The organism is Blautia sp. St.27G3 (assembly GCF_059728505.1).
This window is the reverse complement of record NZ_BAAGFO010000002.1, coordinates 1-115,343: the sequence shown is the minus strand read 5'-3', so window position 1 is coordinate 115,343 and position 115,343 is coordinate 1. Positions and strand designations below refer to the sequence as shown.

Annotated in this window: 109 protein-coding genes, 6 pseudogenes and 1 other annotated feature (1 of these 116 running past the window's edge); of the genes and pseudogenes, 11 read left to right on the top strand and 104 right to left on the bottom strand. The window is 44.6% G+C overall.

The genetic code is table 11. The annotated features are described in order from the left end of the window. The 7 genes and pseudogenes from AC6I2O_RS10095 to AC6I2O_RS10065 form a co-directional block, all read right to left on the bottom strand. Positions 1-288 carry the 5' portion of a putative polysaccharide biosynthesis protein gene (locus AC6I2O_RS10095; protein ID WP_120392016.1) on the bottom strand. It extends 1,371 nt beyond the left edge of the window, so only the first 288 of its 1,659 coding nucleotides appear in the window; it begins with the start codon at positions 286-288; the stop codon falls past the left edge of the window. Positions 289-306: 18 nt separating this feature from the next. Then, positions 307-495, bottom strand: coding sequence for a DUF3048 C-terminal domain-containing protein (locus tag AC6I2O_RS10090; protein ID WP_497742574.1), 189 nt, complete (start codon positions 493-495; stop codon positions 307-309). A gap of 61 nt (positions 496-556) precedes the next feature. Next, positions 557-1,246, bottom strand: a pseudogene (locus tag AC6I2O_RS10085) (DUF3048 domain-containing protein); the annotation flags it as partial. 191 nt (positions 1,247-1,437) lie between these two features. After that, positions 1,438-1,935: an rRNA maturation RNase YbeY gene (gene ybeY, locus AC6I2O_RS10080; RefSeq protein ID WP_120392015.1), complete on the bottom strand. Its 498-nt coding sequence runs from the start codon at positions 1,933-1,935 to the stop codon at positions 1,438-1,440. 26 nt (positions 1,936-1,961) lie between these two features. After that, a complete protein-coding gene (locus AC6I2O_RS10075; RefSeq protein ID WP_120392014.1) occupies positions 1,962-2,981 on the bottom strand; it encodes a PhoH family protein in 1,020 nt (339 codons plus the stop codon). Continuing rightward, a complete protein-coding gene (locus AC6I2O_RS10070) occupies positions 2,968-4,206 on the bottom strand; it encodes a sporulation protein YqfD (protein ID WP_120392013.1) in 1,239 nt (412 codons plus the stop codon). The genes AC6I2O_RS10075 and AC6I2O_RS10070 overlap by 14 nt, the downstream gene beginning before the upstream one ends. Before the next feature lie 16 nt (positions 4,207-4,222). Next, on the bottom strand, positions 4,223-4,537 hold the full coding sequence (locus AC6I2O_RS10065; RefSeq protein ID WP_120392012.1) for a YabP/YqfC family sporulation protein: 315 nt from the start codon (positions 4,535-4,537) through the stop codon (positions 4,223-4,225). A gap of 152 nt (positions 4,538-4,689) precedes the next feature. Here AC6I2O_RS10065 and AC6I2O_RS10060 point away from each other — a divergent pair, with 152 nt between their 5' ends. Beyond that, positions 4,690-5,856 (top strand): phosphoglycerate dehydrogenase, encoded by a 1,167-nt coding sequence (locus tag AC6I2O_RS10060; RefSeq protein ID WP_120392011.1) that lies wholly within the window; start codon positions 4,690-4,692, stop codon positions 5,854-5,856. Positions 5,857-5,992: 136 nt separating this feature from the next. On the opposite strand, the gene AC6I2O_RS10055 is transcribed toward AC6I2O_RS10060, so the two are convergent. Continuing rightward, positions 5,993-6,427 carry a hypothetical protein gene (locus tag AC6I2O_RS10055; protein ID WP_497742573.1) on the bottom strand — a complete coding sequence of 145 codons (435 nt, stop codon included), beginning with the start codon at positions 6,425-6,427 and terminating at the stop codon, positions 5,993-5,995. Between the two features lie 191 nt (positions 6,428-6,618). Here AC6I2O_RS10055 and AC6I2O_RS10050 point away from each other — a divergent pair, with 191 nt between their 5' ends. From AC6I2O_RS10050 to AC6I2O_RS10035, 4 genes and pseudogenes are all read left to right on the top strand, one after another. Next, the gene (locus tag AC6I2O_RS10050) at positions 6,619-8,148 is read left to right on the top strand and encodes a hypothetical protein (RefSeq protein ID WP_497741803.1); all 1,530 of its coding nucleotides are present in this window, start codon (positions 6,619-6,621) and stop codon (positions 8,146-8,148) included. Between the two features lie 263 nt (positions 8,149-8,411). Next, a complete protein-coding gene (locus AC6I2O_RS10045) occupies positions 8,412-9,941 on the top strand; it encodes a hypothetical protein (protein WP_497741803.1) in 1,530 nt (509 codons plus the stop codon). 293 nt (positions 9,942-10,234) lie between these two features. Continuing rightward, complete coding sequence (locus AC6I2O_RS10040) at positions 10,235-10,576, top strand: transposase (RefSeq protein ID WP_120393883.1); 342 nt, start codon at positions 10,235-10,237, stop codon at positions 10,574-10,576. Beyond that, a pseudogene (locus tag AC6I2O_RS10035) lies at positions 10,573-10,821 on the top strand (IS3 family transposase); the annotation flags it as partial. The gene AC6I2O_RS10040 and the pseudogene AC6I2O_RS10035, both read left to right, overlap by 4 nt. A gap of 52 nt (positions 10,822-10,873) precedes the next feature. Here the strand turns inward: AC6I2O_RS10035 and AC6I2O_RS10030 are convergent. Further along, a protein-coding gene (locus AC6I2O_RS10030) for an IS3 family transposase (protein WP_497741782.1) occupies positions 10,874-12,018 on the bottom strand; the annotation gives its coding sequence in 2 pieces (ribosomal slippage) (positions 10,874-11,775 and positions 11,775-12,018; 1,146 coding nt in all). A 75-nt stretch (positions 12,019-12,093) separates the two neighbouring features. On the opposite strand from AC6I2O_RS10030, the pseudogene AC6I2O_RS10025 reads away from it, so the two are divergent. Beyond that, positions 12,094-12,759 (top strand): annotated as a pseudogene (locus AC6I2O_RS10025) (IS3 family transposase); the annotation flags it as partial. 308 nt (positions 12,760-13,067) lie between these two features. On the opposite strand, the gene AC6I2O_RS10020 reads toward AC6I2O_RS10025, so the two are convergent. From AC6I2O_RS10020 to AC6I2O_RS09950, 15 genes and pseudogenes are all read right to left on the bottom strand, one after another. Then, on the bottom strand, positions 13,068-13,709 hold the full coding sequence (locus AC6I2O_RS10020; RefSeq protein WP_120392010.1) for a hypothetical protein: 642 nt from the start codon (positions 13,707-13,709) through the stop codon (positions 13,068-13,070). A gap of 69 nt (positions 13,710-13,778) precedes the next feature. Then, the gene (locus AC6I2O_RS10015; RefSeq protein ID WP_497742571.1) at positions 13,779-13,913 is read right to left on the bottom strand and encodes a hypothetical protein; all 135 of its coding nucleotides are present in this window, start codon (positions 13,911-13,913) and stop codon (positions 13,779-13,781) included. An 841-nt stretch (positions 13,914-14,754) separates the two neighbouring features. Then, positions 14,755-14,883, bottom strand: coding sequence for a hypothetical protein (locus AC6I2O_RS10010; protein WP_497742570.1), 129 nt, complete (start codon positions 14,881-14,883; stop codon positions 14,755-14,757). Between the two features lie 212 nt (positions 14,884-15,095). Next, positions 15,096-15,257, bottom strand: a pseudogene (locus AC6I2O_RS10005) (transposase); the annotation flags it as partial. Positions 15,258-15,400: 143 nt separating this feature from the next. After that, positions 15,401-16,126 carry an IS3 family transposase gene (locus AC6I2O_RS10000; protein WP_497742970.1) on the bottom strand — a complete coding sequence of 242 codons (726 nt, stop codon included), beginning with the start codon at positions 16,124-16,126 and terminating at the stop codon, positions 15,401-15,403. Between the two features lie 24 nt (positions 16,127-16,150). Beyond that, entirely contained in the window at positions 16,151-16,801 is a 651-nt protein-coding gene (locus AC6I2O_RS09995) for a helix-turn-helix domain-containing protein (protein ID WP_497742569.1), read from the bottom strand. A gap of 1,210 nt (positions 16,802-18,011) precedes the next feature. Beyond that, on the bottom strand, positions 18,012-18,398 hold the full coding sequence (locus AC6I2O_RS09990) for a PIM7 family immunity protein (RefSeq protein ID WP_120392007.1): 387 nt from the start codon (positions 18,396-18,398) through the stop codon (positions 18,012-18,014). Positions 18,399-18,728: 330 nt separating this feature from the next. Next, on the bottom strand, positions 18,729-19,895 hold the full coding sequence (locus tag AC6I2O_RS09985) for an RHS repeat-associated core domain-containing protein (RefSeq protein WP_120392006.1): 1,167 nt from the start codon (positions 19,893-19,895) through the stop codon (positions 18,729-18,731). 321 nt (positions 19,896-20,216) lie between these two features. After that, positions 20,217-20,726, bottom strand: coding sequence for a hypothetical protein (locus AC6I2O_RS09980; RefSeq protein WP_497742568.1), 510 nt, complete (start codon positions 20,724-20,726; stop codon positions 20,217-20,219). 11 nt (positions 20,727-20,737) lie between these two features. Further along, positions 20,738-21,649, bottom strand: coding sequence for a hypothetical protein (locus tag AC6I2O_RS09975; RefSeq protein ID WP_497742567.1), 912 nt, complete (start codon positions 21,647-21,649; stop codon positions 20,738-20,740). After that, complete coding sequence (locus tag AC6I2O_RS09970) at positions 21,591-21,824, bottom strand: RHS repeat domain-containing protein (protein WP_497742566.1); 234 nt, start codon at positions 21,822-21,824, stop codon at positions 21,591-21,593. The genes AC6I2O_RS09975 and AC6I2O_RS09970 overlap by 59 nt, the downstream gene beginning before the upstream one ends. Positions 21,825-21,913: 89 nt before the next feature. Beyond that, positions 21,914-22,303, bottom strand: a complete 390-nt coding sequence (locus tag AC6I2O_RS09965) for a PIM7 family immunity protein (protein ID WP_497742565.1) — start codon at positions 22,301-22,303, stop codon at positions 21,914-21,916. A gap of 76 nt (positions 22,304-22,379) precedes the next feature. Continuing rightward, positions 22,380-23,069 (bottom strand): hypothetical protein, encoded by a 690-nt coding sequence (locus AC6I2O_RS09960; protein ID WP_497742564.1) that lies wholly within the window; start codon positions 23,067-23,069, stop codon positions 22,380-22,382. Between the two features lie 213 nt (positions 23,070-23,282). Then, complete coding sequence (locus AC6I2O_RS09955; RefSeq protein WP_497742563.1) at positions 23,283-23,438, bottom strand: RHS repeat-associated core domain-containing protein; 156 nt, start codon at positions 23,436-23,438, stop codon at positions 23,283-23,285. A gap of 180 nt (positions 23,439-23,618) precedes the next feature. Beyond that, positions 23,619-24,020 carry a DUF4279 domain-containing protein gene (locus AC6I2O_RS09950; protein WP_120392003.1) on the bottom strand — a complete coding sequence of 134 codons (402 nt, stop codon included), beginning with the start codon at positions 24,018-24,020 and terminating at the stop codon, positions 23,619-23,621. 598 nt (positions 24,021-24,618) lie between these two features. Between AC6I2O_RS09950 and AC6I2O_RS09945 the strand changes: the two genes are divergently transcribed. Both AC6I2O_RS09945 and AC6I2O_RS09940 read left to right on the top strand, forming a co-directional pair. Continuing rightward, a protein-coding gene (locus AC6I2O_RS09945; protein ID WP_497741782.1) for an IS3 family transposase occupies positions 24,619-25,763 on the top strand; the annotation gives its coding sequence in 2 pieces (ribosomal slippage) (positions 24,619-24,862 and positions 24,862-25,763; 1,146 coding nt in all). A gap of 54 nt (positions 25,764-25,817) precedes the next feature. After that, positions 25,818-26,168, top strand: a pseudogene (locus tag AC6I2O_RS09940) (transposase); the annotation flags it as partial. Positions 26,169-26,447: 279 nt separating this feature from the next. On the opposite strand, the gene AC6I2O_RS09935 reads toward AC6I2O_RS09940, so the two are convergent. The 19 genes from AC6I2O_RS09935 to AC6I2O_RS09845 all read right to left on the bottom strand — a co-directional run bounded on the left by AC6I2O_RS09935 (position 26,448) and on the right by AC6I2O_RS09845 (position 55,767). Then, positions 26,448-26,780, bottom strand: coding sequence for a DUF3969 family protein (locus AC6I2O_RS09935; protein ID WP_497742562.1), 333 nt, complete (start codon positions 26,778-26,780; stop codon positions 26,448-26,450). A gap of 56 nt (positions 26,781-26,836) precedes the next feature. Next, positions 26,837-27,331 carry a WapI family immunity protein gene (locus tag AC6I2O_RS09930; RefSeq protein ID WP_497742561.1) on the bottom strand — a complete coding sequence of 165 codons (495 nt, stop codon included), beginning with the start codon at positions 27,329-27,331 and terminating at the stop codon, positions 26,837-26,839. 548 nt (positions 27,332-27,879) lie between these two features. After that, positions 27,880-28,266: a PIM7 family immunity protein gene (locus AC6I2O_RS09925; protein WP_497742560.1), complete on the bottom strand. Its 387-nt coding sequence runs from the start codon at positions 28,264-28,266 to the stop codon at positions 27,880-27,882. Between the two features lie 340 nt (positions 28,267-28,606). Beyond that, complete coding sequence (locus AC6I2O_RS09920; protein WP_497742559.1) at positions 28,607-39,667, bottom strand: RHS repeat-associated core domain-containing protein; 11,061 nt, start codon at positions 39,665-39,667, stop codon at positions 28,607-28,609. Between the two features lie 261 nt (positions 39,668-39,928). After that, on the bottom strand, positions 39,929-40,408 hold the full coding sequence (gene rlmH / locus AC6I2O_RS09915) for a 23S rRNA (pseudouridine(1915)-N(3))-methyltransferase RlmH (protein ID WP_497742558.1): 480 nt from the start codon (positions 40,406-40,408) through the stop codon (positions 39,929-39,931). A gap of 26 nt (positions 40,409-40,434) precedes the next feature. After that, positions 40,435-40,605 (bottom strand): hypothetical protein, encoded by a 171-nt coding sequence (locus AC6I2O_RS09910; protein ID WP_497742557.1) that lies wholly within the window; start codon positions 40,603-40,605, stop codon positions 40,435-40,437. Then, positions 40,580-40,714, bottom strand: a complete 135-nt coding sequence (locus tag AC6I2O_RS09905) for a hypothetical protein (RefSeq protein ID WP_497742555.1) — start codon at positions 40,712-40,714, stop codon at positions 40,580-40,582. The genes AC6I2O_RS09910 and AC6I2O_RS09905 overlap by 26 nt, the downstream gene beginning before the upstream one ends. Positions 40,715-41,094: 380 nt before the next feature. Next, a complete protein-coding gene (gene gltA / locus AC6I2O_RS09900; protein WP_120391670.1) occupies positions 41,095-42,486 on the bottom strand; it encodes an NADPH-dependent glutamate synthase in 1,392 nt (463 codons plus the stop codon). Further along, entirely contained in the window at positions 42,486-43,379 is an 894-nt protein-coding gene (locus AC6I2O_RS09895) for a sulfide/dihydroorotate dehydrogenase-like FAD/NAD-binding protein (RefSeq protein ID WP_120391669.1), read from the bottom strand. Before AC6I2O_RS09895 ends, gltA begins: the two co-directional genes overlap by 1 nt. A gap of 180 nt (positions 43,380-43,559) precedes the next feature. Then, complete coding sequence (locus AC6I2O_RS09890) at positions 43,560-46,772, bottom strand: FtsK/SpoIIIE family DNA translocase (RefSeq protein ID WP_120391668.1); 3,213 nt, start codon at positions 46,770-46,772, stop codon at positions 43,560-43,562. Positions 46,773-46,861: 89 nt separating this feature from the next. Continuing rightward, positions 46,862-47,737 (bottom strand): undecaprenyl-diphosphate phosphatase, encoded by an 876-nt coding sequence (locus AC6I2O_RS09885; RefSeq protein ID WP_120391667.1) that lies wholly within the window; start codon positions 47,735-47,737, stop codon positions 46,862-46,864. A 179-nt stretch (positions 47,738-47,916) separates the two neighbouring features. Continuing rightward, the gene (locus AC6I2O_RS09880) at positions 47,917-48,603 is read right to left on the bottom strand and encodes a ClpP family protease (RefSeq protein WP_120391666.1); all 687 of its coding nucleotides are present in this window, start codon (positions 48,601-48,603) and stop codon (positions 47,917-47,919) included. Positions 48,604-48,731: 128 nt separating this feature from the next. Then, positions 48,732-49,502 carry a CFI-box-CTERM domain-containing protein gene (locus AC6I2O_RS09875; protein WP_120391665.1) on the bottom strand — a complete coding sequence of 257 codons (771 nt, stop codon included), beginning with the start codon at positions 49,500-49,502 and terminating at the stop codon, positions 48,732-48,734. A gap of 4 nt (positions 49,503-49,506) precedes the next feature. Then, entirely contained in the window at positions 49,507-50,235 is a 729-nt protein-coding gene (locus tag AC6I2O_RS09870) for a YebC/PmpR family DNA-binding transcriptional regulator (protein WP_120391664.1), read from the bottom strand. 9 nt (positions 50,236-50,244) lie between these two features. Next, positions 50,245-51,525: a hemolysin family protein gene (locus tag AC6I2O_RS09865; protein WP_120391663.1), complete on the bottom strand. Its 1,281-nt coding sequence runs from the start codon at positions 51,523-51,525 to the stop codon at positions 50,245-50,247. Positions 51,526-51,624: 99 nt separating this feature from the next. Continuing rightward, positions 51,625-51,972, bottom strand: coding sequence for a type II toxin-antitoxin system PemK/MazF family toxin (locus tag AC6I2O_RS09860; RefSeq protein WP_120391662.1), 348 nt, complete (start codon positions 51,970-51,972; stop codon positions 51,625-51,627). Between the two features lie 131 nt (positions 51,973-52,103). Next, entirely contained in the window at positions 52,104-53,213 is a 1,110-nt protein-coding gene (gene alr, locus AC6I2O_RS09855) for an alanine racemase (RefSeq protein ID WP_497742969.1), read from the bottom strand. A gap of 118 nt (positions 53,214-53,331) precedes the next feature. After that, the gene (locus AC6I2O_RS09850; RefSeq protein WP_497742554.1) at positions 53,332-54,852 is read right to left on the bottom strand and encodes an NAD(P)H-hydrate dehydratase; all 1,521 of its coding nucleotides are present in this window, start codon (positions 54,850-54,852) and stop codon (positions 53,332-53,334) included. Positions 54,853-55,131: 279 nt separating this feature from the next. Further along, on the bottom strand, positions 55,132-55,767 hold the full coding sequence (locus AC6I2O_RS09845) for a redox-sensing transcriptional repressor Rex (protein ID WP_120391659.1): 636 nt from the start codon (positions 55,765-55,767) through the stop codon (positions 55,132-55,134). Positions 55,768-55,906: 139 nt separating this feature from the next. Between AC6I2O_RS09845 and AC6I2O_RS09840 the strand changes: the two genes are divergently transcribed. Then, the gene (locus AC6I2O_RS09840) at positions 55,907-57,820 is read left to right on the top strand and encodes an ABC transporter ATP-binding protein (RefSeq protein ID WP_497742553.1); all 1,914 of its coding nucleotides are present in this window, start codon (positions 55,907-55,909) and stop codon (positions 57,818-57,820) included. 99 nt (positions 57,821-57,919) lie between these two features. Here the strand turns inward: AC6I2O_RS09840 and AC6I2O_RS09835 are convergent, their stop codons facing one another. From AC6I2O_RS09835 to AC6I2O_RS09825, 3 genes are all read right to left on the bottom strand, one after another. Continuing rightward, the gene (locus tag AC6I2O_RS09835) at positions 57,920-60,490 is read right to left on the bottom strand and encodes a response regulator (RefSeq protein ID WP_497742552.1); all 2,571 of its coding nucleotides are present in this window, start codon (positions 60,488-60,490) and stop codon (positions 57,920-57,922) included. A 418-nt stretch (positions 60,491-60,908) separates the two neighbouring features. Further along, positions 60,909-61,184 carry a helix-turn-helix domain-containing protein gene (locus tag AC6I2O_RS09830; RefSeq protein WP_120393875.1) on the bottom strand — a complete coding sequence of 92 codons (276 nt, stop codon included), beginning with the start codon at positions 61,182-61,184 and terminating at the stop codon, positions 60,909-60,911. A gap of 73 nt (positions 61,185-61,257) precedes the next feature. Further along, positions 61,258-62,016, bottom strand: a complete 759-nt coding sequence (locus AC6I2O_RS09825) for a DNA adenine methylase (RefSeq protein ID WP_120393876.1) — start codon at positions 62,014-62,016, stop codon at positions 61,258-61,260. Positions 62,017-62,823: 807 nt separating this feature from the next. On the opposite strand from AC6I2O_RS09825, the gene AC6I2O_RS09820 reads away from it, so the two are divergent. Further along, positions 62,824-63,822: a tyrosine-type recombinase/integrase gene (locus tag AC6I2O_RS09820; protein ID WP_497742551.1), complete on the top strand. Its 999-nt coding sequence runs from the start codon at positions 62,824-62,826 to the stop codon at positions 63,820-63,822. 53 nt (positions 63,823-63,875) lie between these two features. On the opposite strand, the gene AC6I2O_RS09815 is transcribed toward AC6I2O_RS09820, so the two are convergent. The 43 genes from AC6I2O_RS09815 to AC6I2O_RS09605 form a co-directional block, all read right to left on the bottom strand. Then, positions 63,876-64,001, bottom strand: a complete 126-nt coding sequence (locus AC6I2O_RS09815) for a CD1375 family protein (protein WP_497742550.1) — start codon at positions 63,999-64,001, stop codon at positions 63,876-63,878. Positions 64,002-64,004: 3 nt separating this feature from the next. Next, positions 64,005-64,412 carry a hypothetical protein gene (locus AC6I2O_RS09810; RefSeq protein ID WP_497742549.1) on the bottom strand — a complete coding sequence of 136 codons (408 nt, stop codon included), beginning with the start codon at positions 64,410-64,412 and terminating at the stop codon, positions 64,005-64,007. 328 nt (positions 64,413-64,740) lie between these two features. Further along, positions 64,741-65,610: a hypothetical protein gene (locus AC6I2O_RS09805; RefSeq protein ID WP_497742548.1), complete on the bottom strand. Its 870-nt coding sequence runs from the start codon at positions 65,608-65,610 to the stop codon at positions 64,741-64,743. Positions 65,611-65,612: 2 nt separating this feature from the next. After that, positions 65,613-66,194, bottom strand: a complete 582-nt coding sequence (locus AC6I2O_RS09800) for a phage tail protein (RefSeq protein ID WP_497742547.1) — start codon at positions 66,192-66,194, stop codon at positions 65,613-65,615. Between the two features lie 13 nt (positions 66,195-66,207). Further along, entirely contained in the window at positions 66,208-67,341 is a 1,134-nt protein-coding gene (locus AC6I2O_RS09795; RefSeq protein WP_497742546.1) for a baseplate J/gp47 family protein, read from the bottom strand. Then, positions 67,338-67,763: a DUF2634 domain-containing protein gene (locus tag AC6I2O_RS09790; RefSeq protein WP_120392334.1), complete on the bottom strand. Its 426-nt coding sequence runs from the start codon at positions 67,761-67,763 to the stop codon at positions 67,338-67,340. The genes AC6I2O_RS09795 and AC6I2O_RS09790 overlap by 4 nt, the downstream gene beginning before the upstream one ends. Continuing rightward, the gene (locus AC6I2O_RS09785) at positions 67,760-68,029 is read right to left on the bottom strand and encodes a hypothetical protein (protein WP_120392335.1); all 270 of its coding nucleotides are present in this window, start codon (positions 68,027-68,029) and stop codon (positions 67,760-67,762) included. Before AC6I2O_RS09785 ends, AC6I2O_RS09790 begins: the two co-directional genes overlap by 4 nt. Continuing rightward, complete coding sequence (locus tag AC6I2O_RS09780; protein ID WP_497742545.1) at positions 68,022-68,768, bottom strand: hypothetical protein; 747 nt, start codon at positions 68,766-68,768, stop codon at positions 68,022-68,024. The genes AC6I2O_RS09785 and AC6I2O_RS09780 overlap by 8 nt, the downstream gene beginning before the upstream one ends. A 6-nt stretch (positions 68,769-68,774) precedes the next feature. Next, on the bottom strand, positions 68,775-69,320 hold the full coding sequence (locus AC6I2O_RS09775; protein ID WP_497742544.1) for a hypothetical protein: 546 nt from the start codon (positions 69,318-69,320) through the stop codon (positions 68,775-68,777). A gap of 9 nt (positions 69,321-69,329) precedes the next feature. Then, positions 69,330-72,713: a phage tail tape measure protein gene (locus AC6I2O_RS09770; RefSeq protein WP_497742543.1), complete on the bottom strand. Its 3,384-nt coding sequence runs from the start codon at positions 72,711-72,713 to the stop codon at positions 69,330-69,332. Between the two features lie 249 nt (positions 72,714-72,962). Then, positions 72,963-73,412 (bottom strand): DUF6848 family protein, encoded by a 450-nt coding sequence (locus tag AC6I2O_RS09765; RefSeq protein ID WP_497742542.1) that lies wholly within the window; start codon positions 73,410-73,412, stop codon positions 72,963-72,965. A gap of 13 nt (positions 73,413-73,425) precedes the next feature. After that, positions 73,426-73,869 (bottom strand): hypothetical protein, encoded by a 444-nt coding sequence (locus tag AC6I2O_RS09760; protein WP_120392339.1) that lies wholly within the window; start codon positions 73,867-73,869, stop codon positions 73,426-73,428. 9 nt (positions 73,870-73,878) lie between these two features. Then, the gene (locus AC6I2O_RS09755) at positions 73,879-75,276 is read right to left on the bottom strand and encodes a DUF2586 family protein (protein WP_497742541.1); all 1,398 of its coding nucleotides are present in this window, start codon (positions 75,274-75,276) and stop codon (positions 73,879-73,881) included. Beyond that, positions 75,273-75,485 (bottom strand): hypothetical protein, encoded by a 213-nt coding sequence (locus AC6I2O_RS09750; protein ID WP_497742540.1) that lies wholly within the window; start codon positions 75,483-75,485, stop codon positions 75,273-75,275. Before AC6I2O_RS09750 ends, AC6I2O_RS09755 begins: the two co-directional genes overlap by 4 nt. Positions 75,486-75,491: 6 nt before the next feature. Further along, positions 75,492-75,980, bottom strand: coding sequence for an SON protein (locus tag AC6I2O_RS09745; RefSeq protein ID WP_497742539.1), 489 nt, complete (start codon positions 75,978-75,980; stop codon positions 75,492-75,494). Continuing rightward, positions 75,977-76,462, bottom strand: coding sequence for a phage virion morphogenesis protein (locus AC6I2O_RS09740; RefSeq protein ID WP_497742538.1), 486 nt, complete (start codon positions 76,460-76,462; stop codon positions 75,977-75,979). Before AC6I2O_RS09740 ends, AC6I2O_RS09745 begins: the two co-directional genes overlap by 4 nt. 4 nt (positions 76,463-76,466) lie before the next feature. Beyond that, the gene (locus AC6I2O_RS09735; protein WP_497742537.1) at positions 76,467-76,940 is read right to left on the bottom strand and encodes a gp436 family protein; all 474 of its coding nucleotides are present in this window, start codon (positions 76,938-76,940) and stop codon (positions 76,467-76,469) included. A gap of 17 nt (positions 76,941-76,957) precedes the next feature. Further along, entirely contained in the window at positions 76,958-77,860 is a 903-nt protein-coding gene (locus AC6I2O_RS09730; protein WP_497742536.1) for a Mu-like prophage major head subunit gpT family protein, read from the bottom strand. A gap of 14 nt (positions 77,861-77,874) precedes the next feature. After that, positions 77,875-78,261, bottom strand: coding sequence for a hypothetical protein (locus AC6I2O_RS09725; protein WP_497742535.1), 387 nt, complete (start codon positions 78,259-78,261; stop codon positions 77,875-77,877). Then, on the bottom strand, positions 78,261-79,298 hold the full coding sequence (locus AC6I2O_RS09720) for a phage protease (RefSeq protein ID WP_497742534.1): 1,038 nt from the start codon (positions 79,296-79,298) through the stop codon (positions 78,261-78,263). The genes AC6I2O_RS09725 and AC6I2O_RS09720 overlap by 1 nt, the downstream gene beginning before the upstream one ends. Positions 79,299-79,408: 110 nt before the next feature. Then, positions 79,409-80,152, bottom strand: coding sequence for a phage head morphogenesis protein (locus tag AC6I2O_RS09715; RefSeq protein ID WP_497742533.1), 744 nt, complete (start codon positions 80,150-80,152; stop codon positions 79,409-79,411). Continuing rightward, positions 80,149-81,729, bottom strand: a complete 1,581-nt coding sequence (locus AC6I2O_RS09710; protein WP_497742532.1) for a DUF935 domain-containing protein — start codon at positions 81,727-81,729, stop codon at positions 80,149-80,151. The genes AC6I2O_RS09715 and AC6I2O_RS09710 overlap by 4 nt, the downstream gene beginning before the upstream one ends. Further along, a complete protein-coding gene (gene terL, locus AC6I2O_RS09705) occupies positions 81,729-83,489 on the bottom strand; it encodes a phage terminase large subunit (protein WP_497742531.1) in 1,761 nt (586 codons plus the stop codon). Before terL ends, AC6I2O_RS09710 begins: the two co-directional genes overlap by 1 nt. Further along, positions 83,482-84,045, bottom strand: a complete 564-nt coding sequence (locus AC6I2O_RS09700) for a phage protein Gp27 family protein (protein WP_497742530.1) — start codon at positions 84,043-84,045, stop codon at positions 83,482-83,484. Before AC6I2O_RS09700 ends, terL begins: the two co-directional genes overlap by 8 nt. Further along, entirely contained in the window at positions 84,045-84,359 is a 315-nt protein-coding gene (locus AC6I2O_RS09695; RefSeq protein ID WP_120392352.1) for a hypothetical protein, read from the bottom strand. The genes AC6I2O_RS09700 and AC6I2O_RS09695 overlap by 1 nt, the downstream gene beginning before the upstream one ends. A 10-nt stretch (positions 84,360-84,369) precedes the next feature. After that, positions 84,370-84,729, bottom strand: a complete 360-nt coding sequence (locus tag AC6I2O_RS09690) for a hypothetical protein (protein WP_497742529.1) — start codon at positions 84,727-84,729, stop codon at positions 84,370-84,372. Position 84,730: 1 nt separating this feature from the next. Continuing rightward, the gene (locus AC6I2O_RS09685) at positions 84,731-85,069 is read right to left on the bottom strand and encodes a hypothetical protein (protein ID WP_497742527.1); all 339 of its coding nucleotides are present in this window, start codon (positions 85,067-85,069) and stop codon (positions 84,731-84,733) included. Positions 85,070-85,173: 104 nt separating this feature from the next. Next, a complete protein-coding gene (locus AC6I2O_RS09680) occupies positions 85,174-85,506 on the bottom strand; it encodes a Mor transcription activator family protein (RefSeq protein WP_497742526.1) in 333 nt (110 codons plus the stop codon). Between the two features lie 5 nt (positions 85,507-85,511). Beyond that, entirely contained in the window at positions 85,512-87,281 is a 1,770-nt protein-coding gene (locus tag AC6I2O_RS09675; protein WP_497742525.1) for a glucosaminidase domain-containing protein, read from the bottom strand. Positions 87,282-87,286: 5 nt separating this feature from the next. Next, positions 87,287-87,535 carry a hypothetical protein gene (locus tag AC6I2O_RS09670; protein WP_497742524.1) on the bottom strand — a complete coding sequence of 83 codons (249 nt, stop codon included), beginning with the start codon at positions 87,533-87,535 and terminating at the stop codon, positions 87,287-87,289. 2 nt (positions 87,536-87,537) lie between these two features. Beyond that, complete coding sequence (locus tag AC6I2O_RS09665; RefSeq protein ID WP_497742523.1) at positions 87,538-88,200, bottom strand: hypothetical protein; 663 nt, start codon at positions 88,198-88,200, stop codon at positions 87,538-87,540. After that, positions 88,193-88,462, bottom strand: coding sequence for an AbrB/MazE/SpoVT family DNA-binding domain-containing protein (locus AC6I2O_RS09660; protein WP_497742522.1), 270 nt, complete (start codon positions 88,460-88,462; stop codon positions 88,193-88,195). Before AC6I2O_RS09660 ends, AC6I2O_RS09665 begins: the two co-directional genes overlap by 8 nt. Positions 88,463-88,477: 15 nt before the next feature. Next, positions 88,478-88,843 (bottom strand): hypothetical protein, encoded by a 366-nt coding sequence (locus AC6I2O_RS09655; RefSeq protein ID WP_497742521.1) that lies wholly within the window; start codon positions 88,841-88,843, stop codon positions 88,478-88,480. Next, complete coding sequence (locus tag AC6I2O_RS09650; RefSeq protein ID WP_120392359.1) at positions 88,840-89,067, bottom strand: hypothetical protein; 228 nt, start codon at positions 89,065-89,067, stop codon at positions 88,840-88,842. The genes AC6I2O_RS09655 and AC6I2O_RS09650 overlap by 4 nt, the downstream gene beginning before the upstream one ends. Before the next feature lie 61 nt (positions 89,068-89,128). Beyond that, positions 89,129-89,332 (bottom strand): chemotaxis protein, encoded by a 204-nt coding sequence (locus tag AC6I2O_RS09645; protein ID WP_120392360.1) that lies wholly within the window; start codon positions 89,330-89,332, stop codon positions 89,129-89,131. Positions 89,333-89,483: 151 nt separating this feature from the next. Further along, entirely contained in the window at positions 89,484-89,615 is a 132-nt protein-coding gene (locus AC6I2O_RS09640; RefSeq protein WP_497742520.1) for a hypothetical protein, read from the bottom strand. 122 nt (positions 89,616-89,737) lie between these two features. Next, positions 89,738-90,163 carry a regulatory protein GemA gene (locus tag AC6I2O_RS09635; RefSeq protein ID WP_497742519.1) on the bottom strand — a complete coding sequence of 142 codons (426 nt, stop codon included), beginning with the start codon at positions 90,161-90,163 and terminating at the stop codon, positions 89,738-89,740. Between the two features lies 1 nt (position 90,164). After that, positions 90,165-90,386 (bottom strand): hypothetical protein, encoded by a 222-nt coding sequence (locus AC6I2O_RS09630; protein ID WP_120392362.1) that lies wholly within the window; start codon positions 90,384-90,386, stop codon positions 90,165-90,167. A 33-nt stretch (positions 90,387-90,419) separates the two neighbouring features. Continuing rightward, the gene (locus AC6I2O_RS09625) at positions 90,420-91,397 is read right to left on the bottom strand and encodes an AAA family ATPase (protein ID WP_497742518.1); all 978 of its coding nucleotides are present in this window, start codon (positions 91,395-91,397) and stop codon (positions 90,420-90,422) included. Between the two features lie 46 nt (positions 91,398-91,443). Then, positions 91,444-91,569: a hypothetical protein gene (locus AC6I2O_RS09620; RefSeq protein WP_497742517.1), complete on the bottom strand. Its 126-nt coding sequence runs from the start codon at positions 91,567-91,569 to the stop codon at positions 91,444-91,446. Next, positions 91,566-93,695 (bottom strand): Mu transposase C-terminal domain-containing protein, encoded by a 2,130-nt coding sequence (locus AC6I2O_RS09615; RefSeq protein WP_497742516.1) that lies wholly within the window; start codon positions 93,693-93,695, stop codon positions 91,566-91,568. Before AC6I2O_RS09615 ends, AC6I2O_RS09620 begins: the two co-directional genes overlap by 4 nt. Positions 93,696-93,706: 11 nt before the next feature. Next, on the bottom strand, positions 93,707-93,907 hold the full coding sequence (locus AC6I2O_RS09610) for a helix-turn-helix domain-containing protein (protein WP_497742515.1): 201 nt from the start codon (positions 93,905-93,907) through the stop codon (positions 93,707-93,709). Positions 93,908-94,223: 316 nt separating this feature from the next. After that, positions 94,224-94,403: a DUF6906 family protein gene (locus AC6I2O_RS09605; protein ID WP_497742514.1), complete on the bottom strand. Its 180-nt coding sequence runs from the start codon at positions 94,401-94,403 to the stop codon at positions 94,224-94,226. A gap of 234 nt (positions 94,404-94,637) precedes the next feature. On the opposite strand from AC6I2O_RS09605, the gene AC6I2O_RS09600 reads away from it, so the two are divergent. Further along, the gene (locus AC6I2O_RS09600) at positions 94,638-95,051 is read left to right on the top strand and encodes a helix-turn-helix domain-containing protein (RefSeq protein WP_497742513.1); all 414 of its coding nucleotides are present in this window, start codon (positions 94,638-94,640) and stop codon (positions 95,049-95,051) included. 616 nt (positions 95,052-95,667) lie between these two features. Here AC6I2O_RS09600 and AC6I2O_RS09595 read toward each other — a convergent pair. The 15 genes and pseudogenes from AC6I2O_RS09595 to AC6I2O_RS09525 form a co-directional block, all read right to left on the bottom strand. Further along, positions 95,668-96,873, bottom strand: a complete 1,206-nt coding sequence (locus AC6I2O_RS09595; RefSeq protein ID WP_497742512.1) for a sensor histidine kinase — start codon at positions 96,871-96,873, stop codon at positions 95,668-95,670. Further along, the gene (locus AC6I2O_RS09590) at positions 96,866-97,582 is read right to left on the bottom strand and encodes a response regulator transcription factor (protein WP_120391655.1); all 717 of its coding nucleotides are present in this window, start codon (positions 97,580-97,582) and stop codon (positions 96,866-96,868) included. The genes AC6I2O_RS09595 and AC6I2O_RS09590 overlap by 8 nt, the downstream gene beginning before the upstream one ends. Positions 97,583-97,790: 208 nt before the next feature. Further along, entirely contained in the window at positions 97,791-99,047 is a 1,257-nt protein-coding gene (locus AC6I2O_RS09585; RefSeq protein ID WP_120391654.1) for an ABC transporter permease, read from the bottom strand. A 287-nt stretch (positions 99,048-99,334) separates the two neighbouring features. Beyond that, positions 99,335-99,892: a hypothetical protein gene (locus AC6I2O_RS09580; protein WP_497742511.1), complete on the bottom strand. Its 558-nt coding sequence runs from the start codon at positions 99,890-99,892 to the stop codon at positions 99,335-99,337. 50 nt (positions 99,893-99,942) lie between these two features. Continuing rightward, a complete protein-coding gene (locus AC6I2O_RS09575; RefSeq protein WP_497742510.1) occupies positions 99,943-100,632 on the bottom strand; it encodes an SH3 domain-containing protein in 690 nt (229 codons plus the stop codon). A gap of 142 nt (positions 100,633-100,774) precedes the next feature. After that, positions 100,775-101,128, bottom strand: a complete 354-nt coding sequence (locus tag AC6I2O_RS09570; RefSeq protein ID WP_120391650.1) for a hypothetical protein — start codon at positions 101,126-101,128, stop codon at positions 100,775-100,777. Positions 101,129-101,185: 57 nt separating this feature from the next. Continuing rightward, positions 101,186-102,673, bottom strand: a complete 1,488-nt coding sequence (gene thrC, locus AC6I2O_RS09565; RefSeq protein WP_120391649.1) for a threonine synthase — start codon at positions 102,671-102,673, stop codon at positions 101,186-101,188. Between the two features lie 94 nt (positions 102,674-102,767). After that, positions 102,768-103,589 (bottom strand): cell wall hydrolase, encoded by an 822-nt coding sequence (locus AC6I2O_RS09560; protein WP_120391648.1) that lies wholly within the window; start codon positions 103,587-103,589, stop codon positions 102,768-102,770. Between the two features lie 544 nt (positions 103,590-104,133). Continuing rightward, entirely contained in the window at positions 104,134-105,129 is a 996-nt protein-coding gene (locus tag AC6I2O_RS09555; RefSeq protein ID WP_120391646.1) for a 2-hydroxyacid dehydrogenase, read from the bottom strand. Positions 105,130-105,263: 134 nt separating this feature from the next. Then, positions 105,264-106,940: a 2-isopropylmalate synthase gene (locus tag AC6I2O_RS09550; RefSeq protein ID WP_497742509.1), complete on the bottom strand. Its 1,677-nt coding sequence runs from the start codon at positions 106,938-106,940 to the stop codon at positions 105,264-105,266. Positions 106,941-107,122: 182 nt separating this feature from the next. Next, positions 107,123-107,379 (bottom strand) — a binding site (T-box leader). A gap of 54 nt (positions 107,380-107,433) precedes the next feature. Then, a complete protein-coding gene (locus AC6I2O_RS09545) occupies positions 107,434-109,104 on the bottom strand; it encodes an ABC transporter ATP-binding protein (protein ID WP_120391645.1) in 1,671 nt (556 codons plus the stop codon). Then, complete coding sequence (locus tag AC6I2O_RS09540) at positions 109,094-111,280, bottom strand: ABC transporter ATP-binding protein (RefSeq protein ID WP_497742508.1); 2,187 nt, start codon at positions 111,278-111,280, stop codon at positions 109,094-109,096. Before AC6I2O_RS09540 ends, AC6I2O_RS09545 begins: the two co-directional genes overlap by 11 nt. Before the next feature lie 17 nt (positions 111,281-111,297). Continuing rightward, entirely contained in the window at positions 111,298-112,695 is a 1,398-nt protein-coding gene (locus AC6I2O_RS09535; protein WP_120391643.1) for a sodium-dependent transporter, read from the bottom strand. Positions 112,696-113,076: 381 nt separating this feature from the next. After that, positions 113,077-113,910, bottom strand: coding sequence for a DUF2971 domain-containing protein (locus tag AC6I2O_RS09530; RefSeq protein ID WP_497742968.1), 834 nt, complete (start codon positions 113,908-113,910; stop codon positions 113,077-113,079). Between the two features lie 155 nt (positions 113,911-114,065). After that, positions 114,066-114,311 (bottom strand): annotated as a pseudogene (locus tag AC6I2O_RS09525) (YjdF family protein); the annotation flags it as partial. Positions 114,312-115,343 lie beyond the last annotated feature (1,032 nt).

Sequence of the window (115,343 nt, the reverse complement as noted above, 5' to 3'; positions counted from 1 at the left end):
AAACCGCACCGCGCACAGGAAAACCCTGTGTGCATTGCGGTATTCTCCCTTATGCACTCTCTCTGAAACCATTTTCGATACGGCCAGCGGTAAGTTAAAACAGGAAATCATCAAAACGATCGCATAAATCTCGTTCGCTGTAGAATAATAACCGTTTCCTTCATTCCCCAGGACATTCTGGAGCGGAAAGCGGTATACCATGCCGATAATCTTAGCCAGTATCGCCGCCACCGCCAAAATGGTCCCTTGCACCAAAAAGTTATTTCGACTTTTTCTTTTCTCTTTCACGTCAGACCTCTTAAGCTCTTAGTTCGCATTTCCCGTAAAGGATGCCATATCCGGGTAACACTGTACCTTGCTGCTCTCAGAATCCAGTACAATGCAGACCCACGTTTTCCCCTGATTCAGGGTAATCTGATTCCCGTCTGCGTCGTAGTAGCGTGTAGGGCTGAAATTCGCGGTTGCAAACGGAATCTGCTGTCGTCGCACCCTCATCCTTGCGCCAGGTCACATCCACTGCCTTTCCTTTGGTGATGTACTTTCCACTGCCTCCGCTTACAACATCAACGTCAAGATAGGTGTCTGAGTCCACCTGCGTTTTCCAGGAACAATACTGAACCAGAATATTATCATAGGTCAGCGGCTCGCCCGTTGTTTTATCAATGTGCGGCTCCCCGAACTGATATCTTGTATACTTTCCTGTTGCCTCATCATAGACAAAGTATGCATTATTATAATCATACCCCGGAGAAAATACTACGGCGTCCTGTCCATTTTCCAGAAGAACCGGCGCACCATCCGCCGCAAACTGATAATGTCCGTTCTGCGCAGTATAAGTATCGCTATATTCTCTCGAATATCCCCTGAAATCAATCCCCTTCTGAATCTTATCATAATTGGAAAATACATTGTGCGGAGCCGGAAAATCATCGCCTCTGTAGTATACTAGATCCCCCTCTCCCTTTCCGGCATCCTCAAGTCCGGATAAATTCAAAGTGTCGTCACGCCATAAAAGCTCCAGTGCATACCATGCCTGTCCGAAATGCATATAAAAAGAATCAAATTCCCGGGCAAAATATACATAGTATTCCCGGCAGCTTCGTATCGAACCAATGCGCTCCACATCCTGATAATCCTCAAAAATACCCATCAGTCTCGTAATACCGCCTTCTACCGGGGCCTCATATACCACATCTGCATTGCCAATGCCCGACTGTGGCAGCGCATCGTAAATATTATTTAACATTACAGAAATCGGACGCACTCTTCCCACTGTCTCCGGCACCAGTTTTCCGGTCAGATAGCTTCGTACCATCCCATTGGTCTCAGCCGCCCCTGCACTGATCCCGCCACCAAAACAAGAAACTGCCATCGCAGCAGCCATAACACCTGCCGCTACTTTTTTTAAAGATCCTTTTTTCATGATCCATTCCTCCTTTATCTTCGAATATCAAGTTGTGTCAATATTTCTTCCTGAAGCCGCTCCATTTCTCGTGCTTCTTCCTCGGTCATATGATCATACCCCATCAGATGAAGCATGCTATGCGTGAGCAAAAAAGCATACTCCCGTTTTGTACTGTGCCCATATTCTTTTGCCTGTTCCAGAACCTTATCCGCAGAAATAACGATATCCCCCAATAAAAGCTCCCCGGTATCCGGTTCAAAGCAATCCATCCCACACTCCTCAAGAACAGAAAAATCCCCAGGATGCTCATAAGAAACCATAGGAAATGACAGCACATCGGTCGGCCGGTCAATCTCACGGTGCATCAGATTCATCTGATGAATTTCGTCATTATTGGTGATCAGAACATTTACCTGCGCTTCATATGGACAGTTCATATAGTCTAACGAACAGAAAATAACTGTTTCTGCAATCTCTTTGAGATCAAGCCCGAGATCCTGTCCGTATTCATTTTCAAAATCTACCGTCATACTTCACCTCTTTGCCGATACATATCCTACTGTCTTCCGCCCTTTCCATTTGTCCGGGTACGGTTGTCACTGCGGTTTTTCCGGCTTTGTTCTTTCTTCTCATATGCTTCATATGCGTTTACAATCTTCTGCACCAGCGGATGGCGCACAACGTCAAGGCTTGTCATGGTGCAAAAGCTGATATCATCTACTTTTGAAAGCACTCTGATTGCGGTATCCAGACCGGAAGGCGCTCCCACCGGTAAATCCTTCTGCGTCAAATCTCCGGTCACAACCACCTTGGAACCAAAACCGATTCTGGTTAAAAACATTTTCATCTGTGCCGGGGATGTATTCTGCGCCTCGTCAAGAATAATAAACGCATTGTCCAGCGTACGACCGCGCATATAAGCCAGAGGCGCGACCTCAATCAGCCCCTTTTCCATATTTTTCATGAAACTGTCCGGTCCCATAATCTGATACAATGCATCGTATAACGGACGAAGATACGGATCAACCTTGCTCTGCAAATCTCCAGGAAGGAACCCAAGCTTCTCTCCTGCCTCAATTGCCGGCCTAGTCAAAATAATGCGGCCGACCTCATCATTCTTAAAGGCCGTAATGGCCATTGCCATCGCCAGGTAAGTCTTTCCAGTACCAGCGGGTCCTGTTCCGAATACAATCATCTTTTTGCGGATTGCGTCAACGTATGCCTTCTGGCCCAGGGTTTTCGGCTTGATCGGTTTTCCATTTATCGTATGGCAAATGCAGTCGCTGTCGATCTCCACCAGCGACGGTTCTCTTTCTTCCATAGATAATGCGATCGAATAGTCGACATTCTGCTCTGTGATCTGTGTGCCTCTTGCGGAAAGCTCATACAGGCCTTCCAGTATCTTCTTGGCACGGACCGTTCCTGTCGGACTTCCCAGAATCTTGATTTCCCCGTCGCGGTTCAAAACCGTCACCTGGTAGGCCCTCTCTATCTTTTTTACATACTGATCAAACTGACCAAATATATTCTGAACGTGCTCCGCTGGAATACGAAGCGACATTTCAACCATACTCATTCTGCTGTAATTCCTCCTCCATGCTGTCTGTTTTCACCCGGCTGACCGCATTTTCCCCGGTCGTCAGAATGCCTGACGCGATGGCAGACTTTTCAGTCCATTCTATTCTAACATCATTTTCAAATATTTGAACCCCCTTTTCATTTAAATTTTGCACAAAATACCTGAAATTTCTATTAAGAATCTCTTTTGCCTGCTCCTTCGTATACTGGATTTCTTTGTTTTCATATTCTCTTGCCGTAAATTTCTGTATGTAAAACGGCAGGTAAAAGTTATCCGAAATACGCAGCTGTGTCAGACTGGACACAGTATCATACTGTGCAAAAGATCCGAAAGAATCCGGCAATGAAAACGGTGTATCGCCGATGCGAAACAGCCAGCTGATTTTTTCACGCCCTGTATATTCTTTTTCTTCTCCAACAAGGGGCAATTCATCCTGATAGGTACGTTGTGTTTTGATAACGATATCCGCATCAGAAGCCACATACTGATACGCCGCAATTTCCTGACTGTCATTGTAAATCGGCAATGCGCCTGAAACGAGAATTGTCCCTCTTTCCACCTCATCTCCTACCTTTACAAGCGGCGTGCCGCGGCGCACATAAATAGATTCCACCGTTCCGGAACAGGAAGCTGCCAGACTGGAAGGTTCTGTTTTGTTTTGGATATCCTCTTCCGACTCTTCTTTTAGAATTCCCTCTTTTACATGGATTACAAGCCGCGTACCCTTCAGTTCTGCGGCCACCCAGGCAAATTCATGAAAACAGTTCCGGATATCAGCGGCAAGCTCCTTACAATCCACCTGTGATTTCCACATGCCGTGGTATATCCCTGCATTGCTCAGATACTCAAAGATCACATCGTCTGTCTGCGACAGATTCCCATCTATGGAAATATTCCAGATATGCGCGGAAAGCCAGAACAAAAAGGCCATAGCTGCCGCAATTCCCAGAACATATACTTTCCGTTTTCTGTTTCGATGTATAAAAAAAGGAAGGCCATGACGCTCAGTAATTTTAACGGCTGCATGGCTTTTCCTGACAATTGTTTTCAGTTTTTTAAAGTCCTTTCGGGCAATAAACGCTTCATATGCCTCCCCGACAGGAAGCAAATTCCAAAGTACAATGTCATGATAAGCACAAAGATTTAAAAAACGGTCGTAATGATTGCCAGCAATCCGTATCCGGACATAACCTCGAAAAAAATCAGTGATGCGTTTTTCCATATGTTCCCCCTGAAAATCACAGATACTCTACTTTGTCAATAAAACCAGAAATCTCAATTTCCTCCTTTGAATAATTTTCAATCACCAGGCGCCGTCCTGTAATACAGATTTTTCTACACTTGGTGATCAGACGGATTTCTTCTGTCGTATAAGAGGAAATCCCTTTAAAATTTTCCACAATAAGACGTTCCTGTCCCTGCATGGAAACAAGAATATTCCCTTTTGTCAAATCTTCCGGAAGCTGCATGGCACGAACCAATCCGTTCAAACGCGATTTTTCACCGGACTCTTTTTTCCGGCGTGTTGTGTTATGTACATGTTTTCCAGCCATGATTTTTTCCTCTCATCCTAAAATATAAAACAACACTTTTGTTGTAAAGCATATGTACTTTTGGGAAATTTTATGATAAGATATGCGTTAAAGCTTTGTCGTGACGGCCTGTGTTGCCGCACACGGCCATTACAGAAAAAGAGGAGTACATTATGACAAAAATTCATTGCCTGAATTCCATTTCAAAAGTGGGAACACAGAACCTTAAGGAAACATATGAAATGACAGACAGCCTTCAGGATGCAGACGCCGTTCTCGTACGAAGCGCAAACATGCATGAACTGGAGCTGTCAGATCGTCTTGTGGCAATTGCCCGCGCCGGAGCCGGCGTAAACAACATTCCGCTCGACAAATGTACCGAACAGGGCATTGTTGTATTCAATACCCCAGGGGCTAACGCAAACGGCGTAAAAGAGCTGGTGCTTGCAGGAATGCTTCTGGCTGCCAGAGACATCGACGGCGGAATCAACTGGGTCCGCGAAAATAAAGACGACAAAAATATCTCCAAAGATATGGAAAAAAGCAAAAAGAATTTTGCCGGAACAGAGATCAAAGGAAAAACGCTCGGCGTAATCGGCCTGGGCGCAATCGGTATTGAAGTGGCCAATGCAGCCGATTCCCTCGGTATGCACGTATATGGCTATGACCCGTTTCTGTCTGTAAGCGGCGCACTTCGCCTGTCCCGCCATGTAAAGGTCGTTGAGCAGACCTCTGCTATTTTTGAAAACTGCGATTATATCACACTGCATGTGCCGCTTCTCGATTCCACCCGCGGTATGATCAACAAAGAAGCCTTTTCATCCATGAAGGATGGCGTCGTAATCCTCAACTACGCGCGCGATCTTCTCGTAAACGATGATGATATGGCAGAGGCACTCGAAAGCGGCAAGGTAAAACGCTACATGACAGATTTCCCGAACGAGAAAACCGGCCGCATGGTCAATGTTATCGCAACGCCGCACCTTGGCGCTTCCACTTCAGAATCAGAAGAAAACTGTGCCGTCATGGCTGTCGATGAGCTTCAGGACTTCCTGGAAACAGGCCGCATCCGTAACTCTGTGAACTATCCGAGCTGCTCTCTCCCGCCGGAGAAATGCGCCTGCCGTATCTGCATCATGAATGTAAACAAGCCGAACATGATTGTCCGCTTTTCCTCCATTCTCTCCGATGCAGGCATCAACATCCCGAACATGACAAACAAGAGCCGCGGAGATGTTGCCTATACCCTGATCGACTGCGACACCATGCCGGGTGAGGAACTGATCAATCTGATCCGCAGCGTGGACGGGGTCAAAAAAGTTCGTGTGATTTATTATTAATTAGATCCAAGATTTTGCTGATTTTCGGGGCTGCTGCTTTCACAATTAAAGGATTGTGAAACGGCAGCTGCAGTCAATAAGCCGCCAATTCAAAACGCTGTACTCCCCTCTTAATGAATCAACACTGCCCTATTTTTTAAAGACTTATCAACTCGTCCATCACCTCTTTTGGATGCTCTTGCAGTAACGGGCGGATAGCATATTCTCCGGTAAATCGTTTTGTTAATTCTTTCAAAAATGAAAGTGATAAAATCCAGTCTTCATTTCCATATCGTTCAACATACCTGCCAATAGGCCATAGCCACCATCCAAAATTAAACATTCCTTCAGACTGTTCTAATTCAGGCCCCAGCATATTGAAAAATGCTTGAATATTTTTTGAGTAATCATCTGCCATGCTTTCTTGCATAGCATCCACAATATAATCGAACCTTGCAAATAACTCTTTGTCGTCAAGTCTGCCAATTAAAGAATGACAAAAGGCTTTTTCGTCAAAGTCTGGCATCACTAAAAGTATCTTTTGAGCAAGACTAAAAATATAGTCATCATTATAATGCTCTTTATGTTTCATGCCCGTTTTCTCCTTATGAATTATTACCGATATTATAACATACCGCAGCCGCTGGCTGCAATCAAACTATAAAAACAAAAGAATCATCCTATTCGTAGATGCACGTGCTATAATGCACTTATACGGTATCTGCGTACCAATCCATCGGGAACTAAATTCCCCTGCAAGCATTCATACGAAAGGATGATCCTATGAACACTATTTTAGAACAATATAAAGATAAAATCAATGGCACATTCTCCTTTTTTGACAGGATGATCATCAAAGGCCATATCCGCCAGTTCTTTTCCACTTCCGGAAAAGGATTTTTCCTCTCTGAACAAAATGTCCTGCTTAAAGATTTTTCGTCTTATGCCAATCAGGTAACTGCGGATATTGTCTCCTATGCAGAAAATATGGCTGCTTCTGATAAACGGCCTTTGATTTACCTTACATCTTCTAAAACTTCAAAGGAACAGGCAGCTTTACAGGCTCTTGAAGAACATCCGGTGGATGAGGGCCTCATCTGTATCCTCTCAGTAGTGGAATACTGCCAGACTCTGCAGCCTAAAAAACATGACAACGGGCTGCTTTCCCTTGACACAGTAAACCGCAAATGCAAATACTATTACTTCTATTTCCTTGATAAGCATTTCGGCTTCATGCATGTCAAGCTCCAGACATGGTTCCCTTTTCTTATCCAGGTCTATATCAATGGGCGGGAATTGATGAAGCATGTCTTTGAGCAAAACGGCATCTCTTACCAGATGTATGACAACTCCTTTTACGAAATCAGCGACATAAAAAAGGCACAGGAGCTTGCCGACAGGTTTGATTCCAAAAGCCTGTGCAGGCAGCTTGACCTCTTTGCACATAAAGTGAACCCTTATCTTGATACGATTGAAAAAACCTTCCACCAGGGATACCACTGGTGTGTGGATCAATGCGAGTACGCTACCGATGTTATGTTTAAGAGCCGGGAGGCTTTGGAGGATATTTATCCATCCCTGGTAGGCCACGCATTCTATGACTTCAACTGTACGGATATTTTTTCTTTTCTTGGGCGTAAACTTCACCATAAGTTTCAGGGAGAGGCAGTCTCCGATTACCGTAAGCGCCCAGAAGGCTGGAGGATTAAATTCAAAATGAAGTCCAACAGTATCAAGATGTATGATAAATTCAGCTGCCTGCGGGTAGAAATGACCATTAATGACCCGAGGGAATTCAAGGTCTATAAGGATGTACAACATGAAGACGGAACTACATCCAAACGGTGGGTTCCCATGGGTAAGTCTATCGCTAACTTATACCGGTATGCTGAAATTTCCAAAGCAGCAAATAAGCGTTTTCTGGATTCCATGCAGAACATAATCCCGGCAAAAACCATTGAAAAGGAGATCAACAGTATCTGTTGTCGGAAAAAACTGGGAGGGAGAAACTACAGCGGATATAATGTCTGGTCTGCCGAGACGTTTCTTCTCTTTGAGTCCGTTTCGGATGGGAAATATCTCATCCGTGGGTTTACGAACAGGGAAATCCGCCATTCAACCAATAGGGCTAATCCCGATTCTGCCAAGGTAAAAGGAAAAACCAGCAGGGAATTTACAAAATTAAGGGCGCATGGACTGATTCGGAAAGTTCCTCATTCAAGAAGGTATCTGGTCAGCGATAAAGGACGCCGTGTAATGGGTGCGCTGATCGAAACCAAAAGAAAAATCTATCCGGAACTTGTAGCAAAATAAACATCCAGCCTGTTAATATTCTTTGAAAAACCTGCCTGACGGACAGGTAGAATACTTGTGTTTTCATACAGGTATTACTGTTTTATTTTTATGTTTTTCTAAATCAATAGCATACCGCAGCCGCTGGCTGCAATCAAACTATAAAAACAAAAGAATCATCCTATTCGTAGATGCACGTGCTATAATGCACTTATACGGTATCTGCGTACCAATCCATCGGGAACTAAATTCCCCTGCAAGCATTCATACGAAAGGATGATCCTATGAACACTATTTTAGAACAATATAAAGATAAAATCAATGGCACATTCTCCTTTTTTGACAGGATGATCATCAAAGGCCATATCCGCCAGTTCTTTTCCACTTCCGGAAAAGGATTTTTCCTCTCTGAACAAAATGTCCTGCTTAAAGATTTTTCGTCTTATGCCAATCAGGTAACTGCGGATATTGTCTCCTATGCAGAAAATATGGCTGCTTCTGATAAACGGCCTTTGATTTACCTTACATCTTCTAAAACTTCAAAGGAACAGGCAGCTTTACAGGCTCTTGAAGAACATCCGGTGGATGAGGGCCTCATCTGTATCCTCTCAGTAGTGGAATACTGCCAGACTCTGCAGCCTAAAAAACATGACAACGGGCTGCTTTCCCTTGACACAGTAAACCGCAAATGCAAATACTATTACTTCTATTTCCTTGATAAGCATTTCGGCTTCATGCATGTCAAGCTCCAGACATGGTTCCCTTTTCTTATCCAGGTCTATATCAATGGGCGGGAATTGATGAAGCATGTCTTTGAGCAAAACGGCATCTCTTACCAGATGTATGACAACTCCTTTTACGAAATCAGCGACATAAAAAAGGCACAGGAGCTTGCCGACAGGTTTGATTCCAAAAGCCTGTGCAGGCAGCTTGACCTCTTTGCACATAAAGTGAACCCTTATCTTGATACGATTGAAAAAACCTTCCACCAGGGATACCACTGGTGTGTGGATCAATGCGAGTACGCTACCGATGTTATGTTTAAGAGCCGGGAGGCTTTGGAGGATATTTATCCATCCCTGGTAGGCCACGCATTCTATGACTTCAACTGTACGGATATTTTTTCTTTTCTTGGGCGTAAACTTCACCATAAGTTTCAGGGAGAGGCAGTCTCCGATTACCGTAAGCGCCCAGAAGGCTGGAGGATTAAATTCAAAATGAAGTCCAACAGTATCAAGATGTATGATAAATTCAGCTGCCTGCGGGTAGAAATGACCATTAATGACCCGAGGGAATTCAAGGTCTATAAGGATGTACAACATGAAGACGGAACTACATCCAAACGGTGGGTTCCCATGGGTAAGTCTATCGCTAACTTATACCGGTATGCTGAAATTTCCAAAGCAGCAAATAAGCGTTTTCTGGATTCCATGCAGAACATAATCCCGGCAAAAACCATTGAAAAGGAGATCAACAGTATCTGTTGTCGGAAAAAACTGGGAGGGAGAAACTACAGCGGATATAATGTCTGGTCTGCCGAGACGTTTCTTCTCTTTGAGTCCGTTTCGGATGGGAAATATCTCATCCGTGGGTTTACGAACAGGGAAATCCGCCATTCAACCAATAGGGCTAATCCCGATTCTGCCAAGGTAAAAGGAAAAACCAGCAGGGAATTTACAAAATTAAGGGCGCATGGACTGATTCGGAAAGTTCCTCATTCAAGAAGGTATCTGGTCAGCGATAAAGGACGCCGTGTAATGGGTGCGCTGATCGAAACCAAAAGAAAAATCTATCCGGAACTTGTAGCAAAATAAACATCCAGCCTGTTAATATTCTTTGAAAAACCTGCCTGACGGACAGGTAGAATACTTGTGTTTTCATACAGGTATTACTGTTTTATTTTTATGTTTTTCTAAATCAATAGCATACAAACAATCTGTATGTTAATGAGCTTTCAGTATTTATATCGGATTATGGAGGGAGTGCACAAACCGCAAGCAATTCGGGTATGGCCACACTCCGAAATTTTGATGTTGTATCATTTTAGTTGACACCTTACACTCAAGGATTTGATGTATAATCAAAGAGAAATAAGGAGGCAACTACAATGGCAAAAAAACAACGGAAATACGACATGGAATATAAAATCCAAGCCGTAAAATTAGCAAAAGAGCTTGGCGGTGCAAAAGCTGCAGCCGAGTTAGGTATCCCTGAAAACACTATATATGCGTGGACAAAGGCTGCCAGAGAGGGAAGACTGAATGTCGGTTCCGGCTCACATACTCCGGAAACTGCCTTGAATCTTGCAGAAGAACTGGCTCTCCTACGCAGACAGGTCAAGGAGCAGGAAAAGGAAATCCGCCGCCTGAAAGAGGAAAACGAATTTCTCGAAGAGGCAAGCGCTTTTTTCGCCGCCAGCCGTCGGAAGTCTGCAAAAGGCAGAGAATGATGTTCCTTGCCATAAAAACCAAGGACGGCGTTATAAAGGGAAAGATTTCTTTCTACTGCCGGATGCTGAAAGTAACCCGGCAGGGATTTTATAAATATCTGGCAGACAAAGACCGTCCGTGGAAATACCAGCAGTTAGCTGATGCCATGAGGACAGTCGTGTCTGAGGATGAATGCAACGACACTTACGGACGGATCCGTATGTATCAGGCGCTTCTTTTAAAACAGACGGAAGGTGTCCACCTGTTGTGGTCAAGCATTTTTGTAACGCTTATGACTAAAAAAATCAGCTTTTAATTTAAGATGCAAACCGTACCTGATAAGGGGTGCGGTATCCATTATAGCTGTGAGGGCGGATGTGATTATACGTGACATAAGCAAATTCTTCCACTGCCCGATACAGTGCCTCCTCTGTCTGGAAATCGTACAGATTCACACATTCATTTTTCAATGTATTGAAATATCTTTCCATAGGGGCGTTGTCATATGGACATCCTGCTTTGCTCATACTCTGTGTCACATGGACAGATTCACAGAATTCTACAAATGCCTTTGACGTATACTGGGAACCCTGATCGCTGTGGAGTATCAGTTCTCCATTGATCCGGGACTGTGATTCCAGTGCTTTCTTCAAAGTCCGGATAGCAAGACTGCTGGTGATCTGGCGGTCTGTCTCGCTTGCAATGACACTCCGGTCATACAGGTCAACAATGCTGCAATTGTAGCGCACTTCTCCATTTTTCAAAAACAGATACGTGAAATCTGTACACCACTTCTGATTCGCCCTGCCTGCACAAAACTTTTGCTGCAGCCTGTTTTCAAAGATTTTGTGCGGTTTTTCACGCCGGCAGCCCGGTTTCTTTGGGCGGACAAGGGAATACAGCCTCATTTCCGTATTCATGTACTTATGTACGGTAACCGTGCTGTAATGGCAGCCCCTGCGCGCCAGATAGACAGTCATGGTCCGGTATCCTGCTACCCCGTTATGCACATGGTAAATTTCCCTGATCTGCGCTTTTACTGCTTCTTTTTGGGCATGATAAGCCGCCTTCCGGTGTTTCCGGTAGTTGTAATACGCATTCGGACAGATGCCAAGCCGCCTTAGCAGCCAGCGGACCCCGAATTCTCTGTGATGTTCTTCTATAAACCGATAAGCCTCTAATCGATTTCTTTTGCGAAGAATGCCGCTGCTTTTTTTAGAAACAGGTTCTCCTTTCGGAGCTCCTCATTTTCTCTTTTGAGCTTAAGCATCTCCTTCATGTTATCATACTCTGTTTTTGTATCGGGGCTTGTCCGGCATTCTTCTTTGAATTCATTGCACCAGCGGCGCAGCGTTTCTTTGGAGATGTTATACTCCGCGGTGATGCTTTTGATTGTTCTTCCTTCTTCCAAACGGAGACGGACAATCTTTTTCTTAAACTCGGGAGTGTAATTCTGTGGCATAATAGGTACCTCTTTTCTTGTGATTTTGATTATATCTTATTAGCCACTTCTGTTACAACCTTACTTTATCACAACAACCTTCCCAGTGAACGCACTGTCTACCGCATCATGGAAGAGATCGGGCTGAGCCATCGCCCGAAACACAGACCAAATGGGATCACCAAAGCAGATCGTGAGGCGCGTAAATCTGAGGACCTGCTGAAAAGGGATTTCAAATCCAGGGAACCACTCAAAAAATGTATCACGGACATAACCGAGATCAAAGCAAGAGATGGAAAACTCTATGTATCTGCCATATTTGACTGTTTCGATGCTGCAGTTCTGGGCATGGCAATGGATACAAACATGAAAGCCGTACTATGCGAGCGTACGCTTACCAATGCGGTCCGGTCTTACCCGGCGCTCAGGGGAGCCATCATCCATTCTGACCGTGGATCTCAGTACACCAGTGAGACCTACCGCAGGGCAGTAGCAAAGTATGGCATTCTCCAGAGCATGAACAGCGCCGGCGGACGCTGCCATGACAATGCCCGTTGCGAGAGCATGTGGGCTCGGATGAAGGAAGAACTCATCTATGGGAGGCATGACACAGAAAAAATGACAGTAGAGGAACTGAAAACCCTCATCTGGAGATATTTCATCAGTTATTGGAACAACAGGAGGATATGCTCTTCCAATGATGGGCTTCCTCCTATGGTCAAGCGGCAGAGATATTATGAAGCTCTGGATACTGCTGCTTAGGCATTGATATCCTTGCAAAAAAAGTGTCAACCAATATTGACAATATCATTTTGGCTGGGCCCGTTGGCCCGCAAAAATACTTGTTGGGGAGCCTCCCCACCCCCGGCTCTTTGGGACTAAATGCCCCAAAGAGATTGGCTGCGTCACCGCCGCTATTGCGTCTGTTCCTTATTCGTCTGTTAGCATTTTGTGGAACAAATAGGGCATATTGTGTTTTGTCAAAATTCTTTTGTTTTCGCGTTCCTAATAAGAGCTATCATATGTAACAGACTCGCCATCCGAGAACATTTCTTTGATTAGATATTACATTATACTGATACTGAAACTGTTCCATCACCTTTATCAAATATTACCTGAACAAAAAACTCTCTTTTACCATTGTAACATTCTATTAGGGTACATATCTTATTTAAAAAATCTTTTTCAGTCCATAACATTGTATTAACAAACAATTTATGTTTTATATCAAATTTAAAATACTCTTCATCAAACTCGTACCCCAGTTTTACTAATTCTAGAATTTCTCTTTCTAAAATATTATTTATCGTTTGAGGCGTCTCCATTTTTTTATCATAAATATCATGTAATGACATAATTTCTGAATTCATTAGTCTTTCGCCATTTAAATATTTCGTAATGGAGCATTCCAAAGACTGTAAATTGTTCTCTATAAATTTTTCTGGAATCCGCATGACAAACATAAACGAGCCGCACATATTTCCCTTTAATATTGCACTTAGTCTATTTAACAGTTCTTTACAACTTTCCCCATCTAAATCTTCAATTTCCATTAACTCTACTAAAATTCCCCATAATACTAAATTTTTTAGATCCATAAGACTTCCATTTAATATTTTATGTAATAACTTTACGCATTGATTGTAGAGCTCCTCTTTTGAAATTTCATTTAATAAATATTGTTCTATATAACTATCTAATAATCTCTTCATTAATATTTCGCTCTTTCTATTAAGTTTCCATTACCTTTTCCAATTGCTTGGATTCTCTCCTTCTTTTTTTCAAAAATTCTTTAAAATCATTACTTTTTCCTTATCTTTTCTGACAAGTTTATCTTCTCTAGGATTTCCTCCCTCTGGTCGATCTTTTTTATAATAATGATCTGTTCCTGTAAGCAGAGCTTTTTTCAGCATCATATTTCTGATGTTTCAGCGGCGCTTTTTGTCGCCGATGCGAAGATAAATAACATTTACTCTCAAATTACAGACCAATATCAAATACCAAAATATTGTGATGTGTACCGGCACTGAAGGAAAACTATTCTCGGCAAAAAAATGCTAGCAACAAAAAAGCATACCATGAAAAACATAATGCTGAATATATCTTTTGCATAATTCTACCTTGCATGAACTACGGACACTCGGGATCTCGCGTATTCCCAATCCTGAAAAAATTCACTCCGCATTATTCAGCAGAACCTGGAGCATCTTCTTGATGGTATTGCTATTTGTAAAGCACAATCAAAATTTCATACCTTAAAATCAACACTGTAATTGCAAGTATACAGTCATAAACCACTTTCCCAAAGACAACTAAGGTCTGAATAAACGTATCCTAAAGATTGTGTAAATCCTATATTTTTTATTTTATCAAAAGCATCTTTAAAACACTATATCCTGAAAAAACTAAACACGCTCCATTATTTTAATCAAAGAGGAGCTGCATAATTAATCTCATCCCATAAATATTCTATATTAGAAAACCTTAAACTTATATAACACCGGAAGGATTCTTTCTTTGTCTTAATCCACACGACAAACATTCCTGCTCCAGTACAATAATATTCTTCCAATACTACGCATTTCCATTTTTGGGATTTAAGTTTATTATAAAATTTCTGCGGAGTAATATCATAACATTTTCCCGAATCCCTTTTTTTCCACTTTACTGAAAATATCTCAATACTATCCTTATTACACCCATGAATAATCACACAAGCTTTATTGGTCCGAAAGTATTCTCCACTACTACAATCTTTCAAAAAAAACTATCATTTAAAAATTCAATTATTACTTTGTCTTTTTCTGCTTCTAATCCAGTTATATCGCAATCTGTTAAAATAATATCTGGATATTTATTTAATTCTTTTTGACTCCATTTTATCATACGCTCACTCCTTATACATCTTTTACCAAATCATCAGCCGCCATTTAATTAAGATTTGAATTTAATTTTAGTATTTGTACAATATACTGCCCTTATTGCTCCTCTTTTTTTCAATATTGGGGAATGATAACTATAATGAATAGTGCCATTCCCATAGCTATGTACAAAATTCCTTTGTCTATTGAGATCTTCTATGTTTCTCCCCAACGTAGCTTGAATTTTTCGTACCCAAGATGATCATCCATTTCTGCTTCCATCATTTCTTTGATCGTTCCGCCCAGAAGATCTTTCAGAGCATCCTGAATATCTTCAGCTGTCTGAATATCGTATTCTTCCAGGAGCTGATGGATAATGTTCCGTTTTCCTTCTGTCATTTGTACCCGATGTACAGGTTTCTTCTGTCTTGCCATAATAAAAGGTCCTCCTATGAATTAGATTTTATCATAGAAGAACCTTTCGGTTACATATTTACAGAAAAAATTTCACACTGAGGGGTGAGGACGATTTCTTGGACTGGCTAAGCTACTAACCCAAGACTTCGTCTGTACTCCATAGGACTCATATATCCTAATGATTTTTTTATTCTGGTTTCATTATACCACACAAGATAATTATTTAATATATCTATAAAATCTGAGATGTTTATACCTGTCCAGTCGGTGTTATAAAACATCTCATTTTTTAATCTTCCAAATACTCCTTCGCATGCAGAATTATCTGGCGAGCAGCCTTTCTTTGACATGGATCTTGTAAGCCCAGCTTTATCCATTCTTTCTATCCAGCCAGCCCATCTATAGTGTATACCCCTGTCACTATGTACTATAGGCTTTTCTCCAGGGGATAATTGACTGATAGCATCATCTAACATCGTATTTACAAGGGTGGAATCAGGAGATGTGCCTATTCTCCATGAAACTAATAATCCGTCAAAACAATCCACGATTGGTGATAAGTATACTTTCCCCGCCGAAATAGCAAACTCAGTAATATCAGTCAACCATTTACTATTTGGCTTTTCAGCAGAAAAATCCCTTTCTATTTCATTTGGAACAGATGGTGTTACTTCGCCTGCATATGAATTATATTTAGCCGTTCTTTTTACTTTTACTACTAGGTTTTCTTCATACATGATCCTACGGACAATCTTTTCGGAAACAATGGTATCTTCACGTTTGAGTAGAGCATGTATTCTGCGGTAACCATATCTGTTTTTATTTTCAGTGAATAATTCCTTGATGCGTATCCGTAAGGAAAAATATTTGTCCGGTTAAGACAGAACTTTTTCTTGATAGTAATAACTGCTTTTTGATAAATTCAGCGTCTCCAATAACCGTGGCAGTGAGTATTTAGTCTTTAGGGCATCGATTATCACTGCCTTCTCCCTGTTGCTGAGAGCTGTCTGATCGATGCCGGGGTCTTTTTTTAACACATTAATTGTTTCTTTAAGGATATCTATTTCCATTTGCATTTCAAGCATTTGATTCTTAAGCTCTGCCACTTCATGAGAGGATGAAGCGCTTGATTCCGTTGGTTTAGTCCCTTCCTTAAGTTCTCCGGGTGGAATATTTTTGTTATTCATTAGACCTAATGTACCTTCCTTTAGATAACGCTTTCGCCATTGATAAATACTGGCTCTACTATAACCAATATCTTCTGATACATATTTTATATTCTCCCCGTGTTCAAAGCAACGCTTAATTGCATCAAGTTTAACGTCCAATGGAGGATTTCTTGGATGCTCTGGAGGATTTGCAAACCGAGGAAGCTGTTTACGTTCTCTTTTCATCATATTTTCCGCAGCTATCCACGTATATAATTGTCTTCTCGTTGGATATCCCAAAATCCGTATTGTTACTGAAACGGAATTTGTTTGGTGAAATACTTTTAATGCAGTTGATTTTTGTTCTTTGGAATACATAAAAAGACTCCTTTCGGAGTCCTATGGTAGTCCAGTTTTTTGTCCGCACCCCCCTGCCAGTTTACACTATAATCTACATTTTCAAGCATCTTTTTAGAAAACTTTAATTTAAAAACATAAAAGTTCTTTATGGAATTAGCAATCAGCGCTTATTGACACTTACTATGAAGACTGATATATCTTCTGATTCAGTCTTGCCCTAGATACAAGTTCCAGAGTTTATACACACCCCAGTATTTTTAGCCCATTTTGGACGGCATTCAGCATCCACAAATAAGTTTTTCAGCAAAGTATTATCCATCCCAAAAACAGTTTTTGCCTTTTTCCCCTTCCGTAATTGATAGTCGAAATACAAATTCTGTTATATTATAAGGATCGTGCGATAATGCGATTAACATCTTCAAATTCTTTTTTTAATTCTGTCAGGAAGCTCAAAATATCTTCTTTATCCGAACCAAATCGTACTCCTTCCTCATATCCATAGAGCTTCCCATTTGTTTGATTTGCTACATTTTATTCAAAATTCAATCTCTACCACAAACATAATATAAAAGGTATCCATGTTTCATAATCGTCCCGTGGTTTTTCATAGATCTCTTTCAACACATTTATGAAACATATTTCCAATGTTAAATTTTTTTCATCGTTATTTAATACCGCCATTGTACATTACCTCCCTTCATATAATTGCTTTATATCCCTTTAACATATAACCAACTATATATCAACTTGTTCAATATGACACCGTGCTAAATCCTCCGTTATTGTTGATCATTTATACAACACCCTTCCATTTCTTTAATGCCTTCGTGTTTCCCCTTACTACCGTCACTACTTGTCCTTTTGAATTTGTAATTACCATATTATAAAATTTTCCGTTTTTCTTTATGTAAACTGTTTTTCTTCCCGATCATACACACCAGATTATTCATGCATACACATACCAGTTCAGGAGCCACGTCTCTTCGGCATTCCCACGGATACTGTCCTGCTAATGGTACAGAAGACGGTTCGCAAAATCTTGTCGGCAGATAATAGCTTCCCGTCACTGCAGCGTAAGCTTTACTGTCAAAAACGAATCTACAGTACAGGAATGGGTAGACCCCTAAAATCTGGCTCTACCCATTCACAAATTTTTATCAAACTAATCAAATTTTTAAAGATTCATATTAATTTCAATGATATTAACTTTTTAGGGTTTCTCATACTCTTAATCTTCCCAAAAAAATTTCACTTCATTTCTATTTATCTTTTCAACTTTTATTTCTTTACATTCTATTTCAACATCTAAAACTGACAGACACATTTTTACTTTATAAAAGCCTTTATACTCACTTCTAGACAAAGTTATATCCTGTCCAAAATAACATAATTGTCTGCCCCTCATAGTTTTCACATGATCTATTGAGCGAATATAAGCATCTGTTTCATAATTCACTTTAAAACATACAGAAAAAACAATTCTCCAGCAGCTAATCTCATCGTTATAAATATATATAGTTATTTCATCGCCAAAAAAAGAAACTTGAAAATCTAAAATTTCTACATCCCAATATTCCGTTTCATCTATTCTTTCTTGAATTTTTTTAATATCCATAAATTTTTAAGTCCTTTCTACTACAATATATTTATGGTTGATATCCCTAACAACCAGTTAGGATATTATGCATCTTATTACTTAAGCTGTATTAATGATAGAGCAATCGGTATATCGACTTTCTTGGACTTTGCGTCCGTATTTTAGCACCTTCTGGGTGCGTTCGTATACACCACAGTAGATTGAATAGACAATGAGTAATCTGGTACTGGCCAATTGCAATCCAAAAAGGAGTAATATTTCTACATGAAACACAAAACTGCCATGAAAAACAACCTGAACAGCCTAAAATATTATATACGTTCTTACGGTTGATAAAAAATGTGTCCATCAGGTGATTTTGATGGAACTGGGTTCCCATTTGATGTCCAACAAATTACCTTTATTATCGTATAAATGCATATGCTGATATGGTATCATCTTATCTGCCGGATCTATACGAAGTCGCATTCTCCCCTTTGGATCTTTAATATGAATACGGCCATTATGCTCTTCATATTTCCAATCATTCGGTAACTTCTCTTTTAATTCTTCCGGACTAAGTTTATTAATTTCTTCTGGAGTCAATTCATCAAGTTTTCTATCATCGACCGTTTCATTTGGTGTTTTCTTCGCTTTATCTTTTTCTTTATTCTTATCTTTTTCCTTTGCTTTCCCCGTAGACTGATTCTCCTCAGACACCTCCCCTTCCGGCTCGACTCGCTCCTCCTGTCCCTCTGTCTTTGATTCAAACATTCCTCCTACAAATTTGACAATTCCCATTCCGGCTAATGCGCTTATAAAAGCCTTGCCACCTGTCACAATCCAGGGCCATGCTTGTGGCAGAAGCTCCACCACCACCGGAGCCTCTAAAGCCACCCCAGTCTTAACTGCTTTATTCGGCACCTTGGATGGTTGCTTTACACCTGTATTTCCTGTTGCACTGCATGCTTTTGAAGAACTCTTTGTCCCACTGTCTTTTTGCACAGTGCCAGTCTTTTGCTGAGTTCCTGACACGCTCTTGGTTCCTGTATTAGTTGTATACCCATTATTTTTCGACGCATTCTGATTGCTGGTGCTTTGGTAAGAAGAACTGCCCTGGTTATTGCTTTGACTTTTGTTCTGTTTTGCCGTACCTGTATAACCGGCTGTACTTTTAGGGCTTTTCGCTCCCGTCCCGGTACTTGTTCCGGATAGCCCCTGCTGTCTGTTCCTGTTGTTCTGATATTTATAACCAGCATAAACCCCGCCAACTGCCAGACCGATCCCGATACCAACCAGAACGAGGATCTCACCTCTTGGATCCTCATACATGACCGGATTATTCTGTGCATACGCATACCGGTTTAAAGACTGCGGCTCCCTTGCATCCCCGCGCACAGTATCCGGCTGGTTGAAACGCATGGCGGCCGGTTCGTAAAACCTTGCCCTCAGGTAATAACTTCCGCTCACCGCATCATAGGCTTCCCCATTGTACAGGAACCCTTCCCCTGCGTTTTCGCCTTCTGCGCAGACCAATTTCCCCGAACGGTGTATAGCGGTAACTGCTCTTTCCCAAATAGCCAGCCAAAACAGCGTGTCCGCCAGACTCTGCCTGTGTTTTTACCCCTTCCGGAATATTTTCCTGCCTGATTCGAAGCCGTCCCTTTATCTGACTCTTCCGTAGGCACCTGCGCACATTCCCGGGTCTCATTATAGAGATAGGTTACGGTTCATTTTTCCTCCGGCCGCTAAAATTGCGTCTCCTATTCCCCCAATAGCTGATATAAATTCTTCACTTGAATCAATGTATACCAAAAGATTATCTGTTACAATTCAGATAAACAATTGCGATTACATCTATTGAAATTCTACGCCCAATCCCGTTGCTACAAGATGTTTTTCATCAACTCCACATTTAAAAATTCTCCAGAATTCCGAATCATCTGACGCATTGGCATATATTTCTATTCGTTCCTTATTTGATAAATAAATCGTTAAGTCATTTAACTCATTCAATTTATAATTTACAATATAAACTGCTCCCTCTTTATTTATCCATTGCTCTGATTTTTCATCAAATAAATTACTTCCTCTGATTTCCCACTCAAAGTCTTCAGAATATTCCATAGAACTCTTAGGAATATACATATCTTCGGATGCAAACAAAATTCCTTCCTTTCCTATAAATCTCCACATTCCTTCTACATGTAGTGCCATTTCATTTTTTTGTACCTCTCTTTTTTTCCAATCCAGAACTGTTATTTGCTTTCCCAGACCAATCCATAATAAATTAGCAGCTCTTCCTATCACATCTATTTTCTTATTTAACAATAAATCAAGATACTCAAAAACACTTTTCTGATTCATTTCTTATTCGCCTACCTTTCTCCAAACATATCTACCGCCAGTTCATATATTTCCTGAAACCCGTATCCTAAACCATGTATAGCATCATGTAATTGCCTTTGCTGATCTTTATTTAAATTTAATTTTTTGGCTACTTTCTTTACCTGATTATTTTGTTTTTTATTATCTCTTGGTGTATTTTTGTTTTGTTTTCCTACTCTTTCTTTTCTTGGACTTTCATCTTCCCAATATTCTTCCTCATACGCCTCCCCTTCCGGCTCAACTCTTCCCTCCTTTTCGTCGCCCTTGGATTCAAACATCTCTCCTACAAATTTGACAATTCCCATTCCGGCTAATGCACCTATTAAAGCCTTGCCACCTGTCACAATCCAAGGCCATGCTTGTGGCAGAAGCTCCACCACCACCGGAGCCTCTAAAGCTACCCCAGTCTTGACTGCTTTATTCCGCACCTTGGATGGTTGCTTTACACCTGTATTTCCTGTTGCGCTGCATGCTTTTGAAGAACTCTTTGTCGCACTGTCTTTTTGCACAGTGCCAGTCTTTTGCTGAGTTTCTGACAGGCTCTTGGTTCCTGTATTAGTTGTATACCCATTATTTTTCGACGCATTCTGATTGCTGGTGCTTTGGTAAGAAGAACTGCCCTGGTTATTGCTTTGACTTTTGTTCTGTTTTGCCGTACCTGTATAACCGGCTGTACTTTTAGGGGTTTTCGCTCCCGTCCCGGCACTTGCTCCGGATATCCCCTGCTGTCTGTTCCTGTTGTTCTGATATTTATAACCTGCATAAGCCCCGCCAACTGCCAGACCGATCCCGATGCCAACCAGAACGAGTATCTCACCGCTTGTATCCTCATACATGACCGGATTATTCTGTGCATACGCATACCGGTTTAAAGACTGCGGCTCCCTTGCATCCCCGCGCACAGTATCCGGCTGGTTGAAACGCATGGCGGTCAGTTCGTAAAATCACAACACCATTTTCATCATACGTATAGACCATCTCATAGCCCAGCGGATCTGTTTCTTTTATCAGGTGTCCCTGTGCATCATATTCTTTTTTCTCTTCCCCGCCATCCGCAGGGTATGGTCTTCCAGACATTCCAGCGTGTATTTCCCGCCCTTTGCATCCTCCTAGTATACCACGGGCTTTTGCTGTCGTATTCATTGTATACCTGGCGGTTTCCGGCTTTAATCTTCCCAAAAAAACTGCACTTCATTTCTATTTATCTTTTCGACTTCTATTTCTTTACATTCTATTTCAACATTCATTATAGTTAAATCCATATCTACTTTATAAAATCCACTGCACTCACTTTCTGATACATCTATTCGCTGACCATAGTAGCCTAATTGAGGCTTCTTCATCATTCTAACATATGCAATCTCCCGCCAATCAGCATCTGTTTCATAACTAACTCTGCGGCAAGTGAAAAAAGTGATTTTCCAACAACTCTCTTCGTCATTATAAACATACATTGATAACTCATCTCCAAATGACGATATCCGAAAATCCAAAATATCAACATCCCAATAATCTGTATCTTTTATTTTTCTTTCGATTTTTTTAATACTGTCCATATATTTCCTCCCTCGTATAATAAGTTTGTAAGCATGAAAAACAGCTTATAGACTTATTCTTTTTATGTATAACTTTTTAATAATTATATTGCGTATGCGCATCAGGCGATTTTCTTGGAACTGTATTTCCATTAATATCAAGCGAATTATCATTACCGTCATAAAAATGCATATGTTTATATGGTGTCTTAGAATCCGGTGGATCGACTCGTATCCTGAATTTCCCATTTGGATCTTTAATATGAATACGACCATTATGCTCTTCATATTTCCAACCATCTGGTAACTTTTCTTCTAATTCTTCCGGACTAAGTTTATTAATTTCTTCCGGAGTTAATTCATCAAGTTTTCTATCGTCGACCGTTTCGTTCGGCGTTTTTTCCGCTTTATCTTTCTCCTTTTTCTTCTTTTTTCCCTTAGTGTTTTCCTTAGACTGCTCCTCTTCAGTAACCTCACCTTCCGGCTCGACTCTTCCCTCCTTTTCATCACCCTTGGATTCAAGCATCTCTCCTACAAATTTGACAATTCCCATTCCGGCTAATGCACCTATTAAAGCCTTGCCACCTTCCATAATCCAAGGCCATGCTTGTGGCAGAAGCTCCACCACCATCGGAGCCTCTAAAGCTACCCCAGTCTTGACTGCTTTATTCCGCACCTTGGATGGTTGCTTTACACCTGTATTTCCTGTTGCGCTGCATGCTTTTGAAGAACTCTTTGTCCCACTGTTTTTTTGCACAGTGCCAGTCTTTTGCTGAGTTCCTGACACGCTCTTGGTTCCTGTGTTAGTTGTATACCCATTATTTTTCGTCGCATTCTGATTGCTGGTGCTTTGGTAAGAAGCCCCCCTGCCCTCTATACTCTTAAATCACACAGAATTTTTTTATAATCAATTTTTCAGCCTGTTGCCTGTAATTTTTTACTCCTTTTAATCCGTCCAAGTGCATCGTATTCATAGGATATCTCAATGCACTGCCCGTCCTCACTGCGGCTCCCTTGCATCACCGCGTACGATATCCGGCTGATTGAAACGCATAGAGACCGGTTCGTAAAACCTTGCCCTCAGGTAATAACTTCCGCTCACCGCGTCAAAAGCTTTCGCATTATACAGGAACCCTTCCCCTATTTCCCTCTCCATCTGCGCAGACATCTCCAGCAACTTTTCAGATGCCCACCTTTATCCCACCAGTACACGCATATCTTTTTCAATTCCAGATCAGGTAGAATTGAACTCGCGAAATTTTACATATATGACTTCTTCTGCCTGCACATCTGGAACATCTTTTCTAGCATTCATTTCAATTTCGATATTCTGTTATCAATACACATACATATCAATATCTATAACCGCTCCTATTTTATTGACAAATTTAATAAATCGAGGCTCAAAAGATATTCCTGGTATTTGGTTTTGCGCGATCCTGATAACAAACTCAATATAAATATCTAAATTATATTTTCTTTTTAATTCGCACAACTTATCAGCTTTATTTAGAAACAATTTTTCCAACTGTTTTACAGCGACCCTTATGTCCAATGTATAAATTGGACCTATATCATATTCCCAAAGTGTATACTTATATTTTCTTCCTGTTTGTCTTATGCCCTCTCCTCTGTTCCATGTCTGTGCTGGGACTATTCCTAATTCATTTGTTATTTCCTGAACATCAAATTTGTCACCCTTTAGCGCTAATTCCACAATAATGTTTGTCTTCTCCATATTATTTTATGAATTCACCAGTTGGAATTCCTACTCCTTTCCCTCCTCGTATAATAAGTTTATAGCCAGTCAGAACAGGCTATAGACTTATTCTTTTTTGTGATATAGATGCAGGATGATTTCTAAGAGGATTCCCCCACCATCCTTCCCATCTATACAATTAATAGTTACCTGTCTCATTTCTTTCTATAATAGATGTAAGGAGTTTCTGATGGGTGTCTGTGAGGGTTTCACCTCTCCCATAATGCTGGTTATCCTTTTCCATCTATACGTTACTTATTGCTTTTTTCCAAGGCCTCCCGGTGCTATAATGGTTCCTAGTGGAACCTAGGCTAAGGTACTGCTTCGTCCCTCCTGCAAAGCATATGCTATTGCTTAGAAAGCATGCAGCCCGCACCGCCGTACCTTGACTGCTTACACAAATGCTGCACCGCCAGGTCTAGCCTCCAGCAGGGTATTTCTCCTGGCACAGTGCTGATAACGCGAGGCTGCAGCTGGTACCCCTGTTGTGGTTGTTGTGGTTGTTGTGATAAAGTAAGGTTGTAACAGAAGTGGCTAATAAGATATAATCAAAATCACAAGAAAAGAGGTACCTATTATGCCACAGAATTACACTCCCGAGTTTAAGAAAAAGATTGTCCGTCTCCGTTTGGAAGAAGGAAGAACAATCAAAAGCATCACCGCGGAGTATAACATCTCCAAAGAAACGCTGCGCCGCTGGTGCAATGAATTCAAAGAAGAATGCCGGACAAGCCCCGATACAAAAACAGAGTATGATAACATGAAGGAGATGCTTAAGCTCAAAAGAGAAAATGAGGAGCTCCGAAAGGAGAACCTGTTTCTAAAAAAAGCAGCGGCATTCTTCGCAAAAGAAATCGATTAGAGGCTTATCGGTTTATAGAAGAACATCACAGAGAATTCGGGGTCCGCTGGCTGCTAAGGCGGCTTGGCATCTGTCCGAATGCGTATTACAACTACCGGAAACACCGGAAGGCGGCTTATCATGCCCAAAAAGAAGCAGTAAAAGCGCAGATCAGGGAAATTTACCATGTGCATAACGGGGTAGCAGGATACCGGACCATGACTGTCTATCTGGCGCGCAGGGGCTGCCATTACAGCACGGTTACCGTACATAAGTACATGAATACGGAAATGAGGCTGTATTCCCTTGTCCGCCCAAAGAAACCGGGCTGCCGGCGTGAAAAACCGCACAAAATCTTTGAAAACAGGCTGCAGCAAAAGTTTTGTGCAGGCAGGGCGAATCAGAAGTGGTGTACAGATTTCACGTATCTGTTTTTGAAAAATGGAGAAGTGCGCTACAATTGCAGCATTGTTGACCTGTATGACCGGAGTGTCATTGCAAGCGAGACAGACCGCCAGATCACCAGCAGTCTTGCTATCCGGACTTTGAAGAAAGCACTGGAATCACAGTCCCGGATCAATGGAGAACTGATACTCCACAGCGATCAGGGTTCCCAGTATACGTCAAAGGCATTTGTAGAATTCTGTGAATCTGTCCATGTGACACAGAGTATGAGCAAAGCAGGATGTCCATATGACAACGCCCCTATGGAAAGATATTTCAATACATTGAAAAATGAATGTGTGAATCTGTACGATTTCCAGACAGAGGAGGCACTGTATCGGGCAGTGGAAGAATTTGCTTATGTCACGTATAATCACATCCGCCCTCACAGCTATAATGGATACCGCACCCCTTATCAGGTACGGTTTGCATCTTAAATTAAAAGCTGATTTTTTTAGTCATAAGCGTTACAAAAATGCTTGACCACAACATCTTACCCGGCGCTCAGGGGAGCCATCATCCATTCTGACCGTGGATCTCAGTACACCAGTGAGACCTACCGCAGGGCAGTAGCAAAGTATGGCATTCTCCAGAGCATGAACAGCGCCGGCGGACGCTGCCATGACAATGCCCGTTGCGAGAGCATGTGGGCTCGGATGAAGGAAGAACTCATCTATGGGAGGCATGACACAGAAAAAATGACAGTAGAGGAACTGAAAACCCTCATCTGGAGATATTTCATCAGTTATTGGAACAACAGGAGGATATGCTCTTCCAATGATGGGCTTCCTCCTATGGTCAAGCGGCAGAGATATTATGAAGCTCTGGATACTGCTGCTTAGGCATTGATATCCTTGCAAAAAAAGTGTCAACCAATATTGACAATATCATTTTTTATCATTCCTTTTCGCTTTGCTCAGACCCAAAACATTTCGTCCTGTTCCTTCCTCATATGCCTCCCCTTCCAGCTTGACTTGCTTTTCTCCATCCCCGCTTTTTGATTCCACGAATCCACCAATAGTATCTTTTCCGAAACTTGATAAAATATATTTATGCTTACACAAAACTAAGGGTGCTCCCATTGTAATTACTTATTAATTTACCCTTTCCACATTATATGTTCAGCTCCAATCAATGAGCCAATTTATGTCTTCTATTTTTTCATACCTCTTTAAGCTCCTATATACCTCCGTTATCATCTCTTCTATCGCATTATCTAATTCTTCTGGAATCAATGATTCAATATCTTCCAACTCACAGCCCATGTCTATTATTTTAAGAACATTTCGTGAAACTCCCTCTTTTCTAAGCGTTCTTGTGATTCCAGGAAGAAAAATAAAAGATACTGCTTCCTCAACAGAAATACTTTTTTCTTTTAATGCCTCTAATACTCCTAACGATGTTAAAAGCATAGCCTTTCCTGCAGTTCTCTTATTCGTATATTGTATTTTCATATTCTGTCCTCATTCCTAACTTCTTTATTCGACAGCCTGTTATACATATCTGAATCTTATCGGAAAGATTTTTCCTCCAGAGTGCAATTAACATCTTCAAATTCTTTTTTTAATTCTGTCAGGAAACTCACAATATCTTCTTTATCCGAACCAAATCGTACTCCCTCCTCATATCCATAGAGTTTCCCATTTGTTTGATTCGCCACATTTATCCAAAGTTCAACTTCTACCACTTCATCCTCTGGAAGTACTTCCATAGTCATCCTGAAAAAAAATTCTATACTGCAAAACTCATAAATATTTTTATTGCCTTTTCCTAAATTCTCTAGTATTTTCTCTATACCTTTTATAAGATTTCGTATTTCATATACAGATAGAGTTGCCCGAATATCTTCTTCAATATTGTATTTTTTATCAGGCAACGTTAAACATAATATAAAAGGTATCCATGTTTCATAATCGTCCCATGGTTTTTCATAGATATCTTCCAACACATTTATGAAACATATTTCCAATGTTAAATTTTTTTCATCGTTATTTAATACCGCCATTGTACATTACCTCCCTTCATATAATTGCTTTATATCCCTTTAACATATAACGCAACTATATATCAACTTGTTCAATATGACACCGTGCTAAATCCTCCGTTATTGTTGATCATTTATACAACACCCTTCCATTTCTTTAATGCCTTCGTGTTTCCCCTTACTACCGTCACTACTTGTCCTTTTGAATTTGTAATTACCATATTATAAAATTTTCCGTTTTTCTTTATGTAAACTGTTTTTCTTCCCGATCATACGCACCAGATTATTCATGCATACACATACCAGTTCAGGAGCCACGTCTCTTCGGCATTCCCACGGATACTGTCCTGCTAATGGTACAGAAGACGGTTCGCAAAATCTTGTCGGCAGATAATAGCTTCCCGTCACTGCAGCGTAAGCTTTACTGTCAAAAACGAATCTACGGTACAGGAATGGGTAGACCCCTAAAATCTGGCTCTATCCATTCACAAATTTTTATCAAACTAATCAAGTTTTTAAAGATTCATATTAATTTCAATGATATTAACTTTTTAGGGTTTCTCATACTCTTAATCTTCCCAAAAAAATTTCACCTCATTTCTATTTATCTTTTCAACTTTTATTTCTTTACATTCTATTTCAACATCTAAAACTGACAGACACATTTTTACTTTATAAAATCCTTTATACTCACTTCTAGACAAAGTTATATCCTGTCCAAAATAACATAATTGTCTGCCCCTCATAGTTTTCACATGATCTATTGAGCGAATATCAGCATCTGTTTCATAATTCACTTTAAAACATACAGAAAAAACAATTCTCCAGCAACTAATCTCATCGTTATAAATATATATGGTTATTTCATCGCCAAAAAAAGAAACTTGAAAATCTAAAATTTCTACATCCCAATATTCCGTTTCATCTATTCTTTCTTGAATTTTTTTAATATCCATAAATTTTTTAAGTCCTTCCTACTATAATATATTTATGGTTGATATACCTAACAACCAGTTTGGATATTATCCATCTTGTTGCTTAAGCTGTATTAATGATAGAGCAATCGGTATATCGGCTTTTTCTTGGACTTTGCGTCCGTATTTTAGACTGATTAGCCAGCTTCCTCATTCGCTGCGTTCGTTTTATGCAGGTTGATCCGCCTTCTGGGTGCGTTCGTATACACCACAGTAAATTGAATAGACAATGAGTATCTGGTACTGACCAATTGCAATCCAAAAAGGAGTAATATTTCTACATGAAAAATAATCTGAATAGCCTAAAATATTATATACGTTCTTACGGTTGATAAAAAATGTGTCCATCAGGTGATTTTGATGGAACTGGGTTTCCATTGATGTCCAACAAATTACCTTTATTATCGTATAAATGCATATGCTGATATGGTGTCATCTTATCTGCCGGATCTATACGAAGTCGCATTCTTCCATTTGGATCTTTAATATGAATACGACCATTATGCTCTTCATATTTCCAACCATCTGGTAACTTTTCTTTTAATTCTTCTGGACTAAGTTTATTTATTTCTTCCGGAGTCAATTCATTAAGTTTTCTATCATCGACCGTTTCATTTGGTGTTTTCTTCGCTTTATCTTTTTCTTTATTCTTATCTTTTTCCTTTGCTTTCCCCGTAGACTGATTCTCCTCAGACACCTCCCCCTCTGGCTCGACTCTTCCCTCCTTTTCGTCGCCCTTGGATTCAAGCAGTTCTCCAACCAATGTGACAATTCCCATTCCGGCTAATGCGCTTATAAAAACCTTGCCACCTGTCACAATCCAGGGCCATGCTTGTGGCAGAAGCTCCACCACCACCGGAGCCGCTATAGCGGTTCCAGTCTTGACTGCTTTATTCGGCACCAGAACCGCTTTTTTCTTCGAATCTGAATTTTTTGATGCACTGCATGCTTTTGAAGAACTCTTTGTCCCACTATTTTTTTGCACAGTCCCAATCTTTTGGTTGTTTCTTGCTGCTGCCGGAACACTTCCATTCTTTTGCTGAGATCCTGACAGGCCCCTGCTTCCTGTGTTAGTTGTATACCCATAGTTTTTCGACTGGGTCTGTTTGCCAGTACTTTGGTAAGAAGAACTGCCCTGATTACTACTCTGATTTTTATTCTGTTTTGCCGTACCTGTATAACCGGCCGTACTTTTAGGTGTTTTCGTTCCCGTCCCTGTCCTTGCTCCGGATACCCCCTGCTGTCTGTTCCTGTTGTTCTGATATTTATAACCAGCATAAGCCCCTCCAACTGCCAGGCCAATCCCGATACCAACCAGAACCAGGATCTCACCACTTGGATCCTCATACATGACCGGATTATTCTGCACATACACATACCGGTTTAAGGACTGCGGCTCCCTTGCATCCCCGCGCACGGTATCCGGCTGGTTGAAACGCATGGCAGCCGGTTCATAAAACCTTGCCCTCAGGTAATAACTTCCGCTCACCGCATCATAGGCTTCCCCATTGTACAGGAACCCTTCCCCTGCGTTTTCGCCTTCTGCGCAGACCAATTCCCCGAACGGTGTATAGCGGTAACTGCTCTTTCCCAAATAGCCAGCCAAAACAGCGTGTCCGCCAGACTCTGCCTGTGTTTTTACCCCTTCCGGAATATTTTCCTGCCTGATTGTCCCGGCCACACTCCCGCGCACATCATAAAGGTATTTCAGGCGCGTCCCTTCCTGGTATGCGGCAATCCGCTCCCTTCCGTATGTATACGAAGCCGTCCCTTTATCTGACTCTTCCGTAAGCACCTGCGCATATTCCCGGGCCTCATCATAGAGATAGGTGACGGCGCGGGTTTCCCCGAAGCTGTGCGTTTCTTTCTTTACCAGCAGACCGGTAGGGCCATAGGTATAAGATATCTCTGCGCCGTCATGCCCTGTGTAACCGGCCAGCCGCCCTTCCCCGTTATAGGTGTATGTGTCTTTTTTCCCATCCCCATACGTTTTCTGCCCCAGGTTCCCGTCTGCATCGTACGTGTAACGGATTTCTTCCTCTCCGTCTGACATGCAGACCAGCCGGTTCGCTGCGTCGTATTCCATGAAAACATGGCCGCGGTCTGATTCTTTTTCCGTCAGGTTCCCGGCTGCATCATACGTATAAGTTTCAAAATGCCCGTCGCTTGTTTTCCAGGAAACAATCCTTCCAAGTGCATCGTATTCATAGAACGTCTCAATATTCTGCCCGTCTTCGCTGCGACGTTCAGTCAAAATATTCCCGGCACTGTCATAAGTATAGACAAATGTAACCTTTGTTTCGCCCAGGATCTCAATCCCTGCAAGCTTTCCTGCCGCATCATACGTATAGGTGCTTTTGTTTTCTCCATCCGTCTCGCTGATACATCGTCCCAGACCATCATACTGGTAGGATACCTCCCGGCCAGTCCAGTCTTTGACTCCCGTCAGGCGGCCAAACGCATCATAAGCGTAAGAAACTGTCTTGCCATCCGGGTAAGTAAGCCCGGACAGCTTCCCGTTTTCATCATACGCATAGGAAACCGTCCCGTCCTCTTCATAGGAAGCGCTGACCAGGTTCCCTTCGATATCATACCGATACGTATTCTTCCGTCCGCTGTTCCCCGCTTCTGTCAGGTTGCCCATGTCATCCCAGGTATTCTCTGATACGCTCCCATCCGGGTAAACGGTTTTCACCAGGCGGCCCACTGCATCATATACATAAGATGTCTGCCTGCCCTTTGCATTGGTCTTTTTCGCTAAAAGCCCTTCCGGCGTGTATTCATAGCTCTGGCTGTTGCCCAGAGCGTCGGTCTCTTTGAGTAGCTGCCCGGCTGCATCATAAGTATACCGCATCTGGTGACCTAATGCATCGGTTACTTCTGCTATGTTATCCCATCCATCATATGCATACGTAGTGCTGTTCCCAAGCGCGTCTGTTACACGGATCAGCCGGTCTGCTGCATCGTACCCATATGTGGTAGTATTCCCACTTGCATCTGTACGGGCTGCTATACGGCCATTTTTATCATAGCTGTAGGAAGTCCCGCTTCCGTCAGAGGTAATATTTCCTTCCGGGTCATACGTATAAAATGTCGTTTTTCCTTCCCAGTCTGTTTCGGAGAGTTTCTGGCCCACTGCATCATACGTATAGGTAGTTTTTACCCCGCCAGTCTCTTTTTCTATCATGTTTCCATTCAGATCGTATGTATAGAAAGTTTCTACTCCATTCTTATCATAGGAAGACACATTTCCGGCCTCATCATACGTATATGCTTCGTATGATCCGTCGCGCAGCCCTTTCCAGATGAGCCGTCCGGCCTCATCGTACTCCATCTGGGTCGTACTTCCATCCGGGTAAAGGGCTTCTGTTACCTGTCCAAGTGCATTATAAGCAAATGAAACCGTAGTGCCCGTTCCATCTGTAATACTCTCTGCATTCCCTCTCCGGTCATAAACATAGGAAAAACTTCCCGCACCTGCCGTACAGGTAAGGATTCTGCCCAGCCCATCATACGTATATGTTTTCTTTTGCCCTGCTTCATCCGTCTCTTCAATCATCCTTCCGGCTGCGTCATACACAGAGACGTCTTTTCCGCCTGCCCCGTCATCAAGGACTGTGATATTCCCCAGCAAATCATATGCAACCGTTGCCTTTTTTCCAAACACATCCGTCATCCCGGTCTGCTGTCCGGCCGCATCGTATTCATACATGACAAATGCGCCATCCGGGAACGTTTCTTTGATTAAATTGCCCTGTACGTCATAAACATACGTATTTACCCCGCCGTTTTTTAATGTTTCTTCCACCATGCATCCCATGCTGTCATAGGCCATCTTCCGGCTATGTCCCAGGGCATCTGTGATACCGGTATTATTTCCGGCTGCATCATACGTATAGCTGGTTTTTCCTCCAAGCGCGTCCGTCATGCACAGGACTCTGCCCAGTGCATCATAGGTATAGGTCTTCTCTCCTCCCCTCGGATCTGTTTCCTTTATAAGGTTCCCGATCGCATCATATTCATACGCCCACCGGTTCCCCAATGGGTTCACCTGCGCCGTACATCTTCCAAGGCAGTCATATTCATACCGGGTGACATTCCCGGCAGCATCCTGTTCTTCGACCAGGTTTCCTGCAAGGTCGTAGGTGTACGTCACAGTACTTCCGTCTGCTTCAGTCACCTCTGCCTCCCGGCCCATACAGTCATACACAATGGACAGCAGCGTCCCTTCTGCATCCTCCTGCCGGATGATATTGCCCTCTGCATCATATACCAGATCAATCTGATATCCGGCCGTATTTGACGTACTTGTCATAAAACCACTGGCTGCATCGTATTCATACCGTTCCGATGCCCCGGACGGAAGTGTCATACACGTCTCCAGGTTGCGTTCATTGTACGTATGCGTTGTGGTACGTCCAAGGGCATCCGTCTCCGTTAAAAGGTTCCCGTTTGCGTCATAAGTATACTCTGTCTTATTGCCAAGCGCATCCGTTTTTGAGAGCAGGTTCCCGCCTGCACTCCAGGTATTCTCCTCCATGCCTCCGTCCGGATAAATGGTTTTTACCAGGTTGCCAAGCGCATCGTACTCATACGCTGTCGTGTTCCCCAGCTGATCCGTCATGCTAAGCATGTTTGCCTGTGCATCGTAAGTATAAGTAGTTTCGGTACCGTCCGCATACTGTACGCAAAGCTGGTTTCCGGCTGCATCATATTCATATCTGGTCCGGTTACCAAGCATGTCCTCTTCCCAAATGAGGTTCCCGGATTCATCATATCCATACGCCATACGGTTCCCAAGTGCATCTGTTACAGAATCCATATTTCCGTACGCATCATACGTATAAACGGTTTCATAGCCGAGCGGGTTCGTTTCTTTTATCACACGTCCCAGTGCATCATACTCTTTTTTCTCTTCCCCTCCATCTGCATGGACTGTTTTCGTCAAGTTCCCGGCTGTATCGTACTCATACGTTGTCGTATTCCCATTCCCATCCGTCTCAGATAACACATTCCCTTCATCATCATAGGTCCAGGCACAGTCCGTCCCATCCGGGAAAATAACCCCGGTCTGGTTCCCGTTTTCATCATACTCATACGCGATCAGCCTTCCCTGCGCATCCGTCTTTCCGACCAGATTCCCGGCCTCATCGTATGAATACAGGTACTCACCGCCATTCCCGTCCGTCTCCCGTATCGTACGCTTCTGCTCATCAAACCAGGTCCCGCTTGAGATCCCTTCTGCATCCGTTACGATGGTGTGGTCTTCCAAATATTCCAGCGTATAAATTCCGCCTTTGGCATCCTCCTGGTATACGACACGGTCCTCTTCATCGTATTCATTGTATACCTGGCGGTTCCCGGCCTTGTCATACCATTCACACATCCGGCCTTTCCGGTCATACACATAACGCACTGTATTGCCCAGCACATCAGTCACCTGCACAAGACGGCCATTCTCGTCATAACCGTAAGCCGTCTGTGCCCCGCCCGGCTGTGTCAACTTTATCAGGTGGCCCTTTTCATCGGTTTCTGCTTCTATTTCCACGCCGCCCGCAAGGCGCACTTTCCTAAGGACACCTCTGCCATCGCGCAGCAGCTGTGTGTCCTGCCCCTTTTCCGAGATTTTCTCCAATAATCCGAATTGCGAGAATGTATACGTGGTGCCCTCTGCTGTGCGAACCGCAAAGCCGTCCCCCTCTTTTTTCAGCTCCTCATGGCCGTCCCCGGTGCACAGATAGCCCTCCTGTACGTCTTCAAAAAGCACCAGCGCCCCGTCTGCTTTCCTCCATCCAATGCTTCCGTCCGCATACATCTGCAGGTACTGGCTGTACGGGCTCCCCCATCCCGGCCCGAAGAGGCCATCTTCCTCGCTGCTCTGCGCGTTATACGTCCGCAGCATATCAAAGCCCGGGCCTGACGTGCTCTCTTTTGCATAGTCCCGTGTTTCCAAAAAGAAATTTCCGGTATTAAAATTGATTGGTTCAAATCCTAGCGTGCAGTATTTGTTTGCCCCCAGCAATTCCTGGCTTAACAGACGTTCATCCCGCGGCGGCTGCGTACCAATGACAAACGTATGGTTCCCGCCGTACAGGGATGACAGTGCATCACTCTGACGGTACTCCTCCAGGTCTTTTTTCTCTGCTTCCTTTTTATCGCCCTGCATGACTACGTGGCTGGCTGATACCTGCCCGCTTTCACGTACCGCATATGGAGACTGTGTATCCGCCTCCGGGCTACCGGTAGATGTCCCGCTCCTGCCCCACTGATAAGTACGTACTTTACTCACGGCATAGGAAGCCTTTTCTTTGTAATCCTTATCAGTATAGGTTTTCTCTTCCGTCTCGCCAATGAGCTCCCCGTCGCGGTAAACCCGGTAAGTTTCCGTATAAGGCATGGTAGTGTCCGCTCCCTGCGTATCCTGCCATTTCAGCTCATAACGTTTCTCTTTTTCAAATGCGCCATAATCGGCTGCCACTGCCTGCACCGGTTCTGATACCAAATCTGCCGTTACGCTGCGCCCTGACGCACAGTACCCTTCCAGGTGCCATCCCGCAAGGGATGACCCTTCCGGCAGTTCTGCTCGTACACGCACGGTATCCGCCATTTCAGTCAGCAACAGATATTCTCCGTTTTGCATTTCCTGCCAGGTCATACCACGGTCCGCAGAGAAGAAAAATCTTCCTTCCCCGCCGCGCACAGCTGCAAGGAGACGCAGGGCACAAACCGGTCCGTCACAGAAAATATCCCCGCTCTCTGCAATCCCGGCAACGTACCCCTTATCCTCCCGCAACAGGATCCGGCTGCTCCCGCCGGTCATGGCAATCCTTCCATCCTCTGTATCAGGAAGCAATACACCCGAAAGCACACCGCTGCCTTCTTCCAGGATATACCGTGCGTCCAGCATATCATGTCCAAACGGCACTGCCGTTCCATCCAGATACCACCTGATACCTGATCTGCCAGACGCTTCTGTATTTCCTGTATGCGTAATCACGGTCAGTGCCTCTGTCACATGATCCGGACCCGTCAGGTAAAAAACTTCCGGCTTCTTTTCAAGCGATACCGTAAAAGTCTGCGGGCTAAGTTCCAGCACACCTTCTATTTCCATGCGGTATAGCTCCGGGCAGTCCTCTTGATCCCGGGTAAACAAAGCCCGTACCTGCACCTGCTCCGCCGGTTCCCCGAATACGGCATCCTCTCCCGGGATAACCGGGTTCCATACGGCTCCGCCATCTGTGGTGTATTCATAGCGGATGCTGCTGTTTCCCGGTACGAAATCCGTGACATCCAACCGCAACGCCAGCATCTTGCGGGCAGCACACAGTGTTTCACTTACCCATGCGTCCCCGCCCGGCAGGGCGCCATCTTTTCCGGTACTGCCGGTCTCTGCACCGCTGTTCCCGGAACTTTCCTTTTTCCGTGCGCCATCCTCCCACCGCATTTCCAAAAGCCGCTGCGAGCCAAGGCCGTTGCTGTAACGCACGCTGCCCTCTGCCACAGATACTGCACTTACGGTATGTGTACTGTTTTCAGAATAACGTACCCCGTCAATCAGGAAATTGCCCCCGGAAACCGCCTCTGCCAGTTCACCATCTATATAAACATAAGTATGGTCCTGTTCCCCGGAAATGCTGTAACTCCCCTGCTCCTGCGCCTTTGTGATATGCTCCGGCACATCAAGCGCAAGCGTCGCTTCAAATGGGTTCATCGAGCCATCCACACGGATGACGGTAATCGCATCCTCTGCCTCATTCCCGGCTTCATCCCATGCAGTTAAAACGACCGTCACATGCTCCCCGTCCGGGTAGCCGGAAAGATCCAAGCTGCCGCGCACTTCTGCCTCTTTTTTGCGCTCCCCGGATGGATTGTTGCTTTCAGTGGCAGATGCGTCCTTCGCCCCGGTTTCTTCCCCGGTTTCTTCCCCGGTTTCTTCCCCGGATTCCCCATTTCCGTTTCTTTCCGTTTCGGTTTCTGTATCTATGGATGCATCCGATGAGGCGAGTTCCTTTTCCGTTCCGTTACGATCCCGCGCCGTAAGTTTCCACCCGGCAAGATGGTCGTCCGTCACCAATCCTTTTATCTCACAGACTCCTTCCAGGATCGCCCGGTCTGCCGGGGTTGTGATCAGTGCCTGCGGCATTGTGGTATCCAGATACAAAACTGCCTCTTTTGTTTCTGATCCATTCCCTGCCCGGTCCCTTACACGGAACGATACCGTATGTTCCCCATCGGTAAGCCCTTTGACATCCAACGCCACACTGCCGCTTCCTGCCGTGCTCCCGATGGATTTCCAGCTGCCGTCCACCGCATACTCCATGGATGCAATGCCGCTCGTCGCATCAAAAGCCCCCTCCCACGTAAGGGTCGCTTTTTCTGCGTTTTTCCAGCCTTCCGGGACCACATGGATTTCTCCTGCCGACGGCGCAGTCCGGTCTACCAAAAACTCTGTGTATGCTTCCGTCCCGGTATTGCCGAGGCTGTCTTGCCCACGCAAAAATAGCGTATGCTTCCCGTCTGAAAGATGACGAATGTCAAGCACAAAACCGGCATACGAGCCCGCCGTACTTCCCGTATCTGTCCAGGCTCCGCCATCTATCCGGTATTCCGTCTTTGCAATCGCATTCAAATCAGACATCCCGCTCCAGGAAAGCGTAACAGTTTCCTCATTTGTATAGCCCTGCGGTGACACCGTAAGACTTTGGCCTGCCGGTCCTGTCCGGTCAATATAAAAATGTGCCCCGGTAAATCCTCCCGTATTCCCGCCTGCATCACGCCCACGCACATAAACGGTATGTTCCCCGTCACTCAAGGACGCAGTAGAAAACGTATAGCTTCCGGAAGCCACATTCTGGTCAGTATCCTGCCAGGAGGTGGTGTTATCAATCGAATACTGCACCCGTCCGTCCCCGAGCGTATCGGTAATCCCTGCACTGGTGCTGTTATAATCCCGGATTCCATTCCAGCTGATGCTTAACGTATTCCCTTTGCTGTACCCTGACGGCGTTGCTGTTACCGCTGCAGGCTGGTTCGGTGCAATCCGGTCCGGCAGGATGGCGCTTACCCCTTTATACGTTCCAGGATCAATCGCCTGCCCCAGGCTGTTTGCCGGTACAATTGTAAACTGGTAGCTAAGGTCACTGGCATGTGTCCCACCCGCGACATTTGCATACGTAAAAGCCGGGATGCACGGTAACTCCGCCCCCTTTCCGTCCCCATGCAGCTTGTAGCGCTTCTTTTCAATCTCTTCTTCGGTCGGCCAGATTCCCTTTCCGCTTGTGCTCCAGGACGTGGTATTCCCCACAAAAAAGTATTCATATGCCTTCCCGTTATAAACCCCCACATAATATCCTTCCGCTCCCGGAATGCTGTTCCACGAAAGGTTTACATAACCTGTCCCCGAGTTCGCGCTGTTCCCCTGCGCAGATGCTTTAAGCCCTGTTTTTGCTTTTGTATCAATCTCTTCATACGTAATGGAAAAGCTCACACGCTTTGCCACATTTGCATCTCCCTGGTCGGAGGACGCAAGCTCGATATAATTTCCCTTTTTTCCGCTGCCCTTGACAGCCAGCCCACAATTTTCCTTCTGGTTAAGGCTATTGAACCACGTCGATACAAGCGGTTTGATATTCACCGTATTTTTCCCCGTCGAAAGCTTCCCGCTGTAAAAAGGGGAGGAGGCACATTTCGGCTGGTTCTTTCCTGTGATTGTTGACGATTTCCACGTCTCCTCCACCGCGTAAAATTCATAATCCTGGCTGCCGCTTTGGTCCTCCACATACAGCATCACAGAGGCCTTTGTAATGACCACATGCGATGCGATATCCTTCAGGCTGTCCGGAATTGCCGGGCGTAAAAATGCGGTATAGTCGCTCCCGTCCTTGTTTCCGGCAAGCATCCGGGACTTATTTTCATCATAATGTGTCCCGCTCCCATCCGTGACATAATTATCTTCAATATCCGTATTCTTTTCGGTCTTAATCGTCGGGTCCAGCACCACTGGCCACTTACGCGCAGGGTCTGACAGCCATGCATCCGAAGGCACATACGAAAGCCGCCAGGTATCGCCTTCCACCTGTTCCATATTTACCGCAATCTCACGGCTTTCGGCCCCTGCCGCATCATACAGGAATGGCTCGGAAATAGAAAATATACGATTTCCTTCTTCATCAAGAAGGCCAAACCCATTCCCTTCCTGCACCGGTACAAGACCGGTAAGCTGCATCGCATAATCCACACGGTGTCCGCCGCAGTATCCATAAAGAATGAGTTCCTCCTTAATTCCGTCTTCCTTCTTCTCGTAGCGAATCTCCGGCTCTGGAATCTTTGCGTCTGTATTTCCCAATGTGTTTCCATCTGTTTCTGACTCTGCTTCCCAGCCGGACTCTGCCTCGGTCCCGTTTTCCCCGCCCGGTTCTGCGGTTTCCCCCGGCTCTCCTGTCTGGTCGGAATTGCCTATCCCATCCGGCTCTGCTTCCGTATTGGTATTATCAGCGTTGCCATCCGGATTCGTTTCCGCGTTTATGTCGCTGTTGCTATCCGCGTCAGTTTCCCTGTCTGTTTGGTTGTTGCCATCTGCGTCGGTTTCTTTCTCTGTATGGTTGTGGCCATCCGCATCAGTTTCCTTGTCTGTGCCGATGTTTCCATCTTCATCCGTCTCCCTATCAGGCTCACTGTCTTCGCCTGGGCTTGTTTCTTGATCCAGATCAGTTTCTCCGTCTGGGTCTTTTGCCTGATTTGTATCGCTCTTTCCGTCAGAATCCGCACTCTGATCCGGAGCAGTCTCTCCATCCGGGCCTGCTTCCTGATCTGTGTCACGCGTTCCATCCGAACCTGTCTCCGGTGCCTGTCCGCCCTGCTTTTCTTCCGATAATCCCTCCTGTGCCGCCATCGTCAGGACTTTCTCTACCGGCTCAAGCGCCGGCTCTGCATCCTCCCTGTCCTCAAAAATCTCTGCCGTAAACGAAATACCCAAATCCCCATAAGAAAGGGTAACCTCCGCATCCTCCCCTTCCCCCTCTATAGACGTTTCAAGGGACAAAGCCTCCGTTTCATCCGTCTGCCCTGTCCCTTGTGTCATCCCGCTATTCTTCTGTCCATCTTCTGAAGACACAGCAGTCCTGCTCTGCCCTGCCTTGCGCATTCCGGCTTTGCGCTCCGTGCCAGCTTCTCTCCCGTCTTCAGCCGCACTGCTGCCTGCATAATCGGAGGCCGCCAAATCTGCATAAAAAGTCAGCGTCTTTGTCCCGTCCACATGCGCACGTATCGTATAGTCCGCTCCTCTGATAACCGAATTTTCCTCACTCTGTGCCGCAACGGATAACCCTGGCTGCACAGCCATCAAACATGCCATTAAAAAACTGATCCCACGCTTTTTCATCATAATTCCTCCCTTGTATTCCAAAAAAATATAGCCTGCAAACACTTCTTTCTGAAATAAAAACACAGGCACAGCTGCACGCCACCTGAACATTCTTCAGCATTTTGGCGGCACCTGTGCCTGTATTTAATATATCATTTTCATACTGGTGATACAAGGTGAAAGTAACAGATTTTTCCATTATCCGGATTTCATTTTATACTGTTACTTTTCTTAATTCATAAAATATAAAAACAAAAATTGTTTTTGCAAATTTAAAATTTATTATTTATGATATGGCTCTCCCCTTATAATCCGGAAGCTCCGATAAATTTGTTCCAGCAAAATGACCCGCATCAGCTGATGTGGAAACGTCATTGCAGAAAAACTGAGCTGCTCATCTGCTCTGGCAAGCACCTCTTCCGAAAGCCCCAGGGAACCTCCGATTACAAAACACAGATGGCTATTTCCCTGTACCGTAAGCGCGTCAAGATGCGCCGCCAGGTTCTCAGAAGAACGTTCCGTTCCCTGTATAGCCAACGCAATTACATACGCATCTTCTTTGACTGCATCAAGAATCCGTCGTCCCTCTTTTTCTCTGATCTGCCGCTCCAGCGCTTCTCCTGCTCCGTCCGGCGTCTTTTCATCTGCGGCCTCAACGATATTCAGCGAGCAATACCGGCCCAGTCGTTTGCTGTACTCTGAAATTGCGGCCTGAAAAAATTTTTCTTTTATTTTTCCTACTGTCACCAGTGTTATTTTCATTACTCTGTCCTGCTTTCTTTTTCTCTTTAAGCAATCTGTACCACAATAATTTGCCCTGACAATCCCATCCGAACCTGGCTGCAGTCATTGATGCCTGCTCTGCATGACTCATCCAGACCGCTGCCAGACGCAAATTCTCCGGCTATAGTGTTGTAATATTGTGCTTTTTCGTTACAAAATGTCCCCATTCCAAACATAAAGATTTTCCGGATCAATCATCTGCGTATAATGTCCTGTCACAGCGTTTGCATTCTGCTTCACCCAGTCCTGCTTTTCCGCATACCACTGCTCAATTCCGTCGAGCATGGATTACTCCAGTTCCAGGCTAAAATCTCACCGTAACTCCTAATACCATTCGGACTCTGTATTTCGAAACAGCTTGCGCCGTTTGTTCTAGTATGAGCCATTGTCACACTTGCCTCTGCCGCCCGGATTCTGGCTATATACTCCAGGTCAGAGGACCATCTGATCGGCACATAATCGGCCATCGTCAGAGGATTTCCTGTAGAAGGATTCAAAACGCCTTCCTGGCATCTATCTTTTTTTCATAACATTTTCACCCTGCTTTTTCTATATGATATCTGATTCACCAAAAAGATCCCTCATACTAATGTTCAGTACAAAGGATCTTTTTATCATTCTTTCACAGCCCTATAGTCAAAAAATATTCGAAAAACGGTCTTTATTTAATTCTTAGCACTCAGGAACTCATGGATTCCCTTTGCTGCCGCTTTTCCTGCACCCATGGCAAGAATAACCGTCGCTGCGCCAGTCACAGCATCCCCGCCTGCAAATACGCCGTCTTTGGAGGTCTTTCCGGTCTCCTCGTCAGCAATAATACACTTTCTGCGGTTAACATCCAATCCAATCGTGGTTGATGAAATCAGCGGATTCGGTGATGTTCCAAGTGACATGATAACTGTGTCCACTTCCATATCAAACTCAGAACCAGGAACCTCTACCGGACGTCTTCTTCCGGATGCATCCGGCTCGCCAAGCTCCATACGGATGCAGCGAATACCGCATACACTGTCATTCTCATCTACAAGAATTTCCGTCGGATTGGTCAGCAGATCAAAAATAATACCCTCTTCTTTTGCATGATGCACTTCTTCTGCTCTTGCCGGAAGCTCTGCCTCACTGCGCCGATAAATCACATGTACCTCAGCGCCAAGGCGAAGCGCAGTTCTTGCTGCGTCCATTGCAACATTTCCTCCGCCGACAACGGCTACCTTCTTGCCGTGTACAATCGGAGTATCGTAATCCTCACGGAATGCTTTCATCAGATTGTTTCTTGTCAGGTATTCATTTGCAGAGAATACGCCCTTTGCGGTTTCACCCGGGATGCCCATAAACATCGGAAGACCTGCACCAGAACCAATAAATACAGCTTCAAATCCCTCTTCATCCATCAGCTCGTCGATCGTAACGGATTTGCCGATGATAACGTTTGTCTCGATCTTAACGCCGAGAGATTTTACATTTTCCACTTCCTTTGCCACAACATCAAGCTTCGGAAGACGGAACTCCGGAATACCGTAAACAAGCACGCCGCCTGCCTCATGCAGCGCCTCGAAAATCGTTACATCATAGCCAAGTTTAGCCAGGTCGCCTGCACAGGTAAGTCCGGAAGGACCGGAACCAATCACAGCTACCTTGCGGCCGTTCTTTGTCTCCGGCGCCGGCGGTTTGATACCGTTTTCTCTTGCCCAGTCAGCAACAAAGCGCTCCAGCTTTCCGATCGAAACAGCCTCGCCCTTAATACCGCGGATACATTTACCCTCGCACTGACTCTCCTGCGGGCAGACACGTCCGCAGATTGCCGGAAGTGCACTGGACTCAGAAATAGATTTGTAAGCCTCTTCAATATTGCCTTCTTTTACATGTCCGATGAAATCCGGAATATTAATATTTACTGGGCAGCCCTCGATACATTTGGCATTTTTGCAATGGAGACAGCGCACTGCTTCTTCCATTGCCTCTTCTTTGTTGTAACCGAGACATACCTCGTCAAAATTTGTCGCCCTAACGTTCGGCTCCTGCTCTCTGACCGGAACCTTCTTTAATACGTCTGCCATTATTTGTCACCTCCGCAATTGCCGCATCCGCCGTGATGCGTATCTCCCTCACGCAGCTTCAGCAGTTCTCTTCCCTCTTCGGTCTTGTACATTGCCTGTCTCTTCATCGCTGCATCAAAGTCAATCTTGTGTCCGTCAAATTCCGGTCCGTCCACACAGGCAAACTTCACTTCATCGCCAACCATCACACGACAGGCACCACACATACCGGTACCGTCTACCATGATCGGATTCATGCTGACAATCGTCGGCAGATCATATTTTTTTGTTGTCAGACAGCAGAATTTCATCATGATCATCGGTCCGATGGATACACAGTGATCATATGTCTTTCCTTCTTCGGTAATCAGATCGTCAATCACCTTTGTAACCATACCGCTTCTTCCGTAAGAACCGTCGTCGGTCGTTATGTAAAGATTACCGCAAACTTCCTTGAACTGATCTTCAAGAATCACGAGCTCTTTTGTCTTGGCGCCGATAATGACATCCGCCTCAACACCATGCTCATGCAGCCATTTTACCTGCGGATATACCGGAGCCGTACCTACGCCGCCTGCAACAAAAAGAATTTTCTTTTTCTTTGTTTCTTCCAGGTTCTGCTCCTCACAAAGCTCAGACGGACATCCCAGAGGCCCTACAAAATCCCGGAACGAATCGCCGGCCTGAAGCTTTGTAAACTTCTCGGTTGAAGCTCCGATTGGCTGAAATACAATCGTGATCGTACCAGCCTCTCTGTCATAATCACAGATGGTAAGCGGAACTCTCTCACCAACCTCATCCATCTTGACAATCACAAACTGTCCCGGCAGGCAGCGCTTTGCAACGCGCGGTGCTTCTACAACCATCTCATAGATGTTGCCCGCAAGCTTTCCTGCTTTCAAAATCTTATACATACTATACCTCCATATCTGTGCAGCAGGGATCTCCCGCTTTCATACTACTGTGGATTTTTCCAGTAGATCATATCCTGTTCAGTATAAAACAAAGTACTTTAAAATTCAACGAAAAAATGACAATTTCTGAGCCTTCTGCCAGCAAATAGTGGTGGAAGATTTTTCATATTCGACAACCATTTAATTCTGCTCCAGATAATTTTCGAACTCTTCCGCTGACATCAGGATTTTTCTCGGCTTGGTTCCCTCTTCCGGTCCGACCACTCCCGCCTCGGAAAGCTGATCCATAATACGGGCAGCGCGGTTAAAGCCAATCTTGAATACACGCTGTAACATACCGATCGACGCTTTGTCCTTATCAATGATAAATTTTCCGGCATCTGCAAAAAGCGCGTCACAGTCCTCATCACCACGCGCCGCCGAGGCCGCGCTCTGTACCTTTGCAATCTGCTCCTGAATCTCTGCGCTGTAGGAAACGTCTGTATTTTTATTCTTCAGGAAATCAACCACATCGGAGACTTCTTCGTCTGACACGAAAGCTCCCTGAACACGCGCTGGCTTCTGGTAGCCCTGCGGATAAAACAGCATATCACCCTTTCCAAGCAATTTTTCCGCGCCGGCCATATCAATAATCGTCCTGGAATCCACATTTGAAGTAACGGAAAAAGCGATTCTGGACGGCATATTTGCCTTGATCAAACCAGTGATAACGTTGACAGACGGACGCTGTGTCGCAATAATCAGATGAATACCGGCAGCACGCGCAAGCTGAGCCAGGCGGCAGATCGAATCCTCCACCTCTCCAGGCGCAACCATCATAAGGTCTGCCAGCTCGTCGACAATGATCACAATCTGTGGCAGTTTCTTTGGCTTGTTTTCATCTTCAATATCCGCTAAAGCCTCAATTTTTTTATTATAACCCGCCAAATCGCGCACGCCAAATTCCGCAAACTTATTATAACGATCCGTCATCTCAGCCACACCCCAGTTCAGCGCTCCGGCCGCTTTTTTCGGGTCAGTCACAACTGGAATAAAAAGGTGCGGAATCCCATTGTAAACACTTAATTCCACGACCTTAGGGTCTATCATAATCAGCTTTACATCATCCGGATGAGCCTTGTAAAGAATACTCATAATTAGCGTGTTAATACACACGGATTTACCGGACCCAGTTGCACCTGCAATCAGAAGATGCGGCATCTTTGCAATGTCCGATACGACAACCTTGCCGCCAATGTCCTTGCCGGTAGCAAAGGCCAGTCTTGATTTGTGGTTCTGAAACTCATCGGATTCAAGCAGGTCGCGCAGCGCCACAGCGCTGTTCTCTGCATTTGGCACCTCAATTCCAACAGCCGCCTTGCCCGGAATCGGGGCCTCAATTCGAATATCGGCAGCTGCCAGATTCAGCTTAATATCGTCGGAAAGGGAAACAATCCGGCTGACCTTAACGCCCTGTTCCGGCTGCAATTCATAACGCGTAACACTTGGACCGCAGCTTACGTTTGTAACAGTCACATGCACGCCAAAACTGTCCAGCGTCTGCTGCAGCTTTGCCGCGGTCTGACGAATTTCCTGCTCCTGTCCATTGCCGGACTTGCCCTTGCCTTTTTTCAGAAGCGTAAGCGGCGGATACACATACTCCGGACACACTGCCTTTGCACTTTCTGCCGCCTCAGCCTCCACACTTGCAATTCCGTCTTCAATTTCCTGCTGTGAGGAACGCGGCTGCTTCTTAGGCGCGGACGAGTTTTCAGCCGTTGCAGGCGCAGCTTTTGAAAGCTCCTGTCTGTTCACAGACTGCTTTTTCGCAGACGGCACAGTCTCTGAAACTACCTCAGCCTCCGGAACCGATATCTCTTCCAAATCATCGCAGCAATCCGGTTCATCTAATTTTGTAAAAGCAGAAAAATCGGGTTCCTTCTGCGCTGTCATCACAGAGGAGTCTGACTTGTTTTCCAACTTCGAAAGTTCTTCAACCTGTGGAACCCCTTCCTGTTCCGGCAGCCCTTCAATATGAAGTTCCACAGACTCTTGATATACCTCAAGCCCGGAATCCTTTTTCTTTTTTCCGGTACTTTTCTTTTTCGGATGCACCTGCTCCAGATCAATATAAGATGTCTCACGTTCTGCGGTATCATTGACCGGACCTCCATCTTGGGCTGGTTGTGTTCGTTCTGTCCACGTCGGAACTGGAGCCTCTGGCTGTCTCTTCGGGAGAATTTCATGAATTTCTGCCCCGATTCGCTCTGGTCTTCCCTGAAGCTTTGTGTCCATCGTCACACCGGTAATACGACGTTCCGCCCGATGTTCTCTCCCGTATACCGGAAACAGAACCGGTACATCAATCTCGGTTCTTCCCTGTTGTGCCTGATATTTCCTGTTCTGTGCATAGTCTGCCTCCACCGGCTTCGATGGATGCGTGCTGTACTGCGACCGCATCTCCCCGGAAGGTCTGCGAAGCTCCTTTTGAGAAGGCCATGCCTGCGTCTCATGGGCACTGTATCTTCTTTGATTTTTCCGGTTTTCTTTTGTCTGCGCCGCTATCTTCTGCTCGCTGTCAAATTCTGTTTTTAAAAATTCCTCAGTCTCTGCAATGCCACGCGCTTCCTGCTCACGCACCCACTCTTCTTCACGTCTGGCACGTTCCTGTCTGCGCCGCACACCGTTTTCCTTTGCGGAATGATACATCCTGCTGCTCTGCTGTTTTACACCACGCATTAGTGATTTCTGTGTAATCAGAAGCCCACAGATCAGTGCCAGAATCACCAGAATGAGTCCTGTGCCAATGTCCCCAAGCGCAGGACGCAGCAGACCACAGAGAAATCCTCCGACTATTCCGCCACCGCTCTTCTTCGCGGCGCTCATCTCATACAGTTCACGGAAATTGCTGACCGTATCGTATTCACTTGATAAAAGAGCTGTAAAACTGCACACACACAGATACAGTCCCACCGACGAAGCAAATTTCAGTCCTGCAATCCTGCTTCCCCGATTCACAATCAAAAAAGCAGTTGCTGTAAAGAAAAGCAGCGGAAAAACGTATGCGCTGAGGCCGAATGTTCCAAAACTGATATCCGATATCATCTCACCGACATATCCGCCGATTCCAAAATAACTGATAAAAATCAGAATGCAGACAGCAAGAATCAGCCACAACGCGGCCTCCTTCACAATCAGCGGATTCGTCTGCTCCCGTGGCTTCTGCTCATAGAAAGCGGCAGGTTCTGTTCTGCCGCTTCCAGTTGTTTTCCTGTTCGATGTTTTTGTTACTGCCGTTTTCTTTGGGGCAGTCTTTGCCCCTGCGCTTCGACTTGTGGCGCCTTTCCCCTTTGACGCTGTATTCGAAGCTTTGCTGCCAGACGCAGCTTTTTTCTTTGCTGTATTTGTAGCCAATTTCTTTTCCCCTCTTCTATTTCTGCCTGAAACTCTTATTCAATATCCTCAAGTCTTTTCCTGGAATTTGATCTGCCCGGGCCGAACCCTTAAATAAAAAAGTGTCCCACAATTGCCACAAGGCCGACAACAAAACAGTAATAAGAAAAATATTTGAATTTCTTATTTCGCACAATGACCAGCATCGTTTTAATGCAGATATAGCCTACTAATCCGGCAAATACCATTCCGATTGCGTAGATTCCGATCTGGCTCATATCAACCGGCTCCGCAATGACATCCTTTACCTCGAGAACTGCCGCACCGAGAATCGCTGGAATTGATAAAATAAAGGAATATTTTACAGCAAATTTCCGGTCAAGGCCACAAAAAATACAGGCTGCAATCGTTGTCCCGGAACGGGAAAGTCCCGGCAGTGTAGCAAGGCCCTGTGCGGTACCGATTGCAACACCATTTTTATAGCTCACATCTTTCGGTTTCTTTCTTCCTTCTTTGGCCAGATCAGCCATCAGAAGAAGTACGCCCGTAATCAGAAGACAGATTCCTGGTATCAGCAGAGTCTTTGATGCATCCTCAATCAGATCTTTCCCCAAAACACCAATGATACCAGTCGGAATCGTTGAAACAAGAATCAATACAACGAATTTACGATAACTGTTGTGTACCACCTTCGTGTACTTCAATGATGTTTTATGTATTCGGTTCAGGAAAAAATTTCGTGCATTTTTGAAGATATCGCCTAACATCAGGAAAAACTCTTTTATCATGTTCCAGATATCTTTATAGTACACGATAAATACTGCCACAAGCGTGCCCAGATGCAGCATAATATCAAAAAGCATACTGCCGTTCGTCTCCACATGAAAGATATTCTGAAGTATCGACAGATGTCCGGAGCTGCTGACCGGAAGAAACTCTGTAATTCCCTGGACAATGCCAAGTAAAATAGACTCAATAATTGACATAATACCCTCCTCCTAACTGCGGGCAGAAAAACCGTATGCACATATGGACTTCCTCCATCCGCTTTTACTAGTATACCATAAAATCCCGCAGACACAAGCTTTTTCGTTTTTCTGAAAAAGAGGCTTTCCATCAAAGAATCCATATCCTATTCTTATCTGAAAAGCGCTCTGAACTGGCATCAGTGTTCGGCAATTAACGCATACAGTTTTTTCAGCGCATCACTGATGCCTCCTGTTTCATTGATCAATCCTTCCCGCACTGCATCCGGACCAACGAGAATGGTTCCAAGATCCTTCGTCAAAATCCCCGTATCAAGCATCAGCTCTTCCAAACGATCCCTGGAAGCTTTGGAATGCTCAGAAATAAAACCAAGAATACGATCCTGCATCTGCCGGAAATAATCATACGTCTGAGGCGCGCCAATGACGGTTCCGCTCATACGCACCGGATGAATAACCATCGTTCCTGTTTTTACAATAAATGAATAATCTGTTGATACGGCAATCGGCACTCCGATCGAATGACTGCCTCCAAGTACCAGAGAAACGGTCGGCTTGCTGAGTGATGCAATCATCTCGGCAATGGCAAGTCCTGCCTCCACATCTCCGCCTACTGTATTCAGCAAGATCAGAAGACCGTCGATCTCCGGACTATCCTCAATAGCGGCAAGCTTCGGAAGCACATGCTCATACTTTGTCGTCTTGGAATTTGCCGACAGACATTCATGTCCCTCGATTTCACCAATTACCGTAAGAAGATGGATTCTGTGACTCAAATCTACTTCTCCCATCTCCTTAATCGCTTCGCGCTGTTCTTTATTTTTTTCTTCCTTTTCCCCGCCCTGCTTTTCCTTTTCCTGATTCATCCTGTTCCTCCTTAAATGTATATGGGATATTCCCCGATAGTATTTCCCAAAAACCGGAAAACATACCCCACAAAGAAGTACACCAGAAAGCACACGGCGAAAAACAAAAAAATCTGCAGCAGATCCGTCTACTGCAGATAAAAATAATCTTTTTTGAGGTCAAAAACCATTTGTTTATAAAGCTCCTGACATTCCTCCATCTTACCATCTTCAATCAGGGCAATACATGGAGAAAGATACTTTTTCCAGATGGAATGATAAATTTCATAGGAATTTTCCCTCTGATTGATATGCTTCACAATCGACGGGGCTACATCATAATACTCGTCAATTAATGCCTCTCCGTTTGGTAACCCTGCAAGATATGCATCCCGGTAATCGCGCAGCAAACTAAGCTCATAACAGTTGTCAGCTTTTTGAAAAGATTCACAGACAGCTGTCGTGATATAACAGAATTTTTTATGAAATCCCTTCTCCACAAAGGAAAACTCTGCTGCCTGAATATTCGATTTCGGAAATGCTTTTTTCCAGGAAGCGATGATCTTGTCCGCTAACGGCCGGGAAGAATTGCCTTTGTACTCCAGTACCATCGGAATTACAAATACCGCTACCATCATATTCAGATCCAGCTGTAAACGTTCTTTTTCGCTTTTTTTCCTGCATTCCTCTACTTTTGAAAGCGCATACTCAGCCATAGCTTCCGCCATATTTTCAAGGAACTGCTCCTTGTCAATCACGGAATTATAGCCGTTTTCAATCGCATCAAACGTAGGAACATTCTCCTGATAAAACCGCCTGAATGCATCAGAATACAGAGTTTTCTTAAAATAGCGCATCGGGTCCTCACAGCACTCCAGCAGCTTCGGCATACCTTCAATCCCGGTCAGATAGTAATTCATTTACTTACTCCTCCAAATTTGTATACACCGCCTGAACGTCATCATCTTCATCCAGAAGATCCAATGTCCGGTTCAACTGTCGCAAGGACGTCTCATCCGTAAGCGCTACATAATTCTGCGGAATCATGGTCACCTCTGCGGATGCCATCGGAATCCCTGCATTTTCAAGACTCTGACGCACTTCGCTGAAGTCTTCCGGCGAGGTCAGAATTTCATAACTGTCTTCCTCCTCAGAAAAGTCCTCTGCACCCGCGTCAAGTGCCGTCATCATCAGATCATCCGCTTCCATCTCGCATTCTTCTTTGTCAATGATGATCTGCCCTTTCTGGTCAAACATATAAGATACGCATCCCTGTGTTCCGATGCTGCCGCTTCCCTTTGTAAAAGCGTTTCGTACATTGGATGCAGTTCTGTTCTTGTTGTCAGTAAGCGCGTCTACTATAATCGCGATACCACCCGGTCCATAGCCCTCATATGTAACATACTCATAATTTACAGCGCCAAGTTCACCGGCAGCCTTTTTGATACCTCTTTCAATGGTATCATTCGGCATGTTGTTGGCTTTCGCTTTTGCAATGATATCACGCAGTCGGCTGTTGTTAGCCGGGTCTGATCCGCCTTCTTTTACCGCTACTGCAATTTCACGGCCGATGATTGTAAAAATCTTTCCCTTTGCCGCGTCATTTTTTTCTTTTTTGTGTTTAATGTTAGCAAATTTTGAATGCCCTGACATAACTGAATGTCACTCCTTTTCCTCTTCCTTAGATTTTGTTATTCTCACAAGACGTATCATCTTGTTTTCTACCTTTAATATCTGGAACAGATAACCGTATGCCGTAATTTCAAACCGTTCTCCGTCTGCCGGGATTCGATCCAGTCTGGAAATCAGCATTCCGTTCAAAGTATCGTATTCCTCGTCTTCCAGCGTAATTTCAAGCGTATCCTTCACTTCATCAAGCGGAGCCATGCCATCCATCAGATAGCCGCTGTCCGCATCTCCACGGATAAGCTGGATATCTCTGTCGTATTCATCCTGAATATTCCCGACAATCTCCTCAAGGATATCTTCCATCGCCACAAGTCCTGCAGTCTCTCCGTATTCATCTACGACGATCACCATCTGCAAATGCTCTGCCTGCATGCTGCGGAATAAAAGGTTGATTCCTCTCGTTTCCGGAATAAAACGGGCTGTACGAAGCAATCCCGGTATATCCTTGATCAGCCAGCTGTCGTATTTCTCCATCGTGTGGAATTTCATCGCATCTTTAAAATGCAGAATCCCTGTAATATACTCAATACTTCCGTCATAAACCGGAAAACGCGAAACAGGCTCACCTACCATAAATGAAATCGCATCCCGCAGATTCGTGGTTCCGCTAATGCCGATAATATTTTTCCGGTGCGTCATGATATCGCCTGCATTTTTGTCATCCAGCTCAAAAATATTCTGGATCATCTCTGCCTCTCTCGCATCAAGGACCCCCTGCTCATGGCCTTCATTTACCATGGAGATGATCTCATCTTCCGTGACCTCCTGTTCAAGAGAACGCGGATCAATGCCAAGCAGACGCACGCAAGCGTCAGAGAGGGCTGTCATCACAAAGGTAAACGGCGATAAAAGCGCAAGAATCCTCCCAGCCAGACGATAACGGCGCATAACCCAGTGTATGGCATTTTTGCGTCCCAGCATCTCCGGTACGGAATTTCCCGCAAGGTAAAACAGAATCATCAGCGCCGGGAGCAGAAACCAAGGAGAAACACGCTCCGACAAACGGCTGCAAAAAAATCCTGCTCCAACATATGTAACAGCATGGAGCAGCCAGCATGTATGCTTCAGCCTTACAGACTGCTCGCGCAGCGCTGATATCTCGTCCGGAGGTTTCTCCTGCTCTGAAAAAGCAGGCTGCAGCTCTGTGTCCGATATATGGTGCAGCGCGGAAGCAAATGCAGTCATAATAAAATCAAATAACAATAAAAGAATTAAAAGTGCGGCCCCTGATAGATACCCCGCATCACTATCCATAAAGTATATAACTCCTTCAAATTCGGATACATCATCAGATACATTAATTCAATATAGCATTTTCCCTATCATTCGTCAAGAATTGAAATCCCCGGAAACTTATGTAATCAGTTCCAGACTCACCTGAAGTGCCTTGTCAACCCTAGAAAGCAAAGGCTCATCCAAATGACACACCCGGTCCCTGAGACGGCGTTTGTCGATTGTCCGAAGCTGTTCCAGAAGAATGACGGAATCCTTTACAATCTGATATTTTCCTGCTTCTATTTCCACATGGGTAGGCAGCTTCGCCTTGTTCATCTTCGAAGTAATCGCGGCACAGATTACGGTAGGGCTATGTCGGTTGCCAATGTTGTTCTGAATAATCAGCACCGGACGCACACCGCCCTGTTCTGATCCGACTACCGGACGCAGATCCGCATAAAAAATGTCTCCTCTTCTAATATTCACACAATTCACACTCCGATACAAGGATTTTTGTACTCTTTATATTCTCAGTATTTCCCTGTTTCTTCTGTATATACACCTATGTGAAATATTTTTCAGACAACCTGATTCATTCAAAAATGATTCCTTCACTCTTATCTGATATATTTCCTTGGAACCCTTTTTCCGATATCGCAAACAAACTCATAAGGAAATCTTCCCGACAGCTGATCCAGCTCCTCCAGCGTAATCTCCTCATCCTGATCACGTCCAAGTAGCGTCACCTCATCCAACACGTGCACGTCCAGTCCAGTAACATCCACCATAAATTGATCCATACATACGCGTCCCAGAATCTTCGCGCGTTTTCCACCTATCAAAACATATCCTTTGTTGCTCAGGCTTCGTGGATAGCCGTCCCCATAGCCAACCGGAATGGTCGCAATCTTCATTTCTTTTTCCGCAGTAAATGTTCCGCCATAACTGACCGAAGTTCCCGGTTCTATTGTCTTCACGTACACAATATGAGATTTTAATTCCATGGCCGGACACAGCTTTACGAACTTCCGGTTCACCTCATTCGATGGATAAATGCCATAAATACTGATTCCGGCTCTCGCCATATCCATATTTGCCTCAGGAATCTCAAGAATCCCCGCGCTGTTGGAGCAATGCCTGATCAGTTTCTCAAATCCCCGTTTTTTCAGGTCAGCGCAAAATGCTGCAAATCGTTCAATCTGAGTCTTCGTAAAGGTTTTATCCGTTTCATCTGCCTTCGCAAAGTGTGTAAAAACACCTTCTATAAAAAGCCCCGGCAAACGACCAATCTGCTCTGCCAGGTCTGCCCCTGGCCCGTCACAGGTCACACCAATCCTGGACATTCCCGTATCCACCGCCACATGGACCGGAGCACAGACACCTGCCTTCCCGGCTGCATCGGAAAATGCCTGTGCCATTTCATATGTAAAAACAGCCGGACGAATACTATTTGTCGCCATCCACTCATAATCTTCCTCAAAGGTATAGCCCAAAATCAGCACCGGTTTTTTAATTCCGGCCTCTCTTAATTCCCTGGCCTCCGAGACAGCCGCCACTGCAAATCCCCAAATATAGTCATACGCCTCCGTCATCTGCGCAATCGGAACCGCGCCATGCCCATACCCGTCCGTCTTTATGACTGCCACCATCTGCGTGTCCTGCCTCAGATTTTTTTTCATATTGCTGAAATTCTCCGCAATTGCATCCATGTGGATATATGCGGTCATCCTTCCGTGTTTTTCCATACCCTGCCCTGGCCTTTCTGTTCCTGTTTCCGGTATTCTGTCCGTTCTGTGTTTTTATCCCTGTTCTTTATTTTTGTATTTCTGGCAATTTAATATTCCTTCACAGCTCTGCCTTCTCCGCCGTCACATCTGCTGCCTTTAATACCACACCGACCTCCTCTGCAATATCTCCGGCAAGCATACCGTACGCACTAGATTTCCTGCGCGCTTCATCTCCCGCAAGGCCATGCAAATATACGCCCACAGATGCCGCCTCAAACGGTGACATTCCCTGTGAAAGCAACCCCAAAACAATTCCGGTCAGTACATCCCCCGAACCCCCGGTCGCCATGCCGCTGTTTCCGGATGTATTCACATATATGCTTGCCCCATCCGACACAACTGTTCTCGCATCTTTCAGGGCACAGATCACCTTGTATTCTTTTGCAAATTCGCAAACTGTATTTACAATATCCTTCAGAAATTCTTCTTTATTCATACCGATCAGCCGTTCCATTTCGCCGACATGCGGCGTCAGAATAACCGGCGAACGCACCTTTTTCAGAATCTCTGTCTCTTTTGCCAGAAGGTTCAGCCCATCGGCGTCAATCACCAGAGGCTTATCATACTGTGTAAGAACATGTGTCAGTATTTCTCTCTGTATCTCTCCCGTACCAACCCCCGGACCAATCCCAGCCACATCCGACCATGCAAGCGCTGCCATCAGCTCCTGCTCTGGAAAAGAATCTCCTTCCCATACAGTTACAATCGCCTCCGGCAGATACGTCTGAATCACCTGGCGGTTACTTTCCGGGGTAAATACTCTGACAAGGCCACATCCCGTCCGATACGCTGCCCGCGCGGCAAGACATGCAGCACCGCTCATTCCTTTGCTTCCCGCGATCAGAAGTACCTTCCCGTACGACCCTTTATTGGAATAAGGTCTTCGCTTTGGAATGTATGACAGATCTTCCTTTGTATAAGTAAAAACATTGGATGGATTTTCTTCTCCCGTAAAATACTGTGCCGATATCCCAATATCACGACAGACAATTTTGCCGCAATAAGAAGCGCCCGGATATAACAACTGCCCCATTTTGCGGTAAGCAAACGTTACCGTCAAATCAGCCCGAACTGCCGTTCCCAAAACCTGTCCGGTATCGGCAGAAACACCCGAAGGAATATCCACTGCCACAACATGAGACGACTGCCGATTGATCCACTCAATCAGCTCTAGATACGGTCCTTCTATGTTTCGGGAAAGTCCAATGCCAAAAATGGCATCTACTATAGTAGTATATTCACGCATGTGTAAATTGGTGCTGATTTTTATTCCACAATTTTCACAAATTTTCTTCTGAATTCTTGCTTCTTCTGACAAAGCCTCTTCTTTTCCGACAAAAACTACCGTAACGTCCACACTGCGCTGTACAAGCAGCCTCGCAACAGCAAACCCATCCCCACCATTGTTCCCGGCTCCGCATACGACTAAAACCTGTCCTTCCAGATATCCCTCCCGCTCCATCTCCTCCGTCGCACACAACGCAGCCCGCTCCATCAAAACAAGCGCAGGAATTCCGAGTTGCTGTATGGTACCACTGTCGTATTTTTTCATTTGCAATGCATTCACCAGAAATTCCATAATAAGTCCCTTCTTAACATCTATATATACAAAAACCTGTATACTTCACGGCACGAGAAGTATAAACTGCCCCCGTCCATGCTATACAGGCCCTAAACGCCAAAGGCCTTTTCAAGCCTCTCCGCTCACTATATATTTATGATTGATTCGAAACACAATTTCAAAATCAGAACCATGATAAAATATACAAAATAGGGGACTTGTTTGCCTCGAAACCCCGTTTTTGCGCGTTTTATCATGCTCCGTCCGTTTCAGTGACCTCTCGCTCTCACAAATCGCTTATCGTTTTTCTGCATGTGTCAGCTTATAAGAAAGCTGCATCAGGCTCTCTGATAAATGGACATTCTCCACAACGACATCCTTTGGTAGATGAAGATCCGTATGCGCAAAATTCCAGATCGCTTTCACACCGTTTTCAACCAGCATTGGAGCTACCGACTCTGCCCCGCTTTTGGGAAGCGTAAGCGCGGCAATCTGAATCTGATTTTCTTCTATAAACTCCGGAAGCTCTTCTATCATGCGGATTTCAATGCCACGAACTGACACTCCGCGCAGTCTGGAATTTACGTCGAAAATACCTTTTACCAGAAAACCCCGCTTTTCAAATTTGACATAGTTAGCCAAAGCCTGTCCCAGATTTCCGGCTCCTATGATAACCATATTGTACGTCTTGTCAAGACCAAGAATCTTTCCAATCTCACTGTGAAGATATTTTACATTGTATCCGTACCCCTGCTGGCCAAATCCTCCAAAATTATTCAAATCCTGACGAATCTGTGAAGCAGTCACATTCATCATATCACTCAGTTCATTCGATGAAATGCGTTCAACCTTTGCCTCCAGAAGATCACCAAGATACCGATAATACCGCGGCAACCGTTTCACTACTACTTTTGAGATTCCATGTTCGTCCACTTTTTACGCCTCTTTCATCTTTTACATATAGAGTTATTATACTAAACCATGAATTTTATGTCAATCAAGTATCCAAATATTGTCTTTTTTTCAATTTTCGTTATAATAAAAAGAGATTCTATATATAAGGAGTAAACTTATGATACTTTCATGTCAGAATATAACAAAAGCCTTCGGTACAGATGTGATTATTTCCGGCGGCTCTTTCCATATCGAGGAACACGAAAAAGTCGCTGTTGTAGGAATCAATGGTGCTGGCAAGACAACTCTTTTGCGGATGATCATCGGCGAATTTGAACCGGACAGCGGCACGGTGGCACTCTCACGTGGAAAAACGATCGGCTATCTGGCACAGCATCAGGACGTAAACAGCACTGCCACGATCTATGAGGAACTTCTCTCGGTAAAACAGGACGTTCTTAGAATGGAGCAGCGTCTGCGCGCCATGGAGCAGGAAATGAAACATCTTTCTGGTACTGAGCTGGAAGCGCTTATGGAACAATACAACCGCATTTCTATGGAATTTGAACATCAAAACGGCTATGCGCTGCAAAGTGAAGTAACTGGTGTCCTCAAAGGTCTTGGTTTTCTGGAAGAAGATTTTTCCAAACAGATCTGCACGCTCTCCGGCGGGCAGAAAACACGGGTAGCTCTTGGACGGTTACTTTTATCCAAACCGGATCTCCTGCTTTTGGACGAGCCGATCAACCACCTGGATCTGACCTCTATTGCATGGCTGGAGACGTATCTTCTGAACTACAGCGGCGCTGTACTCATCGTCGCACACGACCGCTATTTCCTGAACAAGGTAGTCTCGAAAGTCATCGAACTGGACAATGGCCGTATCACCTCCTTTTCCGGAAATTATACGGATTATGCTGAAAAAAAGGCACAGCTTCGTGAAACAGCGTGGAAGGCCTACCTCAACCAACAGCAAGAAATCAAACACCAGGAAGCGGTCATCGCCAAATTGAAATCTTTTAATCGTGAGAAATCAATCAAACGCGCCGAGAGCCGTGAAAAAATGCTTGAAAAAATCGAAGTGCTTGAAAAGCCGGTGGAAATCCGCGCAGATATGCATCTTCATTTTTCCCCTCAGATCACAAGCGGAAACGACGTACTCAAGGTAGAACATCTTGCCAAATCCTTTCCGGGGAACCTGCTTTTCTCTGATTTGAATTTTACGATCAGCCGCGGTGAAAAAGTCGCAATTATCGGTGATAATGGTACAGGTAAAACCACGATCCTGAAAATTTTAAACGAACTGGAAGCAGCCGATGCCGGCGCTTTCACACTGGGAAGCCGCGTACATATCGGCTATTACGATCAGGAACATCAGCTTCTCCATATGGATAAAACGCTTGTCGAAGAAATCTCTGACGTTTATCCGGACATGACAGGAACAGAAATCCGCAACATTCTGGCTGCTTTTCTGTTCACCGGTGATGATGTGTTCAAACGTATTCATGATCTGAGCGGCGGAGAACGCGGACGTCTTGCTCTGGCAAAACTCATGCTCTCAAAATCAAACTTCCTGATTCTCGATGAGCCGACAAACCATCTGGATATTACCTCAAAGGAAATCCTTGAGGAAGCCATACGTAATTATTCCGGAACGGTCCTGTACGTATCCCATGACCGATACTTTATCAATCAGACTGCCTCCCGTATCCTCGAACTGAAAAATCAGACTGTGATCAATTATATCGGCAATTATGATTATTATCTGGAAAAAGCGGAGGAACTGACAAAAGTATACGCCCCGACGCCTTCCAATCCTGGAAGTCAGCAACCAGATACAGCCTCTTCGCGCGAAAGCTGGGCACGCCAGAAAGAAGAACAGGCCAAAGAACGCAAACGCCAGAACGAACTGAAAAAAACAGAAGACCAGATTGCTTCTTTAGAAAAACGAAGTGCAGAAATCGACACATTAATGTCCAAAGAAGAAATTTTTACCGACATGGCTAAATGCCTTGAATTGAGCAATGAAAAAGCCTCAGTTGTGGAAAAACTTGATATGCTGTATGAAAAATGGGCGGAATTGTCTGAATAAATACTATTTTTCATTTCAGCTCCTTCTGCCATCAATCAAATGGGACGGTCACATCAGGAATACATTTTTCCGGGTGTGACCGTCCCATTTTAAAATTTTTTAATTCAGATGCTTTTTTAACAGGCGGGCAATCTCGCCGATATCAATAGGCTTGGCGACATGCGCATTCATGCCACAATCCAGACAATGCTGAATATCCTCTGAAAAAGCGTCTGCTGTCATCGCAATAATCGGAATCGTAGAAGCATCGGAACGCTTCAATCCCCTGATTGCTATTGTGGCTTCATAACCGGTCATGACTGGCATCCGGATATCCATAAGGACTGCATCATAGTATCCTACTTTTGACGCCTGGAATTTCTCTAAGCAGATCTGCCCGTTTTCTGCCCATTCAAGCTCCAGTCCAAGATCAGACAACAGTTCGCTGGCAATTTCCCAGTTAAGATCATTATCCTCAGCCAGGAGGATACGCCGTCCTTTCAGAGCACTATCCTGTTCCGGTACATCATCCTGTGACGACTCAAGCCCTGTCACAAACGGACGCAGTCCATAAAACAACGTGGACTTAAACAACGGCTTTGAGATAAATCCACTGATCCCGGCTTCGCGCGCCTCTGTCTCAAACTCACTCCAGTCGTAAGCTGAAATCAGAATAATCGGAATCTCTTCGCCAAGTCTTTGCCGGATCTCTTTTGCCACCTGAATACCATCCATGCCAGGCAATTTCCAGTCAAGTAAAATAATCTGATACTCTTCCCTCTTCTGATGATGCGTTGTTATCATTTTTATTGCGCTTTCACCGCTCAATGTCCAATCCGCATTGATCCCAATTGATTTTAACGCATCCACAGCAGTCTGACATAACAATTCATCATCATCCACCACAAGCATATTCCAGGCCGGAAGTACCATATCCTCTTCCACAATCTGTGCTTTTTCAAAATCAAGAATGACATGGAACTCTGTGCCCTTGCCAAGCTCGCTTCGTATCTCGATCTTCCCTTGCATTGCATCTACGATATACTTTGTGATCGCCATTCCAAGACCAGCGCCCTCTGTCTTGTGGATTCTGGCGCCATCCGCACGGCTGTAGGAGTCATATATTTTGTTCAGGAACTCCTGAGACATTCCGATTCCATTATCCTTGACTCTGATATGAATTCTGACGTAATCCTCGCCTTTGGGGGACTCCTCTTCTATCATACATAATTCAATTGCCCCGCCCTCCGGCGTATATTTTGTCGCATTCGACAAAAGATTGAGCAATATCTGATTCAGACGCACACTGTCACAATAGACGTTTTCAGTCACAATATTTTCAATATGTACGTCAAAACTTTGTTTCTTGGCCTTTACCTGTGACTGCACAATGCTGACAAGCCCTTCCACAACCTCACGCAGGGAAACCTGATCCATCGTGAGTGTCATTTTACCGCTTTCTATTTTTGACATATCCAGTACATCATTGATCAGCCCCAGCAGATGCTTACTCGACATTGCAATTTTTTTCAGACAGCTATATACCTGTTCCTGGTCATCTATATGGGACACTGCTATCGCAGTCATACCTACAATCGCATTCATCGGTGTGCGGATATCATGGCTCATATTAGAAAGAAATTCACTTTTTGCCTTCGATGCCTCGACAGCAGTCTGTCTGGCCTCCTCAAGCTCCTGAAGCTGCTGACGCGTCAGTGCAAAATACCGGATAAAAATCAGGATCAACAAAACAAGTATTGCGCCGCACGCTGCCAGAGTCACCACCATACGCTGAACACTTAAGCCGTTCACAGCCTCATCCAGCTCACTGTATGGCATCACCATAATCAGATACCACTCTGAGAAGGGCAACGGTGTTCCATAAACCTGCCTCAGCCCTTCTTCCAAGGATATAATAGAGGAATAGGCAGTTCCCTCCTCCGCCGCAGACGCAAGCCCTTCCAGATAATCTGCCAGCGTCTTCTCAGAACTATCCGTGCCATCATGCGACAAAGTAATTCCAAAATGCTCCAACAGCTCTGTATTGGAATTACTGATCACAAAACTTCCGTCTCTTCTTAATATATGGCAGTACAGCAAAGACTCTTCATCCTCCAAAGAAAGTGTGTCGCTGATATACTTTTTCGGAACAGCTGCCACCACTGCGGTACTCATTTCTCCATTTTTCATAGGATACTCAGCTGAAACTCCAAAAAGCACCACCTCATTGCCCGAGGAATCGTATCCAAGCGCAACTCTTTTCTCTCCTCTGTTCAGAGCATCCAGGAAAGGTTCCGGGTTAAGCGCCTGAATCGACTCCCCATAGAGCGTATCAAAGGTACCATCCTCAGAACACATAGCCAGATAATCAAAATCTCTGACCTGCGCTCTGTAAATCAGCTCCTCATACAGCTTTTCTGCATTGGCATCATCTTCCAGCTGCACAACCTCCACCAGACCCTCTACCTGTCGAAATCTCAATTCTATCGTCGTCTCAAAATGCTTGCACAGCTCTTCACCCATTCCGGTCATATACAACTCACCGACCTCATGAATCGTCTGCGCACTTCTATTGTTCATAAACAAAGCCAGAAAACCAAAGACAATGGAGCTAAATAGCACCAGCCCGATAAAACTGGCCGTCAGAAAACGGGTTGTCTTGTTTCTTATCTTTATATGGTTATGCTCCATCCGTGCTTTATCCCTCCTGAATTTCACGTATTATCCGACACGAAACCACTGTGTATTTTAACATATCAGCAGGCATATGGTCAAGACTTATGATTGCTTTCAGAACTTCAGCACCTTTCAGCCCCCCCTCCCGACTTTAAAAAAACAAAGCTTTGTCCGAAATATTTTCGTCGTATTTTCCGTCCGACACGTTCCATGCATTTTTTCCATCATACGCTTTGTGTTTACCAGGCCAATATTCGTGCTGTCCTCTTTCCTCTCCAGCTGTCTGATTTGATTTTCAAATGTAGCCGCCCAAAATTTTTGTCAAAAATATTCAGAATAAGTGTCAAAAAAGTTCTATTAAAATTTAGTGTGATTTTGACATTTATTCTGATTACAAATATCCTTTCCAAATCGGAGAATGGGCGGTGATTTCTCACCGCCCATTCTCTGTCCTCTTCCGATTTCCATGCTCTTCAATTATCAGATGCTTACCCGTCTTTGGCATTCTATTCGGTACCACTTCTATCAAATCACTAACAGAGCATCCTAACACTTCACATATCCGATCAATGTGTTCCACCCGTAGACTAACCACAATTTCATGGTACCACTCATTAATGGTATTGGGTCGTATTCCAGTCAGTTCTGATAATTGTCGCTGAGACATGCGGCGTTCGCCAAGAAGTTTTGATAAATGAATCCTAACCATAATAATGCCCCTGATAGATACTATCATAATTCGTTGCATTATTATTTATTTTGATATTTTATAACGAATAACGTTATACAAAATTTTTAATAATAAGTTCCCTATATCGCGGCTTTACTTCTTTCTGTACAAGATTATTCATCCTATCCACTTCAATAATCGTATAGTCTTTGTAAAGTTCTCTAATATAGTTACAATCATTATATGACAAAATAAACTTACCATTGATTTTATCTAATGCCGCTTTTAGTCTCTCATGGTCTTCTGGCATGAATCTATCAGGATAATATTTCTCGGTTTCATAATATGGTGGATCAAGATAAAATAATGCGTCTTTTTTATCATAATTTTTGAGTATTTTTTGAAAATCGAGATTTTCAATAATCACTTTATTCAATCTCTTAGCAACTTCATTTAAATACTCTTTTGCCTTTTCCATATTTCGTGAACGCATTCCAAATGAACGCAGGTCTGTACCAAAGCTCTCTTTAATCAGAACAAAAAACCTTGCTGCCTTTTGAATATCTGTCATACCTCTAATTTCGATCTGCTCTCTTGCATCAAAAAATTGTTCTCTTGATATGAATATGTACTGTAACTCTTCCTGAACAGCTTCTGGATGATATTTAATGCAACGAAACAGATTAATAAGATTCCCATTGACATCATTATATACTTCCATATTGGCATGGCTGTCAGAATAAAAAAGCACCCACCCAGCACCTCCAAAAACTTCTATATACCGATTATATATCCCAGGTTCAGGGAATTGCTCGACAATCTTCTTCCTAAGTGCTTTTTTCCCTCCAATCCAACTCATAAAACTATCCATAATTACATTCCTTCTTTCATAATAATGTGGGGCATTATTATAGAAAGTAATATGTTTACAAAACACGAAGATTGCAATTAAACAGGTAGATATATTAAGTATATCTGTTACGACCAAAGAGTCCGCTGGTACGCTTGGTGGATATTACGCGTTGGCTGATATCAGTAAAAATGCAATCGCTCAAAGCGCAAAAATTATTATACCTTTGGGAGGGTGCCGAGCAGATAACATAGGCGGTTACGCAGCTGTTGCATCCCCATATCTTAGCACTGGCGCTGGATTGGCCTGCAAGTTATGGGCGGTCAACTCAGCATCTGCCGATACGTATTTAATGTCATTTGTGTGCTTGTCATGACAAACACGCATATGATAAAAATCGTCAGGCAGGACGAGATGATTACCTGTACTATTCCATCGAGTGTTATTTGTCCCCTAAAGTCAAAGGTAGGATAGCTATTATTTTATCTGCCCCGCCAGGTCAGCAATATAAGCATATCCGCTTGTCAACCCCATTGATGCGTCTGTTTTTAAAATAACCCGCCAGCAGTTTGGCATATCAACTATGGATGACACTGCGGTAGATGCCCACTCATTGGAGCTGGGTGTGAATATTCTTGCAGACGATACGGTTAATGTGTGTGACTTATAATGTTTCGGGATTATTATGGTAAACCCCATTCCGTTGATCATATAACCTGGAAGCCACGATCCAGAGAAGGCACCTGTGACAAACATATTCGTGTTTTGTAAATATCTTACTGCACCCTCTTCTCCTACCGACTAAAATAGAGTCAAAGGAGGGATTTTATGGATTTACGCACAACTATAATTGACAACATATCTATGTCTGTGAGAGCCATTCTCACTGATGAACAACTACAAGCGGTACAGGATGCGCTCACTCTACAGCTTAATGCTTATGAGATTCAGGAACGTACAACCGAAGTCACTGTAATTGATAATACTCCCGATTCTATGTTATCGAAATTTATCGCAACGAAGCGCATAGAAGGCAAATCTGAAGCCACCGTGCAAAGGTATCGGGATGCCTGTTATTTAATGATTCACAGTCTTTGCAAACCGCTTTACGAAATTACGACTTATGATTTACGGTATTACCTCGCAGACTATAAGCGCTGCCGTAAAGTCAGCAATCGTACCCTTGACGGTATCCGACGCTGTTTCTCAAGCTTTTTTAACTGGCTCTCTGCTGAAGGGTTGATCGGGCGCAATCCATGCGCTGCCCTATCTCAGATCAAATACACAAAAGTAGTCAAAAAACCGTATACTGGGCCAGAGATGGAACGCCTGAAACAGGCCTGCACTTCTACCCGGGATCTTGCCCTGTTGGAATTTCTGTATGCCTCCGGTTGCCGTGTCTCGGAAATTGTACGTCTCAACCGGTCTGATATCAACTTCCTGACCCGCGATGCGGTTGTCTTGGGCAAAGGAAATAAAGAACGTACTATATACCTTACGCCCGTTGCCCTTATGCACCTTCAGGACTACCTTAATGCCAGAACGGACAGTAACCCTGCACTCTTTGCAGGATTAAAGGCACCACATAAACGCCTGTCCAAAGCTGGGATTGAAACTACGTTGAAACAGATCGGTAAGCGAGCTGGCGTGGAAAACGTGCACCCTCACCGATACCGCCGTACTCTTGCTACAAACCTACTTGACCGCGGTGCTAATATACAAGACGTTGCAACAATCCTCGGTCATGCTGATTTAAAGACTACACAGATTTACTGTTATATTAGTCAGCAGAATGTTCAAGCAGCATATCGCCGGTACGCTGCCTGACATATGTACCGCCTTTTTTAACTCCGGGGTTCCCTCCGGAGCTATTAGTATGCCTACTGTGCCAAATCAGGCAAATCTAGTTCGATCAACACCTGCTTTACCTGTTCTTTAATCCGTATAGGAACATCCTCAATACTCTTAAGTCCTTTTTTTATCAATTCTGAATATATCTTCACCATATTTTATACCATCCCTTCATAGATCTCACATAATGCCATCTGTGTATCTGTCAATTGTGCTTCAATAGCATCCAACCGTACTTCCGTATCATCCTGCTTACTCAATACCGCAGTCACCAGCTTTCCTGTGGTCGGCTCCTGTATTTCATCCTGCGTGCATCTGATTACTGCATTAAGTTCCTGTCCAATACTCTCAAGCCGTGTATATCCATTGTAAATAGCCAATTCGTCACCTGATTCAGATAACAGTTTCATTTTTGTTGTCTCTTCCTCTGACATCAGCAGTGTATTCAGCATATCCAAGCTGTCCTCACCCGGAAGAAATTTAATTATTACTTTTTTACTGTCCGTAATGATGCCACATATAACAAGTTCCAGCTCCTTTCCAGAGCCAAGTTTAATTTTTTCCATATTTTTTCCTTTCTGGCCAGTTCACTTGACCTAAATAATGATTAATAATTGCATTACAAAACACGAATTTCATTACTACAGTTACAAGTATTTCAGGTACTGAAAATAATTATTTCTATATTCCCAAAAACCAATCTGGATATTTGCTCTTTTCAGTCATAGCAACTGGACAAGCAGATGTAGCTGTAGAAAGTATTGCTGTTGTAGGCGATTATTACACAATCAGATGCAATACTGCCTTAACATCTGGAAATGCTTATACTTTTGCTGTGTTATGGGCAAAAGTTGGTATTAATGCTTAAAAACCGTGAATATAACATGAATTTTATCAAAATGTCACAATAGTTTTTTCCGAAAGAATACTCCCGTTTTCATTATCCACTTTTCGCACATTTAAACCATTTTCATGGAAATATAGCATATAAGTATAATCATCAGTTGTACCCTGTAAGAACATCCAGTTATTCGCTTTTGCTGTGTAGACAATAACAGTGCCATCTGTTGACTGAATTTTGTCGCCAGCTGGAAATGCATTATTTAACTTCGTGTTTTGTGCAGTAATTTGATCCTGTAAATTTTTTGCCACTGCTGCCGATACTACTTTATCCAGGGCCGCCGTAGTAGCATTTTGTATGATCGCCGATTTATCGATTTTATCTTCGATCTGTTCCTTAAGATATTTCGCCACAGCCGCCGATACCACTTTATCCACGGCATCTGAATCCGCATCCTGAATGATATCAGCAGTATTAATCTTTTTAGCTAATTCTTTCTCAAAATCAGTTCTCAGAACATATACACCATCATTGACAATGTCCACTACATCAGCCGATGTAACAGTCAATCTGATTTTAATTTCGTTCTGAATCGTCCGGCCATCATACGCCGGTATATAAACAGGACAGGTGGCTGTATGTTGGAAGCAAAACAATACTTCCTGTCCACCTGATCCCGTTGCATATACATTGACACGATTAAAAAAATAATCATTTTTAAAATTATAATTATCTGTTACAGCTTTAATATCTATCGTTGTATTATTATATTTTTCTACCGAAGCAATATCTGCATTATGAATAAGTTCTCTCGCGGATCTTTCTGGATCAGCAATTAATTCAATTTTCGAAAATCTTACCTGTTTACCAGATGCTATTGCATCAGTAATCAAAGCAAGCCCTATTTCTGTGTATGTCATCATATCTACATATCCCCTAAATCAATATAATTTACCACTGATACAGTCGTCCCAATTTTCGTTCCACTGTTCACTACATTGCATAACATATAATTATCCAATGAAGTGCTATCCTTTACTTTTCGCACCTCTCTAATCAACATGCTGATGTTTGCCGGATGTTCCGTGTCATCTCGAACCCCCACCCGCAAAAGGAACTGCGCCCACTTATCCGGATAGCCAATATCCGGATACCATAAGTGCTCTACATCGTTATATCCCAATGTTTTAGCTGCTAAAATAATTCCCGCTTTCGTTCCTCCGAATGCTTCCACTTCATCCTGCATTGCGATCCGGCTGCGGAATGTTTCATCATCTTCATCCGGATACCGATGCATTCCTCGGTCCTGCGCGTAATACTGCAACATCTCCACGTTGCAGGTTACTACTGACGTTTGATCTAATGCACGCTCCAGCTCTGCTTGCACGTTATCATATTCGTCACCGATTACTTTAAAAAATATGTACCACTGATTTTTTGTTTTCTTCAGTCGCATAAATGGCGAAGGCAATAGATAATACAGATAATCCCTGAATCTATCAAACATACTCAATCTCCTGTCAACTGATATTTTTCACAGTGATGTGGATTTCCCCTGTCACAATAACCTTACCCCTTTCAGCAATGACATCCGCTGCCGGTACTGTGATATCCGTTTTTTTATACCCTTGGACTGTAGATATTAACTTCCCGATGATCGCATCCCGATAAAGTGTATTTAATTCTTTACGCTTGCTTACATCCATTAAATCCATGATAGCTGCGCGGATCTGATCCTCGTATCCGGAAACGCTGATTCCCTGCTCTACGTATACCGTCAGTTCAAAGTCCTGCTTAACAGATTCCGCAGATTTGACGAGATAGTCTCCATAGCTGCCTTCCATTTCTTTAATTGCTGCCTTTACCTTCTGGATCAGTGCTTCATCCGCCGTTCCTTCTGCGCCTGTAACAATAATATCAACCGTTCCTTCGCCTCGTGGCGCTTGGCTGTCAATATCCGCTGTCACCACACCACTAATGGATTCCACAATACTCTGCAATTTCCTGTCCGGATTCAGACGTGCATTTTCCGCCCGGCTGTTCAAACAGCGCTGCCGCAAGGACTCAATCTCTTCGATTTCTGTGCCACTTTCGACAATCCAGTCTTCTTCGTTTCTTACGTGATCATAGCCGTCAATATACACAAGCGTTTCACAGATTGTCCCCGGCTCCACGTTGTAGGCAGCTCCCGGCTGTTCCGCTTCAACGATTACTTTGTATTCGCTGACTCCTTCGGGCATCACAGTGTCTTCGGCTGCATAAAATGTAAAATATGCCCCCTCGGCATTTCTGGATGTGATAAATGGATGTCCCTTTTTGATTTTTACAGGATAACTGTAATCACGCCGATATACTGTCACATACCCTTTTGTTGGTATACCCTCCTTGCGATATTTTGCATAATCTGCCGCTCGGATTTCCACCCAATCATCCGGGCAATGCACCATAAACGCTGAATTAACGATCTGAACGGCTAGCTGTTTCAGCTGCAGCATGCCATGCACTACAATCCGCAGGATCGCATAAAATACACCACCCTTGGAAAAATTTGTAATCACAAATCCCTCTTCCGCAAGTTTTGTTTGCAATTCTTCCATGTATTCAGATTCATCTGGAACATTTATAATCTTCTCCATAATGTTATCCGGTATCATGTGACATAAATCTCCTTTCCATCGGAACGTATATCAATATTGACATTCTGACCATCGGATTCCCGAAACTGGACATGTGCAGCCCACTTGCTCTCCGTTGATGTTTCCGTCGTCAGGCTAATCGACCCATCATCAATATATTCCCGTTTTGTCATTTTCCCAACGATCTGAGCACTAATTTCTTGCTTGAAAGATTCGTCCTGTTCCGCATTCAGGTAGTCCGTAAGGTTATATCCATACGCCTGCATACCTTCCTGATCTTCCCAAAGCAATTCCCCCTCATCCGTCAGCATCTCGATCCATATATCTTGCATCCAACAGTTCATACCACTACATAACACACAATCTCCATTATTGTCCGGTATTGGCTGCCCGTATCGGTCTAACCGGATATCAACATCATCAGTCCCTGTCAATCTCATCCATACCACCGTCCTATAATATAAGGATAGCTTCCTGCAACAAAATGAATTATAACAGCTTCCCCTGTCTGATAAACTTGGTCAGATACCAGATTCGGAAGTTCTGTATTGTCCTCCAACAATCTTACTGTATAACGATAGGTTCCTTTTTGCTGCTGCACCCATATAATCCTTGCAATCATGCTGTGCATCTTATCCATTGCCGGATACTCTGTTTTCAATATATCCCTAACGATTTTTTTGACAAAAGTTTTGAGTTCACCCATCGTCTGCCTCCCTGAATTTGATCCGCATATCAATGCCTCTTTCATTGCCTTCTATCGTGCAGGAGATAACCTGTGCCGATCCTATAAATTCATCACAGGATAATTGCACGATTTGACGCGGCTTGATTCCCGGAATAGGAATAATATCCGCCACCCATATATCCCCACTTCTTTCGATGTCTAAAACATTGTCATCAGATAACTGATAGTAGCCATCCTGATCAGGCTGTACGCCATAATAGATACATCCGTTTTGCGTATAAAAAGTAATGTCTGCCTGATAGACGGCATTGAGTTGCCGCAGGGCTTCCTGATAAGATGCTGCATCAACCCGGAAGTTCTTTCTGCGTCCGTAGTCGGTATTTGTCATCTGGTATTTACTAACTTCGAACACTGTAAACAGATATCGTGCTGCTTCCTGTAAGGTAGTGTCTAAGAAAAATGCCGTCATATGCTCTGCTGAAGTTTCTTCAGCGTCTTTGATGATCACTGTACTCTCAGATGTAAATGTTCCACGACCAGACACAAGCAGTTCATAACCTGCGTCATTTCCAATCTCTAATGCATAACTGTCAGCCGGATTATCTTTCAAGATTTGTATCAATTCTTCTGATAATGATAGTCTCGCCCATACCGGTGCATCCGTATCATCTGACTGCCACTTTGCATCAAATCCTCCAGTAACCTGATATTCCCCACAGGTCAGCCGGAACTCTAACCCTTCCAGATTTATTTCCATTTACCCTCACTTCTTTACGAGCTTTTTTGCTTTCTTTTTGGCTGCTGATTGACTTTTCTGTTTCTTTGCCGGACTTTTATCTGCATTCTTTTTAGACTTTGATGTCTTTGTCGTAAGCGTTTTTATCTGCTTCTTCGTGCGTACCACTTTCAACCCGGCAATCGCAGGAGCAACAAACGATAACGTACACACCGCCCAGCTTTGAGATTCTTCTTTTGTGGTACTAATCCCGTTAAAATATACCTCCGTGATTCCGTGTGCATTGATCTCTGCTGCCGTAAGTTTATATTTCTTCTGTTTTTTTTGCCCTGACCGTTTAAATAAACGCTGCACAAATCGAATCATATTTTCAAAGTCATAGGTTGCATTCTCTTCGATAAATAAGTCGATTTCTACTTGCGCGGCCTCGTATCCGGCAGGCTGGTTCGATACTTTCTTCTTTCCTTTTTTCTTATCTTCCAGTTTTCCCTCTTCGGTTATTCGGATACTTTTTACAATGCCGGGAAGGTAATCCTTCCCGACTTTTATATGCTTGTCCTGAATGAATATCATCCTGACCTCCTACGCTGCCTGTGTATCTCCATCCGTAGAATCCAACTCATCAAGCAGGTTTTTCAATTTTTTCAGGCTGTCGATAGAATCAATATCAACATTCAGCTGCACATCATACTTATTGTACGTAGTGCCACCAGAGCGCTTTGATATTGCTTCCTTGCTTAATGATTTACGTGAATCCCGCTTCGTCACCTTATTCTCAACCACAGCAGACACAACATCTTGCATTCGCCCCCATAAAGTGTCGAGCGGCAGGATCGCCTCATCACCAGCTTCACCACCAACCATACCATTACGGCCATTAATGCCAAACAGTGTCGGTCTGGTCATGATACCGCCCTTTGCATAATAACTGACACCAAAGTTCGGAACTTGCGCAGTTGCATCTCCTGATCCGACCGTGGAATATGATACCGTCACATGGGGCAGTTTCGGTGCCGGTACGGTTACAGATATGCCTGCAAATGCATTACGTACAGCTGATGCAGCCTGATTTGCAGCTGATGTCACCGTAGATTTCACGCTTGCCATACTGCTTGATACAGATGACTGTATATGTCCCATCCCAGATGACCATGCTGATTCCATCGCGCTGACACCGCCCTGCGTTGTCTGCTGTGCCGAAGCAACTGAAGTATTTACGTCTCCAACCGCCAAATTTAGACTGCTTGTATCAATATCAAAACCAACTGTTCCACCATCCGGCGTTGTTGCAGACGCCATAGCCTGATTGATCGCATCCTGTGCTGATGCTGCTGCACTGGATGCTGACGCTTCCATGCCCGTCCCTAAACTTGCCATAATGCTGCTTCCGGCTTCTGCCACACCTGATGTATCTACATTTGACAAAGACGCTAAAATACTATCCATGGACGTTCCGGCCGTACTATCCAATGCAGCCTGCACCTCTGTGCCGCCTAATTGTACCCCATTTGCAAACGCCTCCATGCCTTCCATACCGCTGATTTGATACTTGCTTGCATCAAACGCAATCTCTGGAGCCTCGACTGTAGATACCGTAGTGGGCAATGATACCTCTGGCAAATTGTAGTCCGTCGCTATTTCAGGAGTAACTACTTCAGTTTTTGGTTCTGTTACCGTGACTGTTTCTGCAATTTCCTCATCCTTGCCGCCTCCTGATAACCAGTCCGTAAATCTGCCCCATGCACCTTTTACTGAATCCACCAAGCTATGAAATCCATCCATAAAACCATCCTTAATGCCATTTATCAGGTTACTGCCGATTTGTATCCAGTCAATGCTCAGAATAGTATCACCGACTGTCTTAAACAAATCCGGTATCATTCCAAGCAGCATTGGGATTGCCTGTAAAATACCGCTGATAATGTTGCCAATAATGGCCAGACCACCTGATATTAAGTTTGGGAGTACCTGTCCAATACCAGCCAGCAGCTGCCCGATCAAAGATACACCCATTGCCAAGATCGCCGGCAGGTTCTGAACAATGCCAGATAACAGACTTAAAACAAGTTGGATACCAGATTGGATCACAGCTGGAAGCGCTTGGATGATCCCGTTTAGCACCATGACAACCATCTGTACACCAGCACTCAGTATCCCTGGCAATCCTGAAACAATCATGGTTAAAAATCCGTTTATGGTTTCCGCTGCAGCTGCAGTTATCCCGGGAAACTGCTGTACAATACCTGTTATCAATGACGTTATGATCTGTCCACCGGATAAAATTATCCCCGGCAGGGCTGTTGCAATCATCGCCAAAAATCCATTCATTATTTCTGATGCTACTGTCAAAATCTCCGGTATTTGCTGTAAAATGCCGGTTATCAATGATGTTATGATCTGTCCACCTGACATCAATATATCAGGTAATCCAGACAAAACCCCACTTACAATATTAAACAGGAGATCTAGGCCAAATTGCAAAAAACCGGGCAGATACGTACCGATAGATGTCAATGCATTTCCGACAAATCCACTTATAGCACCAAATACATTGCTAAATATACCCTGTAGATTGGATACATCACCGCCACAGGCTTGGAACAAGGCAATTAATCCCGCGACAGCCGCTGCAATCAAAGCAAATGGCCCTAATACTGACAAAAAACCGCCTGCACTGAATACCTTTTTCACACTGGATACAATACCGCCAAGGCCGCTGAACGTACGTCCAACTGTACCGACCACAGCAATCAATGTACCTGCAGCAATCAGGAATATCCCTAAGTACGCCACGATATGCATGATAGATGCAACTGTCTCCTGATTTGCCGCAACCCAATCACTGCCTTTTTGGATCACGCCAGCAATCACATCCATTGTACTGTTCACAGTCGGCAGCAATCCCTTTCCAAGTTCTTCCGCTGTATTATGTATCTTCTGCTTCATAGTCTGAAATTTTTGTTCTGGTGTATTGTTAATTGCAGTAGCCATCTCTTCGGTTACAGCCACGCCATTTGACATGGATTCATGCAAATCATCAATCCCAGTTTTCAGCTGATCCGTATTCTGATACAAAAGATCAATCAATGCAATCGCTTCGTCCGTACCAAAAGCTTCCTTTAACTGTTGCTTTTCAACAGCATCCAAAGTATCTCCATATTTGCCACGTAACGTTTCCAATATGTCCGGCATAGACATCAACTGATTGTTGGAATCCAAGAACGTCAATCCAAGTTCTTTTCCTGCTTTCGCGGCAGTATTCAAGAATGATTTGTACTTTGTCGCTGCCTCTGATCCGGACATAGTCGTCTGCAACTGACCTAAAATTGCAAGCTGTTCTTCAAGCGGTACCTGTGCGTTTGTTGCCGTCGCGCCAAGCATACCGATTGCGCCAGCCATCTGAGATCCGCTTGTCTTATAATTTTTTACGGCAGTTGCAATTCCAGCAGAAAACATCTCGCCAAATTCAAGATCAGACATTTCCTCGTATGCGCCTTTATAAATGCCATATCCGGTTGCAAACAGCGATCCCATCTCTTCTGTCGTGGATTTGGTTGCTTTACCAGTCAACGCTGCCAACTCTGTAAACTGTGCAACACCTTCATCCGTCAACGATGCAATACCGGACTTAATATCATAAGACGCAGTAATAAAATCAGCTTTTGTCGTCCCAGCCCAAGTGTCCGAGAAATTTTTTGCAGCACTCTCTATAACCTGCAGATCCTGAACACCTAAGGAAGCAATCTCGCCCAACGCATTCTGCGTATCGAAAGTTGCTGTGACTGCTTTACCGCAGGCAGACACGATACCTGTCCCTATGCCAGTCATTGCAGCACCTGCTTTCTGCATTGCCGCAAATGATCGTGTCATAGTTCCGATTGATCCGTTTACATTCCCCATTTTTCCGGTCAAACGATCAACCATATCGAGGACAAGGGATACTTTCAATACACTGTCCATTCCCATATCCTTATCCTCCTTCATCTGAGAACAGAAGGTTTATCGCATTAACAAACCCGATTTTTATATCATCTTGATACATTTTCCGGGCTTGCCGTGCCAATGCAAGCAGCCTGTAAAATTCCCCCAGTGTTACGTGATCCAGATCCGGAATCATCCTGCTCGGCAGATACTTACAGATCAAGATCCGTCCAGCATCGTACAGGCTGCTTTCTGTTTCTTCCTCCGCCTCATCAATCCGTTCTTCAGCGGATTTTACAGGCGGCGCACCGTCGTGGTCTTCGATAAACCCAGCATGTACAGGAGCTTTTCACCAAGACTGATTCCCATCGCCGGAAACTCGTTGAGCAGTTTCTCCAGATCCTTGCGCTGCTCCTGACAAATATTGTCTAATACAAATGTCCGCATCGCCTTCGAGCTTGATACCGATGCTGTTTTTACGTACCGGTCATAAGATGCCGCTTTCGGCTCAGCGAATAAAAATTCCATCGTCCGATCCATGTCATCATCCTGAGACAGATTTGTTGTGACGATGTACATTTTTCCGCGCATCCCTTTATCTGCGTACTTTCTGCACAGATCTTCAAACGTTTCCAACTGCTCCATCATCGGTTCAACCGGATTCTGCTGCATATATCCGGTATCCTGCTGTACCGGTTTTGACATTTTTTCTGATAAAATTTCCTGATCTTCAAAATAACCCATTGCTATATCCTCCTTATGCGTTTACGCCGTCAATACAGATACCGCCCATTGCGATACCCTCAAGACTAATCGTTGTAGACTTATCGCCCTGCTTACCACCAAAACCACCGCGTTTGGTAAATGTTACATTCGTTAATACATCTGTGCAGGTCGTTGCTCCGACATCTGCATACGATACCGTAATCTTTGGGATCACGATCTTATAAAATCCACCCTGATTCCGGTATGCATCAACCAGCGTATTGTAGTCCTCGCGCAGCATCTCAAGTTTCACCGAGTTACTTTTGTTTCCTGTTCCAAAGCCTCTTGGATTTCCTCCTCGCCCATAAACCAGTTCTTTGTCCTGGCTATCTTCATAGTCAATGGATGTCGGCTCAATATTCTGGCATCCGGACAGCGCAATCGTGATCGATGACCAGTCATATACCTTTCCATTTACAAACTGTTTCCTTGCCATGTTCTCCTCCTACGATACCGCCCCTGCCATAAAAGTCAGGGATACCACATTTGCATACGCCCGCGGCTTATAGCTTACCCGCACCGGGATCTTCTGTGCCGTCAACAGGCTCTCCGGATCAAGCAGTACCGCCTGTCCGCTGCTGATGATCTGGTCTTTAATCGCATCCTCAACCGGGATATTCAGGTCTGCCTGTACCGGCGCTGCCTCTGTTTCAATCTCTGATGCGTCAAAATCTGCTTTCAGCCATTCAGTTGCACGCTTATACACTTCGCGCACCAGTCTGTACATCACACGCGCATGCTCGATTGTTGCGAAATCACTGTTTTCCGGCGCACAGGTGTTAGAGCTTGCAAGATACCATGCATCCCGTCCCGGATACCGGCGCAGTGCAATATATCTTGCAGCATCCAGATCCTCATACATATCCTCAATGCCTGTCGGTACAAGTTCCAGCACCTTGCTCTCGCTAATCGGGAAATCCCTGACATATGCGATGCTGGTGGATTCTTTCGCCTGTGCGATCATGCCCATAATATAGGCTGCCATGTTCGTCACACGTACACGTCCATCCATCCCTTTAAACCGCGCCCATGTCTGTACTACTGCAACGTGACGTCCTGCTGATTTACAGTCTGTCTCGATTGCCTCCATGTAATCTGTAACAGCCTCATCATTTCCTGCTGATCTCTGCTCGCAAACGATCAGCAATGGACGCCCCGCATTCGTCTCCTGTGTCTGTGCCATTGCTTCCAAAGACGCCCACAGATCTTTGTTAGTTGTACCAACAATATGCACCGCCTCAATATTTGCATGGCTTTTATAAACACGTTCCATAGCTGACAAGATTGCTTCGTTGCTTGTTGTCGGTGCTGCCACTGTAAACGCGTAGGTATCACCAGCTGCAAACTTGTTTTCCGCCTCCGCCGCAAACGCCAATGTTAATCCCGTATCCGGAATTTCATAGTTTCCTTCCAGCGGCACGGTCATCTCGTCTGATTGACTGCTTCCTCCGTCTGTACTGACTGTGAACGTCGCCTCATTCGTAGCTCCTCCGTCCACGATCTGAACAACCACATCATACGCATTGATTCCTGTACCGGACACCGTTACGGTTCCTTTTCCAGTTCCGGTATGTATCACCCCAGACGGTTTACCACCTGTAGTGGCAGCCACCGGATAGCAAAACATCTGCTGTGCACCACCGTCGATCGAATCAATACAGGCATCTGCAAGCGGTGACTGGCCTAACAGATTCCTGATCTGATCTGTATCCATCGTATTGCGCACTTCAATCGGATCTGTCACTTTTGATGATATGCCAACCTTTGCGTGTACACCGCTGATCCGCTGTTCTCCAATCCCGGAACCGCCATCTTTCACATCTACTTCCACTCTTGATATCATCTTTTCCTCCCATCTGCAGCTGCCGTCAAAAACTCACGCAATGCTGTGTCGAACTCGCGCTCTTCCAGCATCTTATTTTTCGACCAGTTCTTCTGCTGCTTTACGCCTGCCAGATATACGCTTGGCACCTGCTTGGCAATCGCCCATTCCTCTACTGTTTTGCGTACTACCTGATCCGGCACAACCTCCTTCACAGCCTTCCTTTCCATTTATCCTCACTCCTTTTCCATGCCAATCTCCGGCTTTCCTTCTATCTTGTCAGCAGGAACATCGTCCTTATAAATTCCGTATGTGAACGTCACCGGTATTTCAACCGCAATCTTAGCCTTCAAAATGCTGTCTTTTTCATCAACCCAGTCTACTTCCCCGGCTTCAACTCCTACCCAGTTCCCGTTTCCATCATCATATCCCTTGCTTATCGTTTTAAAAAATGCCTCAAGATGCGCTTCCAGATGCTCTTCATCGTACTCGGCAATAACAACTGTATACACGGTTTCCATGTCATACAGCTTCACCCGGTTCATCGTAACCGCCCCGTTATCATATATTTTTTTTGACTTCGAACGAACCGGCTTATCACTGCCTCGCAGGATTCCGGCATAATAGCTGCCTTCATCTTCAGACATTTTTTTCAGGCTCTCATAGATCACCCCAGTTATCCCGGACGCACGCAACAAATCTTCCAGATACTTTTTCTTCGTCATGTCAAAGCTTCCTCCATCAGTTCAATGATCTCTGTTCGATCCGCATCAGACAGTCCAAGGAACGGACGCGCCGGAATTTTGATCGCAACCTGTTTTTTGTGGTACCATTTCCCGCCAATCTGGAACGACAGCATCCGTTTATTCTTTGCCCGGATTGTCCTGCCAGGATCACCAAACTGATGCGTGGCAGCATAAATAGTATTCGTACCGATCTCCGCACCTTTTTCCGATGATCGGGCGTGGATGGAGGTACGCAGATGGCTTCTGTCCGTCAACGTCTTCCCGCCACCGGATGCCCGAATGGAGCGTTTCCATGCTACCCCATCCGGTGAAGTCTCCGTATCAAACCGCTCATCCGTGCTGGTACGCAACGCTTCTGCGATCGCCGCCATCAATTCTGCCCGGTCAATACTTCCCAATCTTTGTAACCGTTCTTTGTATTCTTCGAACTGCCCAGCCATGCTCACACGGATACCACTCATTTTATTACCATCCCCTCATTGACTTCCGTGAAAATACACGTTCGCTGGACTGAATAGAAAATCCTGCGTTTCCCTGCGCATCCGTCAGTGCTTCTCCTGTTCCTCCTGATGTCTGACCGTCCAACTCCACAATACCCTTCGCCACATTCGTCAGATAAAGGATTGCTGCGTTATAGCGGTTCAGGATGTTCTTTTCGCGCTCAGATTCATCAATGCCGCGTCTGGAAGCCAGATTGTAAACCGCTATATCCTTCGATAACTTTGTGATCATCTTCGGCACCTTGCTAAGCGGTACCCTATACCGTTTAGCAAGATATCCGTCAATTTCCGAATCTGCATCGTCTACAGCAATTTGTGCATATGGCATTGCAGCTTCTCGCAGCTCCTCGCCTTCCAGACGGCAGTTATCACCAATTAGGGATCGCAGCATGTCCGGTTTGATCATATCCAATACATCTTCTGCTTTGCTGTATGCCATGACTGCCTCCTATCCAATCAGCCTTTTGCTTCTCCTGTGCCTTTGCCAGTTGATCCATATGCCATCTGCCAGAACCCAAATCCTGCATTCCAGCGGCCATCCACGCCATACAGGTATTTTTTCTTCAGAAATACATTCAGATCATCGTCCTTATTAAGGGCTGTAAACTTTGGTTTCTTGCGCATCTGAAGGATCAGCGGTTTAAGCGGCTCATTCGTTGCCATCAGGTACCATGCGTCCGGATCGTTTGCCAGTTCACTGACAACCTCCACCTTAGCAAGACCTTTGGTAATATTAGATGATCCGTCTACCATCTCCGCCTCTAAGATCCGGCGCGCTTCCATTTCCAAGGCAGGCGGCACCACAAGAACATTCGGTACGAGTTTCAACGGTTTATCCTGATCACCTGTATAGGACATGATCGCCGTACGTGCCGCAATAAAACTTTCCTGTGACAGCTTTGCATCTGTCTTGTTTGAAAATGTCTTTTCCCCTGATTTATGCTGATCAGAGAAAAATGGCTGCCCATCATAGCACTTTTCTTTAAATCCCTTCTGAAGCAGTTCAAAAACTGTTTCATCCGGAGCCGTTGCCGCTTCTGCACCCATCATTTCAAAACTTGGCGCGTACACCCCATACCGATCATCTTCTAAGACCTCACGGTCAATGCCAATCGTAGACTCAAATGTCTTATTTTTGATTGTGTAGGTGTAGGCGTTCAGATTCGCAATTGTACGTTCATCCAGCCACTCTTTCATTTTCGGAAGCTGACCAATCCATCCATAATTTTCTTCTGATGTACTGGACGGTACCTCGGTGGCAATCAGAGGATGTTTCGGCTGTTTTGACGAAAATCCTTTGTTATACAGTGTTGAAAAGCTGACATCCAGCGCCCGCAGCGCCTGTGAATTAATAATCATGCTCGTTATCCTCCTTAAAACATATCAACAGCAACAGAGTTGCCTTCTACAGCAAATACTTTCCCGGCTGCACTTGATCCATCTGCGGTCAGCGTTACACTATCCGGACCGGCAAAATAACACGTCTTTAAAATATCTGTCTCCTTAATGTCGCCATCATTCCCAAATACAAATACGCCGCGCTGTACACGTACATGGCAGGCTCCATCTTCACCGACAGTATTGTCAACATACTCCTGTGCCGCCCCAACAGCTATCAGATCAGCTGCCTTGGATGCCTGCACGGCATATCCTTCTGCATTCAGCGCCACAATGTCCCCATCAACCAGCTTTGTACCTTTTGCAACCGGCAGACGCAGGATACTGCGTCCGGCAAGCTGTTCTCCTATCTGTCGTCCCATCACACTTCCTCCTTGTAATATTCTTTCACTTCCTCTTCCGAGAGTCCCAAGTTCTTCAGCACCGTATGATCTACACCGGACAGTCCATCTTTTCCGCCTTTACCCTTCGGATCAGCGCCAGTCAGGTTATCCATCACCACGGCTGCCGGTGCCTTATCCGCAAATGACGCAAATCCTTCCGGATCTTTCAGTGCATAGCTATGCGCCCAATCCTTCTGCGCTGCAGTGATCTTTCCTGCTTTCAGTGCCGCCGTGACCGCCTCATCAGCTGCACGACCCTCAATCTGTGCTTTGAGTGCCTGCACTTCTGCAGCAAGGGTGTTATCTCCATTCTGAAGCTTCACAATAGCAGCCGCCACCTCTTCGGTCTTAGCGTCTTCCTTCAATCCTAAGAGCGTCAGGATCGTGCTGTTCGCTACCACAGCATCCTTATTTGCTGCCGTTTCTGTCCCTCCCGGCTTTCTGACTGCCTCCCGAAGTGCAGCCTCCACCTCATCTTCTGTTGCTGTCTCCTGCAATCCCAGCAATCTGATCAGTTTTTCTAATTCCATTGTCCTTTCCTCCTCATAATCGTCCACGTCAAGGCTGCATCCCACCAGTGGGAACATACCATCAATCGCGGGGGTGTTTGTGAGCGCCGCAGAATGCAGCGCGATCACTTTTTTGTCATTTTTTCTGGTAATGATCACCGGAGACAGATACCGGTACTCTTTATTTTTCAGGTACTCCGCTCCCTTCGGTGTCCAGTTGACCTTCGCCATGATCGCATCCTCTCCGTTTATCAGCTCCGTAATCCAACCTGCAGCCGGCGCCTGCACATCGTGCAATGTCTGGTGTTCGTAGTCAATCACCAGATCCAAGCGACGCCCAAGGAACTGTTTATTGATCATCCGGAACGATTCGTCATCGACAATAAAGTCACCCTTCCGGGATTCTACATGCCCTTTCGGAATCACGGCGATCAGATCCGGTACCCCTTCCACTGTCGATGGGGTCAATGCAATCATTACCACGTCATTTTTCTTCTTTTTTTCCATTTCTCCACTTCCTGCATCTGTCTTATCGTTTCTGTATGCGTTACAACCGCGTTATTCCGCGTTATTTCGCGTTACAAACCTCCATCCCTGCAATTCCCCGTCTCATCTCTTTACCTGCCTTTTTTCTTACTCAGTGCAGAGAGACGTGATTGAAATGCAGACCGAATAATCGGGGTGAATTTAGATACATCCGGACGCCATGCATCCAGTGCCGGATTGCTTGCAAATCCCTTATCCGGACGTAACGCTTTGATCTCACCTGTTGCCAAATCAACTGTAATCGGCGGCTTAGTCTGTACCTGAAGGTTTCGTTCTCTGATTTGGCGTTCTGAATAAGACCGCACATGGCACCGGCATTTGTATCCGTTCGGTGGGTACCAGACTTTCCAAAATGAATCATCTGCCCGGTACACTGCCCCATGTAACGCTGCATGTGTATCGCGCACCCGATCATCCCCAGCCGTTACATACATCCAGTACGGACGCAGCTTCTTTGCCTGCATCATACTTTTATAATGCCCGGCATTATAGGCAGTCTGTACATTTGTCCGAAAGATCAGTTCTGCTTTCCCCGGATTCATACCTTCATATCCGTGAGCGTCAAGCCATGCATCCATCTGCGTTTTCCAGTCTTCCAATGTCCTGCCTTCTTCCACTGCTACCGTCAACTTATCCAAAAACTCCTGCAGCACCTCTGCAGCAGTATATCCTGACACTGTAAATGCCTTCGCTTTCGCACGATCACTTAACGCGTCGTATTCTTCTTTTGATAAAACAGATTTCTTTTTTAAAAATGTAACCGCTCCCGTAAAAATCAGCTTTGAAAATCCCTGCAGGTACTCTGCACCGCTCATCTCTCGCTCCTCCCGATTAGCTCCGCAAAGTAAATACCCTGATGCAAATAATCAGTAAACTCTTCCAGATCCATTGCCTCATACAGCCTGCGTACGGTATCAGCATCCTCCAGTTTCTCTTTCAAAGATTGCATATCACCACATTCATCCACCAGTTTCCGGATCGGCGCAGTCATTTTCCGAAACAGCTCACTCGCATTCTGCACAGACAGTTCGACAATTCCATCAATCTGATCCTGTACCTCCATTTCCAAATCCGGTTCCGGCGCTTTCATACCAACCGGCTCTGTGTTGGCTTCAGTAATCTGCCCGGGAATCACTGCTTCACCTGATTCCGGTTTCGGGATTCCGAATTTTTTATAGATGTGATCCAGTGCGATCGGAACGCCAAGCTCGTTCCTGACCTTCACGTAAATGTCAGCCGTCTGCAGCAGATCTTCCGGATCTTCACAGGTGATTTCAAACAGCGGCAAGTTTGCTTCTGGGCCAAAATTGTATTCCACCAAAGGCCCGATAATGTCGCGCCGTATTGTCATAGACAATGCTTTTGCATCTGCGATTGTCAGATCATGCCGCACCTCATTATGTGTTTTAGACTGCGCATAACTTCCACTGCCACTATCACTGGTCAGCGTCTGCCCTAAAATTGCCTTGCTGATCTGCTCATCACAGTAGCGTGCCAACTTCTCATAGGTATCGGTTGCTCCGTTTTTGTTCTCGGCTTCAATAAATTCAATAGACGTTGACGATGGTACAATCCCGGCTGCATCCGATCCTAACGACACGATCGCTTCCATCAGCGCCCGTTTGTCCGCTTCACTCGCCGACGCATCGTACTTTCCTAACCTCAACGGCATCCCGTAAACTTCACAAAATGCCACCCAGTCCTTCAAGGAATAGTTTTTAAACAGATACATCCAACTTACAACACGCAATATACCGGCGCGGCTGTCATGCCCTGATTTTGCCTTATATCGATGTACCACAAATTTGTTATGCGGCAGCGAAATTCCTTCCGGATGCGCTTCCGTGCAGATACGCATCTCATCTGTAACGGCATCCCACATCAATTTTTTGGGATGTACCTGTTGGATATCAGCAATTACTATCTGATTTCGATCATCTACATCCCACAGGATTTCCATGACGGATATACCCTTCCCGATCGCATCCAGCAGATCCAGCAGTATCCCGTTCAGGTTCTCAATGTTTTCCATCTGATCCTGTACCCACTGTGCGATCTGCTTATCCCTCTGCTCAGGAGATATCGGCTGTACTTCCCATTCCAGACCTGTAACAGCCTGCTTCCGTGTCTGCAGCTGTGAAAACAGATGCGGATCTTTCTCCTCCATCTCCTCAAACAGCTCCATTTGACGGCGTACGTCTCCATCATCCGCTTCCCGAAAGATCTGTGCCAGCCGCATCGGAGTCAGACCATTTGATGGATACTCGCTGTATTTATCAGACGCTTCCTTTGCCGCAATCCGCGCATAGACTGGTCGGATGCTTCCATTCTCTTTTGCGGGATCGTATGGCTCATTGCGGATCTTCCCCTGCTTCTTTTTCTTCTTCGCCATCAGTAGCCTCCTTTCTTCCACTGCAGCAGACGTTTACCGATACTCTTGTACCCGATCTGATGCCCCGCTGCCTTCACCTTATTCGCCATCAGTACTGCCATGTGTAATCCGTCTGGCCCATCGTCATTCTTCCCCATCGGAAATTCCTGCATTTGTTGCAATAGTGATTTCTGTCGTTTCTGGAACCGGATGTACCCATTCTTCACTTCCGGCTGCAGGGAACGAATACGCAGCACTTTATTCGATGTACTTGTGATCCCCTCGATCGGAAGATAAATACCCTGCTCGGCTGATTTTTGTGCCATTACCTGCTTAAAATAATACTGAAATTGCACATCCTCCACGCCGAAAGAATAGTAGCCTTTTCCATATTCCAGACGCAGGCGCTTGTCCGTGTCAAAAATATCCTCGATGATCTTGTCCGGATTGCGCTTTGCAATGTCCGCATACACCACATATTTGTATCCGCTCTCCGTATCCAGAGCCAGCGTGATGATCGAACTGGTATCTGCCTTTGCATTCTTTCCAAGTGATGGATCATTCCCTCCGATAAACAAAAACTTCGGTTGCTTGAAATCCACCTCGCCATCCTCGTAATAAACAAACCACTCCTCGTTAAAGTCTGCGTTATCCGGATCAATTGGATCGTTCTGAAGCTCACTGTTGAACGATGCAGTTCCTTCATCGACCTTCATCTTCATCAGCTTGTAGTACGACAACTTTGCCTCCCACAGTACCTCTGTGCCTTCCAGCATTTCCTCTCTGTTTGCTTCAAAAAATGCTTCCGCGTCCGCTTCATGCTGATTGTTAAACAGATTTGTGTATATCTTTTCCCATGCTTCCCATAGCTCCGGATGTGTGGAATCCGATATGACTGCACGGTACTTCCGGCTCTTAAATCCCGGATTCTGTAACTTTCCAGCAAGCAGCGAATCATAGTGCAGGATCGTCCCGACATACATCACATCGGTATAAGTATCTCCCGCCTTTAACACCGCCTTATCAAACCAACTCTTCAGTTTTCTACGCTGTTCCGGCGTAGCAACATTCTCATCATTTTCTATATCGTCCAGCACAATCAGATCCGGACGCCATGACCGGTTCTTCCTGCCTCGGATTTTTTTTCCAGAACCGATCGCATCAATCTTCACTCCGTTTGTGGCTTTGATCGTACCGGTCTTCCATGTAGAGTCTCCCTTCAGATACCCAAAATCCTCGATGATATAGGCATTGTCCTCCAGTTCTGTCTTGATGTCTTCCAAAAACGCTTCTGCCTGTTCGGTACTGTCCGAGAGGATCAAAATATAATGCTTATACACATACAATGCTGCGTGAAGGGAATCTTTAAACGTAAATGTCGTGGACTTTGCGTGTCCTCTCGGCGCTGCGATCGCCCAGTTGCTTCCATCCATCCGGCTAATCTCTGCTGCATCCGTGTACGGATTTTTGTTTTTTAATACGCCCTCTGCCCAGATATCATCCAGCTCCCCGTGAAACTCCGGGGATTCTCGGACAAAATAATGCGGCAGGTAAGCTCGCCCAAAATATGCCAGATCGACTGCTGCCAATTTTTTACGCAGCCCGTCTTTTCCAGTCAGCGCAGCTCCGTTCCGGTATTGTTCCATCAATTCCCGGCGGTACGGCGTGTCTTCCCGCAACACATACTGTTCAAACAGTACTTCATTACTCTCATGCTGACGTTTTGCTTCCTGTTCTTCTCCGTCATCCAGCGCTAAAAGCCAGCGATCCAGATCAATCATCCTGCATCATCCTGTCTTTTGCGTCTTTGAGGATCATCCTAAACTGCTCCGCAGCCCTATCGTCCTGACGTATGATTTTTAACATCCTCTCTTCCATCTCGGTAAAAGCAAGATCTATTTTTTTCTGCATCTCCTGCTGCACCTTGTCCTTATAAACCTTTGTGCGGCTTAAGGATGCCAATAGCCGCCCGGCCTTATCCAGTGGCATCGCGTCAAACTCTTCCTCTGCGGTCGCCATCTTATTGATCAGACCATCCATCAGTATCCGCATCCCGGCTTCCGTATAGTCTGCATCCGGATTCTGTTTAACGACCTGCACCAGTTTTTCCGTCTGCCGCTGCGCTTCCAATAACCGCTGCATCGCCGTATTGGATCGCATCGCATATCGTCCAACTGATGACTTTGACACTTCATACCCCATCGTTTTCAGCCAATCACTGATGCTCTGATAGGTGTTCGCTGTATCGGACAACAAAACATCAACATTCGTTCGGATCTCTTCTGGCAGCTCATCTACTTTTGAGGATATCCGTGTCTTCCTACGCTGCTTCGCCATCAGATGTCCACCCCCGGATCATTGATCGTACCTTCCGCAAGGTCGACACCTTCCTTCGTCAATCGGATCACTGCATCTTCTGCGTATGCGTTATATGCTGTCACACGCTCGTCCGTAAACTCGATATATCCGGCGTCATGCAGATAATCAATGTATTTCGATATATCCGGCGAGATCACCAGCCCCGCTGCAATCATCGCATTCGACACCTGACGCGTCAGCGCAGCGTTGTTAAATCCTTTCACCAGACAGCGGATGATATACCCACGGACTGCCTTATTCCGTTTCACCTCCGCGCGTTCTGCATCGTTCATTCTTCTCACCTCATTCCTTACTGCTACCCTTTAAGAGCAGGCGATCTATTTTGTGATCAATATTCCTGATGGAATCCTCCATTTTATTCATTGCCCGGAAGTAATCTTCCCGAAGCACGAATGTCGTTGCAAAGTCAGACTTGAAATCCGTAATTTCCTTTTCCATTTCCCGGATCTCTTTGTCTGTCTTTTCATCCAATGCCTTGATACGCTCATCTATCTTTTTGTCGATTCCCTTAACCTGTACTTTTGTCTCTTCATTACTTTTCAGGACGCCGCTGATCCAGTTCTTCACCAACCAGCCAAATATCCCCAACCCGATACCAATCAGCCCTGTCATTACGTCCGCAAATGTGATCGCATATTCCATGTCATTTCCTCTTGATCAGTTTTCCGGCAAGTTCTGTCACGCGTTCCCAGCCGTCCATTGCCACCAGTGCGACAATAAATGCTGCAATAAACGACGCAAATACCATAAACCATGTGATCGGCTGTCCTGCATATGCCAGCATCCCAAAGATTGCCATCGGACAGATCACCAGTGACAGGACGATTACCACTATCCCTGTCGGCAGCACGTCATCCAGCCATTTCACATGCTTTAATACTTCGGCGATACATGACACAATAAATGCCAGTAACCCGATCACTCCCACCAGTTTGGTGACATCCATCATTGCTTCAATTTCCAATGCATTTAAAATTTCCATGTTGTTCCCCTTTCCCGACAAAAAAATAGGAGCATAGCCAAGCTATGCTCCTAGTCTACTTATTCTTCAGATAACCTTTAAATAAAACATTTCAGAAAAAAATTTCACTCTTCATACAATTCAAAATCCGGATCGAACATCGAAAGCTGCCCGAAAACCTGCTCATATTTCAGTATATTTCGTATTCTGTTCGGTGTCAGTCCGTATTTATCTGCCAGTTCCCGTATGTTATAACCATTCCATTCTTTTTTGATCTTTCGGTTGCGTGCCGGAGCAACAATACTCTCTGGCTTCGGTATATACAATGCATCCCCCTGCGCATACTCAGACAGTTCAAAAAAACGTTCCAGTCCAACAATCTCCACGATCGGCTGGCAGCTCTCCGGCAAATCCTCTATCGTCGTATCATCCAGCAGCTCCCGCATGTTCTGACCCATTCTTATCACACCTTTTCGATATACTCGAGACTCACCCATCCGGCTCCGCTTAACAGATGTCCGAATCCATTCTTCTCTTTATCAATATGGTACGACACCTTCCTTCCCTCTGGCTCACTGATCGTTCCGACTACCGGCGAGTCAAGTGATGCCTTTTTACGGATATTCAGCACGTTGCAGGTCGTCTGTACTGCGTACATCCATTTCTTCACATGCGCAAGATCCACCCATCCGGCTCCGCTAAGCAGCTTCCCGTAACCATTCTTTTCTTCGACAATGTGATACTCTTTCTTTCTGTCCTCCGGTTCCTGAATATACCCGACCACCTTTCCGGACTTCTGTGGTTCAGACAGGATCGACAAAATGTCCGCATCCGTGAAGATACCATACAATACCTGTCTGTTCTCCTCCTGGCCTCCCTGATCCGGTGTCTCTGGCTTTTGCTCCGGTACTTCCGGCTTCTGATCCGGCGTATCTGGCTTTTGCTCCGGTATTTCCGGTTTCTGATCCGTCCCGCTGTTTTCCACGTTAAACCGTGTCAGATTCCAGCGATCAATGATATTGCAGATCTTGCTGACATATTCCGGATCTGTCGCGTACCCGCCTGCCTTAATGATCTGGATCACCTTTCTGTAATCTTTCTCGCCCTGTATTCCTTCAAACCTGCGCTTCTTTCCATTTGCAGCATTCAACAGATACGCAGCATGGTCAGCGATGGAATCCTCAATACATTCATAGCACCTAAACTGTGACCGGCGCATCACTTCCTGTCCGTTCTCAACCTCTGGCGATAATTTCTCATAAAAGTTCTCCCCATTCCACGTCGTGCCTGACCATGTATTTCCGGACAGGGTGCATTTCATTCCGTGCATGTTGTTTCCGATCTGCGCCAGATCCGTCTGCCCATATCCACTCTCTAAGATGGACTGCGCAAGCGATACGCAGGCAAGGATACCGTTCTTTCGTTCATCCTCTGTATACATCGTTCCGACTGCTTCGATGTACTCCCCCTCTGCGCAGCCTTCAAATGACTGCGCCTGCGTGCCATATGCTTCTTTCAAATAGACACAATTTCCGGACGGATCAAACACGCTGTAACCTGCAGGACATACCAAAATCGCCGCTTCCTTTGTTTCCATTGCGTACTTCTGGCTTTTTGTATCCTCCCACGATTTCCGTACTCTCCAATATTCTTTCTTAGGCACATCGCCAGCAGATGAATCCATTCCCAGTCCGTCCATGATTCCCTGTGCGATCGCCTTGGCAAAGTCATCCTCATGGTTACGATAAAAATTCATGTCGTCACCGTCATCGACAAATGCTGTCTCAAGCAAAAAATACTTTGCGCCCTGACGCTGTGCGTTGTTTAAATTCAGCAAGCCCGTGCTTGTCCCCAGCAGCCACTCTTTGAATCCGAGCGCCACCACACGGTCAATAACCGCACGTGCCACCTTCTTTCCGGCGTTGTCCGGATGGATGTAGCCGCCGACTCCGGTGAAGTGTCCGTCCCCGTAAGGATCTTTCTTGCCCTTTGCATTGAAATGGATTTCTAACGTCATGTCGTACTTCGCATACTCCGGCACATCACCACGCTTGCTCTGTGCATAACAGTTCTTCTTCTGATCATACATCGTCACAGACATCTTATTGCCAATGGACTTCTTTACCATCGTCGCAAGCTCCCTTGTGTAAGCTGCTTCCTGTCCCCAAATACTGCAGGCACCGGGATCACCCTCACCGTGCCCTGCAATAATCAATAATTTTTTCTTTGCCATATGTATCAGTCCTCCTTTGCTTCTTCTACATCTTCAATTTCAATTTCGTCTACATATGTCATATAATCCCGATTAAACTCTACTATATTCGCCCCACAGTTCTTCGCTACTGTCGTGATATCGTCCGGATGATCCATCTCCTCATCCTCCATGCAATCTGCAATTAAGAGTGCTTCTGTCAGGTCTTCACATTCTATAATCAAGCTATGCTGATGTTTGACTGTTTCCACTATCGTAAATTCAAATTGTGCCATACCTACTCCTCCTTATAATCCAGCGTAATCGCTGTTTTACTGTCTACGATTACACACTTCTTTAGTTCCCGGATCGTTGCATCGATCATGTCATCCGGCAGGTACGCGCGGATCAGTTCCGCGTTCTTAATCTTATGGATGTAATACAGCTCTACGTCCCAGTCACATTCCGCATCAAATATAGCGGTCAGATTCTTCCTGTCCTTCTCGTAGTCGCCGCTTAACTTCTTCAGCAACAGTTTCTTCTGCTTCGTGTCCGGAAGGATATGCATTTGGCCATCCAAAAACTCCTCCAGTTCCATCTCAAATGTATAGTCATCCGTAAAAAGAGCCTTCAGCATACGTTCAAAATTAGCGCTGCATTTATACTTCGTTTCCGTTGTAACCGTAACGTTCTTATTCCATACCCCTTCTGACACGCAAAGCTTCAGCCGGTCCGGATTCAGGATATCAAGACTCTGCCGATCAGTAATGGCCGCTGCTGATCCCTGGCTTCCATAAAAACGTGTGTACTGCTTGTTTCGGTCTTCCATGATGCTGATACCGCGTGCCTGCAGCTCCGCCTGATATTTTGAGATGTTCCGCGCTGTCTGAAGACGCAGGCGATCGAGCTGCACCAGTTCGTCCACCAGCTCTGCGCTTGTTTTCTGCTTCAGTTCATCCATTTGCTTCCCCTCCGTTCATTTTTTCTAATGCTTCACAAACTTTTTTCGCACATCCTGCACATACATAACGCCCAAATACTTTATGCACCTGATCCTGCCTGCCACAGTACATGCAGCGTGGCACATAGGGTTTCAGGATGATGTCACCCTCCTCGTTGGTGCTCACGATCATCGGGTCTTTTGGTTCCAGTCCCAAATCCCGTCGCATCGCAACCGGTATGTTAATACTTCCATGCGATGATAATTTTTTATACTGTTCCATTCCTGCATTCCCCCTTTATGCTTCTATAATGTCCCTGATGTAGTCATATTTCTCTTTCAACTTATAGCTCGTATCCCCACGTTCCCTGACTGATTCTTCAAATTCTTTCAAACGTACCGCCAGCTTCAGGCACTTTGCTGCCCCTATTGCTTCAGATGATACACGCAGCGTCCTCTGTTCCACATCCCCTAACATAATGCCAATCGCATCCATCAGGTAAATATCCCATACGTAACACTCTTTATCTCTTGCATTCCATTCCTGCATCGCCTCATCCACAAATTTTTTCCGGTTCAGCTTCTTTTTATCCGGCGGCAGGATGCCCTTCTCCTTCAACTGTTTCTTGATCCTCGCCCGTTCTTTCTGTTCCTTTTTCGTCATTCATTCTCACCTTCCTGTCTTTCAAGATCATTCATGGCTGCCAGATAGACATCCAGCAGCTTATCTTTTACCATCTCCAGATCAGCGCCACGCATCATTGCATTACGTCCGACCATCACCTGCAGCACACCGCAAATTGCTGTCATATCCTCCAGTGATACATGTTCTGCCCGCATGTCCACCTTTCCATCCCTGACAGCTATCTCCACCCTGCAATCCTCCATTTGTACCTCCAAACTGCATAAAAAAACTGCCGACCGTTTATACAGCCAGCAGCTTCAATTTTTATTTCCCGTTATTCACTTCGTCGATAAATGCCTGCATCATCACAGTGAGCTGCCCTGCAGCGCTCACACCTTTCTTTTTACATGCCCGAGCAAATTCTTCTGTCAGTTCTTTACGCAGCTTATACGACTTCGATACAAATCCGGCTTTTGCCTCGTATTTTTTTGTCGCAACAGTCTGCGGCTTCGGACTACCTACCGGCATTCCTGTTCCCCCTTCCTTTTTTGACAAAATAGATGAGCAGTTTCACGATTCCGATCGCGACAAAGAATATTCCAAGTTTCCAAAGCATCCTTTACACAGATGAGCATTTGTGTTATATTTTTTTCAAGAGAAGGGCTTGCGCCCCTCTCCGCTAATTTAATAGCTTATCGAGAATCAGTAAGATGATTCCGATGATCAAGTCCGTTATTGCTCCGAGTGCCCAGCTCTTTAATTCAATATCGGACTTTTTCATATTTGGCTTTCGCCTGTTCCTGTTGCTCATCTGTATCTCACCTCCTTATGATTGTATTATACTATACGGTGCACCGTATGTCAATGTTTTTTTCATACTTTTTCAAAAAACTTTCTGCTGACTGTATTCACTTGTCAATGTCCAATATTCTTTCATGACCTTTTTTCCTGATCCTGACGTTCAAGCATCGCTTTCAATGCTTCAATTAAGTCACTAATCTGCTTATAATTCAGCCATTCCAAACGGTCAATTCTAAACATCCGGCGGCACATGCCATTGATACGCTTCTCATTCCATCCAAGCGCCTGCATCAGCTTATAAACCTTGCGACGCTGATTTTGTGTCGTTCCGTCACACATCGGCGTCCGGTCTTCTCTGCCACGCCGTGACGATTCCTTCATCTGTGACAATACGTACACCACACGAGATATTTCTTTCTGCGTCAGCTTCCTGATTGAATCTTTCCCGGTCTGTGCCATAACAACCAGATGTAACTCTTCTCCTGTCATTCGCAGCTCTTCACATTTTGCCAGTCCCCATATAGTACGCACCGTCGGTTCATGCTTCTGTCCTGCCATCTTAACCAATCCTTCCCGCCATCGTCAGCTGTCTACGTACTTTCATAAAATCCGGCACCTGAAGTTCTCGCTTTTCCCCCGGTATATCTATGCTTTGGCTGTTGATCGTGATATAACAACCTTTGTCATTAATGCGTGCCATTGTTTTATAAATTGCTGTCATAAGCTGCGCTGTCTGCTCCTGTGCTTTCTGTCCTGTGATATTGATAGTAATCTGTTCCATCGTTCTTCCCCTTTCTAAACTTATCCCTTATAGTTACAACAGCATCATACCGGATGCTTCGTTTACGATGTCTGTCGTTACTTCTGTAACGCCCCTGCTTTTCATGACACGCAGCACATTATTCAATGTCCGGTCAAGCAAACGGAAGCATCCGTTCCTAGAACTGTAGGCGCGGCTTGCCAGCTCCCTTCGTGCATCTTCTGATATGCTCCATCCTGCAAGGTATCCATCCAGTTCCTTCTTATCTAATCCACCAAGTTTATAAAAGAAATCGATCCGGTTGGCAAAGCGGTCAAGCATGTTACGCAGGTCAACCTCCAGCTTCGGTTCCCCGGCGATCACAATACCGACATCCGCCTGGTCGTAAATGCCACGCAGGATCTCCATCTTCGCTGCAGTATACTTGTTGATCAGCTTGTCTGCTTCGTCTATAATCAGCAGATATCCCGCGTTGACGTTCAGGAACTCCCTGATCCGACAGACACGCTTCCAGATCGTTCCAGATGTGGCACGTGGAATGCCAAGTTTCCCCTCGATTGCTTCCACCAGATCCCGGCAGCTCATCGTGTCATCACACTCCATGTATACCACCTTCGGCATTTTCGCATAGTGCTGCAGGGCATATGATTTTCCATATCCGGATTTTCCGATAATAATCCCAAGTCCCATATCCTCCTGACAGGACTGACACACTGACATCACACCAATGTAATCACGGCTTTCATAGTATGCTGCCTTTTTCGGCAATTCTTTCGGAGCCTCCTGACACTCCATCTCAGGAGCATCGGAAGAAATATTTACGCCATTCGCTTCGAGGAAATCCTGCAGCATTTCTTCCAATGCAGTAGGATCACTTTTATACTTGCCGGCCAGATACTGGCTAACCATCGGCCGGCTTACACCCAACTGTATTGCAAGCTCTGCCTTATTCATCTTCATTTCTTCCAGTTTTTTGACCACCGCCAGCGCGATCCGGCTCGGCGTTCCCTCTCTCGTCTCTGTATTTGCCATCTTGCTACCTTCCTTTCCTTTGTTTTTTGACATTCATTTTGATAATTTACTTATCCCAAAAGATATCCTCGATAATCTGTAGCGACATAAAAACAACAGACAGCACCATCACCACAGCCATCATCAGGGTATCTTCCAGTATCCGGCCTATGCACTCCATAGCTTTTTTCATTTCTCCCCCATCGCCCGCAAGCGTTCCAGTGCTTTCTGTGCCTGCGATTTCATATACTCTGATGTCTCTTTCTCCTGTCTTGCCTTCCGGGCGTTACGCACTGCATGCTTATCCTCTGGCATCTGTACCACCTTCTGCGCACGCTCCGGCTTCTTCCCTATCGTCAGCTCCACGCCGCCGACCATTCCCTTGCCATAGTTCTCGGTCACTTCACCAAGATCAAATGGTCTTGTCGCTTCCTCTAATTGCTCGCGCACATCCCGGATCTGCCTGTTCTGCATCCTTCTGTGATCCTGCAATACCGGATCAGATACGCGCCCAAACTTCAACAGCTCCTGTGCTTCCGCCCGGCAGATCAATGCCCCGGTATCATCCATCACGTAGATACCTGTCACATCCCACGGGTCTACCTTGATTTGTACTTTCCGCCCGATATAGCTGCATAGATCATACGCCATATAATCGTAACCGCTCCGCCTGATCCCTGTATTGTATACGTATGCCTCCTCTGCTTTCATCAGTGCCATGACTGCCACACTGCGCGCAGGTGCCGGTTTCTGATACCGTTCCCCATTTTCAAAAAGTGCCTTCGGTGTCTTATACTCTTCCTGCATCCGCTTCAGGCTGCTGTGCTGGCGGTTTATGTACTTTTCCTTGTATTCCTTCCATTTTTCATAAAACTCTTCCATGGTCAGCAGCTCCCCACGTTCTGCCATTGCCTTAATATCCTTATTTACCTTTGCATCCGTCTTTGATCCGGTCAAGGTACCCGTATAGCTTGCAAATTGCTTGGAAAACTTCTGAATCGCCGTACCAAACGACCGCTCAATCTGTCCTTTCGTCCACGGCTCATACGGCATAGATATATGTACATCCGATATACCCATGTCCCGGTAAAATCCACGCGTTTTACGGTCACACTCCATATCAAAATATTTTTCCTTCGCTTCCGCATCGTGCCGATCCTTCCGATCAATGCCGTTCAGATCCTTTGACGTATAATCTTTGCCGTTATCAATGTACAGATATTTCGGTACATATCCATTCAAGTCTTCATAAAACATCTTGATCAGACTCTCTTTCAGGATCTGCGCATTTGCATCCCTGCAAATGACATCCCCAAATATCATGCGGCTGCGTGTATCGATCCAACAGACCAATTTTGGCCGGATCGGGATCTCTTTTCCACTTGGCGTCTTATACAGCACCCACAGATCAAATGTATGCTCATCGCCCTGCACCATCTCAAGCACCTGCAGGCTCTTGGTGTCACGAGCCCGTTTCACCATCTGCCTGTTCTTCCAGGCAACCGCTCCGTTCTTCGCATAGGCGTGTGCACTTGCCATTCCCTCCACATCCATCAAGTACACGATATAACGTGATACGGTCTGATATGATGGAAGCTTCTCCCAGCCTTTCACCTCGGCAATTTCCTGCAATGTCTCATACAAATCTTCCCGGGTTCGACGGTTCTGAGCAAAGGACTTGTCAAACCAGATATTCTTAATACACTGTTTCATCACCGGTGGGATACTCGGAAACTGTCCAACCTCCTTCGGCTTCCGGCACAGTGCCAGCACCTTGATATAATCATAACCGCAACCATCTTCCTTCTGCATCCGATCTGCCCATGCCGATGCGGTCATGTAATCGTCCACCATCCGGCGGAACGTCCTGCCGCTCTTGCCGGTCCGCTCCTTTGCATACTCTTCCGTCCATACGGTCAGATCCTTATGATGCTTCGGTACGTTGCTGATGTATTCACGTACTACGTTTCCCAGCTCCATCGCCTTATAATAATTTTTCTGATACTGATGCTGATACCATTCATAATCCGCATCCACGTACCATGGCCGCTCCGGTGCTGGCTCTTCTGCCGCTTCCACATCCTGATCAGCTGCATCGGCGATCCGCTTCACTGCCTCCCGACGCTCAAAGGCTGCTTGTGCCATCTTGGACAGTGATTTCACTGATACAAGAACAATATCACGTCCACCTGTATCAGACTTTTGGGGTTGAATACTATACTTTTTCTTATTGCGTTCGATTCTTCTATACAAAGTAAAATATTCTATACCTTCCAGTTCCGCCGCTTCCTCTAACGTTATATATGCTGCTGCCTGCATCCCATCACCTCCTATGCAGCGTCATCTATTCCCAATATTTCCGCGATCTGTTTCCGATACTTTGCTCCTGTCCGCACCCCGGTCAGGATCTTTGTAATATAGGGTGCATTCACACCCAAAAGCTCTGCCAGATCGCGCTGTGTCATGTCCAGATCAACTAGTCTTTTCTTAATCTTTTTCCCCAGCGGGGTCAGTGTATTCTGCCCTGCCATGCAATCACTTCCTTCTATAAACACTTACTTTCTTTATCGTTTTTGATATGTTACAATTCCCTTGCAGGGTACTCCCGCAGAAGGGAGGTGTTACTCGTGCATAAATACCCGATGAATATTGGACCAGCGAATGAGAAGCTCGATTGGCTTCTTGTCTCCCAACATTCAAAAGCTGGTGATACAATCTCAGAGTATGAGGCCCACTCAGAACTCTTTGATAAAACGTATCACGCAACTGTCAGAATCGGTGATAGTGGTTGGCATTATCATCATATGTTCTGACATCAAGGGGAGCTGTTGGCGCAGCTCTCCTTTTTTAATCAACTGTCTGCAGTTTCCTCAGCTTCGGCTTGCCACCGATCTTTTTCAGCGACATCCGGCTGACTACATGCAACTCATTGCCAAGATCCTTCACAACTAACCAGTTCTCAGGTAACAATCCGCTTGCTTTCATGATCTTCTTTTGCCGCAGCGTTGGTTTCTTACCGTTCTTCATACCTCACCTTCCTCTCTTAGTATGCAAAAAACATTTTAAATAAATTGATCTTTTTAACAGCCTTCAGATTGGCTTTTTTTCGGCGATTTCCGGTTCCGGTTGTGATTTCCGGATAGATATGATAAATTTGTTTTGAGTTATTTCTTACCCTGTACTTATATTATCTCTAATTTTAAAGATTGTCAAGCTTTTTTCTTTTTTTTTAGAGATTTATTACAGGAGAACGGAGGATTTATGAATAATATGGAAATAGGAACTAGAATTAAACAACGCCGAAAAGAATTAGGATTAACACAAGTTCAAATACACGCAAAAACGGGCATTTCATCAGGCAATCTAAGCCTAATAGAAAACGGAAAAACTTTGCCCTCCTCCTCTGCTTTAATTAATTTATCAGAGCTTTTGCAATGTTCGATCGACTATCTTTTGAAAGGAAATTCTTCAAATTCGGAGAATGATGAAATATTTAATTTTAAAGATTCACCTGTTATTTCACCGGATGATATACTCCTTTTAAACAATTTTCATAGACTGCATATTGATGATCAAGATGAAATACTTGCTATGATCGAATTAAAAATAAAACGTAAAAATAGGGGGCGAAAATCGTCTCTTTCAGAGCAAAATGAAGCGATCGAAACAGCTTAATTTTTTTCTGCTTTTTGGGTAATTTATTTCCCTTTTATACCAAAAATATGTTCAATTGCTTTTTCCTATTATATTTTACGAAGAATGCGGAAAACCCGCCTATTATGGGCAATTGAACATATTTTTTTGTACTGCTCCAAAATGTTCAATTGCTCCGCGTCACAAATTACAAAATTTCTTTTCTATTTTTCCGTTCTTTTCTATATTCAAAAATCGCTGTAACGCCCGTATTTCCTAGACTTTTTCTGTTTTTTGTAACACCCGTAACGCAAAAAAATAACGCTATAACACTCTGTTATAACGCTACCGATATTTTTTCTTTTTTCACTTCGCACAATCTTATCAAAAACATATTTTAAATATGTCTGACAATTCAAAATCTACAAATTTACATCATTTTTCTGCTTTCTAGCGCCTGATCTGCTTCCATATACGCTGCTTCTGCTACATTTTTACACTATTTTGTTACATCTCTTCTCTGATTTTCTCATTCAAACTTTAATTGCATATACAATTTTTCTATTTCTCAGAACAAATGTCAAAGACATGCGTTTTACGATTCATAAACCCGTCAAATCCCTTGATTTTCCGGTGTTTCCCGATGTATCCCATATTGTTACACACTTTCTCGTCTCAGACCATGTTTTTGACATCTATTCTGGTAGTCCACATCAAAACAGATGCATGCCTCTTCTTCCTTCTCAAATGCAGTGATTGTGACGGGTTCCGACTGCTTTGCATACTTCAGCAAATTAGACAATACATTGTCCATCACACGTGTAAGATATCCCGCGTTTATTCGTATCAAACCATTCCCCCAATGCAGTTTCATCTCTACGGTAAATCCATTCTGTTCCAGATATGCCGAAACCTCTGAGAGCAGATCATAAAACAGTGTCTGAAAGCTCTCCGGCTCCTCTAATTCCACCTTTACTTCGCTGCTTACCAGAGAATATTCAAAGATATGCTCAGACAGTTGTTTCAGCTGGTGCATCTTTCGGTCGATCCGGTCAATGTATTCCTCCATCTGCGCCTCATCGTGATATCTGTGGTTCTTCAGAATTTCCATATAAATCATCATAGATGTGAGCGGTGTACGCAGGTCATGAGACATCTCCGTAATCATCCGGCGATTCGCCTTTGTAAGGTGCGCCTCCTGTTCCACCTGATACGCAAAGGATTTTCTCATATCATCAATTCCACGCGCCAATACTGCCAGCTCATCCTTTCCTTTTACGGTCACTTGATATTTCAGATCACCGCCTTCCAGAATTCCAATCTCACGGCTGAGCTGTGTGATGTACTTCATTTTATTACGAATCCCAAGCATGACAATCATCAAAAACAGCAATATACTCACCAATATTTCTGCAATCAACGCATATCCGTAAAATTTCCGCTCATAAAATCCATACAGCATCACCTCTGCCTCGCTGTCCGAAAAACGGATTTTATAATATGCCTCCCAGTCATAATAACCAATCTCGACCGGAGCATCCCACCCTTCCGTCTCCTCCGCATAATTTGAATCATACACAAGCACACTGTTACAATAAACCTGCATAAAAATTCCACGCTGACGGTACACCCATCTGGTCAAAAATTCCGAATCCCGCGTACTAATGTTATTCTGTGTCACAGAATCCTGCAATTCTTTCATACGGTCATGATTCTTCTGTTCAATATAATCTGAAGTCTCAAAATAATGGTTCAGAAAATAGATCCCAATTCCCCTCATGCCCGAAAATGCAATGCCCGAACATACTGCTGCCAGGATGAGAAGCCTTGCCAGTTGAAAATAAAGTGACTCCCTTCTATTCATATCCGCCACCAAACCTGTAACCTTTCCCCCAGACAGTTCGTATATATTTCGGATTCTGTGCATCCTCCTCAATCTTTACCCGCAGTTTTCGAATGTGTACCATCACGGTACCATTGCATGAATAAAAGTATGGTTCATTCCAGATGCTCTCATATAAATTCTGCGCGGAAAAAATTTTAGCCGGAAACTGCATCAGAAGCAATAAGATTCGGTATTCCGTCTCGGACAGCTCTGTCTTCTTCCCGTTTATCATAACCTCATTAAATTCCTGATTGATTCGGATGCCGGCCAGTTCAAGAACATTTTGGCCGGTATCTGTTTCCTTTTGATGCTTGCCCCGATAAATCGTGTACCGGCGAAGCAGCGCTTTTACCCTGCCAAGAAGTTCCGTATAAGAAAAAGGTTTAGGCAGATAATCATCGCCACCCGCCATTAATCCAAGAAGCTTGTCCGACTCCTGTGTTCTTGCTGTCAAAAATAAAACCGGTACATTTGATATCTTTCGAATCTCCTCACATGTACGGATACCGGACAGCCCCGGCATCATCACATCCAAAATCACAAGATCTGTCTCCTGCGTCAACAATGCCAATCCGCTGCGTCCATCCCCCGCCTCTTTTACCGTATACCCCTCACTTTCCAACAAAATGCGGACTCCTTCCCGGATATCCGCATCGTCCTCTATCATCAAAATCGTCTCACCCGCCATAATCCTCTTCCCTTTCCAACAATACATCACTCTTCCAAAGCCACTATTTGATTTCTGAAACACTAAAATCATAACCGAACCCTGAGCCCTGATACAGTGCACAAAACAAGGGGTAACTTGTTTGTTCGGAACCCCGTTTTTGTACACTGTATCAGGGCTCGTCTGGTTAACATTATATCATATGGAAACCAATCCCCACAAGTGCCCCCTACTCTCTTCTCAGAGCCTCAATCGGATCCAAATTTGCAGCTTTCACAGATGGAAGTAATCCAAAAACAATACCAATTGCCATTGAAAACAGTACCGCAGCCACAGAAGCCGGAACACTGATTGATACAGCTACCTGTGACACCTGGCTGATCACCTGCGCCATTGCAATTCCTGCAATCACACCAATAAGCCCCCCTGTGCTTGTCAATACCGCAGCTTCTGTAAGAAATTGCCAGAGGATTGCCCCCTTTCTCGCCCCAATCGCTTTTTTCAGGCCAATCTCACTTGTACGCTCTGTCACAGATACCAGCATGATATTCATTACCCCGATACCACCTACCAAAAGAGAAATACTGGCAATCCAGATAAGCTGCTTATTCGAAGCTTCCGACAGATTCTGCATATCTTTGGCCCGCTTCAGAACATCGTCCGCCTTGTACTTCAATGCTGTCTGCTTTGGAGAAATCGTCGCATTTAAAATCTTCTCTGCTTCACGGCCCGCCGCCTCCATATCATCTACAGAAACTGCCTTCACAATTACGTGCTCCGGCTCATCATAAAAATAGGTGACAGGCCAGCACGCCTTTGGCATATAGAGATTTCCCGGTGTATTCGTTGTATATGCCTTATAATCCGCAATGGAACTGATCCTCGGCTGAAATTTTCCCGCCTTCTTTACAGAACCAATTATCGTAAAGGGAACTTTCCTGATCTCGATTACCTTTCCAATTGGGCTTTCCCCTGGAAACAAATTTTCCGCAAGCTCATCATCTACAATCAAAACCTTGCGAAATCTCTTTAAATCATCTGTCCGGAAATTCCGTCCCGTTCGGATGATATATCCATTCGTCGTAAAATAATTCGTATCAATCCCGCGAACTGCAAATTCCGCCAGTGACTGGTTTCGATAAAATACCTGCTCCGGATTCTTTCTTTCTGTGTAACAGGTGACATTCTCAACACTGTCCAGTTCCAGAATCTCCTTTTTTACTTTTTCCGTCACTTCAGGAACACCAAAAGGAAGTTCCGTACCATCTGATACTGAGTATTCGAAACCGTTTTCCTCCAGCTTTATCTGTACTGTATTGTTTCCTGCCCCAATCAGATTATTTTTAATTTCGTCGTTTGTCCCCTTAATAGTAGATACAATAGAAATAATTGACGCAATGCCAATGATAATTCCGAGCATCGTTAAAAAAGAACGCATTTTATGTGACCATATCCCCTGAAACGAAAGCCTTATATTTTCAAACATCTGTAGCTGTCCTCCTTTTTCCTTCCCGGTATGCCTTCCATAAAATACCGTACTACAGATTTCTTAAAATACCAGCATCCATTTCTTAACGTTTCTTAATGCCACAGAATTTGGTACGCAAAAAGAGCTGTTGTAAAATACCGCCTTCCTGCAACATATGGATTCCGATGCTTCTACATCTGTTCCATATATTGTATGGATTCGCTATTTTACAACAGCCCTTTTACATATTTAACTAAAACTACCACAATTGCCCGGGCTCAACTCCGGGGCCTATAAAATCAATTTTACTGCAAATGAACTTCTCCAGACAATGTTACGCCTATTTGAATTTTTTCACCGTATTTTCTGCCTTTTGCCTTTAATACTGCCCCGCAGCTTCCAACTGCTCTATCCCCGGACGTTTCAAATCCGTGATCTGTGACAACGAAATCACGCAGAGCAAAATTTCGGACAATAACATCCGCATCTGTACAATAGCTTGTCTTTCCATCATAAACAAACATAGCGCGAAACAACCATTCAACCGCCACTGTCTTGTCTTCGTTTGAAACAAGACGGATATATCGGTCATATTCCATACTTTGCGTTCCGTCTTGCTGATTCTCCGGAATGCCCTTATAGTCCTCCACTTCAATCCGATACGGATCATCAGGCGCATCAATCCTGGTATACACCGGTTTCTGCCCCTTGCTTGCCGCTGATTCAGAGACATCCGGCAGTTTTACCGTTTCATGATCCTGTACAAAAGAAGTATGTAAACCCTTCAATGACACAGACTGGATGCTGTTTTCCGACGCACTCACAGGAGCTGTCGCTATATATGCAAAAAATAATGCTGTCAAAATTCCCTTTTTCCACATAGTTCTGTCTTGCACCTTCAATCTTCACTTTCTTATTCGAGGAAACGAGGTCCCATATATCCGATCACACCGTCAATCCGTACCTGACTCCAGCCTTCTACCAGTCCGAGATACTCTACAACCGTACCTGCCGGATACTCTGCCATAACCTCATACTCATATCCGGGGCCACTGCGGAAATTACAGGTACCTATCATCGTTTTATAAACCGGTTGAGGCTCTGTGGGTGGCTCTGTCGGCTGCTCCGTTGGTGGTTCTGTCGGTGCCTGTGTTGCAGGCTCTGGTTCTGTAGGAGGCTGCGTTTGCGGCTGAACCTGTGTTTCAGATTGTACCTGCGTTTGAGGTTGTGTCAGTGGCTGCGTCTGTCCCTCTGTTTCATTTCCTGCAGACTGATTATCATTCATCGCATCGCTCTTTGTAGCCTGTTCTGATTGCACTGGTAAAGTCTCTGCCTTCTGGCCATCATTTCCCGGCACTTTCTGATCAACGTTTTCCGTTGTTTTTTCGCTCTGCTCCTTCGTCGCATCCTCTGTAAGCGTTCCGCTTCCTTTTTTCGGCTTACCGCCCTCTTTCAGAATCTCGATATTCTGTCCGGAAGTCTCCGAATCATACCGCTGATACACTTTAACCCCGATCATAATGATAATAAAAAGCAATCCGGCTGCCAGAATCAGCATAAAATATCTGAGATAGTCAGACAGCCACTCTTTCAATCGTTTCATTTTATCTTCCCCTTTATCTCTTTTGTTCCTTCCGTACAGACAAAGATCCCCTTTTCTTTCGAAAGCATATTTCTTTTTCAGTATACAAAAAGACCGCATCAAAAGCAATTACTTTTGATGCGGTTCACACAATTTTAAGATTCTACCAGAACATCTTCGCTGCTTTCTTGATCTGAAAACCAAACCAGATCGCATAAGCAAAAAAAAGTACAATTGTAATCAGATAAGGAACCACTCCAATCAGCTGCGTAAAATCCTGAACAAGCCCAACTGCCCCACAGACAATGGCGACTATCCCGAAAATCAGCTGCTTTGTCCCTGTATATGCAATATATCCCGGTACGTCTTTGCATTTTTTCACATCGAGGTTCTGCGGAATCAGCATCGACTGCCTGAGCTTACCCGTTGTGATCATGTTTATATACAGATAGATGATGTACACGCCGCTGCCGACAATCACTGCATCCATCAATGCATAAATGGAATCCGTATTCATCCTTCGTTCACCTCTCTTTTTTCACACTCCTGTATCCGCCCTGCGGTACAGCTGCTATCATATACCCAAAAAAGCTTTTACTGCTTCTTCCATCGCATCCTTTTCAATTACTTTATCATGAAGAACCGGAGCGTTTCGAATTTCCTCAATTGCATTCGGAATCGCCGTGCCTGAAAGCCGACTCAGCTCGTCAATCAGAGCAAAATCATCCATGCCGCTATACTTTTCATCAATTGCCTCCATCACACTGCGTGCAAACTTATACGGACTTGCCGTAGATGCAATCAATGCCTTTGTATCGTCTTTGCTTTGCTCCTGATACCGGCAGCAGACACAAGATGCAACTGCCGTATGCGTATCCAGTACATACCCCGTCTCCTGATAAAGTCGCGCGATCTCCTTTGCAGTATCCTCCTGCGTCGCATATCCGCCGATGAAATCCTGCATTCTGTTTCTCATCTCACTCGTAATCTCATAGCTGCCTTGCTCAGAAAGCGCACGCATAAGCTCCTGATTCGTCTTTGCATCATCTCCCGCCATACGATAGATCAGTCGTTCCAGGTTGCTCGAAATCAAAATGTCCATGGACGGAGAGGTCGTAAGAATAAAGTCACGGTTGCGATTGTAAATTCCGGTCTCGAAGAAATCAAACAGTACGCGGTTTTCATTGGATGCACAGATCAGACGGCCAATCGGAATCCCCATATTTTTCGCATAATATGCGGCCAGAATGTTTCCGAAATTCCCGGTAGGAACCACAACATTCACCTTTTCCCCGTCTTTTATCTCGCCTGACTTCAAAAGCCTTCCGTATGCATAGGCATAATAAACAATCTGCGGAACAAGTCTTCCGATGTTAATGGAATTCGCAGAAGAAAAACAAAAGCCTGCACGATCCAGTTCTTCCTTTAACGCTTCATCGCCAAACAACTTCTTAACACCGGACTGCGCATCATCAAAATTGCCAAGAATACCAATGACACAAGTATTTTTTCCCTTCTGTGTCACCATCTGCTTCTCCTGCACAGCACTCACGCCGTTTTTCGGATAAAAAACAATAATCCTCGTGCCCGGCACATCGGCAAACCCGGCAAGCGCTGCCTTTCCAGTATCACCGGAAGTCGCTGTCAGAATCACAATCTCATTTTTTTCCTGATTCTTCTTTGCCGCTGTCGTCATTAGATAAGGGAGAATGGACAGGGCCATATCTTTAAATGCGATCGTCGCACCGTGGAACAACTCCAAATAAAACCTGCCGTCTGCCTTTTTTACAGGTGCGATCTCCTGCGTATCAAACTTTTCATCATATGCCATACGAATACAGTACTTGAGCTCTTCCTCCGTATAATCTGTCAGGAATTGCTTCATCACCGCATATGCCGTCTCATGATAATTCATCTGCGCCAGCTCTTTTGTCGGAAAATCAAGAACCGGGATCTGTTCTGGCACAAACAACCCGCCATCCGGTGCCAGTCCTTTCAATACAGCCTGTGAAGCGGTCACCTGATGAGCTTCATTTCTTGTACTTCTAAACATTAAATTCATTTCGTTCATCCTTTTTCTTTTTTATCAGTGCATTACCTTCGCAGTATAGCACAGAAAAAGGACCGTTGCAATGAAAACAACAGTCCTTTTTTACTCACGCCTCTTCCACATATTCTTTGTATGTGAAGTACTCATGCCCGCCATACTCGAACAGCTTTACAAGGCTGGAATCAAACCAGCGCATGTTGACACTCTCTGCCGAATCCCGCGCTGCAAAAAACAAGGCGCCCTGTGAAAAATCTTCTCCCTGAAGCACACGCTCCACAGCTTCCACCGTCGTATCTGTAACTGTGCAGGAATAGAACCTGCCGTCAGCCGTTGGCTGGAACTGTGATTTCTGCCATACCACTTCATAAATGGTATCAGGGAAATGCGAATCCCGTACACGGTTGAGTACAACGCCGGCCACCATCATCTTGCTGGTCACATCCCCGCCAGTTGCCTCAGCTTCTACAATCTGCAACAGCGTATAATACTCGTCCGATGACATCTGATTGTCATGGACTGCCTGCTGCGCGTAATAGCCAAGTTCACTGGCAACCTTTGTTCCCGCCTCGATGGTGGTTCTATGAATAGCTCTTCTATCCACCCCGCTGACTCCTGCCAGTACTTCTTCATTCGCACTTGCAACGCTCACCAGCCTGGTAGCATCAGAATATCGTTCCATATCTGCTACTCCATTAACGACTCCCATCAGACCTGTCTGAGCCTGCTGCACCCTTCCCTCTTCCTCAGCCGAGGAATCTACAGCATATACTCGTCCATGTCCACCGGTATCAAATTCTGAAATACCAACTACTACCCAGGTGACCAGAAGTGCACCTGTTAGAATCAGCACAATGTCCAGAATATAACGGCCAATGATACGTCGTGTGAAATCATAGAATGAGTTCAGTCCGTTTTGTAACAGCATCATAAATTCTCCTGTCGCTCGTTTTGCTTCCGCGTCTCTCCCCTTGCGGAATGCCTGTCCCTTATCACTTATTCATGAATGCTACTTCCCACAACGTACCTGTATTATACAAAATATCGAAACGATCTGTCAATATATTTTTTATATTTTTGTAACATATTATTTCGACGACTTTTTTCGTTCTTTAAAATATATTATTTTTATATAATTTTTTTCTATAATCATCTTATTTTTTGTAAAATATAACTGTTCTATTTTCCAGTATTTGTCACTTTTGACATTTCCCAAAAATTTTCTCATTCGCATTTTTCCTTTATTTTTCGAGCTTTCCTGTCGAATCAGAAATATTTCTGGCATATTTTTAACATTTATGTAATATTTTTTAACTTTTTTCCTTTTTTATTTCTTCAGATGAAAAAAGCAAAACGGCTGCCACAACCGTCCGTATTCGACGAATAAATTGTGTGGCAGCCATCTTTTGTGACTTTCTACGTAATGAAATCTTTTCCTCGAATCTGCTTCCCCGAATTTCGGACTATACTATCAATCAGGACAACAGCTCATTTGCTCCACGCTCTCCTTTCGCAAAAGCCAATGCATTCTCAAGCGTTGTCTCGCTAATTGCACGCAGCGCCTCCACCGTAAAAAATCCCTGATGCGAGGTTACCATGACATTCGGGAAAGACAGAAGCCTTGCAACTGTGGAATGCTGCAAAATCTCATCGGATTTATCCTCGTATACCTGCCCGTTTTCTTCCTCGTACACATCAAGACCAACCGCAAAAAATTTATTGTCACGAATTCCCTGCACAAGATCATCTGTTTTGATCAGTCCTCCTCGGGAAGTATTCACAAGAATCACACCGTCCTTCATCTTGCTAATTGATTCCTTATTAATTATGTGGTAACTTTCCTCAGTCAAAGGGCAATGCAGAGAAATCAGGTCTGAATTGGAAAGCAGCGTATCAAGATCAACATACTCGGCAAAATCGAGACTCTTATTCGGATACATATCATATGCCAAAACCTTCATGCCAAGTCCATAACAAATACGGGCCATCGCAGCACCAATACGTCCCGTACCGACAATTCCCGCAGTTCTTCCGTAAAAAGAAATCCCCATCAGGCCTACCAGACTGTAATTATTTTCACGCACCTTAATATAAGCCTTGTGCAGTCTCCGCGTTGCAGTCAGGGCAAGCGCCAGCGCATACTCTGCAACAGATTCCGGCGAATATCCCGGAACCGTCGCCACACGAATGCCACGTTTTTTTGCCTCCTCCAAATCAACATTGTTATAACCTGCACAGCGCATCAGAATCATCCGGATTCCACAGTCTCCCAGAATCTCCACAGTTCTCGTGCCGATGTCCATATTAACAAAAGCACACACAGCATCATAACCTTTTGCCAATGCTGCCGTGTTCGGTGTCAAATCCGGCTCAATAAAGTTTATTTCGATGCCCTGGTAGCGTTCCTTCTGTATACACTCTGTAAAAAATCTCTCATCATAACTTTTCGTACCAAAAAACAAAATTTTCATATGCCTGTTACCTCCTTCTTTTCTATTATAAAAGTATTCACATAATTCAGAAATAACATGCATCCATAAAAAAAGGCTGTCGCACAATCCGAAAATTTTACAAAAGCCGAATTGTGTAACAACCTTTTCCTTTTTTAAACTTCTTTCGTATGAGATTCAACCATATGGTTCACCGCAGTCAGTAGCGCGTCAATCGACGCTCTGATAATATCGACATCCAAACCAGATCCCCAGTGAATCTTTCCGCTCTTGTCACGAATTCCGACATATGCGATTGCGCGGGAGCTTGAGCTCTGCTCCAGCGCATGCTCTTCATACGTAACCAGATCATATTCCAGACGGAAATGTTTCTTTAACGCATTGCTCACCGCATTCAGACGTCCGTTTCCGGATGCCACAATCACGCTGGTCTTTCCGTCATAGTTGGCCGTAACTTCCGCAATAATACCGTTATGCTGTTTGAAATGTACTTCCTCAATCCGGTACGGTTCCGTGATATTCTCAAACTTCTCTTTAAACAGCTGGAAAATCTCTTCCGGCATAAGCTCTTTATGCTGCGTATCGGAAACACCCTTCGTGATATATCCCATCGCCTCGCGCATCTTCTTTGGAAGCCGCAGACCGTAATGCTGCTCCAGAATATAACCGACACCGCCTTTGCCGGACTGGCTGTTAATGCGGATCACATCTGCATCGTAGGAACGTCCGATATCAGTCGGATCAATCGGAAGGTAAGGAACTGTCCACGTCTCACAGTGATGCTCCTCACGGTATTTCATTCCTTTTGCAATCGCATCCTGATGGGAACCGGAAAAGGCCGCAAATACCAGAGCGCCGCTGTACGGGCTGCGTTCATCCACTTTCATTCCCGTGTATGTCTCATATGCTTCTGTGACAGCCGTCATGTCTGAAAAATCAAGCTCCGGATTCACGCCCTGCGCATACATGTTCATGGCAAGCGTTACAATGTCCACATTTCCAGTACGTTCTCCGTTTCCGAATAAAGTGCCCTCAATCCGATCCGCACCGGCAAGAAGCCCCAGCTCTGCATCTGAAATACCGCATCCACGGTCATTATGCGGATGTAGCGAAATCACAACGTTTTCTCTGTATTTCAGGTGCTCATTCACATACTCAACCTGGCTTGCATAGACATGTGGCATTGACATCTGCACCGTACTCGGAAGATTGATGATGGCCTTCCGGTCAGCTGTCGGCTGCCAGATATCCAGAACTGCATTGCACACGTCCACCGCATAATCAACCTCCGTTCCGGTAAAGCTCTCCGGGCTGTACTCAAAACGGTAGTTCGCCCCTTCCTCTTCAGCAAGCTTTTTCAAAAGCTTTGCGCCGTCTACTGCAATCTGAAGAATCTCTTCTTTGGACTTATGGAACACCTGCTCGCGCTGTGCAAGAGAGGTAGAATTATATACGTGCACAATCGCATTTTTCGCACCCTTAAGAGCCTCAAACGTTTTGCGGATGATATGCTCTCTCGCCTGAGTGAGCACCTGCACCGTCACATCATCCGGAATAAGGTCTTCCTCAATCAGCCTGCGTAGAAACTGGTACTCTGTATCCGAAGCCGCCGGAAAGCCGACCTCAATCTCCTTAAAACCAACCTGCACCAGAAGCTTGAAAAACTGAATCTTCTGTTCCAGCGACATCGGTACCACCAGCGCCTGATTGCCATCACGCAGATCTACGCTGCACCATACCGGCGCATGATCCACATATTCCTTCTCAGCCCATTTCAGACAGGAAACGGGCGGCATAAAATACTGTCTCGTATACTTTCTGTAATTCATCATCGCAATCTCTCTCCTTTTCCCTTTCTTTTATAAAATTGCAAAACTTTTCTCAAAGTCAGAATCACGGTAAAATGCGTAAAATAATTAAAATTGTGGAGCGCATTTTGTGTCATGTAAAAATTGAAAAATACTTCAGCAGCACAACGTTTCAGCAACACAAAAAACCGCCTCCCGGAAAATTCCCAAGAGACGGAAGATTACAATCTTTCGCGGTACCACTCTCATTTATGATCGCTCATACACTCATCGGATACGGACCAAGGTCTTATATCCTGCCCGGGTAACGGCCGGGATACCGTCTGCGTCTACTCTCTGTATCATACAGATTTGGGACAGCCGCTCAGGAGTGAGTTCTGTTCATTTCTTTTGATGCCTCGCACCCTCCGGCATCTCTCTGAAAAAAGAATACGAACGTACTATTCTCCATCTTCGCATTTCACTTTACTCTGTTTTCGCTTTGTTTGTATCACTTTAGCATCGAAAAGCGATTTTGTCAACCCCCGTTTTTTCCGATGTGAATTACCTGCTGTGCTTCCCGGATGGTTCCCGGCCTGTGCGCAATCACAAAACAGGTTCTTCCCTGCATCAGAGTCGTCAGCGCCTCGTGAATCTTTTGTTCTGTCCTTGTGTCTACAGAGCTTGTCGCCTCGTCAAGAATCAGGATTTCTGGTTTTCCAAGAATTGCTCTGGCAATCGTCAGCAGTTGTTTCTGACCGTCGGAAAGCTGATACCCGTCCTCTCCCACGACAGTTTCGTACCCTTCCGGCAAAAAACGGATAAAATCATCAGCTCCTGCACGCGTAGCAGCCAGGCGCACCTCCTCTTCGGATGCTTCCGGTTTCCCGTATCGGATATTTTCAAGAATACTGCCCCGGAACAACCAGACTTCCTGCAGCACCATACCGAATTTTGCCCGAAGCGTTCTGCGATCGTATTCCCTTATATCTTTTCCGTCTATGTAAATCGCCCCGCTCTGCACATCATAAAAGCGCATCAGCAGTTTCACAATCGTGGTTTTACCTGCACCGGTACAGCCTGTGATAGCCGTATACGTCCCTGGAGCAATCACTGCCGAAAAATCCGCAAGCACCGGCTCTTTGTCTCCATAGGAAAATGTAACATGCTCAAAACGCACCTCACCGGCTGCAGCTTCTGTTTTTCCTTTTGTTTTTGTTTCTGCTTCCGGTTCTGATTCTGCCTCCAGAAGTTCTTTTAACCGCCCCCACGCAGCACAAGCACAACGTACTTCCCGGAAAGCCTGCGCCACCTGCTTCACTGGTCTTTCTGTGTTCCGGATATAATGAACAAATGCCTGAATATCACCTACTGACAAATTTCCATGCAGTGCATAAATACCACCGACCAGTACTGCTACAACGTATCCTGCCATGGAACCGGCCTGCATGACAACAGACATAAGCCCTGCCGCGAAATCCGCCTGCCACGCTGCCTCACGCTGCCGTTCATTGTACACAGAATACATTTCCGCCACCGTTTCCTCCCGGCCAAAAATCTGAAGCAGACTACGGCCCGAATATATCTCTTCCGCATAGCCGTTTGCCGCAGCATTCGCCTCCTGCCGTCTGTTTGCATATATTTGAAATTTTCTGGATACCAGATACATCAGTACTGCTGAAAACGCCAGAAGAATACCCACTGTTACAGCAAGAAGCGCGCTGATTCGCACCATCATAATCACAATACCTGCAATCGAAGAGATTCCTGTCACAAACTGAAAAATACCATGTCCAGCACTTCTGCCCACTATCTCCGAATCAGAAGCAACACAGTTTTGCAGTTCTCCGACCGACTGTGTTTCAAAATAAGAAAGCGGCAGTGTATGCAGTTTTTTCAGGGAATCTTCCCGCAACCGGCAGGTGAAATCTGCTGAGACTCCTTCCAATATCCAGCCGCAAATTGCCAGAAACACAAATGCAGTAAAATAAATTCCTGCCAGAAGCCTCAGAATTCCCGCAATTGCTTCCAGATCCATGGCTCCTGTCCCATTTAGTTTCGCTAAAATACCGCTGAAAATATATGTTGTGATATCCCCCAAAAGCTGCGGCCCGAAAGCCAGCAGGACGCAGGATAAAATGCCGCATGTCAAAGCTGCCGCAAACCGGAGGCCATATTTTTTTAAATAATCCCGGAATCTAATACACATCCTGCGTCACCTCCCCGGCAGTATGGATATCGCATCCCTGTGAAGCTGCCAGTTCGCGGTAAACATCGCAGCTTTGCAGCAGCTCCTCATGACGCCCCACTCCTGCAATTCTTCCATGATCCAGCACAAGAATCTGATCTGCATCCTGAATCAGCTCCAGACGCGAAGCCGTCATCAGAACAGCCGCATCTTTTGTCTTTTTGGCAAGCGCCGCTTTAAGTTGCAGAGCCGTTTTTGCATCCAATGCCGAATAACAGTCGTCAAAGAGATAGATTCGTGCATCGCCAACCATAGACCGCGCAGCAGCAAGACGCTGCCTCTGCCCGCCCGAAAAATTTGTCCCGCCCGGCGAAACCGCAGCCTCCAGCCCTTTTTCCATTTGGCTGACGAATACTTCCGCCTGCGCTGTCCGGACTGCCTCCATAAGCTCTGCATCTGACGCATCCTTCTTCCTAAATCGGAGATTCTGCGCGATACTCCCGCTGAAAAGTTTTGGATTCTGCGGAATGTAACTGATTGCCCCCGCAAGCCATTTCCTGTCATACGACGCTGCCTCCTTTCCATTTATCAGAACACGCCCCTCACGGATCTTCATTTTTCCAAGTGCCATCAACAAAAGCGCTGTTTTTCCCGTTCCAAGACCGCCGACAACTGCCACAGTCTCACCTGCGCGTACCGAAAAAGATATATCCTGCAATACAGCTTCACTGCTGCCAGGATACTGACACGTCGCATGCTCAAAGCATAGTATGGGTGCCCGCTTGTCCTCTGTTGCTTCTCCTTTGCAACAAGTCTCCTTTTCCTCCGACAATGCCAGTAGCTGTGCAACCCTTCGATATGCAGCTACCCCCTCCGGCAGCGCCGATATCTGGTCCGCTACGGATAAGCATGCACCAATTGCAAGAATCATATACTGGATGCATGCCACATACTCACCTGATTGCAACCAGCCCTGATTGATTCCGGATGCACTGTTTTTTGCCAGCCACAAAAAACCCACGTTCATAACAAGCAAAAGCCCGGGCGTAAGAAAGAAACATGTCCGTCCCGCCCGCGCGCTCATCCTGCTCCAGCTTCCTGCCGCCCGGTGAAACTGTTCCTGCTCACGTTTTTCCTGGCCAAACGCCCGGATCACCATCATGCCCCTCAAATTTTCCCGAATCATGCGCAGCAGATGTCTTTTAGAATTCTGTATCTTCCCTGCAGATCTGTGGCCGATTGTTGTAAAAAATGCGAGCAGAAAAAGTGCCACACCAAAAGCAGTAAGAACTACTGTTCCAAGCTGCCGGCTCATGCGCCATGCAAGCACAGTTCCCCCCACACCGAGCAACAGCAGACATAAAATTTCCTGTAAAAACAGCCGCAAAAAATGCTGTATTTTTTCCGTATCTTCCATCGTCCTTCCGATCAGATCGTTCACCGAAAACGATGCGGCCTGCTCTTCATCCAGGTTAAATACCTGTCGAACCATTCTTCTTCGCAGTTCAAACGCATAATCTGCTGATAGACGCGCCAAAAAACGCGCACTTAAAACCGCTGACAGGATAATTCCCACCACAGACAGAACCATAAAAATAACTTTTTTGAGCAGATAACTGTCCTGAAGTTCCTGCACATGAACACCCTGGATTTCCAGATCTTCACGAATAAAGTTCACAGCAGCCTGATGCACCAGGGTAAGCGGAATTGCTGCAATTCGTTCCCGCGCCGCTTTTGTCAGCTCCAGACGCGCATCTTCCGGAAGTAGTTTCAGAATCCCAAATGCGTCCAGTTCCCGCGGCACATACAAATCTTCCCCCAGCACCTCTTTATAGTCTGCGCCATCCGTAGAAAGCGCATAAACAGCTACCATCGGCGGCGTCATCAAATCTGCCAGCGCTTCCTCTTCCTCGCGATTCATCTCATTTTTCGTATAAACCTGCCCCTCATTGCGATATCCGGCGCATACCTTTTCCTGCTCTTCCTGATTCATGAGCAGCAACAGTTTTTCCATCCCCTCCGCACTGATATGAGTTGCAAGTGCGCTGGGAATTCCGCCCTGACCTACTCCTATATCGATCATCCCGGCAGTCAGATAAGGCAGTGCCAGGGTACAGCCCACCTGCAAAACCAATAAAGCAAGTATCAGAAGCAATCTCCTGTAGCATCCGGTAATCCCCTCGCATACCTTTTTCAAAAGCCCGTCCCCTTTCCTTACAGCGTAATCCAGCCAAACACGTTTGCAACAGAGCTCAATAGAATCAGTACAATGCAGATCGGAGCCAGATACTTCATGAAGAAGCAATACATTCCTTTTCTTCGAAACGAGGAAGACTGCTCCACCTCTTTCGCAATCCTGTCAAGGCCTGCAACACGCGTAACCAGAAGGCAGGTCGCCAGAGCAGCGATCGGCATCATGAGCGAATTTGTCAGGAAATCAAAGAAATCAAGAACAGACATCCCAAGCACCGTAACAAAATCCAGCACGCCAAATCCAAGCGCTGAAGCGGAACCAAATAAAACAATAACCACACCCATCAACAATGTGGAACGACGTCTGCTCCAGCCAAGCTGATCCTCAAAAGTAGAGACGCCGGACTCTGCCAGCGAGATGGCGCTCGTCAGTGCCGCAAGCAGCACCAGCAGGAAAAACGTGATTCCTGCACCTGTTCCGAATCCCATACTTGCAAATACTTTCGGAATCGTGATAAACATCAGGGAAGGACCAGCCTGCAGCATCGCCGGGTCCCCGCCGGAAAATGCAAACACTGCCGGAATAATCATAAGGCCTGCAAGCATTGCAATTGCTGTGTCAAACAATTCTACCTGCTTCGTGGATTTTTCAATATCAACGTCCTTTTCTATATAAGAACCATACGTATACAAAATACCCATGGCAATTGACAGAGAATAAAACATCTGACCCATGGCAGCCACCACAGTCATCCACGAAAAATTGCTGAAGTTCGGAATCAGGAAATACTTTACTCCCTCCAGGGCTCCCGGACGGGTCATAGAATAACCTGCAACAAAAACAGCCAGCACAACAAGCACCGGCATCATCACTTTTGAAACGCGCTCCACGCCCTGCTTAACGCCGCCAAGAAGAACGGCCAGAACGATCAGGGTAAATACAAGGAACCAGAATTCAGCGCTGAAACCATTTGCAATAAAACCGCTGAAATAGCCGTCCTCCGCCAGCACAGCCGTACTTCCTTTCAGATATTCGAACAGGTACTTTAACACCCAGCCGCCAATCACACTGTAATACGGTACGATCAGCATCGGAATTACAGCGTTCACCCAGCCGCCAAACCGAAACGAAGCGCTTTTACCAAAGGCCCCGAAAGCCCCGACCGGACTTTTTCTTGTCATACGTCCCAGCGCAGTCTCTGAGACAATCAGCGCATAGCCGAATGTCAGCATTAAAACCAGATACACCAGCAGGAACATACCTCCGCCGTACTTTGCTGCCAGATACGGGAATCTCCAGATGTTTCCAAGACCTACAGCAGATCCCGCAACTGCCAGCACATACCCGAGTTTTCCTGAAAAACGGCTGCGTACCTTTCCGTTGTTCGGAGAAACTCCGGCATTTTTGTTTTCTTCCATTTTTCTGTCCTCCTTAGAATTTCATTCATTTTTCTATCATACCATGACAGAAGGACAGAAGCAATTCCTTGTACAAAAAAGCCTAATTCAATTTTATCAAGTATTTAAAAAATTAATAAAAAGCTCCTCCAAGCCTTATAGCAAGCTTTGGGCGACTCCTTTTTGCTTTGTCAAATAATGGTTTAGTATAGTAATATGTTTTATATTTATATGATTATTATCTAAGTTACTACAGCTACTAATCGAACTCCTCAGCGGATAGCTTGAACTAGCTATTTTTCCCTCATTTTTCAAGCATTTATTATCCGTATTATTCAGAAATCGCTCTCGTTTTTGTATCAGTCCAAATTTTTAGAGCCAAAATAGAGCCATATTCCAAAGTCAAATCCACCTATAAGATAGTTTAGACCTAAGTATATTTATATCATCAACATCATAACCATAAAATCCCAATAAATGGTAAACGTCATTTTCACCAACCTTACAATCTGACCCTAATATTATTTCTTTTACAGGCATCTCAGCAATAGTATCATATTTCAAATCCAAGTACGAAACAATTTTACCATTTCTTTCCATAAACCCTAATGCATTCGGAAAAATTCTATGAATAAAATTTTGAGAATTACATTCCTCATTTTTCCAATTATAATAATATTCCCAATCATCGCGCGTTTTTTCTATTTCATCATCCAAAACCAACCTCCATTCCTGTTCTATCTCAAATTCTTTTCTTTTAATAAATATAGAATCTTCATACAATAACTTTTTAGCTAATACTATGTCATACGAAACTTTAAATTGACTTTCCAATAAGCCTTGCGTATTATATGAATCTATATCTTTCAAAATACCACTATAAATTAATTCTGCTCTATCTTGTATTATTTCATCAACATTTTTATCATTATGTACATATTGCACTTTTTCAAATCTAAACATCTCCTTAACTGTTTCACATAATTTTACAAACCATTTTTCATCAAATCCAATAGCTATTCCTCTACTTTTATCGGCATATTCCCTCCATTGACCTAATAAATCATATTTTTCAGAAAAGCAAGCTACATAATATAGTCTTTCGCTATCAGATCTTATATTCTTCATCACTTTTTCTAAAATATATTTAAAAGCATTATCTTTGTCCATTCCATAAATAGGACTACATTCAAATCCTCCATCTTTGATATACATATCATAAATTCTATTTTGCACTAAATCCAATATAGATTTCGCTTCTAAATTATCTGTTGACTTGAAATATCAGACATACGCAAAGTATGATTTTTTATGATATTCAAAAATGTTCCTACATTACAATAATGATATACCATATTTTTTCCTTTAATACTCAAATATAGGAGTAGGTGTTACCTTCCCCTATGCTTCTCTTTCCTTTTCTGCTGTTTCAATTCAAACTGCCGCTGTTCCAGGCTCACTGTCTTACGTTCAATTTTCAACTGCTCCTGCTGTAATTTCAAAGCCTGTTGCGATTTTGTTCCTATCCCGGTATTCTGAATCTATTTCCGTACTTCTCGCTGTACCCGTTTAGGATTGCGACCAGCTTCTTTTACATCAGTTTCCATAGCCGGACTAAATCGTAACCTATTCTTCAAAGTATGCCACATATCAGAAAGTAACCCACGCGGACAGGTTACCTCACTTATGGAGAGTTATTTTTTATATTTTAAAGGATTTTTGTGTTGCCTTTTTAACAAACCGCTTGCAACCATCTTCTCAGCCTGGTTACCTTGAAAAGCAATAGAAAACATAGTCTTAACAACTTTAAGGGTTCAAAGGACCGTTTCTATTCAGTACTAATGACAAATCAAATAAATAAATGTCAGTAGCGCAATCAAAAATAAACCAAATTGTATCAAATCATTAAAACTAAACTTATTCTTCATAAGCCCTCACTCCCACTCTATGTAAAACTTTAACCAATATCTCTTTATAAAGCACTTGCTCTTTCAAAATATAACATAATTTCCAGAATATATAAATATCTATTTAAATATTATTGAACTATAATATTTAATATGATATAATAAATTTGTCGGGATAAAACCTGTGGATTGAAATAATAATATTTTAATAGAGGAGAGCTTGCTAATTCAAAAACTTCTGCGAACTCTTCTTTTTTTATGTATTTTGTTAATACAACATGAATCGATATATCCGTAGGTTGATCGCCACTATAAAATTTCGTTCATTGTAAATTCAATGAACTTGACTTTCCAATTATAAGTATTCTGCTTGTACTAAAGGAGTATAGTTTTCAATGATAAATAGAGAAATATTTAGAAGCGATACTACCAGAAATGCACGAAATGAAAAATGACCTTGAAGTTTCAGATACATTATATCTTCTATCATACCTTTTATTATTTTTTAACTTCCATTATCCATTGTTAGAGGTAAAACAACATGTATTCACTAAAATCATCCTTTATTTTACCAATAAATATGTTCTAGTTTCAGACAACATTAATCACCAAACATATTTTAATCATAGCCAATATATTCTATCTAATTCGATTCTTCAAACAAAAAAACTCCCACTAATAAATAATGGAAGTTTTCCAATATGCTTATAAATACAAACATTTCATCAGTCTTCTTGAAATCGGGGCAACAGGATTTGAACA

Coding starts and splice junctions, on each gene's coding strand:
- AC6I2O_RS10090 (WP_497742574.1), bottom strand. CDS start 495: ATGAGGGTGCGACGACAGCAGATTCCGTTTGCAACCGCGAATTTCAGC.
- ybeY (WP_120392015.1), bottom strand. CDS start 1,935: ATGACGGTAGATTTTGAAAATGAATACGGACAGGATCTCGGGCTTGAT.
- AC6I2O_RS10075 (WP_120392014.1), bottom strand. CDS start 2,981: ATGAGTATGGTTGAAATGTCGCTTCGTATTCCAGCGGAGCACGTTCAG.
- AC6I2O_RS10070 (WP_120392013.1), bottom strand. CDS start 4,206: ATGGAAAAACGCATCACTGATTTTTTTCGAGGTTATGTCCGGATACGG.
- AC6I2O_RS10065 (WP_120392012.1), bottom strand. CDS start 4,537: ATGGCTGGAAAACATGTACATAACACAACACGCCGGAAAAAAGAGTCC.
- AC6I2O_RS10060 (WP_120392011.1), top strand. CDS start 4,690: ATGACAAAAATTCATTGCCTGAATTCCATTTCAAAAGTGGGAACACAG.
- AC6I2O_RS10055 (WP_497742573.1), bottom strand. CDS start 6,427: ATGAAACATAAAGAGCATTATAATGATGACTATATTTTTAGTCTTGCT.
- AC6I2O_RS10050 (WP_497741803.1), top strand. CDS start 6,619: ATGAACACTATTTTAGAACAATATAAAGATAAAATCAATGGCACATTC.
- AC6I2O_RS10045 (WP_497741803.1), top strand. CDS start 8,412: ATGAACACTATTTTAGAACAATATAAAGATAAAATCAATGGCACATTC.
- AC6I2O_RS10040 (WP_120393883.1), top strand. CDS start 10,235: ATGGCAAAAAAACAACGGAAATACGACATGGAATATAAAATCCAAGCC.
- AC6I2O_RS10020 (WP_120392010.1), bottom strand. CDS start 13,709: ATGAAGAGATTATTAGATAGTTATATAGAACAATATTTATTAAATGAA.
- AC6I2O_RS10015 (WP_497742571.1), bottom strand. CDS start 13,913: ATGATGCTGAAAAAAGCTCTGCTTACAGGAACAGATCATTATTATAAA.
- AC6I2O_RS10010 (WP_497742570.1), bottom strand. CDS start 14,883: ATGATAAAATGGAGTCAAAAAGAATTAAATAAATATCCAGATATTATT.
- AC6I2O_RS09995 (WP_497742569.1), bottom strand. CDS start 16,801: ATGTATTCCAAAGAACAAAAATCAACTGCATTAAAAGTATTTCACCAA.
- AC6I2O_RS09990 (WP_120392007.1), bottom strand. CDS start 18,398: ATGGATATTAAAAAAATTCAAGAAAGAATAGATGAAACGGAATATTGG.
- AC6I2O_RS09980 (WP_497742568.1), bottom strand. CDS start 20,726: ATGAATCAGAAAAGTGTTTTTGAGTATCTTGATTTATTGTTAAATAAG.
- AC6I2O_RS09970 (WP_497742566.1), bottom strand. CDS start 21,824: ATGTCTGGAAGACCATACCCTGCGGATGGCGGGGAAGAGAAAAAAGAA.
- AC6I2O_RS09965 (WP_497742565.1), bottom strand. CDS start 22,303: ATGGACAGTATTAAAAAAATCGAAAGAAAAATAAAAGATACAGATTAT.
- AC6I2O_RS09955 (WP_497742563.1), bottom strand. CDS start 23,438: ATGGAGAGGGAAATAGGGGAAGGGTTCCTGTATAATGCGAAAGCTTTT.
- AC6I2O_RS09950 (WP_120392003.1), bottom strand. CDS start 24,020: ATGGAGAAGACAAACATTATTGTGGAATTAGCGCTAAAGGGTGACAAA.
- AC6I2O_RS09935 (WP_497742562.1), bottom strand. CDS start 26,780: ATGAAAATACAATATACGAATAAGAGAACTGCAGGAAAGGCTATGCTT.
- AC6I2O_RS09930 (WP_497742561.1), bottom strand. CDS start 27,331: ATGGCGGTATTAAATAACGATGAAAAAAATTTAACATTGGAAATATGT.
- AC6I2O_RS09925 (WP_497742560.1), bottom strand. CDS start 28,266: ATGGATATTAAAAAAATTCAAGAAAGAATAGATGAAACGGAATATTGG.
- AC6I2O_RS09920 (WP_497742559.1), bottom strand. CDS start 39,667: ATGATGAAAAAGCGTGGGATCAGTTTTTTAATGGCATGTTTGATGGCT.
- rlmH (WP_497742558.1), bottom strand. CDS start 40,408: ATGAAAATAACACTGGTGACAGTAGGAAAAATAAAAGAAAAATTTTTT.
- AC6I2O_RS09910 (WP_497742557.1), bottom strand. CDS start 40,605: ATGTTTGGAATGGGGACATTTTGTAACGAAAAAGCACAATATTACAAC.
- AC6I2O_RS09905 (WP_497742555.1), bottom strand. CDS start 40,714: ATGCTCGACGGAATTGAGCAGTGGTATGCGGAAAAGCAGGACTGGGTG.
- gltA (WP_120391670.1), bottom strand. CDS start 42,486: ATGGCAGACGTATTAAAGAAGGTTCCGGTCAGAGAGCAGGAGCCGAAC.
- AC6I2O_RS09895 (WP_120391669.1), bottom strand. CDS start 43,379: ATGTATAAGATTTTGAAAGCAGGAAAGCTTGCGGGCAACATCTATGAG.
- AC6I2O_RS09885 (WP_120391667.1), bottom strand. CDS start 47,737: ATGTCAATTATTGAGTCTATTTTACTTGGCATTGTCCAGGGAATTACA.
- AC6I2O_RS09880 (WP_120391666.1), bottom strand. CDS start 48,603: ATGAATCAGGAAAAGGAAAAGCAGGGCGGGGAAAAGGAAGAAAAAAAT.
- AC6I2O_RS09875 (WP_120391665.1), bottom strand. CDS start 49,502: ATGAATTACTATCTGACCGGGATTGAAGGTATGCCGAAGCTGCTGGAG.
- AC6I2O_RS09870 (WP_120391664.1), bottom strand. CDS start 50,235: ATGTCAGGGCATTCAAAATTTGCTAACATTAAACACAAAAAAGAAAAA.
- AC6I2O_RS09865 (WP_120391663.1), bottom strand. CDS start 51,525: ATGGATAGTGATGCGGGGTATCTATCAGGGGCCGCACTTTTAATTCTT.
- alr (WP_497742969.1), bottom strand. CDS start 53,213: ATGACCGCATATATCCACATGGATGCAATTGCGGAGAATTTCAGCAAT.
- AC6I2O_RS09850 (WP_497742554.1), bottom strand. CDS start 54,852: ATGGAATTTCTGGTGAATGCATTGCAAATGAAAAAATACGACAGTGGT.
- AC6I2O_RS09840 (WP_497742553.1), top strand. CDS start 55,907: ATGATACTTTCATGTCAGAATATAACAAAAGCCTTCGGTACAGATGTG.
- AC6I2O_RS09835 (WP_497742552.1), bottom strand. CDS start 60,490: ATGGAGCATAACCATATAAAGATAAGAAACAAGACAACCCGTTTTCTG.
- AC6I2O_RS09830 (WP_120393875.1), bottom strand. CDS start 61,184: ATGGTTAGGATTCATTTATCAAAACTTCTTGGCGAACGCCGCATGTCT.
- AC6I2O_RS09825 (WP_120393876.1), bottom strand. CDS start 62,016: ATGGATAGTTTTATGAGTTGGATTGGAGGGAAAAAAGCACTTAGGAAG.
- AC6I2O_RS09820 (WP_497742551.1), top strand. CDS start 62,824: ATGGATTTACGCACAACTATAATTGACAACATATCTATGTCTGTGAGA.
- AC6I2O_RS09815 (WP_497742550.1), bottom strand. CDS start 64,001: ATGGTGAAGATATATTCAGAATTGATAAAAAAAGGACTTAAGAGTATT.
- AC6I2O_RS09810 (WP_497742549.1), bottom strand. CDS start 64,412: ATGGAAAAAATTAAACTTGGCTCTGGAAAGGAGCTGGAACTTGTTATA.
- AC6I2O_RS09805 (WP_497742548.1), bottom strand. CDS start 65,610: ATGATGACATACACAGAAATAGGGCTTGCTTTGATTACTGATGCAATA.
- AC6I2O_RS09800 (WP_497742547.1), bottom strand. CDS start 66,194: ATGTTTGATAGATTCAGGGATTATCTGTATTATCTATTGCCTTCGCCA.
- AC6I2O_RS09795 (WP_497742546.1), bottom strand. CDS start 67,341: ATGATACCGGATAACATTATGGAGAAGATTATAAATGTTCCAGATGAA.
- AC6I2O_RS09790 (WP_120392334.1), bottom strand. CDS start 67,763: ATGAGATTGACAGGGACTGATGATGTTGATATCCGGTTAGACCGATAC.
- AC6I2O_RS09785 (WP_120392335.1), bottom strand. CDS start 68,029: ATGGGTGAACTCAAAACTTTTGTCAAAAAAATCGTTAGGGATATATTG.
- AC6I2O_RS09780 (WP_497742545.1), bottom strand. CDS start 68,768: ATGGAAATAAATCTGGAAGGGTTAGAGTTCCGGCTGACCTGTGGGGAA.
- AC6I2O_RS09775 (WP_497742544.1), bottom strand. CDS start 69,320: ATGATATTCATTCAGGACAAGCATATAAAAGTCGGGAAGGATTACCTT.
- AC6I2O_RS09770 (WP_497742543.1), bottom strand. CDS start 72,713: ATGGGAATGGACAGTGTATTGAAAGTATCCCTTGTCCTCGATATGGTT.
- AC6I2O_RS09765 (WP_497742542.1), bottom strand. CDS start 73,412: ATGGGTTATTTTGAAGATCAGGAAATTTTATCAGAAAAAATGTCAAAA.
- AC6I2O_RS09760 (WP_120392339.1), bottom strand. CDS start 73,869: ATGGCAAGGAAACAGTTTGTAAATGGAAAGGTATATGACTGGTCATCG.
- AC6I2O_RS09755 (WP_497742541.1), bottom strand. CDS start 75,276: ATGATATCAAGAGTGGAAGTAGATGTGAAAGATGGCGGTTCCGGGATT.
- AC6I2O_RS09750 (WP_497742540.1), bottom strand. CDS start 75,485: ATGGAAAGGAAGGCTGTGAAGGAGGTTGTGCCGGATCAGGTAGTACGC.
- AC6I2O_RS09745 (WP_497742539.1), bottom strand. CDS start 75,980: ATGACGAAGAAAAAGTATCTGGAAGATTTGTTGCGTGCGTCCGGGATA.
- AC6I2O_RS09740 (WP_497742538.1), bottom strand. CDS start 76,462: ATGAGTGGTATCCGTGTGAGCATGGCTGGGCAGTTCGAAGAATACAAA.
- AC6I2O_RS09735 (WP_497742537.1), bottom strand. CDS start 76,940: ATGGCATACAGCAAAGCAGAAGATGTATTGGATATGATCAAACCGGAC.
- AC6I2O_RS09730 (WP_497742536.1), bottom strand. CDS start 77,860: ATGATTATTAATTCACAGGCGCTGCGGGCGCTGGATGTCAGCTTTTCA.
- AC6I2O_RS09725 (WP_497742535.1), bottom strand. CDS start 78,261: ATGGGACGACAGATAGGAGAACAGCTTGCCGGACGCAGTATCCTGCGT.
- AC6I2O_RS09720 (WP_497742534.1), bottom strand. CDS start 79,298: ATGGAAAAAAAGAAGAAAAATGACGTGGTAATGATTGCATTGACCCCA.
- AC6I2O_RS09715 (WP_497742533.1), bottom strand. CDS start 80,152: ATGAGCGGTGCAGAGTACCTGCAGGGATTTTCAAAGCTGATTTTTACG.
- AC6I2O_RS09710 (WP_497742532.1), bottom strand. CDS start 81,729: ATGGCGAAGAAGAAAAAGAAGCAGGGGAAGATCCGCAATGAGCCATAC.
- terL (WP_497742531.1), bottom strand. CDS start 83,489: ATGATTGATCTGGATCGCTGGCTTTTAGCGCTGGATGACGGAGAAGAA.
- AC6I2O_RS09700 (WP_497742530.1), bottom strand. CDS start 84,045: ATGGCGAAGCAGCGTAGGAAGACACGGATATCCTCAAAAGTAGATGAG.
- AC6I2O_RS09695 (WP_120392352.1), bottom strand. CDS start 84,359: ATGAACGATGCAGAACGCGCGGAGGTGAAACGGAATAAGGCAGTCCGT.
- AC6I2O_RS09690 (WP_497742529.1), bottom strand. CDS start 84,729: ATGGAATATGCGATCACATTTGCGGACGTAATGACAGGGCTGATTGGT.
- AC6I2O_RS09685 (WP_497742527.1), bottom strand. CDS start 85,069: ATGGAAATTTTAAATGCATTGGAAATTGAAGCAATGATGGATGTCACC.
- AC6I2O_RS09680 (WP_497742526.1), bottom strand. CDS start 85,506: ATGGGTCAGAACATGCGGGAGCTGCTGGATGATACGACGATAGAGGAT.
- AC6I2O_RS09675 (WP_497742525.1), bottom strand. CDS start 87,281: ATGGCAAAGAAAAAATTATTGATTATTGCAGGGCACGGTGAGGGTGAT.
- AC6I2O_RS09670 (WP_497742524.1), bottom strand. CDS start 87,535: ATGGCACAATTTGAATTTACGATAGTGGAAACAGTCAAACATCAGCAT.
- AC6I2O_RS09665 (WP_497742523.1), bottom strand. CDS start 88,200: ATGGATGAACTGAAGCAGAAAACAAGCGCAGAGCTGGTGGACGAACTG.
- AC6I2O_RS09660 (WP_497742522.1), bottom strand. CDS start 88,462: ATGGAACAGTATAAAAAATTATCATCGCATGGAAGTATTAACATACCG.
- AC6I2O_RS09655 (WP_497742521.1), bottom strand. CDS start 88,843: ATGACGAAAAAGGAACAGAAAGAACGGGCGAGGATCAAGAAACAGTTG.
- AC6I2O_RS09650 (WP_120392359.1), bottom strand. CDS start 89,067: ATGGAGGATTGCAGGGTGGAGATAGCTGTCAGGGATGGAAAGGTGGAC.
- AC6I2O_RS09645 (WP_120392360.1), bottom strand. CDS start 89,332: ATGCCGGTAGGTAGTCCGAAGCCGCAGACTGTTGCGACAAAAAAATAC.
- AC6I2O_RS09640 (WP_497742520.1), bottom strand. CDS start 89,615: ATGAGCAACAGGAACAGGCGAAAGCCAAATATGAAAAAGTCCGATATT.
- AC6I2O_RS09635 (WP_497742519.1), bottom strand. CDS start 90,163: ATGGCAGGACAGAAGCATGAACCGACGGTGCGTACTATATGGGGACTG.
- AC6I2O_RS09630 (WP_120392362.1), bottom strand. CDS start 90,386: ATGGAACAGATTACTATCAATATCACAGGACAGAAAGCACAGGAGCAG.
- AC6I2O_RS09625 (WP_497742518.1), bottom strand. CDS start 91,397: ATGGCAAATACAGAGACGAGAGAGGGAACGCCGAGCCGGATCGCGCTG.
- AC6I2O_RS09620 (WP_497742517.1), bottom strand. CDS start 91,569: ATGAAAAAAGCTATGGAGTGCATAGGCCGGATACTGGAAGATACCCTG.
- AC6I2O_RS09615 (WP_497742516.1), bottom strand. CDS start 93,695: ATGCAGGCAGCAGCATATATAACGTTAGAGGAAGCGGCGGAACTGGAA.
- AC6I2O_RS09610 (WP_497742515.1), bottom strand. CDS start 93,907: ATGGCAGGGCAGAATACACTGACCCCGCTGGGGAAAAAGATTAAGAAA.
- AC6I2O_RS09605 (WP_497742514.1), bottom strand. CDS start 94,403: ATGAAGAACGGTAAGAAACCAACGCTGCGGCAAAAGAAGATCATGAAA.
- AC6I2O_RS09600 (WP_497742513.1), top strand. CDS start 94,638: ATGAATAATATGGAAATAGGAACTAGAATTAAACAACGCCGAAAAGAA.
- AC6I2O_RS09595 (WP_497742512.1), bottom strand. CDS start 96,873: ATGAATAGAAGGGAGTCACTTTATTTTCAACTGGCAAGGCTTCTCATC.
- AC6I2O_RS09590 (WP_120391655.1), bottom strand. CDS start 97,582: ATGGCGGGTGAGACGATTTTGATGATAGAGGACGATGCGGATATCCGG.
- AC6I2O_RS09585 (WP_120391654.1), bottom strand. CDS start 99,047: ATGTTTGAAAATATAAGGCTTTCGTTTCAGGGGATATGGTCACATAAA.
- AC6I2O_RS09575 (WP_497742510.1), bottom strand. CDS start 100,632: ATGAAACGATTGAAAGAGTGGCTGTCTGACTATCTCAGATATTTTATG.
- AC6I2O_RS09570 (WP_120391650.1), bottom strand. CDS start 101,128: ATGAATACGGATTCCATTTATGCATTGATGGATGCAGTGATTGTCGGC.
- thrC (WP_120391649.1), bottom strand. CDS start 102,673: ATGAATTTAATGTTTAGAAGTACAAGAAATGAAGCTCATCAGGTGACC.
- AC6I2O_RS09560 (WP_120391648.1), bottom strand. CDS start 103,589: ATGATGCTGTTACAAAACGGACTGAACTCATTCTATGATTTCACACGA.
- AC6I2O_RS09555 (WP_120391646.1), bottom strand. CDS start 105,129: ATGAAAATTTTGTTTTTTGGTACGAAAAGTTATGATGAGAGATTTTTT.
- AC6I2O_RS09550 (WP_497742509.1), bottom strand. CDS start 106,940: ATGATGAATTACAGAAAGTATACGAGACAGTATTTTATGCCGCCCGTT.
- AC6I2O_RS09545 (WP_120391645.1), bottom strand. CDS start 109,104: ATGTGTATTAGATTCCGGGATTATTTAAAAAAATATGGCCTCCGGTTT.
- AC6I2O_RS09535 (WP_120391643.1), bottom strand. CDS start 112,695: ATGGAAGAAAACAAAAATGCCGGAGTTTCTCCGAACAACGGAAAGGTA.